General features: G+C 68.2%; 97 protein-coding genes, 1 tRNA gene and 2 pseudogenes (2 of these 100 running past the window's edge). 27 read left to right on the forward strand and 73 right to left on the reverse strand.

The genetic code is table 11. The annotated features are described in order from the left end of the window. The 3 genes in view from ABV606_RS02655 to truB are tightly spaced (at most 19 nt apart) and all read right to left on the reverse strand, a layout consistent with a single transcriptional unit that may run on beyond the window. Window positions 1-393, reverse strand: the 5' portion of a protein-coding gene (locus ABV606_RS02655; RefSeq protein WP_281487310.1) for a hypothetical protein. 42 nt of this gene lie to the left of the window's left edge; 393 of the gene's 435 nt are visible here — the first part of the coding sequence; its start codon is at window positions 391-393; its stop codon lies beyond the left edge, outside the window. A 19-nt stretch (window positions 394-412) separates the two neighbouring features. Then, window positions 413-781, reverse strand: coding sequence for a hypothetical protein (locus ABV606_RS02660; RefSeq protein ID WP_353988246.1), 369 nt, complete (start codon window positions 779-781; stop codon window positions 413-415). Further along, window positions 778-1,716 carry a tRNA pseudouridine(55) synthase TruB gene (gene truB / locus ABV606_RS02665; RefSeq protein WP_353988247.1) on the reverse strand — a complete coding sequence of 313 codons (939 nt, stop codon included), beginning with the start codon at window positions 1,714-1,716 and terminating at the stop codon, window positions 778-780. Before truB ends, ABV606_RS02660 begins: the two co-directional genes overlap by 4 nt. 322 nt (window positions 1,717-2,038) lie before the next feature. On the opposite strand from truB, the gene ABV606_RS02670 reads away from it, so the two are divergent. Continuing rightward, window positions 2,039-3,064 (forward strand): ketopantoate reductase family protein, encoded by a 1,026-nt coding sequence (locus ABV606_RS02670; RefSeq protein ID WP_353988248.1) that lies wholly within the window; start codon window positions 2,039-2,041, stop codon window positions 3,062-3,064. A 125-nt stretch (window positions 3,065-3,189) separates the two neighbouring features. Beyond that, the gene (locus ABV606_RS02675; RefSeq protein ID WP_353988760.1) at window positions 3,190-4,062 is read left to right on the forward strand and encodes an A/G-specific adenine glycosylase; all 873 of its coding nucleotides are present in this window, start codon (window positions 3,190-3,192) and stop codon (window positions 4,060-4,062) included. A gap of 310 nt (window positions 4,063-4,372) precedes the next feature. Here ABV606_RS02675 and rbfA read toward each other — a convergent pair. From rbfA to ABV606_RS02715, 8 genes and pseudogenes are all read right to left on the reverse strand, one after another. Further along, a pseudogene (rbfA, locus tag ABV606_RS02680) lies at window positions 4,373-4,852 on the reverse strand (30S ribosome-binding factor RbfA); the annotation flags it as partial. Between the two features lie 123 nt (window positions 4,853-4,975). Then, window positions 4,976-7,678, reverse strand: coding sequence for a translation initiation factor IF-2 (gene infB, locus ABV606_RS02685; protein ID WP_353988249.1), 2,703 nt, complete (start codon window positions 7,676-7,678; stop codon window positions 4,976-4,978). Between the two features lie 103 nt (window positions 7,679-7,781). Further along, on the reverse strand, window positions 7,782-8,033 hold the full coding sequence (locus tag ABV606_RS02690) for a YlxR family protein (RefSeq protein ID WP_281487305.1): 252 nt from the start codon (window positions 8,031-8,033) through the stop codon (window positions 7,782-7,784). 63 nt (window positions 8,034-8,096) lie between these two features. Next, a complete protein-coding gene (gene nusA, locus ABV606_RS02695) occupies window positions 8,097-9,128 on the reverse strand; it encodes a transcription termination factor NusA (RefSeq protein WP_281487304.1) in 1,032 nt (343 codons plus the stop codon). A gap of 243 nt (window positions 9,129-9,371) precedes the next feature. Then, window positions 9,372-11,135 (reverse strand): proline--tRNA ligase, encoded by a 1,764-nt coding sequence (locus tag ABV606_RS02700; RefSeq protein ID WP_353988250.1) that lies wholly within the window; start codon window positions 11,133-11,135, stop codon window positions 9,372-9,374. A gap of 306 nt (window positions 11,136-11,441) precedes the next feature. Further along, the gene (locus tag ABV606_RS02705; protein WP_353988251.1) at window positions 11,442-12,863 is read right to left on the reverse strand and encodes an MFS transporter; all 1,422 of its coding nucleotides are present in this window, start codon (window positions 12,861-12,863) and stop codon (window positions 11,442-11,444) included. 56 nt (window positions 12,864-12,919) lie between these two features. Continuing rightward, complete coding sequence (ispG, locus tag ABV606_RS02710; RefSeq protein WP_353988761.1) at window positions 12,920-14,050, reverse strand: flavodoxin-dependent (E)-4-hydroxy-3-methylbut-2-enyl-diphosphate synthase; 1,131 nt, start codon at window positions 14,048-14,050, stop codon at window positions 12,920-12,922. A gap of 87 nt (window positions 14,051-14,137) precedes the next feature. After that, on the reverse strand, window positions 14,138-14,893 hold the full coding sequence (locus ABV606_RS02715; protein ID WP_353988252.1) for a hypothetical protein: 756 nt from the start codon (window positions 14,891-14,893) through the stop codon (window positions 14,138-14,140). A gap of 138 nt (window positions 14,894-15,031) precedes the next feature. On the opposite strand from ABV606_RS02715, the gene ABV606_RS02720 reads away from it, so the two are divergent. Then, the gene (locus ABV606_RS02720; RefSeq protein ID WP_353988253.1) at window positions 15,032-16,213 is read left to right on the forward strand and encodes an acetyl-CoA C-acetyltransferase; all 1,182 of its coding nucleotides are present in this window, start codon (window positions 15,032-15,034) and stop codon (window positions 16,211-16,213) included. A gap of 89 nt (window positions 16,214-16,302) precedes the next feature. Here the strand turns inward: ABV606_RS02720 and ABV606_RS02725 are convergent, their stop codons facing one another. From ABV606_RS02725 to ABV606_RS02735, 3 genes are all read right to left on the reverse strand, one after another. Continuing rightward, a complete protein-coding gene (locus tag ABV606_RS02725; RefSeq protein ID WP_353988254.1) occupies window positions 16,303-17,631 on the reverse strand; it encodes a M50 family metallopeptidase in 1,329 nt (442 codons plus the stop codon). 125 nt (window positions 17,632-17,756) lie between these two features. Then, window positions 17,757-18,836 carry a 1-deoxy-D-xylulose-5-phosphate reductoisomerase gene (dxr, locus tag ABV606_RS02730; protein ID WP_353988255.1) on the reverse strand — a complete coding sequence of 360 codons (1,080 nt, stop codon included), beginning with the start codon at window positions 18,834-18,836 and terminating at the stop codon, window positions 17,757-17,759. 10 nt (window positions 18,837-18,846) lie between these two features. Further along, entirely contained in the window at window positions 18,847-19,815 is a 969-nt protein-coding gene (locus ABV606_RS02735) for an FKBP-type peptidyl-prolyl cis-trans isomerase (RefSeq protein WP_281487296.1), read from the reverse strand. Window positions 19,816-19,905: 90 nt separating this feature from the next. Here ABV606_RS02735 and gabT point away from each other — a divergent pair, with 90 nt between their 5' ends. Beyond that, window positions 19,906-21,303, forward strand: a complete 1,398-nt coding sequence (gene gabT, locus ABV606_RS02740; RefSeq protein WP_353988256.1) for a 4-aminobutyrate--2-oxoglutarate transaminase — start codon at window positions 19,906-19,908, stop codon at window positions 21,301-21,303. Between the two features lie 202 nt (window positions 21,304-21,505). On the opposite strand, the gene ABV606_RS02745 is transcribed toward gabT, so the two are convergent. From ABV606_RS02745 to ABV606_RS02765, 5 genes are read right to left on the reverse strand one after another with little or no spacing between them, the layout of a single operon-like run. Continuing rightward, on the reverse strand, window positions 21,506-21,991 hold the full coding sequence (locus ABV606_RS02745; RefSeq protein WP_353988257.1) for an OsmC family protein: 486 nt from the start codon (window positions 21,989-21,991) through the stop codon (window positions 21,506-21,508). Between the two features lie 46 nt (window positions 21,992-22,037). Beyond that, window positions 22,038-22,832, reverse strand: coding sequence for an ABC transporter permease (locus ABV606_RS02750; protein ID WP_281487292.1), 795 nt, complete (start codon window positions 22,830-22,832; stop codon window positions 22,038-22,040). Further along, the gene (locus ABV606_RS02755; RefSeq protein WP_281487291.1) at window positions 22,829-23,755 is read right to left on the reverse strand and encodes an ABC transporter permease; all 927 of its coding nucleotides are present in this window, start codon (window positions 23,753-23,755) and stop codon (window positions 22,829-22,831) included. Before ABV606_RS02755 ends, ABV606_RS02750 begins: the two co-directional genes overlap by 4 nt. A 2-nt stretch (window positions 23,756-23,757) precedes the next feature. Continuing rightward, a complete protein-coding gene (locus tag ABV606_RS02760; protein WP_281487290.1) occupies window positions 23,758-24,957 on the reverse strand; it encodes an ABC transporter ATP-binding protein in 1,200 nt (399 codons plus the stop codon). A 3-nt stretch (window positions 24,958-24,960) separates the two neighbouring features. After that, on the reverse strand, window positions 24,961-26,175 hold the full coding sequence (locus ABV606_RS02765) for an ABC transporter substrate-binding protein (RefSeq protein ID WP_281487289.1): 1,215 nt from the start codon (window positions 26,173-26,175) through the stop codon (window positions 24,961-24,963). A gap of 288 nt (window positions 26,176-26,463) precedes the next feature. Here ABV606_RS02765 and ald point away from each other — a divergent pair, with 288 nt between their 5' ends. After that, window positions 26,464-27,582 carry an alanine dehydrogenase gene (gene ald / locus ABV606_RS02770; protein ID WP_353988258.1) on the forward strand — a complete coding sequence of 373 codons (1,119 nt, stop codon included), beginning with the start codon at window positions 26,464-26,466 and terminating at the stop codon, window positions 27,580-27,582. Window positions 27,583-27,584: 2 nt separating this feature from the next. Here the strand turns inward: ald and ABV606_RS02775 are convergent, their stop codons facing one another. The 9 genes from ABV606_RS02775 to ABV606_RS02815 form a co-directional block, all read right to left on the reverse strand. Beyond that, window positions 27,585-30,707: an FtsK/SpoIIIE domain-containing protein gene (locus tag ABV606_RS02775; RefSeq protein WP_353988259.1), complete on the reverse strand. Its 3,123-nt coding sequence runs from the start codon at window positions 30,705-30,707 to the stop codon at window positions 27,585-27,587. 191 nt (window positions 30,708-30,898) lie between these two features. Continuing rightward, window positions 30,899-31,723: a zinc-ribbon domain-containing protein gene (locus ABV606_RS02780; RefSeq protein WP_353988260.1), complete on the reverse strand. Its 825-nt coding sequence runs from the start codon at window positions 31,721-31,723 to the stop codon at window positions 30,899-30,901. Further along, a complete protein-coding gene (locus tag ABV606_RS02785) occupies window positions 31,720-34,143 on the reverse strand; it encodes a transglutaminase-like domain-containing protein (protein WP_353988261.1) in 2,424 nt (807 codons plus the stop codon). Before ABV606_RS02785 ends, ABV606_RS02780 begins: the two co-directional genes overlap by 4 nt. Before the next feature lie 65 nt (window positions 34,144-34,208). Then, a complete protein-coding gene (locus tag ABV606_RS02790; protein ID WP_353988262.1) occupies window positions 34,209-35,633 on the reverse strand; it encodes a DUF58 domain-containing protein in 1,425 nt (474 codons plus the stop codon). Continuing rightward, window positions 35,630-36,601 carry an AAA family ATPase gene (locus ABV606_RS02795; protein ID WP_281487283.1) on the reverse strand — a complete coding sequence of 324 codons (972 nt, stop codon included), beginning with the start codon at window positions 36,599-36,601 and terminating at the stop codon, window positions 35,630-35,632. The genes ABV606_RS02790 and ABV606_RS02795 overlap by 4 nt, the downstream gene beginning before the upstream one ends. Window positions 36,602-36,622: 21 nt before the next feature. Further along, entirely contained in the window at window positions 36,623-42,478 is a 5,856-nt protein-coding gene (locus ABV606_RS02800; protein WP_353988263.1) for an Ig-like domain-containing protein, read from the reverse strand. 26 nt (window positions 42,479-42,504) lie between these two features. Continuing rightward, on the reverse strand, window positions 42,505-43,878 hold the full coding sequence (locus ABV606_RS02805; protein WP_353988264.1) for a serine/threonine-protein kinase: 1,374 nt from the start codon (window positions 43,876-43,878) through the stop codon (window positions 42,505-42,507). A 164-nt stretch (window positions 43,879-44,042) separates the two neighbouring features. After that, window positions 44,043-44,831: a PP2C family protein-serine/threonine phosphatase gene (locus ABV606_RS02810; protein ID WP_281487280.1), complete on the reverse strand. Its 789-nt coding sequence runs from the start codon at window positions 44,829-44,831 to the stop codon at window positions 44,043-44,045. Window positions 44,832-45,042: 211 nt separating this feature from the next. Continuing rightward, the gene (locus ABV606_RS02815; protein ID WP_353988265.1) at window positions 45,043-46,476 is read right to left on the reverse strand and encodes an aminobutyraldehyde dehydrogenase; all 1,434 of its coding nucleotides are present in this window, start codon (window positions 46,474-46,476) and stop codon (window positions 45,043-45,045) included. Window positions 46,477-46,598: 122 nt separating this feature from the next. Here ABV606_RS02815 and ABV606_RS02820 point away from each other — a divergent pair, with 122 nt between their 5' ends. Genes ABV606_RS02820 through ABV606_RS02830 form a run of 3 tightly spaced genes read left to right on the forward strand, consistent with a single transcriptional unit; the run spans window position 46,599 to window position 49,829 of the window. After that, entirely contained in the window at window positions 46,599-47,063 is a 465-nt protein-coding gene (locus ABV606_RS02820) for an Lrp/AsnC family transcriptional regulator (RefSeq protein ID WP_281487278.1), read from the forward strand. After that, window positions 47,060-48,463: an aspartate aminotransferase family protein gene (locus ABV606_RS02825; RefSeq protein WP_353988266.1), complete on the forward strand. Its 1,404-nt coding sequence runs from the start codon at window positions 47,060-47,062 to the stop codon at window positions 48,461-48,463. The genes ABV606_RS02820 and ABV606_RS02825 overlap by 4 nt, the downstream gene beginning before the upstream one ends. A 1-nt stretch (window position 48,464) precedes the next feature. Continuing rightward, entirely contained in the window at window positions 48,465-49,829 is a 1,365-nt protein-coding gene (locus ABV606_RS02830; RefSeq protein ID WP_353988267.1) for an NAD(P)/FAD-dependent oxidoreductase, read from the forward strand. A 112-nt stretch (window positions 49,830-49,941) separates the two neighbouring features. Here ABV606_RS02830 and ABV606_RS02835 read toward each other — a convergent pair whose 3' ends face one another. The 22 genes from ABV606_RS02835 to ABV606_RS02940 form a co-directional block, all read right to left on the reverse strand. Then, a complete protein-coding gene (locus ABV606_RS02835; protein ID WP_353988268.1) occupies window positions 49,942-51,099 on the reverse strand; it encodes a DUF4192 family protein in 1,158 nt (385 codons plus the stop codon). A 121-nt stretch (window positions 51,100-51,220) separates the two neighbouring features. After that, the gene (locus tag ABV606_RS02840) at window positions 51,221-51,961 is read right to left on the reverse strand and encodes a YaaA family protein (RefSeq protein ID WP_353988269.1); all 741 of its coding nucleotides are present in this window, start codon (window positions 51,959-51,961) and stop codon (window positions 51,221-51,223) included. A gap of 137 nt (window positions 51,962-52,098) precedes the next feature. Next, window positions 52,099-52,359, reverse strand: a complete 261-nt coding sequence (locus ABV606_RS02845) for a F0F1 ATP synthase subunit epsilon (protein ID WP_281487273.1) — start codon at window positions 52,357-52,359, stop codon at window positions 52,099-52,101. A 2-nt stretch (window positions 52,360-52,361) separates the two neighbouring features. Further along, on the reverse strand, window positions 52,362-53,822 hold the full coding sequence (atpD, locus tag ABV606_RS02850; RefSeq protein ID WP_353988270.1) for a F0F1 ATP synthase subunit beta: 1,461 nt from the start codon (window positions 53,820-53,822) through the stop codon (window positions 52,362-52,364). Window positions 53,823-53,845: 23 nt separating this feature from the next. Beyond that, a complete protein-coding gene (locus ABV606_RS02855; RefSeq protein WP_353988271.1) occupies window positions 53,846-54,745 on the reverse strand; it encodes a F0F1 ATP synthase subunit gamma in 900 nt (299 codons plus the stop codon). Between the two features lie 95 nt (window positions 54,746-54,840). Then, on the reverse strand, window positions 54,841-56,478 hold the full coding sequence (gene atpA / locus ABV606_RS02860) for a F0F1 ATP synthase subunit alpha (RefSeq protein ID WP_281487270.1): 1,638 nt from the start codon (window positions 56,476-56,478) through the stop codon (window positions 54,841-54,843). 24 nt (window positions 56,479-56,502) lie between these two features. Then, a complete protein-coding gene (locus tag ABV606_RS02865; RefSeq protein ID WP_353988272.1) occupies window positions 56,503-57,297 on the reverse strand; it encodes a F0F1 ATP synthase subunit delta in 795 nt (264 codons plus the stop codon). Between the two features lie 2 nt (window positions 57,298-57,299). Next, window positions 57,300-57,857 carry a F0F1 ATP synthase subunit B gene (locus ABV606_RS02870; RefSeq protein ID WP_281487268.1) on the reverse strand — a complete coding sequence of 186 codons (558 nt, stop codon included), beginning with the start codon at window positions 57,855-57,857 and terminating at the stop codon, window positions 57,300-57,302. A gap of 8 nt (window positions 57,858-57,865) precedes the next feature. After that, the gene (gene atpE, locus ABV606_RS02875) at window positions 57,866-58,102 is read right to left on the reverse strand and encodes an ATP synthase F0 subunit C (RefSeq protein WP_281487267.1); all 237 of its coding nucleotides are present in this window, start codon (window positions 58,100-58,102) and stop codon (window positions 57,866-57,868) included. A 50-nt stretch (window positions 58,103-58,152) separates the two neighbouring features. After that, the gene (atpB, locus tag ABV606_RS02880) at window positions 58,153-58,998 is read right to left on the reverse strand and encodes a F0F1 ATP synthase subunit A (protein WP_281487266.1); all 846 of its coding nucleotides are present in this window, start codon (window positions 58,996-58,998) and stop codon (window positions 58,153-58,155) included. Window positions 58,999-59,176: 178 nt separating this feature from the next. After that, window positions 59,177-59,632, reverse strand: a complete 456-nt coding sequence (locus ABV606_RS02885) for a hypothetical protein (RefSeq protein WP_353988273.1) — start codon at window positions 59,630-59,632, stop codon at window positions 59,177-59,179. Then, window positions 59,629-60,858: an MraY family glycosyltransferase gene (locus tag ABV606_RS02890; RefSeq protein WP_353988762.1), complete on the reverse strand. Its 1,230-nt coding sequence runs from the start codon at window positions 60,856-60,858 to the stop codon at window positions 59,629-59,631. The genes ABV606_RS02885 and ABV606_RS02890 overlap by 4 nt, the downstream gene beginning before the upstream one ends. A gap of 77 nt (window positions 60,859-60,935) precedes the next feature. Continuing rightward, the gene (locus ABV606_RS02895) at window positions 60,936-61,592 is read right to left on the reverse strand and encodes an L-threonylcarbamoyladenylate synthase (RefSeq protein WP_353988274.1); all 657 of its coding nucleotides are present in this window, start codon (window positions 61,590-61,592) and stop codon (window positions 60,936-60,938) included. 68 nt (window positions 61,593-61,660) lie between these two features. Then, window positions 61,661-62,533: a peptide chain release factor N(5)-glutamine methyltransferase gene (prmC, locus tag ABV606_RS02900; protein ID WP_353988275.1), complete on the reverse strand. Its 873-nt coding sequence runs from the start codon at window positions 62,531-62,533 to the stop codon at window positions 61,661-61,663. Window positions 62,534-62,570: 37 nt separating this feature from the next. Beyond that, entirely contained in the window at window positions 62,571-63,653 is a 1,083-nt protein-coding gene (gene prfA / locus ABV606_RS02905) for a peptide chain release factor 1 (protein ID WP_281487262.1), read from the reverse strand. Window positions 63,654-63,655: 2 nt separating this feature from the next. Beyond that, on the reverse strand, window positions 63,656-65,815 hold the full coding sequence (rho, locus tag ABV606_RS02910; RefSeq protein WP_353988276.1) for a transcription termination factor Rho: 2,160 nt from the start codon (window positions 65,813-65,815) through the stop codon (window positions 63,656-63,658). A 174-nt stretch (window positions 65,816-65,989) separates the two neighbouring features. Continuing rightward, entirely contained in the window at window positions 65,990-66,937 is a 948-nt protein-coding gene (gene thrB / locus ABV606_RS02915; protein ID WP_353988763.1) for a homoserine kinase, read from the reverse strand. 29 nt (window positions 66,938-66,966) lie between these two features. Further along, window positions 66,967-68,043 (reverse strand): threonine synthase, encoded by a 1,077-nt coding sequence (gene thrC / locus ABV606_RS02920; protein WP_353988277.1) that lies wholly within the window; start codon window positions 68,041-68,043, stop codon window positions 66,967-66,969. Beyond that, complete coding sequence (locus ABV606_RS02925) at window positions 68,043-69,398, reverse strand: homoserine dehydrogenase (protein ID WP_353988278.1); 1,356 nt, start codon at window positions 69,396-69,398, stop codon at window positions 68,043-68,045. The genes thrC and ABV606_RS02925 overlap by 1 nt, the downstream gene beginning before the upstream one ends. Further along, window positions 69,395-70,822, reverse strand: a complete 1,428-nt coding sequence (lysA, locus tag ABV606_RS02930) for a diaminopimelate decarboxylase (protein ID WP_353988279.1) — start codon at window positions 70,820-70,822, stop codon at window positions 69,395-69,397. The genes ABV606_RS02925 and lysA overlap by 4 nt, the downstream gene beginning before the upstream one ends. Before the next feature lie 231 nt (window positions 70,823-71,053). Next, the gene (locus ABV606_RS02935) at window positions 71,054-71,830 is read right to left on the reverse strand and encodes an LmeA family phospholipid-binding protein (RefSeq protein ID WP_353988280.1); all 777 of its coding nucleotides are present in this window, start codon (window positions 71,828-71,830) and stop codon (window positions 71,054-71,056) included. 65 nt (window positions 71,831-71,895) lie between these two features. After that, complete coding sequence (locus ABV606_RS02940; protein WP_281487256.1) at window positions 71,896-73,560, reverse strand: arginine--tRNA ligase; 1,665 nt, start codon at window positions 73,558-73,560, stop codon at window positions 71,896-71,898. Window positions 73,561-73,740: 180 nt separating this feature from the next. Here ABV606_RS02940 and ABV606_RS02945 point away from each other — a divergent pair, with 180 nt between their 5' ends. Together ABV606_RS02945 and ABV606_RS02950 are read left to right on the forward strand one after the other, a co-directional pair. Then, the gene (locus tag ABV606_RS02945) at window positions 73,741-74,397 is read left to right on the forward strand and encodes a hypothetical protein (RefSeq protein ID WP_353988281.1); all 657 of its coding nucleotides are present in this window, start codon (window positions 73,741-73,743) and stop codon (window positions 74,395-74,397) included. A 55-nt stretch (window positions 74,398-74,452) separates the two neighbouring features. Further along, window positions 74,453-74,528: transfer RNA gene (locus tag ABV606_RS02950), tRNA-Arg, on the forward strand. Between the two features lie 61 nt (window positions 74,529-74,589). Here the strand turns inward: ABV606_RS02950 and ABV606_RS02955 are convergent. The 3 genes from ABV606_RS02955 to ABV606_RS02965 form a co-directional block, all read right to left on the reverse strand. After that, a complete protein-coding gene (locus ABV606_RS02955) occupies window positions 74,590-75,810 on the reverse strand; it encodes an IS481 family transposase (protein WP_353987608.1) in 1,221 nt (406 codons plus the stop codon). A gap of 95 nt (window positions 75,811-75,905) precedes the next feature. Further along, window positions 75,906-76,976, reverse strand: coding sequence for a hypothetical protein (locus tag ABV606_RS02960; RefSeq protein ID WP_353988282.1), 1,071 nt, complete (start codon window positions 76,974-76,976; stop codon window positions 75,906-75,908). A gap of 80 nt (window positions 76,977-77,056) precedes the next feature. Continuing rightward, the gene (locus ABV606_RS02965; protein WP_353988283.1) at window positions 77,057-77,584 is read right to left on the reverse strand and encodes a hypothetical protein; all 528 of its coding nucleotides are present in this window, start codon (window positions 77,582-77,584) and stop codon (window positions 77,057-77,059) included. 494 nt (window positions 77,585-78,078) lie between these two features. Between ABV606_RS02965 and ABV606_RS02970 the strand changes: the two genes are divergently transcribed. Next, window positions 78,079-78,915: an SDR family NAD(P)-dependent oxidoreductase gene (locus tag ABV606_RS02970; protein WP_353988284.1), complete on the forward strand. Its 837-nt coding sequence runs from the start codon at window positions 78,079-78,081 to the stop codon at window positions 78,913-78,915. A 171-nt stretch (window positions 78,916-79,086) separates the two neighbouring features. Here ABV606_RS02970 and ABV606_RS02975 read toward each other — a convergent pair whose 3' ends face one another. The 9 genes from ABV606_RS02975 to ABV606_RS03015 form a co-directional block, all read right to left on the reverse strand. Beyond that, window positions 79,087-79,902: an isocitrate lyase/PEP mutase family protein gene (locus tag ABV606_RS02975; protein WP_353988285.1), complete on the reverse strand. Its 816-nt coding sequence runs from the start codon at window positions 79,900-79,902 to the stop codon at window positions 79,087-79,089. 4 nt (window positions 79,903-79,906) lie between these two features. Beyond that, entirely contained in the window at window positions 79,907-80,743 is an 837-nt protein-coding gene (locus ABV606_RS02980; protein WP_353988286.1) for a class II glutamine amidotransferase, read from the reverse strand. A gap of 89 nt (window positions 80,744-80,832) precedes the next feature. After that, window positions 80,833-81,618, reverse strand: coding sequence for an SDR family oxidoreductase (locus tag ABV606_RS02985; RefSeq protein WP_353988287.1), 786 nt, complete (start codon window positions 81,616-81,618; stop codon window positions 80,833-80,835). Window positions 81,619-81,678: 60 nt separating this feature from the next. Beyond that, window positions 81,679-82,356: a hypothetical protein gene (locus tag ABV606_RS02990; RefSeq protein WP_353988288.1), complete on the reverse strand. Its 678-nt coding sequence runs from the start codon at window positions 82,354-82,356 to the stop codon at window positions 81,679-81,681. 42 nt (window positions 82,357-82,398) lie between these two features. After that, window positions 82,399-82,791, reverse strand: coding sequence for a thioredoxin (gene trxA / locus ABV606_RS02995; RefSeq protein WP_353988764.1), 393 nt, complete (start codon window positions 82,789-82,791; stop codon window positions 82,399-82,401). 197 nt (window positions 82,792-82,988) lie between these two features. Beyond that, window positions 82,989-84,455, reverse strand: a complete 1,467-nt coding sequence (locus tag ABV606_RS03000) for a TRAP transporter large permease (RefSeq protein ID WP_353988289.1) — start codon at window positions 84,453-84,455, stop codon at window positions 82,989-82,991. Continuing rightward, window positions 84,445-84,987 (reverse strand): TRAP transporter small permease, encoded by a 543-nt coding sequence (locus ABV606_RS03005; RefSeq protein ID WP_353988290.1) that lies wholly within the window; start codon window positions 84,985-84,987, stop codon window positions 84,445-84,447. Before ABV606_RS03005 ends, ABV606_RS03000 begins: the two co-directional genes overlap by 11 nt. Window positions 84,988-84,992: 5 nt before the next feature. Beyond that, window positions 84,993-86,129 carry a TRAP transporter substrate-binding protein DctP gene (dctP, locus tag ABV606_RS03010; protein WP_353988291.1) on the reverse strand — a complete coding sequence of 379 codons (1,137 nt, stop codon included), beginning with the start codon at window positions 86,127-86,129 and terminating at the stop codon, window positions 84,993-84,995. 94 nt (window positions 86,130-86,223) lie between these two features. Then, window positions 86,224-86,967 carry a GntR family transcriptional regulator gene (locus ABV606_RS03015; RefSeq protein WP_353988292.1) on the reverse strand — a complete coding sequence of 248 codons (744 nt, stop codon included), beginning with the start codon at window positions 86,965-86,967 and terminating at the stop codon, window positions 86,224-86,226. A gap of 204 nt (window positions 86,968-87,171) precedes the next feature. Here ABV606_RS03015 and ABV606_RS03020 point away from each other — a divergent pair, with 204 nt between their 5' ends. Then, window positions 87,172-87,981 carry an SDR family NAD(P)-dependent oxidoreductase gene (locus ABV606_RS03020; protein WP_353988293.1) on the forward strand — a complete coding sequence of 270 codons (810 nt, stop codon included), beginning with the start codon at window positions 87,172-87,174 and terminating at the stop codon, window positions 87,979-87,981. 51 nt (window positions 87,982-88,032) lie between these two features. Continuing rightward, window positions 88,033-88,893 carry an isocitrate lyase/PEP mutase family protein gene (locus ABV606_RS03025; RefSeq protein ID WP_281487244.1) on the forward strand — a complete coding sequence of 287 codons (861 nt, stop codon included), beginning with the start codon at window positions 88,033-88,035 and terminating at the stop codon, window positions 88,891-88,893. Window positions 88,894-88,909: 16 nt separating this feature from the next. On the opposite strand, the gene ABV606_RS03030 is transcribed toward ABV606_RS03025, so the two are convergent. Beyond that, window positions 88,910-90,379, reverse strand: a complete 1,470-nt coding sequence (locus tag ABV606_RS03030) for an XRE family transcriptional regulator (RefSeq protein ID WP_281487243.1) — start codon at window positions 90,377-90,379, stop codon at window positions 88,910-88,912. A gap of 122 nt (window positions 90,380-90,501) precedes the next feature. Here ABV606_RS03030 and ABV606_RS03035 point away from each other — a divergent pair, with 122 nt between their 5' ends. The 5 genes from ABV606_RS03035 (at window position 90,502) to ABV606_RS03055 (ending at window position 97,065) form a co-directional block, all read left to right on the forward strand. After that, entirely contained in the window at window positions 90,502-92,352 is a 1,851-nt protein-coding gene (locus ABV606_RS03035; RefSeq protein ID WP_353988294.1) for a phosphoenolpyruvate carboxykinase (GTP), read from the forward strand. Between the two features lie 45 nt (window positions 92,353-92,397). Next, window positions 92,398-93,336, forward strand: coding sequence for a sigma-70 family RNA polymerase sigma factor (locus ABV606_RS03040; RefSeq protein ID WP_353988295.1), 939 nt, complete (start codon window positions 92,398-92,400; stop codon window positions 93,334-93,336). Next, window positions 93,333-94,199 (forward strand): hypothetical protein, encoded by an 867-nt coding sequence (locus ABV606_RS03045; RefSeq protein WP_353988296.1) that lies wholly within the window; start codon window positions 93,333-93,335, stop codon window positions 94,197-94,199. Before ABV606_RS03040 ends, ABV606_RS03045 begins: the two co-directional genes overlap by 4 nt. Window positions 94,200-94,254: 55 nt before the next feature. Continuing rightward, a complete protein-coding gene (locus ABV606_RS03050; RefSeq protein ID WP_353988297.1) occupies window positions 94,255-96,252 on the forward strand; it encodes a TPM domain-containing protein in 1,998 nt (665 codons plus the stop codon). 75 nt (window positions 96,253-96,327) lie between these two features. Continuing rightward, entirely contained in the window at window positions 96,328-97,065 is a 738-nt protein-coding gene (locus ABV606_RS03055) for a PspA/IM30 family protein (RefSeq protein ID WP_353988298.1), read from the forward strand. A 65-nt stretch (window positions 97,066-97,130) separates the two neighbouring features. Here ABV606_RS03055 and ABV606_RS03060 read toward each other — a convergent pair whose 3' ends face one another. Beyond that, the gene (locus ABV606_RS03060) at window positions 97,131-98,354 is read right to left on the reverse strand and encodes a glycosyltransferase (RefSeq protein ID WP_353988299.1); all 1,224 of its coding nucleotides are present in this window, start codon (window positions 98,352-98,354) and stop codon (window positions 97,131-97,133) included. Between the two features lie 35 nt (window positions 98,355-98,389). Between ABV606_RS03060 and ABV606_RS03065 the strand changes: the two genes are divergently transcribed. Beyond that, the gene (locus tag ABV606_RS03065; protein ID WP_353988300.1) at window positions 98,390-98,929 is read left to right on the forward strand and encodes a Fe-S oxidoreductase; all 540 of its coding nucleotides are present in this window, start codon (window positions 98,390-98,392) and stop codon (window positions 98,927-98,929) included. Between the two features lie 60 nt (window positions 98,930-98,989). Here ABV606_RS03065 and ABV606_RS03070 read toward each other — a convergent pair whose 3' ends face one another. Further along, complete coding sequence (locus ABV606_RS03070; protein WP_353988301.1) at window positions 98,990-100,426, reverse strand: amidase; 1,437 nt, start codon at window positions 100,424-100,426, stop codon at window positions 98,990-98,992. 109 nt (window positions 100,427-100,535) lie between these two features. Between ABV606_RS03070 and ABV606_RS03075 the strand changes: the two genes are divergently transcribed. After that, the gene (locus ABV606_RS03075) at window positions 100,536-101,165 is read left to right on the forward strand and encodes a hypothetical protein (RefSeq protein WP_353988302.1); all 630 of its coding nucleotides are present in this window, start codon (window positions 100,536-100,538) and stop codon (window positions 101,163-101,165) included. Window positions 101,166-101,248: 83 nt separating this feature from the next. Here ABV606_RS03075 and ABV606_RS03080 read toward each other — a convergent pair whose 3' ends face one another. From ABV606_RS03080 to ABV606_RS03100, 5 genes are read right to left on the reverse strand one after another with little or no spacing between them, the layout of a single operon-like run. Further along, window positions 101,249-101,791, reverse strand: coding sequence for a GNAT family N-acetyltransferase (locus ABV606_RS03080; protein WP_353988303.1), 543 nt, complete (start codon window positions 101,789-101,791; stop codon window positions 101,249-101,251). Beyond that, window positions 101,770-102,576 carry an ABC transporter permease gene (locus tag ABV606_RS03085; RefSeq protein ID WP_353988304.1) on the reverse strand — a complete coding sequence of 269 codons (807 nt, stop codon included), beginning with the start codon at window positions 102,574-102,576 and terminating at the stop codon, window positions 101,770-101,772. Before ABV606_RS03085 ends, ABV606_RS03080 begins: the two co-directional genes overlap by 22 nt. Then, window positions 102,573-103,469 carry an ABC transporter ATP-binding protein gene (locus ABV606_RS03090; protein WP_353988305.1) on the reverse strand — a complete coding sequence of 299 codons (897 nt, stop codon included), beginning with the start codon at window positions 103,467-103,469 and terminating at the stop codon, window positions 102,573-102,575. The genes ABV606_RS03085 and ABV606_RS03090 overlap by 4 nt, the downstream gene beginning before the upstream one ends. 12 nt (window positions 103,470-103,481) lie before the next feature. Continuing rightward, window positions 103,482-104,141, reverse strand: a complete 660-nt coding sequence (locus tag ABV606_RS03095) for a uracil-DNA glycosylase (RefSeq protein WP_353988765.1) — start codon at window positions 104,139-104,141, stop codon at window positions 103,482-103,484. 35 nt (window positions 104,142-104,176) lie between these two features. Beyond that, window positions 104,177-104,902, reverse strand: a complete 726-nt coding sequence (locus tag ABV606_RS03100) for a Type 1 glutamine amidotransferase-like domain-containing protein (protein ID WP_353988306.1) — start codon at window positions 104,900-104,902, stop codon at window positions 104,177-104,179. A 138-nt stretch (window positions 104,903-105,040) separates the two neighbouring features. Here ABV606_RS03100 and ABV606_RS03105 point away from each other — a divergent pair, with 138 nt between their 5' ends. The 6 genes and pseudogenes from ABV606_RS03105 (at window position 105,041) to ABV606_RS03130 (ending at window position 112,612) form a co-directional block, all read left to right on the forward strand. Next, complete coding sequence (locus ABV606_RS03105; protein WP_353988307.1) at window positions 105,041-106,144, forward strand: acyltransferase family protein; 1,104 nt, start codon at window positions 105,041-105,043, stop codon at window positions 106,142-106,144. A gap of 132 nt (window positions 106,145-106,276) precedes the next feature. After that, window positions 106,277-107,596, forward strand: a pseudogene (locus tag ABV606_RS03110) (bifunctional o-acetylhomoserine/o-acetylserine sulfhydrylase); the annotation flags it as partial. Window positions 107,597-107,746: 150 nt separating this feature from the next. After that, complete coding sequence (gene metX / locus ABV606_RS03115; RefSeq protein WP_281487228.1) at window positions 107,747-108,955, forward strand: homoserine O-acetyltransferase MetX; 1,209 nt, start codon at window positions 107,747-107,749, stop codon at window positions 108,953-108,955. Between the two features lie 338 nt (window positions 108,956-109,293). After that, window positions 109,294-110,538, forward strand: coding sequence for a sensor histidine kinase (locus tag ABV606_RS03120; protein ID WP_281487227.1), 1,245 nt, complete (start codon window positions 109,294-109,296; stop codon window positions 110,536-110,538). Continuing rightward, complete coding sequence (locus ABV606_RS03125; RefSeq protein WP_353988308.1) at window positions 110,535-111,770, forward strand: hypothetical protein; 1,236 nt, start codon at window positions 110,535-110,537, stop codon at window positions 111,768-111,770. The genes ABV606_RS03120 and ABV606_RS03125 overlap by 4 nt, the downstream gene beginning before the upstream one ends. Before the next feature lie 161 nt (window positions 111,771-111,931). Beyond that, window positions 111,932-112,612, forward strand: coding sequence for a response regulator (locus ABV606_RS03130; protein WP_281487225.1), 681 nt, complete (start codon window positions 111,932-111,934; stop codon window positions 112,610-112,612). Between the two features lie 110 nt (window positions 112,613-112,722). Here ABV606_RS03130 and ABV606_RS03135 read toward each other — a convergent pair whose 3' ends face one another. The 3 genes from ABV606_RS03135 to ABV606_RS03145 form a co-directional block, all read right to left on the reverse strand. Beyond that, window positions 112,723-113,535, reverse strand: a complete 813-nt coding sequence (locus ABV606_RS03135) for a hypothetical protein (RefSeq protein ID WP_353988309.1) — start codon at window positions 113,533-113,535, stop codon at window positions 112,723-112,725. A gap of 1 nt (window position 113,536) precedes the next feature. After that, window positions 113,537-114,133, reverse strand: coding sequence for an RNA polymerase sigma factor (locus ABV606_RS03140; protein ID WP_353988766.1), 597 nt, complete (start codon window positions 114,131-114,133; stop codon window positions 113,537-113,539). 78 nt (window positions 114,134-114,211) lie between these two features. Continuing rightward, on the reverse strand, window positions 114,212-114,532 hold the full coding sequence (locus tag ABV606_RS03145) for a thiamine-binding protein (protein ID WP_281487222.1): 321 nt from the start codon (window positions 114,530-114,532) through the stop codon (window positions 114,212-114,214). A gap of 305 nt (window positions 114,533-114,837) precedes the next feature. Here ABV606_RS03145 and ABV606_RS03150 point away from each other — a divergent pair, with 305 nt between their 5' ends. Beyond that, window positions 114,838-115,343 carry the beginning of an MFS transporter gene (locus ABV606_RS03150; protein WP_353988767.1) on the forward strand. 817 nt of this gene lie beyond the right edge of the window, so 506 of the gene's 1,323 nt are visible here — the first part of the coding sequence; it begins with the start codon at window positions 114,838-114,840; the stop codon falls past the right edge of the window.

A 115,343-nucleotide genomic window follows, 5' to 3' on the forward strand; every position in this document is an offset into this window, starting at 1 on the left:
GAGCCAGGCGAGCCCGAGCACGGGCAGAACGAGCGGGATGAAGAGGTAGCCGATGCCGAAGCCCGACCACACCGAGGGGTGCGCGAACCACTGGGGAAGGGCCAGGCTGAGCACTCCGACCACGAGCACACCCGTCATCTCGAAGCTGATGGCCGTCCAGGCGATCGCGCGCCAGATCCGCCCCGGAGCGAGGAGGGCGATCGTCGCCACGATGTATACGACGGCGGCGACGGCCGAGAGCACGTACGCCAGCGGCGCCTCGTCGAACTTGGTGAGGATCTGGAAGACCGAGCGGCCTGTGGCTCCCAGCGCGAGGATCGCGTAGACCAGCACCAGCACGCGGCCGACACCGCGGCTGCGCCCAGCGGCGCGCGTCGTCCCGGAAGTGCTCATCCCGTCAATGCTAAGCGGGTCAGGCGAACTGCACGAACCAGATGGTGTGCATGCGCAGCACCATGATCGTGATCGCAAGGCTCGCCACACCCAGCACGATGGTGCTCCATCGGTTGCGCTCGACGAGACCCCAGAACACCGCCAGCGGCGGGATGAGGACGGCTGAGATCAAGTAGGCCCAGAACTCGACCGGATGCCCCGTGGGGCGGTTGCCGAGAAAGGGTGCGACGATCGCCATCACCACCTGGGCGAGCAGAAGCGCCTCGACCAGCACCACGGCACCGAGCGTGAAGTCGTTGGGCTTGCGCCCCATGGCTCCGAGCACGAAGCACGCGAGGCCGCCCACCAGTGAGACGCCCGCAAGCAGCCAAGTGAACCAGTCGATCACGCAAGTACCTCATCTGTCGGGAAGTTGACCAGGGGCCTCGCCCGTCGACCACGGAGCTCGACGAGCCCCGCGAGGGCGCCATCAGGCGTGACGGCGGCGATGCACTCGATGTCTGCCGCGTCGACCTCGACGCGTTTGCCGTGGGCGAGGTCGCGCGCCTGCTCGGCGGTGAGCTGCAGGCTTCCGAAGAGGCTCGCGGCGACGTCTGCGGGCCGCAGCAGCGCTTCGGCGAGGGCTGCTGTGTCGGCGGCGGCCGGCTGCGAGCCGGGAGCCGGGCGCTCGGGCAGCGTCGCGGCATCCGACACCATGAACGGACCGACGCGGCTGCGGCGCAGCGCCGTGAGATGCCCGCCCACGCCGAGCGCTTCGCCGAGATCACGCGCGAGAGCTCGGATGTAGGTGCCCGACGAGCACTCGACACGCACATCGAGGTCGATGAAGCCGTCGCGGCGAGTCTCGAGCAGCTCGAACGCAGAGACCGTCACCGGGCGCGCATCGAGTTCGACGGCCTCGCCGTCGCGGACCCGGTCGTACGCGCGCCGGCCCGCCACCTTGATGGCGCTGACCGCACTCGGGCGCTGGAGGATGTCGCCGGTGAGCTCCGCGATTCCGCGCTCGATGGCGGCCGGGTCGATGTGCGAGACGTCGTGCGCTTCGCCGAGTTCGCCCATCGCGTCGTCGGTGCTCGATGACTGCCCGAGGCGGATGGTGGCGAGGTACTCCTTGTCGAGCCCGACGAGGTACGTCAGCAGGCGGGTCGAGCTGTTCAGGCCGAGCACCAGCAGGCCCGTGGCCATCGGGTCGAGTGTGCCGGCATGGCCGACCTTGCGAGTGCCGGCAAGACGGCGCACTCGCGCGACCACGTCATGGCTGGTGATGCCGGGCGGTTTGTCGAGCAGCAGGATGCCGCTGCGGGATCCGATCGCAGGCGTCACCCTTGCACGGTACCCCAGCGCGCGGGGGTCGCTGCGCCACGCGACCGGTGCAGCGCGCGCTCGCCCGCGATCGCGCCGGGTGACCGGTGACCGGTGACGGCATCCGCCGGGTTGCTCGGGCTGCCCGCGCGCCCAGTGCCATCGCACCGTGCTGGGGGGCTGGAGGGCCCGACTCTTTGCGCGCCACCTGTTCGCAATCGCGCCACGTACAGCTGGCGCAAACCTGCGCAAGTGGCGCGGATGCTGCCCCCGCGGGGCGCAGCGGAGCAGTGCGGTGTACAGGCAGGGCCCCCCGGGCCCGCGGCTGCCTAAGCTGGTTGGCGTGCGAGTCGGTGTGGTCGGTGCTGGGGCGATGGGCGGCGCGATCGCGGCGATGCTCGAGCGAGCCGGCAACGAGGTCTGGGTCGCGGCACGGGGCGAGCACCTCACCGCGATCCGCCGCGACGGCCTGAAGCTGGACGGGGCGTGGGGCGAGTACACCGCGCGGGTCTCGGCCGCGAAGACGCTGCCCCTCAAGGCGAAGCCCGAGCTCGTGATCATCGCGACCAAGGCGATGGATGCCGAGGCCGCAGCCCGCGACAACGCCCGCGCCATCGGCGACGCTCCGACCGTGGTGCTGCAGAACGGGCTGGGCGGCATGGAACGGGTGGCGGAGCAACTCCCCGGCTCCCCCATCGTCGGCGCACTGTCGATGATCGCCGCCTCGTACGTCGCCCCGGGTCATGTGCGGGTGACCACGGCAGCCAACACGGTGCTGGGGGCGTTCCGAGGCACACAGGATGCCGACGCGGCGGAGCTCGCGGCATCCGCGCTGAACGCGGCCGGTATGCCGGCAGAGGTCATCGCCGACTTCGAAGGCGCTCAGTGGACCAAGCTGATCGTCAACCAGGTGAACGCGCTCCCCGCGATCACCGGGCTGAGCGTGCAGGAGGTCATCTCGCACGCTGGGCTGCGCCGCATCATGACCGCCAGCATGCGTGAGGCGGTGCGCGTCGGCCTTGCCAGAGGAGTGCGCTTCGCGGCCTTCAACGGCCTCACCCACGCCAGATTGTCGTTCGTCGCCCGGGCGCCGCTCTCGCTCGGGCAAATGCTGCCGCTTCGCATCCGCGCGTACCTTGGCGCCACTCCCAACCCGGGATCGACGCTGCAGTCGATCCGTCGCGGACGACGGAGCGAGATCGACTTCTTGAACGGGGCTGTGGTGGCCGCAGCGCAAGGCACTGAGGTGCCCGTTCCGGTGAACACGGAACTGCTGCGGCTCGTGCACGAGGTCGAGACCTCCGGTCAGCACCTCTCAGTGCGGCGGGTCATCGACCGGGTCACCGCTGCAACCGGACCGTTGCGATGACGACGCGGCCTCCGACCAGCACCGCCACAGAGCGAGTCGCCACCACAGAGCGCGTCGCCACAACAGAGCGAGTCGCCGCCACAGAGCGAGTCGCCGCCACAGAGCCTGCGGATGAGCATGCCGCTGTGCGGGCCGCCGCGATCGCCGGCGCCGTCATCGCCTGGTTCGGCGAGTACGCCCGCGAGCTGCCCTGGCGTGAGCAGGGCTTCCCCGCCTGGGGCATCCTCGTGAGCGAGGTGATGCTGCAGCAGACTCAGGTCGCACGCGTCGTGCCCCGGCTCGCCGAGTGGCTCGATCGCTGGCCGACACCGGCCGCCCTCGCCGCGGAACCGCCCGGCGAGGCCGTGCGCATGTGGCATCGGCTCGGCTACCCGCGCAGGGCGCTGAACCTGCACGCAGCCGCTGTGGTGATCACCGAGCGACACGGGGGCGAAGTGCCGAGCGACGTCGAACAGCTGCTGGCGCTGCCCGGCGTCGGCGACTACACCGCGCGGGCCGTGGCGAGCTTCGCGTTCGGTGAGCGGCATCCGGTGGTCGACACGAATGTGCGACGGGTCATCGCTCGCGCCGTGGCGGGTCTCGCCGAGGCGGGGCCACCCCGCATCCGCGCCGACCTCGAGGCCATGGAGCGCTTGCTGCCGACCGACCGCAGGCAAGCGCAGCTGACGAACGCGGGTGTCATGGAGCTCGGCGCCATCGTGTGCACCGCACGCGCTCCGCGCTGCGACGGGTGCCCCATCAACGCGCTCTGCGCTTGGCGCGCCGCCGGCTACCCCGCATACGTCGGACCGCGAGCGCGCGGGCAGGCACGGTTCGAGGGCAGCGATCGCCAGGTGCGAGGCCTTGTCATGGCCGAGCTGCGTGCGAGCGACATTCCCGTGACGAGAACCGAACTTGAACGCGCCTGGCCGGATGCCGAACAGCTCACGCGCGCGATCGACACCCTCGTGCGCGACGGCCTCGCCGTCTCAGAGGGCGACGCCTACCGCTTGCCCTGAGCGGGCTGGGTGAGCGCGCGCCGGAGACGGCTGCCCTGAGGGAGCTGCCCTGAGGGGGCTGCCCTGGGCCGGCTGTCGGGCCCGATTGCGCTCAGTCCTCGCGCTGCGCCAACCGCTCTGGGCGGGCGGTTCAGTCGTTGTCGTCTGCGTCGGGGTCGAGGTCGTCGTCAGACGCTACGACCGCGTCATTGACGTCGTCGAACTCAGCGTCGGGGTCGAGGTCGTCGGTCGCGTACACCTCGTCGTCGCGCTCGTCTCCGGCTTCAAAGTCGTCGTCGACGTCGTCGTCTTCCTCGTCGTCCTCGTCTAGGTCGTCGTCCTCGTCATCATCGTCGTCGAGGTCGTCGTCATCCCAGTCGTCGTCCTCTGCAGAGCGAGGCTTGACGTAGGGATCGGCTTCGCCCGCGTACTCGGCCGAGGCGGCGATCCGCTGGGTCTCGGCATCCTGCTGCTGTGCGCGAGCGAGCAGGTCGTCGATGTTCGCGGCGTTCTCGGGGAGCGCGTCGGGGATGAACTCGAGCGATGGCGTGAGCCGGGCGGTGATGTTGCGCCCGACCTCGCTGCGAAGCATGCCCGTGGCCGACTTCAGCGCCGCTGCGGTGTCGGCGCGCTCCTGGTCGGTGCCGTAGACGGTGTAGAAGATCGATGCGTGCTGCAGATCGCCGGTCACGCGTACGTCGGTGATCGTCACGAAGCCGAGGCGGGGGTCTTTCAAGCCTCGATCGATGCGACGAGCGACGACCTCTTTGATGCGGTCGGCCAGCTTCCTGGCCCGCTGGGGATCAGCCATGGCTCTCTCCTCCCGTTACGAAAGTATGTGCCCGCGAGGTTGCGGGCAGACGGCGGGCGCCGGATGCGGACCGATGTCGGCCAGCATCCGGCGCCCCAGGCATCCGTGCGGCGAAGTCGCGGATCAGACCCGCGGCTTCTCCTTGAGCTCGATCGTCTCGATCTCGTCGCCGATGCGGATGTCGTTGAACTTGCCCAGGCCGATACCGCACTCGAAGCCCTCGCGGACCTCGGTGACATCGTCCTTGAACCGGCGCAGCGACTCGATCGCCAGACCGTCGGCCAGCACGACGCCATCGCGGATGACGCGCGCCTTGGCGTTGCGCGTGATCGTGCCCGAACGGACGATCACACCGGCGATGTTGCCGACCTTCGACGAGTGGAAGACCTCGCGGATCTCGGCCACGCCCGACTGGACTTCCTCGTACTCGGGCTTGAGCATGCCCTTGAGCGAGTTCTCGATGTCTTCGAGGGCCGAGTAGATGACCGAGTAGAAGCGCACATCGACGCCCTCGCGCGCAGCGCGCTCGCGGGCCTTGACGTCGGGACGGACGTTGAAGCCGATCACGATCGCGTTGTCGATGGTCGCGAGGTCGATGTCGGACTCCGTCACCGCACCGACACCGCGGTGCAGGATGCGGAGCTGAACGCTCTCGTCGACCTCGATCTTCATGAGCGACTCCTCGAGCGCCTCGACGGCACCCGACACGTCACCCTTGATGATGAGGTTGAGCGACTCGACCTTGCCCTCTTCGAGTGCACGGGTGAAGTCCTCGAGGCTGATGCGCTTGCGGGCCTTCGCCAGCTGTGCGTTGCGCTCCACGGCTTCGCGCTTCTCGGCGATCTGACGCGCGGTGCGGTCTTCATCGGTGACGATGAAGGTGTCGCCGGCGCGCGGCACGCTCGAGAGGCCCTGCACCTGCACGGGACGCGACGGACGAGCTTCGTCGACCGCGTCGCCGTTCTCGTCGAGCATCGCGCGTACGCGGCCGTAGGCCGTTCCGGCGACGATCGCGTCGCCGACTCGCAGCGTTCCCGACTGGATGAGCACCGTCGCGACGGAACCGCGGCCCTTGTCGAGCTTCGCTTCGATCGCGATACCGCGCGCCGCCTTGTCGGGGTTCGCACGCAGGTCGAGACCGGCGTCAGCGGTGAGCAGCACCGCGTCGAGGAGCTCGGTGATGCCGACGTTGTTCTTCGCCGACACGTCGACGAACATGACGTCGCCGCCGTACTCCTCGGCCACGAGGCCGTACTCAGTGAGCTGCTGGCGCACCTTGGCCGGGTTGGCCTCAGGCTTGTCGATCTTGTTCACTGCGACCACGATCGGCACGCCTGCGGCCTGGGCGTGGTTCAGCGCCTCAACCGTCTGGGGCATGATGCCGTCGTCGGCCGCGACCACGAGGATCGCGATGTCGGTGACCTGCGCACCACGGGCACGCATGGCGGTGAACGCCTCGTGACCGGGGGTGTCGATGAAGGTCAGCGCGCGCTCGATGTCGTCGTGTTCGGTCCATACCTGGTATGCACCGATGTGCTGGGTGATGCCACCGGCCTCGCCGGCGCCCACGTTCGCCTGACGGATCGCGTCGAGCAGTCGGGTCTTACCGTGGTCGACGTGACCCATGACGGTGACGACCGGCGGACGGATCTCGAGCACCGAGTCGTCTTCGTCTTCGAGCTCCTGCTCGAGGTCGATGTCGAAGGTCTCGAGGAGCTCGCGGTCCTCGTCCTCGGGCGACACGATCTGGATCTTGTAGCCGAGCTCGTCGCCGAGCACCTCGAAGGTGGCCTCGTCGAGCGATTCCGTCGCCGTCGCCATCTCACCGAGGTGGAACAGCACGGTCACGAGGTTGGCCGGGCTGGCGTCGATCTTCTCCGCGAAGTCGGAGATCGATGCGCCGCGGCGCATACGGATGATGGTGTTGCCGTCACCGCGGGGAACACTCACGCCGCCGAGCGACGGCGCTTGTCGCATCTCGAACTCTTGGCGCTTCGTGCGCTTCGACTTGCGTGCCTTGCTCTTGCCGCCACCGCGACCGAACGCGCCTGCAGTGCTGCCGCGACCGCGACCGCCACCGCCGGGGCGACCGGCGAACCCGCCGGCCGGACGGAAGCCGCCACCGGCACCGGGGCCACCGGCACCCGGACCGCCGCCACCGGGACGCTGACGCTGCTGGTGCTGAGCACCACCGGGCTGGCCGGGGCGGAAGCCGCCGGGCCGCGGAGCGCCGGGACGAGGAGCACCCGGGCGGGGCGCACCCGGACGAGGCGCTGCCGGGCGAGGGATCGAGTTCGGGGTCGGCCGCGCCATGCCCTGGGTCGACGCGAAGGGGTTGTTGCCGGGGCGGGGCCCGCCCGGACGAGGCATGCCCTGGTTGCTGCTGTACGGGTTGTTGCCGGGGCGCGGTGCACCGGGTCGGGGCGCGGCCTGAGGACCAGGCTTCGGGCCACCTGCGCCAGGAGCCGCCGGGCCGGCCTGCGCCGCAGTCGGCTCGCCGGCTGCCTTGGCCGCCGCCGCTGCCTCGGCCTGTCGCTCGGCGACCGACTTGGGTGCGGGCTGCTGCTCAGCGGACGCCTCGGCGACCGGCGCAGCCGGCTTCGAAGCGGGCTTCGGGGCCGGGGCCGGGGCCTTGGGCGCGGCCTTCTTCTCGGGCGCCTTGATGCCGTCCTTCTCGAAGGCGGCGCGCAGCCGTCGCGCAACCGGGGGCGCGATGCTGGAGGACGGTCCCTTTACGAACTCGCCCAGCTCCTTGAGCTTCTCAAGGGCAGTCTTGCTGTCGATGCCGAGTTCGCTCGCGATCTCGTGCACGCGTGGATTCGCCACAGTTCTCCTGTCTGGGTCCGCGACCCGACAGGGGCGCAGACATTAGTGGTGGACGGGTCTCATTTCGAGCCGCTCATGAGTTGTCCATTGCCATTCAGCCTGTCTATTCGTTGATGCTGAGGTTGATCAGCGCTTCCGAGGGTTGCACCGCTCGACCCGCTCGAAGCGCCCGCCCGAAAGCGTTGCGTTTCACCGCCGTGTCGATGCAGGCACGCGTGGGATGAACCCACGCACCCCTCCCGGGGAGCACGGCCGCGGCATCCGCCACGACCTCTCCATCTCGCGCCACGACCCTCAGAAGCGAGGAACGCGGAGCGCGTTGTCGGCACCCCAGGCAAGTTCTGACGGGCTCCATCCTACTCCCCCTCTCCTGAGAGTCGGTCCGCTCCGGGCGCGGGGCGTGATGTCAGGAGCGCGATCAGTCGTCGAGCACGCTGTCGGGCTGGATGTCGATGCGCGCACCGGTGAGCTTCGCGGCCAGTCGAGCGTTCTGGCCCTCCTTGCCGATCGCCAACGAGAGCTGGTAGTCGGGCACCAGGGCGCGCACGGCCTTCAGACCCTCGTCGATGACGAAGGCGCTCGTGACCTTGGCGGGCGAGAGCGCGTTCGCGACGAAGGTGGCGAGGTCGTCGGAGTAGTCGACGATGTCGATCTTCTCGTTGTTGAGCTCGGCGGTCACCGCGCGCACGCGCTGGCCGAGTTCGCCGATGCAGGCGCCCTTCGCGTTGACTCCCGGCTCGAGCGCGCGCACCGCGATCTTGGTGCGGTGCCCGGCTTCCCGAGCGAGCGAGGCGATCTCGACGACACCGTTCGCGATCTCAGGCACCTCGAGGGCGAAGAGCTTGCGCACCAGAGCGGGGTGCGTGCGAGAGACCGTGATCGAAGGCCCCTTGAGGCCCTTGGTCACGCTCGTCACATAGACGCGCAGGCGGGTGCCGTGGGTGTAGTCCTCGCCGGGCACCTGCTCCTCGGGAGGCAGGATCGCCTCGATGGTGCCGAGGTCGATGTGGATCATGCGCGGGTTCGGTCCCTGCTGGATGACGCCCGCCACGATGTCGCCCTCGCGACCGCGGAACTCGCCGAACACCGCGTCGTCGGCGATGTCTCGCAGGCGCTGGTTGATCACCTGCTTCGCCGCCGATGCGGCGATGCGACCGAAGTCGCTCGGGCTGTCGACGGCCTCGCCGATCTGGTTGCCCTCGTCGTCGAGCTCGGGAACGTACACCGTGACATGGCCGGTCTTGCGGTCGAGCTCGACCCGCGCGCGACCGCCGTGCTCGCCGTGGCCGTGCTGGCCCGCCGCATGCTCGTCGTGCGGGTGCGGCTCACCGGCCGAGGTGTGCTTGAGGTACGCCGTCAGGATGGCCTGCTCGATGATGCTCACGAGCTCTTCGAAAGGGATCTCACGCTCGCGCTCGATCGTGCGCAGCACGCTCAGGTCAATCTCCACCGAGGGCCTCCAATATTCAGATCTCAGCGGGTGCGCTTCCGCACCCGACCCGGCACGGCGCCGCACCGGAACGCATCATTCTACGACACCGGATGCCGCCGCATCCGGTGCTCGGACGGACCCACGTGGGGCCCGGCACATCTAGAGCCCGCGCTGACGCGCCTTGCTCAACCGGCGCGGTCACACGCGGAAGCCTCAGGGCCTCGGGGCTTGGGAGCGCTCGAGCCGAAGCCTCACGGCTGCTCAGGCAGAGAGCCGGCTCACGACGTCGGCGATCGCGACCTGCTCACGCTCGCCGGTGCGGCGGTTCCACAATTCGACAATGCCGTCAGCGGCCGTGCGCCCGACGATCACGATCCGTGGGACGCCGAGCAGTTCGGCATCGCCGAACTTCACGCCCGGTGACACCTTCGGGCGATCGTCGTACAGCACATCGTGTCCGAAGCCCTCCAGCTGCGAAACGAGCTCTTCGGCGATCGTGTAGACCGCGGCATCCTTGCCTGTTGCGACCACGTGCACATCGAAGGGCGCGACCTGCTCCGGCCACGTGAGCCCCTTGTCGTCGTGGTTCGTCTCGGCGAGCACCGCCATGATGCGGGTCACTCCGATGCCGTACGAGCCCATGGTGACGGTGACCAGCTTGCCGTTCTCGTCGAGCACCTGCAGCCCGAGCGCCTCGGCGTACTTGCGGCCGAGTTGGAACACGTGGCCGATCTCCATGCCTCTCGCGGCCTCGATCGGCCCGGAGCCATCCGGTGCGGGGTCTCCCTCGTGCACCTCCGCGATGTCAGCCACGCCGTCGGCGGTGAAGTCGCGGCCGACGATGAGGCTCAGCACGTGCTTGCCGTGCTCGTTCGCGCCGGTGACCCAGGCGGTGCCCTCGACGACGCGAGGATCGAGCAGGTACCGGATGCCGTTGCTCGACGTCTCGCCGAGCACGGCCCCAGTTGGTGACCACGGCCCGAGGTAGCCCCTCACGAGCCGCGGGTGCTTGGCGAAGTCCGACTCGGATGCCGGTTCCACATCGGCGGGCGCGAAGACCACCTCGGCGCGCTTCATGTCGACCTCGCGGTCGCCCGGCATCCCGACGACGACGAGTTCGCGTGAGCCGTCTTGGTGCGTGAGCGCCAGCACGACATTCTTCAGCGTGTCGGACGCGAGCCATGCGCGGTCGGTGCGTGCCTGATTGGTGTTGAGCTCATCGATGAGCCCGAGGATCGTGCTCGAGTCGGGGGTATCGACGACGATCGGCTCAGGTTGCCCGTCGATCGGGAGCGCCTCGGGCGCGGGCGTCTGGTAGGCCTCGACGTTGGCCGCGTATCCCCCGGCCGAGCGCACGAAGGTGTCTTCGCCGACCTCGGTGGGGTGCAGGAACTCCTCGCTGCGCGATCCGCCCATCGCTCCGGCATCCGCCTGCACGATCACGTACTCGAGCCCGAGCCGCGTGAAGATCCGCTCGTAGGCGTCGCGCTGCGCCTGGTAGCTCTCGGCGAGCCCCTCGTCGGTGACGTCGAAGGAGTAGGCGTCCTTCATGGTGAACTCGCGGCCGCGCAGCAGGCCCGCACGGGGGCGCGCCTCGTCGCGGTACTTGTCCTGGATCTGGTAGAGCGTGACGGGAAGGTCCTTGTACGAGGAGTACAGGTCTTTCACCAGCAGCGTGAACGGTTCCTCGTGCGTGGGCGCGAGCAGGTAGTCGGTCTCTCGCCGGTCCTGCAGTCGGAAGAGGTTCGGGCCGTACTCGGTCCAGCGGTTGGTGGCCTCATAGGGCTCGCGCGGCAGCAGGGCCGGGAAATGCACCTCCTGCGCACCCGCCGCGGCCATCTCCTCGCGGATGATCGTCTCGATGCGGGCCTTCACCCGCAGCCCGAGCGGCAGCCAGGCGAAGATGCCCGGCGCCTGGCGGCGGATGTACCCGGCGCGCACCAGTAGCTTGTGGCTGGCGACCTCGGCGTCGACGGGGTCTTCGCGGAGCGTGCGGAGGAAGAGGCGGGAGAGACGGGTGACCACGCCGCAAGTCTAGTTCGCGGCATCCCGCCCCCTTTTCTCCCCCGCCTCCGGCTCCCCCGCCGTCTCGCCGCCGCCCCGTCTCCCCGTGTGCGAGCATCCACTCCGCCGAGATGACACGATCGGCACCTTTTCGGGCCCGGAGCGCGCAGATTCTGTCATCTCGAAGGGGTTCGAACGCGAGGGTGGGGCAGGGGGTTAGAAGGGCAGCCGCGGGGCGCGAGGAAGGGCAGCCGCGCGGGCGCGAGGAAGGGCAGCCGCGCGGGCGCGCGGGGCAGGCGGCGCGGGCGCGGGGGCGCGCGGGAGCGCTCAGGCTGCGCGGACGGGGCGGAGCGGGCGGATGCCGAGGGCGAGCGCCGCCAGCACTCCCGCGACGAGCAGCAGCGTGAGGGCGTTCAGGCCGCCGTAGCCGAGCAGCGCCATGATGAGCCCCGCGAGGGCGCCGCCGCCGGCGCCGGCGAGATTCATCGCTGTGTCGGAGAGCCCCTGCACGCGTGCCCGTTCACCGGGCTCGAGCGCGTCGGTGAGCATGGCGGAGCCGGACACCGTCGATGCCGACCAGCCGAGGCCGAGGAGTGCGAGCGCGATGCCGACGGTCGCATGATCGCCACCGGCCACCCAGTTGAGCACGAGGGAGGCGACGAAGACGAGTTGCCCGAGCACGATGACCGGCACCCGGCCCAAGCGGTCGCTGAGCCAGCCGAACAACGGCGAGAGGGCGTACATGCTCGCCGTGTGCATGCTGATGACGATGCCGACGATCACGAGCGTGCCGCCGTGCTGCGTGAGGTGCAGAGGCGTCATCGCCATCACCGCGACCATGGTCGCGTGACTCAGCACCACGGCGACGATGGCGATGAGGGCTCGCGGCTTCTCGACGAGGATGCTGAAGGGGCCGACTCGCCTCGTCCGGGCAACCGCGGCGCCTGCTCGTTCGGCAGCCTCCTCAGCAGGTTCCGCCGCGCCGAGAAGCACCGGCCCGGTCGCGGTGCTCACGTCGGTCTCGCCGCCCACCGACGCCGATGCCGCTGCGGCTGCGACTGCCGGCGCAGTAGACACGTCCTGCGGAGCGGCGGATGCGGGAGCCGAGCTATCGAGCGAGAGCGCCGTGAGCAGCGGGTCGGGTCGTAGCGCGCTCAGGTACAGCGTCATCGCTGCGAGCTGCGCGAGGATCGCGAAGGCGAACCCGCCCGTGAGTTCGGGCAGCCCGATGGCCCCGCCGACGATCTCCCCCGGCTCGAGCAGGTTGGGACCGACTGCCACGCCGATCGTCGTCGCCCACACCACCAGCGAGAGGTCGCGTCCACGGCGAGTGGGTGACGCGAGATCGGCGGCGGCGAATCTGGCCTGAAGGTTCACGGCCGAGCCGGCGCCGAGCACCGCGAGCCCCACGAGCAGGAGCCAGAACTGCATCCACGCTGCGGCGGCGATGATGACCACTGCGCCAAGGGCCGCAAGCGCGCCGCCCGAGGCGAGGGCGATCCGCCGGCCAGTGCGCGCGGCGACTCGCGCGAGCGGAATGGCGAGCGCAGCCGCGCCGAGCGTGAGCATGGTCGCTGCGAGACCCGATAGGGCGGCCTGGCCGGAGACGTGCTCCGTGAGCAAGGCGCCGAGCGAGAGCGTCGACCCCATGCCCACACCGCTGAGCACCTGGCCGGTCGCGAGAACACCGAGAGTCCGCCGCTGCACGCGCGCGACGTCGACGGCTGCGGCATCCGTCACAACAGGCATCCTCGCCCCTCGGATCAGTTCCGTCGGATCAGTCGATCGTCACCACACGGGCTTCGTCACGCGCCGACGGTGACCGTGGGTTCGCCGGTCTCGCTGGCAGGCATGCTCGCTGCGATGCGGTTCGCCTCGGCGATCAGTGTCTCGACGATCTCTGCCTCGGGCACGGTCTTGATGACCTCGCCCTTCACGAAGATCTGGCCCTTGCCGTTGCCGCTGGCGACGCCGAGGTCGGCCTCGCGCGCTTCGCCGGGCCCGTTCACCACGCAGCCCATCACAGCAACGCGCAGCGGCACGCTCATGCCCTCAAGCCCCGCGGTGACGCGGTCGGCGAGCGAGTACACGTCGACCTGGGCGCGCCCGCAGCTGGGGCACGAGACGATCTCGAGCTTGCGCTCGCGCAGGTTCAGCGACTGGAGGATCTGCAGCCCGACCTTGACCTCTTCGGCGGGCGGCGCCGAGAGCGAGACACGAATGGTGTCCCCGATGCCCTCGCCGAGCAGGATGCCGAAGGCCGTGGCGCTCTTGATTGTGCCCTGGAAGGCCGGGCCCGCCTCGGTGACGCCGAGGTGCAGCGGCCAGTCGCCCCGTTCGGCGAGCTGGCGGTAGGCCTTCACCATCACGATCGGGTCGTGGTGCTTGACCGAGATCTTGAAGTCGTGGAAGTCGTGCTCCTCGAAGAGGCTCGCCTCCCACACAGCGCTCTCGACGAGCGCCTCGGCGGTCGGCTTGCCGTACTTCTCGAGCAGGCGGGGGTCGAGCGACCCCGCGTTCACTCCGATGCGCAGGCTGACGCCCGCTGCTTGAGCGCGCCGGGCGATCTCACCGACCTGGTCGTCGAACTTGCGGATGTTGCCGGGGTTGACCCGCACCGCAGCGCAGCCGGCGTCGATCGCGGCGTACACGTAGTTGGGCTGGAAGTGGATGTCGGCGATGACCGGGATCTGGCTCTTCTTCGCGATGATCGGGAGCGCCTCTGCATCGTCGCGGCTCGGCACGGCGACGCGCACGATGTCACAGCCGGATGCGGTGAGCTCGGCGATCTGCTGCAGCGTCGCGTTGATGTTCGTGGTCGGCGTCGTGGTCATCGACTGCACGCTCACGGGCGCGTCTCCGCCTACGAGCACCTTGCCCACCTTGATCTGGCGGGACTTTCGCCGCGGAGCGAGCGTTTCGGGGATTCTCGGCATACCGAGGTTCACTGCAGCCACGCGACGAGTCTACGTCGCGTGGCGTTGAAGAATCTTGAGCGAGAACAGGGTTTGCTTGGCCCTTCGTCACACACGGCCTACGCCGAGCCGGAGCGGGGCGAGTATTCGAATTCCTCCTTCCATGCCGTCCTGCACGGCGACGTGATAGGCGTTCACCTCGCCGGGGATCTCGCTCGGCCCCATGATGGGCCCGTGCTCCAGCCAAGCTTCGAAGAAGCGATCCGTTTCGACGTAGGCGAGCGACACGTCCTTGAGCAACTCCAGGTCGTCGCCGATCTGGTATCCCGTGCTGGTGCTGATTCGAACTCCTGCGACTTCTGCCCGGTGCACGTCCACACGAACGTTCATGTCATGCACGTCGGGACCGTCACGATCCACCCAGGTGTCATGATCGACGAACATGCCGACGTGGTCGTCGAGGATCTGGAGGCCAGGCCATCGGTAGTACGTGATTCTCCCGGCCTCGCAGCACTGTCCCGGCCAAACTTCGATCTCGGGCTGCGCACCGAACACTCCCGCGAGTGTGGTCGCGATCTCGGTGGCCTCCAGGTCGTAGCTCAACTCCCGCAGCACGGTTCCGTCTTCGGCCACCAGTTCGAGCATGGTCGGCCGGATCAGCACTGTCGTGACGCGCTTGGACGGTGTGCCGATCGGTTCGGGCTGAGGAGAGGGCTCATCCGAGTCTGGCCAGTCGGTCGGGTGCGAGGTCGCCGTTGGGTCGCGGTCCAGAGCTGAAGTACTGCAGCCGGCGAGCACGACGGCTAGCAGCGCCGCCGCCACCGCGGCGCGGCCCAGCCGTGTTCTTAAGCGACGATGCTTCATGATCGCAATGCTGGCAGTGGAGCATCTCGGGCAGATAACGATACGAGCGCCCATCGGCAGCATCCGCGCTTGCTACTGTCGATTGCAGCAGTGGAGCGCCAGGGGCGTGCTCGAACGACCGGGGCGAAGGAGCCGTACATGCCGAATGAAGTCGTGATCCTGTCGGGAGCGCGCACGCCGCAGGGGCGCGTGAAGGGCCAACTCGCATCGCAGAGCTCCGTCGACCTCGGAACGGTTGCCATCAAGGCAGCGCTCGAGCGCTCCGGTGTGCCGGCAGAGCAGATCGGGCACGTCATCATGGGCCAGGTGCTTCCCGCTGGTGCAGGACAGAACCCGGCGCGGCAGGCCGCCATCCGTGCGGGCATCGGGTGGAACGTGCCGACCACGCTCATCAACCGGGTGTGCCTCTCAGGCGTGAGCGCGGTGATCGATGCGGCGCGCATGATCAGGGAAGGCGACGCCGAGGTCGTGGTCGCCGGTGGCATGGAGTCGATGACCCAGGCGCCCCACCTTCTGCTCGGTACGCGCATGGGCTGGGGCTACGGCGCCGTGGCCGCAGTGGACCACATGGAGCACGACGGCCTGCTGGACGCCTTCGATCACGAGTCGATGGGGCTTTCGACGGAACGTCCGCTGAGCCGTCTTGGCATCTCTCGGGAGGATCAGGATGCCGTTGCCGCCGCCTCGCACCAGCGCGCCGCCGCGGCCCAGGCATCCGGACTCTTCGATGCCGAGATCGCGCCGGTCGAGATCACGGGACGCAAGGGCGAGGTCACGACGATCACGACCGATGAGGGCGTGCGCCCCGACAGCACCGTGGAGGCCCTCGCGAAGCTGCGGCCGGCCTTCGACCCGGAGGGCACCATCACGGCGGGCAACTCGTCGCCCATCAGCGATGGTGCGGCAGCGCTCGTCGTCGCCGATCGGGAGTGGGCGGAGAGGAACGGGTACGAGTGGCTCGCGATCGTGGGCAAGCACGGCCGAGTGGCCGGGCCTGACAACTCACTGCACTCGCAGCCGTCTCGCGCGATCGAGCAGGCCCTGCTGCGTCAGGGATGGCAGATCGGCGACCTCGACTTCATCGAGATCAACGAGGCGTTCGCAGCGGTCGCCGTCCAATCGATGCGCGACCTCGGCATCTCGAGCGACATCGTGAACATCCACGGCGGTGCCATTGCGATCGGCCACCCGGTCGGCGCGTCGGGCGCCCGACTCACCGTGCACGCCGCGCACGAACTCGCGCGCCGCGGTGGCGGCAAGGCTGCGGTGTCGTTGTGCGGGGGCGGCGGCCAGGGCGACGCGCTCATCCTCTACCGCTGATTCGCGGCACAGCTGAACCCGCAACGCTGAGTTTGCAGCGCTGAGTTCCCGCTGCCGCTGAACCGCGCTCCGCGGTTCGTGCGACGGGGCTAGAGGATGCTGACGGGCTTCACGATGTCGGCGTAGATGAGCAGTGCGCTCATCACCCCGAGCACAGCGACGACGCCCAGAGTGATCGGCACGAGCCGCGCTGTGTCGACGGGGCCCGGGTCGGGCCTGCCGAAGACCCGAGCGAACCAGCGTCGCAGGCCCTCCCAGAGGGCACCGGCGACGTGCCCGCCGTCGAGCGGCATCAACGGGATGAGGTTGAAGACGAAGAGCGCCACGTTGAGCGCTGCGACCAGGCCCACGAGTCCCGCCGCACGGTCGACGATCGGCGCAGTATCGACGCTCGCGATCTCGCCCGCGATACGGCCCACCCCTACGACGCTGATCGGTCCGTTCGGATCGCGGGCCTCGGTGCCGAAGGCGGCCTGCGCGACCTCCACCATGCGCTGCGGCAGGTGCAGGACGATGTTCACCACTGCGGAAAGGTTGTCACCGACGGCTGGGAGCACAGCGGTCGCGGGCTGCTGCACTCGCTCGTACGCAGGACCGACCCCGACGAAGCCCACCTCTTCGGTGACGGGCCGGCCGGCGGCATCCATCTCAATCTGGCCGTCCTTTGTGTAGACGTACCGCTCGGTGAGCAAGGGCGTCACCGAAAGGGTCTGCTCCCGGCCATCGCGCACGATGTCGAACGGCACCGTCTCCCCAGCGTGCTGCCGGATGGTGGCCGAGAGTTCGCTCCAGTCGTCGATGGGCTCGCCCGCGATCGAGACCACGCGGTCACCGGGCCGGAGCCCCGCCTCTGCGCCCGGGGCGAGCCGGTCGTCGGCGCTGCAGGAGGTCGCCGTGCTGCCCGCTGGGATGACGCACTCCGAGACGCTGCCGAGCGTGGTGCTCGGCGTCTGCAGTCCGAACCCCATCAGGAGCACCGCGTAGAGCACCACCGCGATCAGCAGGTTCATGGCCGGCCCGCCGAGCATGATGATGATGCGCTTCCAGATCGGCAGCCGATAGAACAGGCGCTGCTCGTCGGTATCGACTGCACTCTCTGCAGACGCGGTGCGGGCATCCTGCACCAGGGCGTTGAAGAAGCCGGTGCTCGAGGTGCGCGCCGACTTGCGTCCCTTCTCGGGCGGGTACATGCCCGCCATCGAGATGTAGCCGCCCAGCGGGATCGCCTTGACCCCGTATTCGGTCTCGCCCCGTCGGCGCGACCACAGCGTCGGACCGAACCCGATCATGTACTGGCCGACCTTGACGCCGAACTTCTTCGCAGGAACGAGGTGCCCGATCTCGTGCAGCCCGATGGAGAGCGCCAGGCCGATCACGATGATCAGCACGCCCACGATGTACAGCAGCACGCTCTCCACCCGCTCAGGCTAGCGATCGCTGGCCATGAAGCAGCTTTGAGCCGACGCGGTTCGCGTTGCTCGCCCGGGAACCGCGTACGAGCTGCAGCAGGCCGGCGCACCGATCGGTGGGAGAGGGTCCGGGCTCAACCCCGAGCGATGATCGCGTCGGCTTCGGCACGGGCCCAGCGCTCCGCGGAGAGCACCCCTTCGAGGCTCGGGTCGCCGCTCTCGTGCCGCTCGACCACGGCGCGCACCGTGTCGATGATGTCGAGGTAGCCGATCGCGCCCGCGTGGAACGCGTGCACGGCCTGCTCGTTGGCGGCGTTGAACACGGCCGGGAAGGTTCCACCCGCCCGGCCCGCTTCCTTCGCCATCGTCACCGCAGGGAACGCCTCGTCGTCGAGCGGCTCGAAGGTCCACTGGCTCGCAGTGGTCCAATCGAGCGGGGCACCGACGCCGGGAACCCGATTGGGCCAATCGAGGCCGAGCGAGATCGGCAGCCGCATGTCGGGCGGCGAGCACTGCGCGATGGTGGATCCGTCGACGAACTCGACCATCGAGTGCACGATCGATTGCGGATGCACTGTGACGTCGATGCGGTCGAAGTCGATGTCGAACAGCAGGTGCGCCTCGATCACCTCGAGACCCTTGTTCACAAGGGTCGACGAGTTCGTGGTGACGACCACGCCCATGTCCCACGTCGGGTGGGCGAGCGCCTCCGCCGGTGTGACCGCCGCGAGCGATTCCCTTGAGCGGCCACGGAACGGTCCACCGGATGCTGTGAGCACAAGCCTGCGCACCTCGTCCGGTGCACCGGCGTGCAACGCCTGGGCGATCGCCGAGTGCTCGGAGTCGACCGGCACGATCTGGCCCGGTGCAGCGGCGGCCTTCACCAGGTCGCCGCCGACGATGAGGCTCTCCTTGTTCGCGAGGGCGAGCGTGGCGCCCGACTCCAGTGCGGCGAGCGTCGGTTCCAAGCCGACTGAACCCGTGATGCCGTTGAGCACCACGTCGGCGTCGACCCCGCGAACGAGCTGTGCAGCATCCGCCGCTCCGAGCGCCGTCTCGGCCACCCCGAATCGACGCGCCTGCTCGGCCAGCAGCTCGCCGTTCCGGCCCGCCGCCAGGCCGACGACCTGGAAGCGATCTCGGTTCGCCTCGATCACGTCGAGCGCCTGGGTGCCGATCGAGCCCGTCGACCCCAGGATGATCACGCGGCGCATGGCGCTTACGCTACTGCGCGTCTTCGATCTGGATGAGGAAGACGAGTGTCTGGCCGCTCAGCGCATGGCCCGCACCCTCGGGCCCGTAGGCATCTTTCGGCGGGATCGTCACGATCACCGTCGAGCCGACCTTCTGACCGATCATCGCCGCCGCGAAGCCGGGGATCACGCCGTCGGTCGAGAAGGTCGCTGGCTCGCCCCGGGTGTAGCTCTGATCGAAGATCTCGCCGGTGTTCCAGGATGTGCCCTGGTAGTGCACCGTCACGGTCGCGCCATCCTCCACGACATCGCCATTGCCCTCTTCGAGCACGGCGAGCTGAAGCTCAGGCGACGGCTCGGTCTGCGGCAGGGTGACGACCGGCGCCTCGCTCTCGAGGTCGACTGTGGGCACGTTCTCGGTCCAGGTCGCGGGCTCGAGCGGCTTGACACGAGAGACGATGTCGGCGACGAAGACGAGCGAATCCGTGCCCTTGACTTCGAGGTCGGCGAGGCCCTGAGCGCCCCACAGGTCGGCGGGCGGCAGCACTCCGACCACCCGGCTGCCCTCGGGCGCGCACTGCAAGGTTTTCACCAGGCCGGGCAGAATCTGCTGCTCATCGACCGCCATCGGCACCTCGGCGCCTTCGGTGAAGCCCGTGCCGGGAATCTCTTCGCCGGTGGTGGCGTTCCAGAGCCCAAAGTAGACGTTGACGTCGTCGCCCGAGGCGATGAGATCGCCATCGCCCTCGATCGCGACAGCGCGCTGCGTCTTCTCCACCGACAGCGGAGCCTCGAACTCGATGACCGGAGTCGTGCCGAACTCGCCCGTGACGCTCACCGCGTCGACGCCGCTGCCGCCGCTCGCGAGGCAGTCGGTCGAGCCTGCCGGCGAGGGAGCGGCGCTCTCATCGGGATTCGAGTCGGTGTCGGGGTTCGCCGCACAGCCTGCGAGGGCGGCGGTGAGGGCGACCGTGACGGTCAGGGCAGCGAATGCGCGCACGCGGAAAACCTTCGTGAGAGAGACAGGACGAATGCTCCATCTTCGCGCATCGTGGCTTCGGCTGTGCTGACAACCGGCTCAACGCGTGCCATGACAACGTCCCCTGTCACGGTGGTGGCAGCGGGCAGCCCTAGGCTGGGCGGCATGGAGTTCACGGTCGAACAGGAACGCAAGCTCGTCACCGACCTGCCGGGTCCGAAGTCGAAGGCGCTGCAGCAGCGGCGCGAGGCCAGCGTCTCGCGCGGTGCGGGCACGCTGGCGAACATCTACATGGAGCAGGGATCGGGCGCCATCCTGCGCGATGTCGACGGCAACCAGCTCATCGACCTCGGGTGCGGCATCGGCGTCACGACGATCGGGCATGCGAATCCGGAGGTCGCCGCCGCAGTGGCCGAGCAGGCCGCGAAGCTCACCCACACGCTGTTCACGGTCACGCCGTACGAGAACTATGTGAAGGTCGCCGAGAAGCTCGCACAACTCACCCCCGGCGACTTCGAGAAGCATTCGATTCTCGTCAACTCGGGCGCAGAAGCGGTTGAGAACGCCGTGAAGATCGCGCGCAAGTACACGGGGCGACGCGTGATCGTCGCGCTCGACCACGCCTTCCACGGCCGCACGAACCTCACCATGGCGATGACGTATCGCCCCTGGCCCGAACGCGCCGGCATGGGCCCGTTCCCGGGCGACATCTTCAGCGTGCCAATCAGCTATCCGTTCCGAGACGGCCTCTCTGGTGCGGAAGCGGCCGAACGGACCATCGACTACATCGAGACGCATATCGGCGCGAGCGAGGTCGCTGCGTTCTTCGCCGAACCGATCCAGGGCGATGGCGGCATCGTCATCCCGGCAGAGGGCTACTTCCAGCGCATCGCCAACTACTGCCGTCGGAACGGCATCCTGTTCGTGGCCGACGAGATCCAGGCGGGCATCGCCCGCACGGGCAAGTGGTTCTCCATCGAGCACCACGATGTGGTGCCCGACCTTGTCACCATCGCCAAGGGGCTCGGCGGCGGCATGCCGATCGCAGCGGTCACGGGCCGCGCCGAGGTCATGGACGCCGTGCAGCCGGGAGGCATCGGCGGCACCTTCGGCGGCAACCCGGTCTCTGCGGCGGCGGCGCTGAAAGTACTCGAGATCATCGAACGCGATGACCTGCTGGGCGAAGCGCAGCGTGTCGAGCGCACGCTGCGAGAGCGGATCGGCGGCTGGCCCCAGCGCTACAGCTTCGTGGGCGAGGTGCGCGGCCGAGGTGCGATGTTCGGCGTCGAACTGGTGCTGCCGGGAACCAAGAAGCCGAACCCCGAGGCGCTCAAGCACGTGATCTCGTACGCCACATCGCGGGGTGTCATCCCGCTCGACTCGGGCAGCTGGGACAGCGTCCTGCGTTTCCTGCCATCGGTCGTGATCAGCGATGCCCTCATCGATGACGCCATGAGCGTGATCGAAGAGGCGCTCGACGACTTCGAGGTGTCGGTCAACCAGTGCTGAGCGGATGCCGCTGAGCGGATGCCGCTGAGCTGATGCCGCTGAGCTGATGCCGCTGAGCTGATGCCGCTGAGCTGATGCCGCTGAGCTGATGCCGCTGAGCTGATGCCGCGGGGCTGACAGCGCTGGGCTCACCGCGCTGAAGTCGCCGCCGCGGCATCCGGCCACGGCATCCAGCCAGCGCATCCCGCCAGCGCGTCCGTGGTCAGCCGGAGGTCACTCTGGTGGTCGGCTCGTGGCGCACGGGGAAGTTCACAGAACGTGCGATGAAGCAGAGGCGCTCCGCCTCATCGTGCAGCCGGTCCGCGAGCCCCGGATCGCCGGTCAGCGCTTCGCTCGGCAAGACTGTGACCTCGGGCCTCAGCGTGACCGAGGTGAACTGCCCGGCCGCTCCTTCCATTTCGATGACGCCGGTCGCGGCGTCGCGATAGCCGGTCACCACGATGCCGTGCTGCACCGCAGCGTAGAAGTAGCTCATCATGTGGCACTGCGAGAGCGCAGCGATGAGCAGCTCTTCCGGGTTCCACCGGGCCGCGTCGCCGCGGAACACCGGCGCCGCCGACCCGGCCAGTTCGGGCTTGCCCGGGGCGCGCACGATGTGCTCGCGCTCGAATGCCCGCGCACTGCTCGTGCCGCTCCCCCGGTTGCCGGTCCACTCGACCTCGACCGCGAATCGGTGCTCCTGCTCCATGTCGCCAGCGTAGGCCGCCGGTCGCGGCCTCCCAGGGATGTCGACCTCAGCGCAGCGCGAGCCGCTTGCGTCTGGCCGCGTTCGTCACCTGCACGACGATCACGATGACGATCGCGAGGAAGAACACGGCCGAAGCGATGACGTTGGCCTCGGCCGGGATGCCGCGCGCCGCCGCAGTGTAGATGTACTTCGGGAACGTCATCGTGGAACCGGCGTTGAAGTTCGTGATGATGAAGTCGTCGAAGCTGAGCGCGAACGAGAGCATCGCCGCGGCGATGATGCCGGGCAGGAGCAACGGGAAGGTGATGCGCCAGAACACCTGCCGTGGCGAGCCATAGAGATCACGGCCTGCCTCCTCGAGCGCCGGATCGAGCGACGCGACCCGAGCGCGTACGGTCACCACGACGAAGCTGATGCAGAACATCGTGTGCGCGATGATGATCGTGACGAGGCCCTTCTGCACACCCGCCGCGAGGAACTGGGCGGCGAGCCCCGCACCGAGCACCACCTCAGGGGTCGCCATGGGCAGGAAGAGCAGCAGCGTGGTCGCTGCGCGGAACCGGAACCGGTACCGCACGAGAGCGATCGCGATCATCGTGCCGAGCACGGTCGCGAGCAGCGTCGCGACGAGCGCCACGATGATGCTGTTGCCGAAGGCGATGCAGACGTCCTGCGCGCGGCAGACCTGTAGCCAGTTGTCGAAGGTGAAGCCGCGCCAGATGATGTTCGTGCGCCTGGCGTCGTTGAAGCTGAACACGATCGTGTAGACGATCGGGATCATGATGAACGTCAACGCGATCACGCTGTAGACGGCGAGCGCGTACCTACCGAAGCCCCTCATACGAGATCCTCCGTTCCGCTCTTCCGCACGTATGCCCCCACCAGGATCAGGATCGTCGCCATGAGGATGATCGACAGTGCCGCGGCAGCCGGGTAGTTCTGGAGGATCAGGAAGTTCGTCTCGACGACGTTGCCGATCATGGCCGTCTCCGTGCTTCCGAGGAAGTCGCGGCTGGCGTTGATGTAGTCGCCGGATGCCGGGATGAATGTCAGCAGCGTGCCGGACACCACACCAGGCATCGACAGCGGCAGCGTGACCGTGCGGAACGTCGTCCACGGCGAGGCGTACAGATCGCCGCCCGCCTCCACGTACCGCAGGTCGAGCCGCTCGAGCGAGGTGTAGATCGGCAGCGTCATGAACGGGATGAACATGTACGTGAGACCGAAGACCACCGCCGCGGGCGTGCCTGTGATGTGATCACCCGGGCCCATCAGTGAGAGCGCATTCAGCGCCCCGACGACCGGGCCCTCATCGGCGAAGATCTGCTTCCACGCCAGCGTGCGCAGCAGGAAGCTGATGAAGAACGGTGCGATCACGAGCACCAGGGCGAGCGCCTGCACCAACGGGAACCTTCTGAGGTTGACGCCGATGAAGTACGCGAGCGGATACCCGATGATGAGCGCGAGCACTGTCGCGATCGCCGCGTAGCCGAAGGACCGCAGGATGTGGGGCAGGTAGGTCTCGACGACCTTGACGTAGTTCTCCCAGCGGAACGCGTAGTCGAACTGGCCGATGTCTCCGAACTCGCGCGGCGCCATGAAGCTCGTGAGCAGCAACGAGATGAGCGGCACGAGGAAGAACAGCGCGAGATAGGCGATGCCCGGCAGCAGCAGGAACAGCGCGACGCGGCTCTTGCGCCGCGGGCCTTCCTGAACGGTTGCGACCCCGGGCGCCGCACCGCTGGAGAACGCTCCGAACGCCATGCTCAGGCTCCCTCGAGCTCCGTCTGGAGCTGGCGGCGTCGCTGCGCCGCGATCGACTGAGTGTCATCGTCGGCGGCGAACTTCGGAAGCTGCTCCGGCTCGTCCTCGAGCCCGAAGCCGTGCTCGACGTGCCAGCTCAGCCACACCTGCTCGCCCTCGTGCACGACAGGTCCGAAGCTGCGGTTCTGGGCGAAGACCGTGACCACGCCGAGCCCGGGCAGACTCACCTGGTACGAGGTGCTGACTCCGCTGAACGACACGTCGGTGACCCGTCCGGGACCGACGATGTTGATTCCGGATGCCGGCACCGGCTCGTTCGCGTGGAGCTCGATCTTCTCCGGGCGCACGCCGACCGCGACCTCGCCGCTGTGGCGCTGCGAGCGTGCGCGAGGAACCTCGACCCGGTAGCCGTGGACATCGACCACGATCGACTCGTCGCTCGACGAGACCACCTTGCCGCCGAACAGGTTCGACTGTCCCAGGAAGTTCGCGACGAACGCCGTGCGCGGGCGCTCGTAGAGCTCTTCCGGGGCGCCCATCTGCTCGATACGCCCCTTGTTCATGACCGCGACGGTGTCAGCCATGGTCATGGCCTCTTCCTGGTCGTGCGTGACGTGCAGGAAGGTGAGGCCCACCTGCGCCTGGATCTCCTTCAGCTCGAGCTGCATCTGCCGACGCAGCTTGAGGTCGAGCGCGCCGAGCGGCTCATCGAGCAGCAGGAGCGCCGGACGGTTGACGATCGCTCGCGCGAGGGCGACGCGCTGCTGCTGCCCGCCCGACAGCTGGGCGGGACGGCGCTGAGCGACGTTCTCCAGTTCCACGAGACGCAGCGCCTCGCGCGCCTTTCCCAGCGGATCCTCGATGCGCCGACGGCGCAGCCCGAAGGCGATGTTCTCGATCACCGTCATGTGCGGGAACAGCGCGTAGCTCTGGAACACCGTGTTCACGGGACGCTGGAACGGCTTGGCGTCGGTGACGTCCTTGCCGCCGATGAGAACCCGACCCGTGGTCGGCTCCTCGAGGCCCGCCACGATACGCAGCGTCGTCGTCTTGCCACAGCCGGACGGCCCGAGCAGCGCGAAGAACGATCCGGCCGGGATCGTCAGATCGAGCTCCTCGATCGCAGTAAAGCCAGGGAACCGCTTGGAGACCCCGCGCAGCTCGAGGTCGGCACCTGAGGTGCCGAATTCGTTCTTACTCATGTATCAGGCTCCGAGCAGGATGCTTTGGAACTCGGCGCCGAATTCCTGCTCCTCGCCGCTGTCGAGGGTGCGGAAGGTGTGCGCCTTCGCGAGCGTCTCGTCGCTGGGGAAGATCAATTGGTTCTCGGCGAGAGCAGGGTCGATCGCAACGGCCGCCTCGCGGGCGCCAACCACCGGGCTGATGTAGTTCACCCAGGCGGCGACTTCTGCCGCGATCTCGGGCTCGTAGTAGAAGTTGATGAGCTTCTCCGCGTTCGTCTTGCGGGGAGAGCCGATCGGTACGAGGAAGAGGTCGTTCCACAGCGTGCAGCCGGCATCCGGAATCGCGAACTCCCACTTCTCCTCGCCCGCCTCCGCGTTGAGAATCGTGATGTCGCCCGACCAGCAGATCGCGGCAAGCGTGTCTTCGTTCGCGAGATCCTCGCTGTACGAGTTGCCCTTCACATTGCGAATCTGCCCCGAGCTCACCTGCTCACGCAGTACGTCGAGGGCCTTGCCGAATTCTTCGGCACCCCAGTCTCCGCTGATGTCGACGCCCTGCTCCAGCATCAGCAGGCCCATGGTGTCGCGCATCTCGCTGAGCACGCCGACGCGACCCTTGAGCTCAGGGTTCCAGAGATCACTGACGCTGCGGAGGCCGTTCGGAACCTTCTCCTTGTTCCAGCAGATGCCGGCGAAACCGCCCTGCCAGGGCATGGTGCGCTTGCGACCCGGGTCGTAGTCGGGATCCGCGAGGGCCGGGTTCAGGTTCTTCATGTTGGGGATGTTGTCGTGGTTGAGTTCCTGGGTGTAGCCGAGACGGATCCACCGCGACACCATCCACTCCGTCAGCACGACCGTGTCGGCCTTGATGTCCTGCCCGAGCGCCAGCTGGTCCTTGACCTTGCCGTAGTAGATGTTGTTGTCGTCGACGTCGACGCTGTAGTTGACCTTGATGCCGGTCTCATCCTCGAACTGCTGCAGCGTGGGGTGATTGCCGCTCTCGTCTTCATCGAGGTACAGCGGCCAGTTCACCCAGTTCACGGTCTTGTCGGATGCCGACTTGTCTTCGGCGGGCTTCAGTTCCGTTCCCGTGCCTCCGGCGCACGCTGTGAGCGACAAGGCCGCGGCGCCGCCGCCGACACCGGTGAGCAGTGCACGCCGCGACAGTTGCGCACGGCGCGCCTCGATCACGAGCCGGCGGATGAGCGGGTCTTCGGGAAGATTGCGGGCGGCCATCGGGGAACTCCTTCGATCCAAGGGCGTCCTGCGCCCCATCGTTGAGAGCGCTGGAACGATCGTTGCATATCAGCGGCACTGCAGTGATAACGAAACGAGCAAATCGCCGGTTTCTCGCTCAGATTCTTCGGATTCAGTCTCCGTTGCACCATCACTACGACGAAATCCATCGTGAAACGCGCTTGCAAAGCGCTACGCTGGGCTCGTCGGAGGCGCTCGATCGGCCGGGCGCATCGCCGACGTGTTCGCACGCCCGACGTCGCGGGCGCCCGATTGACAGGAGTAGCGATGAGGGTCGCGGTTCCAAGCGAGATCAAGAACAACGAGTACCGGGTGGCGATCACCCCATCGGGAGTGCACGACCTTGTCGCCTCAGGCCATGAGGTGTTCGTGCAGCAGGGTGCCGGCGAAGGAGCGTCGATCAGTGACGCCGACTACGCCGCGGCCGGAGCGACGCTGCTTCCGGATGCCGCGAGTACATGGCAGCGCGGCGAACTCGTGTTGAAGGTCAAGGAGCCGGTGGAGAGCGAGTACCGGTACTTCCGCGACGATCTCGTGCTCTTCGCCTACCTTCACCTCGCGGCGGAGCCCGCGCTGACGCGGGCGCTGCTCGAGTCGAAGATGACAGCAATCGCCTACGAGACGGTGCAACTGCCGAACAGGGTGCTGCCGCTGCTTGCGCCGATGAGCGAGGTCGCGGGGCGACTCGCTCCCCTCGTGGGCGCGCAGGCGATGTTTCGGCCGGCCGGCGGTCCCGGCAAGCTGCTCGGCGGGGTGCCTGGCACCTACCCGGCGAAGGTCGTCGTGCTGGGCGGCGGTGTGGCCGGCACGAACGCGGTGGCGGTCAGCGTTGGCCTCGGCGCCGACGTGACCGTGCTCGACACGAATCTGCAGCGCCTGCGCGAGATCGACGCCCACTACGCCGGACGCGTGCGCACCGTTGCGTCGAACTCGTTCGAGATCGATCGAGCCGTGACCGATGCGGATCTCGTCATCGGCTCCGTGCTGATCCCTGGCGCCCGAGCGCCGAAGCTGGTGACCGATGAGATGGTCTCCCGCATGCGGCCCGGCAGCGTGCTGGTCGACATCGCGATCGACCAGGGCGGATGCTTCGAGGGCAGTCGCCCGACGACGCACGCAGACCCGACCTTCCGGGTGCACGAGTCGATCTTCTACTGCGTCTCGAACATGCCTGGATCGGTTGCTCACACGTCGACCTATGCCCTGACCAACGCGACCATGCCATATGTGCGAGCGCTGGCGAACCTCGGCTGGAGGGACGCGCTGCGGGCGGACGCGGCGCTCGCGGCGGGCCTCAACACGCACGATGGCGGCATCGTGAGCGCGCCGGTCGCCAGCGCGGCCGGGCTCGAGCACTTGCCGCTGGACGAGGCGCTGGCCGCCTGAGGTCACGCGAGGCTGATGCGCTGCGGGCGCTGGCCCCGGCGCAGCAGCCAAGCGGCATCCGCGCGAGTGATCGGCGGGAGCGCGCGGCGCTCGCCCGTCAGCTGGCGCACCTGCGAAGCCGTGATCTCGTGCGCAATCACGTCGTAGTCGCGCTGCAGGTTCTGCAGCACTCCCCAGGCGGCGAGCCATTCGTCGGCGTGCGCCACGAGTGCGCGCCGCACCCCTCCCTCTGAGACGGCGAGCTCGGCCTGCGAAGGGAGCGCGACGATGAACTGCCGATCACTGAGATCGCGGCCCTCGTCGGCTGCTCGTCGCAGCAGTTCAAGCGCCCGCTCGGGCGCGCCTGTCACGACGGCGTAGTCACGGTCCTCGCGTAGCTGGAACAACGGAGCGTCGAACCCGGCGGCGGAGTCTGACGAGCGCGGCCGCGCAGCGTCGTTGCTCACCGACTCTGGGCTCACCGACGCTGGGTTCACCGACTCTAGGTTGACCGACTCTGGGTTCACCGACTCTGCCGAGTCCGCTCGTGAGTCGCCGCGGCCACCGCCCGAGAACGCGTGGCCCCCGTCGGGAATGGCCAGCTGGATGCGTGCGCCCCGCCACTCTCCCGCTCCGGGGCTGAGTACAGACGAGTACAACTGCGGGTCGCCGCCCAGCATCAGGTGGTCGTGCCGGTCGGTCAGCCTCAGCAGGAGGCGCGAGTCGAAGTGGTGCAGCAATTGCTGCACCACCGGTGCTGCCCGGCGAGCCGTCATGACGACCACGGCACGATCGGCCCGCAAGATGCGGTTCAGGCGGGCCGTCAGCTCCGCCCGCTGTTCCTCGTCGAGCAGCCCGTGCACTGCGTCGATATCGTCAAGGAGCAACATCCGCGACATCTCTCGGGGCCCCGGACTCGTGGCATCCGCAGCTTCCACGGCGTCCCAGACCGCTTCGACGCCGCACGCCGGCATCGGCTGATGCGGCAGAGCCGATTGCAGCGATCGAAGCAGCGTCGACTTGCCGGAACCGCGGGCGCCGACGATCAGCAGAGGCCCATCCCTGTGCGGCGCATACACCGCCAACTCCCGACGCTGCTCGCGCGGGAGGTCGACCGCGCCGATCGCGAACGGGCTCGCGAAGGAACCCGTGCACGGCGCTGCTGTCGGGCTCGTGTCGGTCTTGCGCGAGACGCACCCTGCCACACGGGCGAGCTCGTTGTGCGTGATGAACGACGGCAGCGGGTCGAGCCAGGGCCGTCGGAGCGGTGCGCTGGGGGCCGGCGACCCTGCCACGATTCTGTCGACGTCGGAAGCAGTCGCCATGGCGAGCTGGACCGGCGACTCCCGCCCGGCGATCCAGGCGCGGCCAGGCGTGTCATCGGGGTCGTGCGCCGTTCCGTCGCCGATCACAGCGACACTGTCGGCACGATTGTTGACGCGCAAGCACACCCTGATCCCTGTATTCGAGAGCACATCGTCATCGACCACCCCTGTCGGTCGTTGTGTGCACAGCACCAGGTGCACTCCGAGTGACCGACCGCGGGAGGCGATGTCAGCAAGCAGCCGCCCGATGGGGGGATGCGCTCGCATGAGCGCCGCTGCTTCATCGATCATGACCACGAGCCTGGGAAGCCCGTGCCCGTCATCGTCGATGCTGCGGCACCGACGCTCCGAGAGGCGCTCTTCGCGGAACCGGAGTTCTGCCTCCAAACTGTCGAGCGCGCGCGCCGCGCCTGCGCGGTCGAGATCGGTCACGATCCCGACGCAGTGCGGCAGCGCGGCCAACCCGGCGAAGGTGGCGCCGCCTTTGAAGTCGACGAGCAGCACGACCACGTCATCAGGGGAACGGCCTCGCACCAAAGAGAGCACCCAGGTGATGAGCAACTCGCTCTTCCCCGTGCCGGTCATGCCCGCGACGAGCGCGCGCGGTCCGCGCACGAGGTCAAGCTCGACGGGACGACCGTGGCGGTCCGCGCCGATGACGGCGCTGAGCGATCCCGGTGCAGGATCCACCGATCCATGAGGCAGCGACGAGAAGGTGAGCCGCCCGGGCAGCTCGGGGTCAGTGGCCGTCGTCGAGCCTGCGTCTGCCGCGTCAGCCGATGGGGACTTCATCCGCTGCAGTTCGCGAGCGATCGCGCGCGCGTGGGCCTCATCGACATGACGAACCGCGAGCGCACGGCGCTCACCGGCGCGCATGCCGAGTGCTCCGCGAACCGCGGTCGCGCGCACCAGCACCCCGTCGCCCGCCTCACCCGGGAGTTCGATCGCCGCTGCGGCACTCGGCAGACCCGCACGCAGCCGATAGGCAGGGTCCCGCGCGAACCAGCCCAGTTCGTTGCCGTCCGCTCGTCGGATCACGTGCACCGCATCCGGGTCGCCGTCAGGATCAGTGTGTGGAAGGCTCGGAGCGTTCGGCGAGCGCTGGCACTCCTGAGCGAGGAGCGGCCCTGCCCACGCGCGATGCGTCTCGCCCGCCTCGATGATGGCGTCAGCATCGGAACGCGCGAGCAATTGCAGCGCGAGTGAACGGATCACCGCCTTCGCCGCGATAGCCGGCCCGCGAACGATCACGCCGTTCGACGCATCGGCGAGCGCAGGAGCATCGGCCAGCAGTGCGGCACGCTCGGCGAGCGATTGCACAGCGGTGTCGAAGTCGTCGTGCGAGCCCGACGCTTCTGTCGACCCAGCAGCGTCGCTCGGAGTGTCGAGGCGGAGCCTGCTCGTCAGCGCTGCCGAGCCGAGCACGATGGGCTCATCGGCACGAGATGGGAGGCCCGCAAGAGCCCCAGGTGATGTCAGCACCGCCTCCACCGCTCCGAATCCTGGCGAGGCCGCCCAAGCTTGGCGGCGTTCTCTCACATGCGCTTGATCGATCTGCTGCCCGGCGCGCTCCAGGGCCTCTGCATGCTGGCGCCTGCTGCGCCTGAGCGCCTTGCGTCGCTGACGTCGCGCGTCGACCATGGCGCCGAGGGCGATGACGGGGCCCAGGACCGCGAAGACGAGCGCATAGGGCGAGCGGGTGACCGCCCACAGCACCGCCGCTCCGAGCACCGGCGCGATCAGCGCCATGAGCGGGAACGTCGGCGGTGGGGGCGGTGCGGGTCGCGCTGGCAGCGTGATGCGCGGTGGAGAATCCTGCATCGGGCGAGTCCAACAGGCGGGATGCCGCGAAGTAGCCGTCAACTGCCGGCCACTCGATTCGATGCGACCAGCCGGCGGATGTGGAGGGCACCGCTTGCCATCGGCGCGGGCGCTCTCACCGCCGGTGGACCTTGCGCCAGACGTCGAACGCGCGAGGTCGCGAGCGAGGCTTCCAGCCGGAGAAGGGGCGTCTAGCTGATCACGAAGAACTGGTCGCCGATGTCCACTCGGGTTCCGCGGGGCACCGCGTACCGTTTTCCGCCCTCGCATCGGCGAGGCTCGGCATCCGGCACGCGCACCACGGAGCCGTTGCCGGAGAACCGGTCGAGCACCCAGAACCCGCCATCCTCCTGCCCGAACTCGAGGTGGGTCTTCGATACTGAACGGGCGGGATCGCGGATGACCACCAGATGCTCAACGTGCTCTGCCGGCTCAGGCTGCGGGTTGCGGCCGATGAGACCCCGTCCTGTGACAGTGAACTGCTCTCCAGTGCTGAACTGCAGCACGAAGCTCGCCAGGCGCGAGGCCTTTCGCACGACACGGGTCGCGTCGTGCTCGACTGGATCGCCCGGCGGTGCGAATCCGTGCGGGCCGGCTGCAACAGGGCGCTCCAACGCGTCGCCCGCGACGGGCATCGTGTCGCTCGATACACCAGCGCTCGGAAGGGTCGGACCGGGCTCAACGATCGCCGGCAGTGAGTCAGCCGTCGCGGCCGCACGGTCGCCGTCAGCGGCTCGAGCGGAGAGGTCTCCCTGCCCCGGTTGCCGCGCTCGACCGGCCGCCCCGGCATCCATCGACCACGCTTCCGTGACCGAGGAGGCGACGTGCCCGCACTGAGCGCAGAAGATGTCGTTGGGCCCCATCGCCTGGCCACAGGCGTCGCAGTGAAGCGCTGCGGCGGCCGCGGCCCGATTGCGAGCCGGAGCGGTGACGGTTGCGCCGCACTCACCGCAGAACATGGCCGTCGACGGCAACTCGGCGCCGCACCGCTCGCACACCATGCCCGCGGTCGTCATGACACTGCCTCCCCCGCTTCTTCGCGCCGCCCGCCAGTTCCACGCGCAGGCGTGCGGCGCACGCGTTTGCCACTATAACGATCGACGCTGGAACGGCCCGGCGTCGGGGCGCCGGGTGTGGAGCGCTCGTCGGCTTCACGCGCGCGCTTGGATGAGCCCGGGCGAGCGCGGCGGAGGCTCGCCGGCGAGGCCAGCGCTCGCAACCGCTCTCTCCGATTCCGCGCCTCATTCAGTTCTGCACGCAGCACATCGACCGCGTGCCAAACGCTCGCCGCATGATCCTCCGCAGGCGCTTCTGGCGCGAACTCGGCGCGGTCGACCGCATACGCGAGCGCAGCCGCGGTAGCAGACCCGGCGGCCACCGCGACTTCGCTGCGGGTGGCGCTTGCGGGCAAGGAGAACCCGTGGTCGACGAGCGCGTCTTCGAACTCGCGCCATGCTCCGTCGATCTGAGCGGCGGCGGTTGGCGCGCGGCGCCGGGCGCGCCTGCGCCGTGCCTTCATGAGCGCGACAGCGGCGAGGGGCGCGAGCACGACCAGCGCGAGCACGAGCACGGCGCCAACCGATCGCAGTACTCCGAGCAGCACGCCGAGCCAGGCATCGGCAGAGGGCTGATCGAACTGCTCGGCGGATGGCGTCTGCACCTCTGGCACGGGCGGGTCCTGCTCATCCGGGGGCGGCACGACGCTGCGCGGGTGCGATGTCTCGGGCTGCGGCTGGGGCTCGCGCTCGGGCACTGGACGAGGGTCGGGATTCGGGTCGATGGCCACCCAACCGAATTCGGCGGTGTCCACCTCGATCCACGCGGTCGCGTCTTCGCCCGTCACAGTGATCACGCCGTCGCCTGGCGCGCTGATCGGTGCGAAGCCCACCACCACTCGGGCGGGGAACCCGATCTGGCGCGCCATGAGCGCCGCCGCGACCGCGTATTGCTCAGCGTCGCCGACCATGGGTCGCGCGGTGAAGAGCTCCCCGATGCGGTCGGCCGAATGACCTGAGCGGCTCGGCGCTTCCCCTTCCAGACCATGGCTGACGTACCCCTGCCGACGCAGCTCGGCCATCGCCGCGAAGAGTCTGGCGCCAGGCCGCTCGATCGCGCCGACCGCCTCATCGAGCCAGGCCGTCAGCGCCGCAGGGGGCGTCGCGGAGTCGGGGAGGAACGCCGTGCCCGGCGTCAATGCAGCCAGTTCGGACCCGCGAGGCTGCGCCTGGAGCACGCCCTCCACGCGGTAGGCCGTACCGGGCTGCAACGTGCCGGTGACCGCCGCCGCGCGAGCCCCCTCGCCGTAGTAGAAGCGGTCGGCGAGAGTACGCGGCTCGATCGCCTCGAACGACTCCAGCACCCCGACTGTCGGCAGCCAAGGTCCCGTGTACTCCCCGATCTCCACCTCCACCCGGAAGCGACTGCCCGCGCTCTCGCGCTCGACCCGGTAGGGAAACCGTTCGAATGCGTTTCCCGGATTCCTTGCCGTATCGGCGAGGCCGTACACGACGCCGTCCCAGCGATCGAGCGCGGTCAACCGCACTCGCGCGTCTTCTGGAAGCCCCCGCACCGTGAACAGCACCTCTCGACTGCGCTCAGGTTGAAGGTTCGTGCGATATCCGACGAGGGGGCTGACGAATCGGCTGTGGTCGAAGGGCTGCTCGACGATGGTGCGTGCCACGGTGCGATCGGATGCCGGGGGCGCGAGCACGACCAGGCCGAGCGCGGCGAGCGAAGCCACGGCGAACACCGCGCCTGCGCCGAGCAATGAGCCCCCGCCGGTTCCCGCGAGCGCCGCGGCGCTCCTCTCCGGTGCCGCCTTGGCCTCTACCCCGTCGCCCGGCGCCGCCTCCGCAGACGCTCCTCCTGCGGCCAGCACCGCGAGCGCGGCGCGACGCCGTTCCCGTCGGCACCACATGAACCAGAGCAGGCAGACGGCGAGCAATCCGAGCACGACGATTGCCGGCATCCACGCCGACTCGGGGCCGAAGGCGATGCCGAGACCCGCGAGCGCGATCGAGGGAAGCATCGCGAGCTCAGGCCTCCGGCTGCGGAGCGCGATGGTGGCTGCCAGCAGTGCGGCGCAGAGCGTCGACACCATGGCGGGCACGAGCAGCGCCTGGTACTCGCCGACAGGCAGCGAGATCGTCAGCAGGCGTTTCCAGCCGAGCGGAACTGCGGCGAGCAGTTCCACGATGCCTCGCGCGGAAGGGAGCAGTCCTGCTGTCGCGCGGTCAGGTACGGCGAGCGGCACGCCGATGATGAGGAAGACGAGGGATGCCGTGATCGTCAGCGCGGCCGTGCCGAGCTTCCAGCGGTACCCCGCGTACGCGACGGCGAGCGCCGCCGGGATCGTCGCCGCCGCCATGACGACGAACGCCGGGGCCCGGTAGATCGGCCACCAACTGCACAGTGCTATCCCGGTCGCGGCCGTCACTGCGACGAGTGCGACCAGGGCGTTCCGTTTCTGGCCGGCGGATCGCGGGGGTCGGGTGCTCGACCTCATGGCAGGCGTGCGGTTCGGGCCGAGGCCAGTGACCTCGACAGGGCCGACTTCAGGTCATCGAGGTGCCCGATGGTGAGAACTGTCATTCCGTTTGCGCTCCGGATGCCCGGCACGGCCTCCGGCTCGCACACGACGACGATGACCTGCACGCCGAGGGGAAAGCGCGCCGCAGCACCGCGGAGCGCTCGAAGCGTGGGTGTGGAGCCCACAACGAGGAACACCACCGAGGTATCGGTGGCGCGATCACCGATGGCTCTGGCCAGGTCGGCGATGGGGAGCGCCGTCAGGGCAGCCCCCACGGCGGCGAACTCGTCGAGCAGGCGCACGGGTGTGGTGCTCGGCAACGTGCGCACCTCGGCCACCCGGCGCTTGGCGTACTCCGGCGTGAGAGCGCTCACCATCACTGAGAGGTCACGGCCGTCGCGCACCGCTCTCACTCCGAGGCTCGCTGCTGTGCTGACGCCGAGTTCGAACTCCGCTTCGTCGGCGAAGTCGGCCTGTGCGAGGCTGAGCGCCACGATGATCCGGCTGCGCCGGGTCTGCTCGAATTCGCGGACCATGAAGGTTCCGGTGCGCGCGCTCGCCTTCCAGTGGATGTTGCGGCGCTCGTCGCCGGCCACGTACTCGCGCAGAGCGTGGAACGAGATGTCGCTCGAAGAGAGATCCCGCGTCGGGTTCCCCTCGAGGTCGCGGATGAGGCCTGAGCTGGTCGCCGGCACCGCGATGGTTCGGGGGTGCACACGGAGAAGCTGCGGTGCTCCCCACTCCAGCTCGCGGCGCACCAGTCCAAAAGGGTCAGCACGAATCGTTCGCGCCGGACCGATTTCGTATGCACCGCGATCGCGGATCCCGATCGTGAACTCCTGGTGCTGCCGGACCCCCGGCCCGACGGGCGGGATGATCACCTCGCTGAGGCCCTCTCCCACTGGGATCTCGACGATGACCGAGCCGTGCCGGCGAGCGGTGCTGGTAGCGGTGATCGTGCCCTTGGCGACCTCGCCGGCCACGATGCGGTCACGCGCAAGCCGCAGTTCCAGACGCAGCGGCGCGCGGCCGATGAGGTAGGCGGTGGCCGTAGCAAGGAGCACCAGGCCGGCCGCGCCGAGCAGTACGAGTTCGACGATGCCCAGGAGATACCCTCCGGCGAGCGCGAACGGTGTGATGGCCGCGAATGACCAGCCGAGCGGTGTCACACCCGCTCGCAATCGGTGGATGACCGCGTCAGCTGCTGCTCGCAATGATCGAAGGAATCGCGCGCTGGCCACGACCGCATCTGCGATCGGCCCTGTGCGGGAGCCGACGATCCGCTCCCGCCGATTGCCGATCGCCGCGGTGGCGGTCGCGTAGTCCCCCGGATCAACCTCGGCAGCGGCAGCGGAGGTGCCCCATCCGCTGCGGGTGGCCGAGCGGTGCGGCGTCACCCCGATTGCCGTTCACTCGGGGGCGGTGTCTCGAGCACGACCTGCGCGATGACGCTCGAGGCACTCACCCCGTCGAACTCCGCCTCGGCGTCGAGCACGAGTCGGTGCGCGAGAACCGGATCGGCGAGCTGCTTGATGTCGTCAGGCACCACGTAATGGCGGCCGTTCGCGGCCGCGAGCGCGCGTGCGCATCGCACCAGGGCGAGCCCACCCCGCACACTGACCCCGAGGCGCACTTCCTCGGCGCCGCGAGTGGCATCGATCAGGCGAGAGACGTAGTCATTGATCGAGACATCGACATGCACCCCTCTTGCGAGCCCCGCCATCTCAGCGACGACCTCGGCGGTGACGATCTCCGGCACCTCAGTGTCGTGCGCCCGGATGGCGGCATCGCCCAGGATGCGCATCGTCGAGGCGTGGTCGGGGTAGCCGATGGTGGTCTTCATGATGAACCGGTCGAGCTGCGCTTCGGGGAGGCGGTAGGTACCCGCCTGCTCGATGGGGTTCTGGGTGGCGATGACCATGAAGGGCCGAGGCACGGGGTGCGACTCGCCGTCCACGGTGACCCGTGACTCCTCCATCACTTCAAGCAGCGCGGCCTGTGTCTTGGGGCTCGCGCGGTTGATCTCGTCCGCGAGCACGATGTTGGCGAAGACCGGCCCGCGATGGAACTCGAACTCGCGGGCGCGCTGGTCGTAGATACTCACACCGGTGATGTCGCCGGGAAGGAGATCGGGGGTGAATTGGATCCGCGAGTTGGTCCCGCGCACCGACTGAGCCATTGCTCGAGCGAGCGAGGTCTTCCCCGTGCCGGGGTAATCCTCGATGAGCAGGTGTCCCTCGCTGATGAGCGCGACGAAGGCCAGGCGGATCACATGCGACTTGCCGAGCAGCACCCGTTCGACGTTCGTCACGAGCCTGCCGAAGGTGTCGGCGAACCATGCGGCCTGCTCAGCTGTCGTCGTCACTCGGTCTCCTTGTCGTGGTGATCACTGGCATGCGAACGCGCCTCCGAAGGCGGGGTCGGTGTACCGCTCGCCGCCGAGCGACACCGTAGCCCGAACCCTCACCTGCGTTGCACCGACCGGGACTCGGTCGCGCTCGTCGAAGGCGAACGCACCGAACACGCCCTGCGCGTCGGCGTAGCTGAAGCGATAGGTCACCTGCCCGGAATTGGCGTTTGCCGGCGGGGCTGCGACCGGAAGCTCGCCCGGCGTGCACGTCGTCATGCTCGCCACGCGAGTGTTCACCGGTGTCACGCTCATGGGACTCGACGCGGCACCACAGAATTGCGATCCGGAGTCGCGGCATCCGCGGATCTCAACGCGCTGAGCGACTCCGTACACGGAAGCATCCGCAGCCGAGGTGAGCCAATCGCCGACCGCCACCGGGCGCCACGCTCCCCCACCGAGTCGGGCCTCGTATCGCACGGCGGTTCCGCTCGCCACGCCGAGCGCGTCGACACGCACGTCGAACTGGCCGGTGTCGCCATGGGCCTGCACGCTGACCGAGCCACGGCCCTCTCCCGGCGGCCGCTTGGACTCGACCGGCGGGCTGGCCGACACGGTGCAGTAGAGCCCGTTGTCCGAGTACACGACATAGCGGTAGCCCGCGCCATCGGAGGTGTCCGAGTCCACCCAGCCGGAACTGACCGCGGCGCCTGAGATCTGGCCCGGCTTCGCAGAACCCGGGCCGCACGCCGCCGGCAGGGCCGCACCGGCATCGAAGCGGGCGACGGAGTACGTCACGGATGCCGCGCCGTTCGGACGGCTGGGACCCCATTGCACAACGATCCGGCCCGAGCCGTCGGGCAACGATGCGGCGCTCGGCGCCGGCTCGGTCGGGGACGGCGGGCCGACCGGTCGCACCACAGCGGAACCCCGGCGCCACTCCTCGGCCCCCGCATGCGCACCGTTGCGCGCATGCACGGTCACGGTGTAGTCGACGCCCGGTCGCAGCACCATATTCGTTGCCGTCGTACCACGCGGTGCCTCGCGCCGCACGACATGGCCATCTGCCCCAGTGGCGATGATCACATAGTCGATCACTGCGGAGCCCGGCGAGGGGTCGGGGATGGCGGCCCACGACACGTCGACAGCGCCTCCGGAGGGCGCTGCAGCGGTCGCCGTCGCGGTGACTCTCGCGGGGGCGGCGGGCAGATAGTCCGAGCCGAGCGGCGCACTGGCGGCACTCGGCTGGGAGGCTCCGATGCCGTTCACCGCTACCACGACGAACTCGTACCGTGCCCCCGGCACCAGGTCGGTGAGGGTGCAGCGCAGCGTCGCACCGCAATCGTGTCGGTATCCGCCATTGCTGTTGCTCGACACCTCGTATCGCACGATGGGCGAGTTGTTCGCCGGAGGCGCGGTCAACTGCAGGGTGAGCGATCCGTCCTGATGCGCACCTGCGGCACGCACCGGCGGCGTCATCGAACCCGGAACGTCCTGCACGGAGATCGTGACGGTGCCCCATACTGCCCGTTCTGGGTCGCGGGTCGCGTCTTCGACTCGATACTGGAGGGTCGCGTCGATCGGTTCGGCCTGGGCCGACGCCGAGACGGCGAGCACGCTGCCGCCCCCGCCGGGCGCGACCGTGATTCCGGCCGGGAGCGAGGCGCCGTCGATCCCGCGGATGGCGGTCACGGTGAGCGGAGAGCCCGGGAACGGGTTGCCCGCCAAGTCGTTGGCGAGCACGTCGACCGACGTCGAGCCGCCGCGTTTGACGGTCGCGGTGTCGGGAGCGGGCTTCGCAAGTGGCCGACTCGACGCGACGACTCGCATTCGTATGCGCCCCGAAGTGCCGTCCGCGGCGGCGTCCGCAACGCCGATCGACACCGCCGCAGCGGTTCCCTTGGGAGTCGACTCGTGTGCGCGGACGGTCAGCGTGCGCTCCGACAGCGATACGTCGAACCCGCTCGGTCGGGGGTCGAGGATCGAGAACCGGAGCTCGCCGAGGTCGTGGGGGTACGGGTACGTGGTGAGGCGCAGGAGGTCGAATGTGCGTTCCTGGCCCGGCTCGAAGTCGACGAGGGCGCCTCTGAACTGCGGAGGCTGGTTCTCTTGCGGCATCACCGTGATCGGCACGACGAGCGTCGCAACACGGCCTTCGGGATCGTCTGCGCGCCTGCCGTCGGTGACCTCGACCGTGATCGACGCCGGGCCGAAGTACAGGGGCGCCGACACGAAGCGGAGCGTCTCGGAATCGACGACCGGATTCGATCCGTCGGAGTGCGTGGCAACCACTCTGGCGGTGTCGGTGATCCGCACGCTGCCGCCGACGGAGATGACTCGGTCGTTCAGCGGCACGATGAGCTCCTCTCCGCTCACGACGGTGAGTGGAGGCGCCGTGCGGTCGAGCTGCGGCAGGGCATCGGCAAGACCGGGCACCTTGATGAAGGCGTGGCTGACGATCGAGGGGTCGGCTGGGTGGGCGACGGCGAATGGGATCACTTGGCGTCGCTGAGCGACGGCTACCCGCACGGTGCCGTCATCCGTGATCTCTGCGTTCGCCGAAAACCCCGGAACGAGCGAGAGCCGCAATTGCGAGACGGGGCCGTCGGCGAAGAACACATTGGCGAGCACATCCACGTCGACCTCATCACGATCGAGGATGTCAGCGAGCTCGAGCGCGGTATCACGCACGATCGGCCGCGCGAGCGGCGCTGCTGGATCGACGACCACTGTGATGTAGTTGGAGCTTCGCCCGCCGAAACGGTTCTCGATGGTGTACACGACGCCGTAGCGACCGGCGCGGTCCGGAGGCGTCACCCGCACCGCGTCGCCATCGACGATCTCCGCCTTGACCGTGGCTTCGCCGGGCTCCGCAGCGACGACGACGAGTTCGGTGCCTGCTGGGTCGATGTCGTTCTCGAGCACGGGCACGAGCACGCTTCGACCCGGGCGCACGGCGACGTGATCCTCCACCGCGACGGGCGCGGGCAGAGCACCCGTGCGGGGCACGATTCCCACCCTCACGAGCCCGGTAGCTCGTGCACCGAGCCCATCAGCCACTGTGTACCGGAACTCATCCGTGCCGGCGGAGTAGTCTCCAGCCCGGTAGGTGAACGACGAGTCGCTCACTGCCGTCACGGCGCCGCGCTCCGGGCTGGTCTCCTGCCCGAGTAACTGCACCGGGTCGCCGTCGGGGTCGATTCCCTCCAAGGGGATGGCGATCTCGATCTCGTCGCCGGTGAAGACGCGCGCGGTGACCGTGCGCGGCGAGGGCGCTCGGTTCGATGTGTCGACGACCTCTCGCACATTGAGCGTCAGTTGCGCCTGGGCCGCGCCTCCTCCGGGTCCGGTGATCTCATATACCGCGGTATAGACGCCGGGGACTGCGGGCGCGAGATACCGCAGCACCGAGCCGGAGACGAACAGCAGACCACCGCCGGTTCCGACTTCCTGTACGAGTTGGGGCGAGAGCGTGATCGAGTCGCCGTCCGGGTGATAGTCGTTGGCGAGCACCGGAATGTCGATGGCCGCGCCCACGCGGACATCCGCAACATCGTCGACAGCGACCGGTACTTGCGGCCTCTGCGGCGGCGCGATCTCGATGATCGTGACCGTGCCCTCGGCTGAGGCGACGCCGTTCGACACGGTGTAGCCCAGTTGCGCGGTGCCGCCGGTCAGCGGAGCCGTGAGCGTCACACGAACCGCCCGCTGTTCCACGATCTCGGCTCGGATGCCGGCGCTTGCCGGCGTGTCCTCGATCGCCGTGAGCAGCAGCACGCTACCCGCCGGGTCGACGTCGGTGAGCGTGACATCGATCGCCTGACTGGAGAGGGTGCGCACGAACAGCGTCTTCGGCACCGTGATCGGTTTCGCACCGGCATCCGGCCTGGGCTGCACTTCGATCCGCACCACTCCCGAGGCGGTGCCGTTGGCGTCGGCGACAACGTATTCGACGAGATGGGTGCGCACCTGCTCGCTTCGGAAGGTGAACGTTCCCTTGTCGAAATCGGGCGAGATCACTGATCCGGGACGGGCTGGTACGGCGTTCAGTCGCACTGTGCCGCTGCCGCCGCGCACATGAGAGAGAGGGGCGACGGTGACCGGATCTCCTGCGGTTGCGATCACGGCGAACGACTCGGCGTTCAGCGGCGTCGATGAAGAGGGATGAACCTCGACGGTCAGTGCGCCGGCCGCCTCCGCGAGCCCGTCCGATACGACCAGCGCGGCCGTTCGCACAGCGCCCACCCCACCGCGCTCGCTGAAGATGACCGACCCTGAGGGCCGATGGGTCACTGTGTCGGGGGCCGCCGTGGACGCCGACACCAGATACACCGGGTCGCCATCAGGATCGACCCAGTCGCCCAGCACATTGACCGTCGCCGCGCCCCCGGTCTCGACGACGGCGGTGCTGCTGCGGGCCTGAATCGGGGGCGAGTTCTCACCGGGAGCCCGAACTGTGACGGTGACCGTCGCCGACGCGGTGCCGCCTCGTCCGTCGCTGATCGTGTAGGAGAAGGAGAACACGCCCTGCGCGTCCGGCACGAGCATGAGCTGCACACGCTGGCGCTCCGCGACCAGTTCGAGCCGGCCGAGCGTCTCGTCGATCTGAGCGACGGAGTCGATCACCAACGCATCGCCGTTGGCGTCGTAATCGTTGAGCAGCACCGGCAACGCCGTCGTGCGCCCCGGGCGCGCGCCGAACTCGTCATCGACAGCGACCGGTGCCCGCTGGGTGCGCTCGAGCTCCGGCGGGGACTGCGCGTCATCGGGCTGAGGCGACTCCGATTCCTCGCGCTCGTGAACCAGCCCGTCCCAATTGTCGACGAGTTCTCCTCGGGCCTGCGCCGCCCAGCTGGCGCCGCCCTCCGTATCGTTCAGCACGACATGGTCGCCGTTCACCGCGAACTCGAGCGCGGCTCGACCGGACATGCCTTCGAGCGGCAGGATCTCGTTCGCCCCACCACCGCAGTCGCGCCACAACGCGCCGCCGCTCCACGCCGCGAACGAGCAGGATCCGACGACGACCGGCCTGGCTGGAGCCCCGACCACCGTGATCTCCTCCTGGCGCGGCGAACCGCCCCCGAGAGGCACACTGATGATGGCGTCGCCGGTGGCGATCAGGGCGTGGTCGCCTGACGCCGACGACGTCTGCAGCTGAGCGATGGATGCCGGCGCCAGCACGTCTTGCAGATCGATGCGCCCGCCGGGCACGAACAGGACGCGTTCGCCGCGATCCAGCACCGCCCAGCCGTCGCCGATCACCGCGAGCTGATAGTCGCCCTGCCCCTCGAGCGGGAGGTCGATGCGCTCCTCGAGAGCGCCGGACGAGCCGTCGATGACGTTCAGCCGACCGCCTTCCGGCGTGAGCACGATGACCGCTCCCCCATCGGATGCGGCGAGCATCGACCCCGCTCCGAGGCTGAGTGACGGCGGATCCGTCGAATCGAAGCCGCCGGCATCCTGGACTGGGTGGAGCCACAGCTCTCCCGTGTCGCTTGCGAGCACGGCGAGCGTCTCTCCCGCGATGGCGAGCTCGGGCGCCTGTGGAGGGAGTGCGACGCTCTCCGCCGGCTCCGCAGTCGCCGGGTCGATCACGTCGAGCCTCGCATTGGCGCTGTCGGCCACGAGCAGCGCTGACGGCGTCTGGAGGATGCGAGTGGCCGGCGCGTCGAGCTCGACTGCGGTGTCCAGTGCCGGGAGCTGCGTGTTCAGTCGGCCGATGAGCTGCTGCTCACTGTTCGAGACCCAGACCGAAGCGTGGTCGAGGTCGAGTTGCTGCGCCGAGTATCCGTCCGAGAGCACCGCCGCGCCCGTGATCGCCCCAGCGATCAGCGAGGCGCTCAGGATCGTCGCGATCCCGCGCCGCCTCGCCGTGAACCAGGACTTGTCGATCATGCGGCGGAATCACTCATCCTGCAGCGTCACTCAGGGAGCTCAACGCACTTCTGATCCGACGGCTCCCCGTTCCGGCCGTCGCGGTTCACCACGACCATCAGGCAGACGCGGTCACCCGGCTGCGCGTCGACGATGAACTCGTTGGTGCGCTGCATCACGGGCGGGTTGTCGCCGAGGTGCACGGAGTACTGGTCGGCGTTCGTCATCCCCGGATCCGCCCAATTGAAGCGCACCGAGTCTGCGGACCGTTCGGCTCCGATGTTGGCGACGCGGGGTATCTCACCGGGCTTCGCCCTGATGAGCGACATGGTCGCGACGGTGCCGACGGCGATGAGCACGATCGCGACCGTTGCGAGGAGCCAGGTGAGCAGTTGGTTGCGGCGCTGCTCGGGCGATGGGCCGGTGCCGGGCGCGTGCGTATCGGATGAGTGGCGCACGAGCGTCGCCACGGAGGGGGAGCCGCTTCGGCGACGGCGACGGCCGCCGGCCACGGCACGGCCGCCGTTGCCGCGCACGAGCGTGCGGTCGTCGAGTTCGGCGATGGATGCCAGCGCCCAGTCGTCCATCGCGACGTCGATCGGGGTGGCCTCGCCGCCGAGCTCGCGCTCCGCAGCCTGGAAGTCGCGCACCAGCTCGAGCACGCTCCGTTGACGCTGCTCGGGACGGCGCGACATCGAGCGCTTGAGTGCCGCCTCGAGGCTCGCTGGGGCGTCGGGTCTGCCGAGCGGCGGTAGCTTTGCTCGCGCGATGCGTGCCCTGAGTTCGTTGGCTCCGTTCTGCTCACCCGGAATCTCGAACGGCGAGCGCCCGGCGAGCAGCGAGTACACGGTGGCGCCGAGAGCCCACACTTCGCTTGCGATCGAACCGGCGGTCTCCTCAGCGAGCACCTCGGGCGCCGACCAGGGAATGCTGATGCCGACGAGCTCGTCGTTCGCCAGTTCGCTCAGCGAAGCCGCGATACCGAAGTCTGCGAGCACGGGGTGACCATACGCAGTGAGCAGGATGTTCGACGGCTTGATATCGCGATGCAGAACCCCGGCCCGGTGAGCGGTCTCCACCGCGCTGCCGATTCGGATCGCGATACGCAGTGCTTCGAGCACCGACAGGGGCGCCCGTCGATAGCGCTCGGCCAGCGCTCCCGAGCAGAGCTCCATGACCAGATACGGACGGCCGTCGGACGCGACGCTCGCCTGGTAGACGGTGAGGATCGACGGATGAGAGCTCAGCTGCGCCATGAGATTCGCCTCGGACTGGAACATGCGGCGGACGTTCTCGTCGACGACCTCGCTGAGCAGCACTTTCACGGCGACCTTCCGACGCGGCATCCCCTGCTCGTAGAGGAACACGTCGGCGAAGCCGCCCGAACCAAGGGCGTGCAGGTACGAAAAACCGGGGAGCACCGGGGGTTGTGACGGGAGCCGTCGAGTCAATGCCCCTCCCCCCGGGTAAGCCGGCCTCGATGGTGCCAATTGTAGGCAGCGGCTTCTCTCGCGCGCACCCTTCTGGCCCCCGAAGGGGCGTGGGCCGCGCGTCGGCCAGAGCCCGCGGAGGCATCCGAGCGGGACTACGCCTCGGCGACCTCGGCGACGTCGACCAGGATGAGCGTGACGTTGTCGCGGCCGCCGTGCTCGAGCGCCTCTTCGACCAGTGCGCGGGCGGTGTCCGCCGCAGCGCCGCGCTCGGCGAGCCTGCTCTCGAGGCGCCCGAAGGGCACCTCTTTCGTCAGCCCGTCGGAGCACACCAGGAGGCGCTGGCCCGGCCGCAGTGCGATCGTCCAGTAATCGGGCTGCGGCGCGGCGCCGAAGCCGATCGCCCGGGTGATGACGTTGCTGTCCGGGTGCTGTTCCGCCTCGTCGGCGCTGATCAGCCCTGCGTCGACCATCTCCTGCACCACCGAGTGGTCGACCGTGACCTGGTGCAACCGTTCGTCGTCGTAGAGGTAGACGCGGCTGTCGCCCACGTTGAACACCAGGAAGGAGGGCACGCCCTCGTGCACGACGATGGCAGCCCCGGTGACGGTGGTGCCGACACCGAAGAGCGCTGTCTCGGATGCCTTGTCGATGTCTCCGGATGCCGCGACCAGCGACTCCTCGATCTCACTGATCGTCGCGACGGTGCCGACGAGACGCTCGGCCAGGCGCGAGACGACCGCGTCGCTCGCGATATCACCGTAGGAGTGGCCGCCCATCCCATCGGCGATGGCGAAGATCGGCGCCTGAGCGATCACGCTGTCTTCGTTGTGGTCGCGCTTGCGACCGGTATCGGTGACAGCCGCCCAGGAGAGTGTCACCGAGCCGGCTTCACCTGGCAGCACGATCCGGTGGTCGGTGACGTCGGGGCCGATCTGGGTCACGGTGTGCTTTCTGAGTCTGGGCGCTCCCCGTCATGGTCGCGGGGGCGCCGCGGCGGCGATGGCGCAGAGCGGGCGGTCCCGAAACGGAGACCGCCCTTCAACTCTATTGCGCACCGCCGACGTGATCACGCACGAACTGGGCGAGCGGCCGAGATCGCGCGAGCCGAAGCGCGCGCTCTCTCGGCCGCGGCCGTGCATCGACTCTGAGGGGTCACTCCCCGATGTACGACATGACGTGCTTGATGCGCGTGTAGTCCTCGAACCCGTACATCGAGAGGTCTTTACCATAGCCCGAGTGCTTGAAGCCGCCGTGGGGCATCTCGGCCACGACCGGCAGGTGAGTGTTGATCCATACGCAACCGAAGTCGAGCGCCTTGGCGCTGCGCATCGCCCTTCCGTGGTCGCGAGTCCACACGCTCGACGCGAGCCCGTACTGCACGCCGTTCGCGGAACGGAGCGCCTCCGCCTCGTCGCCGAAGCGCTGCACGGTGATCACGGGGCCGAAGATCTCTTGCTGGCTCGCTGGGTCGTCGTGCCGCAGTCCGCTCACGACGGTCGGCTCCAGGAAGTAGCCCCGGTCGCCCTGGCGCTGCCCGCCCGCGCGAATGGTCGCGTGGTCGGGAAGCGCTTCGAGCATGCCGGTGACCCGGGCGAATTGGTCGGCGTTGTTGAGCGCCCCGTACAGGATGCCTTCGGCATCCGGTGCGCCCGTCTTGACGTGCGTCGTCGCGTACTCGGCGAGCGCCGTCACGAACTCGTCATGGATGCCTGCCTGGGCGAGCACCCGAGTGGCCGCGGTGCAGTCCTGGCCGGCGTTGAAGTACCCGGCTGAGACGATGCCCTCGACAGCGCGACTGATGTCGGCGTCGTCGAAGACGATGACGGGTGCCTTGCCTCCGAGTTCGAGATGCACGCGCTTGAGGTCTCCGGAGGCCGCCCGCGCCACTTCCATGCCGGCGCGCACCGATCCGGTCACCGAGACGAGCTGCGGTGTGCGGTGGTCGATCATCTTCGCGCCCGTGCTGCGGTCACCGAGGATCACGTTCAAGACCCCGGGCGGCAGGAACTCCGCAGCGATCTCGGCGAGCAGCAGGGTGGTCTGCGGCGTCGTATCGCTCGGCTTGAGCACCGTGGTGTTGCCGGCCGCGAGGGCGGGCGCGAACTTCCACACGGCCATGTTGAGCGGGTAGTTCCAGGGGGTCACCTGCGCGACGACGCCGATCGGCTCCCGGCGAATCACCGAGGTGTGGTCGCGCATGTACTCGCCCGCGCTGCGCCCTTCGAGGTTCCGGGCGGCCCCGGCGAAGAATCTGATCTGATCGACGGAGAGCATGATCTCGTCCTCCACGAGCGATGCGCGCGGCTTGCCCGTGTCCTGCGATTCGAGATCGGCGAACTCGTCCGCCCGCCGTTCGAGTTCGTCCGCGATGCGGAAGAGCGCGAGCTGCCGCTCGGAGGGCGTGGCGTCGCGCCATTCGGGGAACGCCGCCTCGGCCGCGGCGAAGGCGCGATCGACATCGTCAGCGCCGCTGATCGGCGATGACGCGTAGGCGGATTCGGTGGCTGGATCGATGAGGTCGAACCGCTCGTCGCTGAGCGCGTCGACCTTCTGACCCCCGATGAAGTTTCCAAGGATTCGGCTCATGCGGCCACCCTAGCGGCGGCCGCGCGGAAGTCGAGCACCTGCTGCTTCGTTTTCAGTGGCATACCGGCCGAAACAACACTGATTCGCTTGAGATGTGGGTATATCACTGTCAGAATCGACGCATGGCATCCCGTAAGGCGCCGCCGCTTGACGACGTCTCCAAAGCGATCATCCGGCAATTGCAGAGCGATGGCCGCAGGTCGTACGCCGAGATCGGCAAGGCCGTCGGTCTCAGCGAGGCCGCGGTGCGGCAACGCGTGCAGAAGCTCACCGACCAGGGTGTCATGCAAGTGGTGGCTGTGACAGACCCGATGCAACTCGGGTTCTACCGTCAGGCCATGGTGGGCATCCGCGCGAGCGGAGACACGACAGTGCTGGCCGAGCAATTGGGCCGGTTTCCGGAGGTCGACTACGTCGTGCTCACCGCCGGCACCTTCGACCTCATGATCGAGGTCGTCTGCGAGAACGACGACCAATTGATCGAACTGCTGAACAAGCGCATCCGCTCACTCGAGGGTGTGCAGGCGACCGAGACGTTCGTCTACCTGAGGCTCCACAAACAGCACTACGACTGGGGAACACGATGACCGACACGATGACTGGACCTGCTCGAACCGACGTCGATCGTCTGCAGCAGCAGGCGAAGGACCACCTGTGGATGCACATGGCGCGCCACTCCGTGCTCGAGCAAGGCGGCTCGGTGCCCATCATCACACGCGGAGACGGCCACTACATCTGGGATGCTGACGGCAAGCGCTACTTCGACGGCCTGAGCGGCCTGTTCGTGGTGAACGCCGGCCACGGCCGCCGCAGGCTGGCACAGGCGGGCGCGAAGCAGGCAGAGGAACTCGCCTTCTTCCCGCTGTGGTCGTACGCCCACCCCACCGCGATCGAGCTCTCGGAGCGGCTCGCAGGCTACGCGCCGGGCGATCTGAACCGGGTGTTCTTCTCCACCGGCGGGGGCGAGGCCGTCGAGACGGCGTTCAAGCTCGCAAAGCAGTACTGGAAGCTGCGCGGTCGTCCGATGAAGCACAAGGTGATCTCACGGGCGGTCGCCTACCACGGCACGCCGCAAGGTGCACTGGCGATCACCGGCATCCCGGGCATGAAGGAGATGTTCGAGCCGGTCACGCCGGGCGGCTTCCGTGTGCCGAACACGAACTACTACCGCGCGCACGAGATGGGGTTCGACGGGTCGCTCGAGGAGTTCGGTCTCTGGGCCGCGAACCGCATCGAGGAGATGATCCTCTTCGAGGGGCCCGAGACGGTCGCCGCCATCTTCCTCGAGCCGGTGCAGAACAGCGGCGGATGCTTCCCTCCCCCGCCCGGGTATTTCAAGCGGGTGCGCGAGATCTGCGACCAGTACGACCTGCTGCTCGTGAGCGATGAGGTCATCTGCGCGTTCGGCCGGATCGGCGAGATGTTCGCCTGCAATGCGTTCGATTACGTGCCCGACATGATCACGTGCGCCAAGGGCATCACCAGCGGGTACGCTCCCCTCGGTGCCACGATCGTCTCCGATCGCATCTTCGAGCCCTTCCGTCATGGCGACACGACCTTCTATCACGGGTACACCTTCGGCGGGCACCCGGTTGCGACCGCGGTGGCACTCGAAAACCTCGACATCTTCGAGGAGGAGGGGCTCAATCAGCGCGTGCGCGAGAACTCGCCGCTGTTCCGCGCCACCCTCGAACGGCTGCTCGACCTGCCCATCGTCGGCGATGTGCGCGGCGCCGGCTACTTCTTCGGCATCGAGCTCGTGAAGGACAAGGCCACGAAGGAGACGTTCAACGATGAGGAGTCGGAGCGGCTGCTGCGAGGCTTCCTCTCGAAGGCGCTCTATGACGCCGGTCTGTACTGCCGTGCCGACGACCGTGGCGACCCGGTCGTGCAACTCGCGCCGCCGCTGACGATCGGCCCCGAGCAGTTCGACGAGATCGAGGGCATCCTTCGCGAGGTGCTCACCGAAGCCGGAAACCGCATCTGACGTGGCTCCCGCGACTGAGGCGGCGTCCACCGTGTCGCTCTGGCACGACACGGTGGACGCCTCGGTTCCTGCTCGTCCTGCGGTCACGGGCGAGCTCGCTGCGGATGTCGCGATCGTGGGCGGTGGGCTCACAGGGCTCTGGACGGCCTATTACCTGCTGCAGGCTCGCCCCGGGTTGAGTGTGCGCGTCCTGGAGCGCGAGCAGGTCGGGTTCGGCGCCTCCGGGAGGAACGGCGGCTGGTGCTCCGCACTATTTCCCGCGTCGGCGAGCGCGCTCGAGCGGAGGCACGGCCGCTCGGCTGCCATCGCCATGCGGCAAGCGATGCTCGACACGGTCGATGAGGTGGGCCGCGTCGTCGAAGCCGAAGGCATCCGCTGCGATTTCGTGAAAGGCGGCACGCTGAGCTTCGTGCGCGGACGTGCGCAAGCCAAGCGCGCGGAGGCGGAACTCGCCGAAGCCGCCGAGTACGGCGTCGACCGCCTCGAACTCGTGCCGCACCGCGGGGCGACGAGGGCGATCCGGGCCGTCCACGACCCCGCCACTGCACGGCTGCACCCCATGAAACTGGTGCGCGGACTCGCCGAACGGGTCGAGAGGCTCGGCGGAGTCATCCACGAGGGCACCGAGGCGCTCGAATGGCAGCCGGGACTCGTGCGCACGGCGCAGGGCAGCGTGGCCGCCGACCAGATCGTGATCGCGCTCGAGGGATACAGAGCGCGGGTGCCCCAGACCGAGCGCGATGCCCTGCCGCTGTACTCGCTCATGATCGCCACCGAGCCTCTACCGGACGCGTTCTGGGACGAGATCGGCATCGAGCACGGTCACACCTTCGGCGACTTCAGGCACCTGCTCGTGTACGGCCAGCGCACTGCCGACAATCGCTTCGCCTTCGGAGGCCGCGGAGCCCGCTACCACTGGGGCAGCCGAATCGACCCCGCCTTCGACCGCGATGATCGCGTGTTCCGTCACCTGCGCCACGCGCTCGAGGACCTGTTCCCCGCAGTCAAAGGCGCAGAGATCACGCACCGGTGGGGTGGACCGCTCGGAGTGCCGCGCGATTGGCACGCATCGGTGCAGTTCGACCGTGACAGCAGAATCGCCACCGCCGGCGGCTATGTCGGCGACGGGGTCAGCACGACCAATATCGCGGGTCGCACGCTTGCCGCGCTGCTCACCGATGCCGAGGACCCCTTGACTCGGCTGCCGTGGGTGGACCACCGGTCGCCTCGGTGGGAGCCCGAGCCGTGGCGATTCATCGGCGCGAATGGCGGGTTGGTCGCGACTGCACTGGCGGACGCCGAGGAGCGCCTCACCGGCAGACCGTCGCTGATCGCCCGCGCCATCGCGCCTCTCACAGGCGGGTGACGCGAGGCGAAGGTCGACCGAGTCTGATGGCGCCCGACCGCGCGGCAACGTGCCGCGCGACGAGCACGCTGCACAGCGGAGCACGCTGCACGGTGGAAGGCTTCCACGGCGATCAGGCATCGGGGTTGAACGCCCACTCCGGCAGCTTCCCTGAGCGCAGCACCTGCTCCAGCAACTGAGCCATGCCGTAGTCGGGCTCGAGCTCTCTCGCGCGGTCGAGCACTTCACCGGCGACCGAGCCGAGCCCGCAGGTCCAGTGCAGCCAGGCCAGCACGGTGAGCGCGGGCGCGGCCAATTCCTTCGCGGCTCCTGCGAGCCACGAGAACACCTCGATCGCGCGCCCGAGCCGAGCGCGATCAGGTCGCGGACCCTCGCCGATCAGCAGGCGAGAAGCCAGCTCCAGAGCCTCGGCGTACGCCGCCGAATCCTCAGCGTGCGAGGTTGGGAGCACGCTCCTTGCGATGTCACGGCTGTGGACTTCGCTCGCGAGTCGGCTTCCGACGAAGGCGCTGTTGCCGAAGGCGCTGTTGCCGAACGCGCTGTTGCCGAACGCGCTGTTGCCGAACGCGCTGTGGAGCATCATCACATCGCGCAGCACAGGACTGTGCGAAAGAGCGACGAGCGCCGCGGCATGCTCTGCGGGCATCGGCTCTCGCTGCCCGGCATCCGGCTGCAAATGCTCATCGAGGATCCGCAGCACCTCGTCGCACGCCCTCTCGAGCGACGGCGGCGGATCGAAGCGGTCGAGGGCACCGTCGAAGGCTGCGAGGTACGCGGCCGGGGGCAGCCGCACTTCGGCGAGGGAGGTGATACTCGGGGAGTCGGGCAGGTCGGCCTCCGCCCGGTGCTCCCTCAGTGCTTCGTCGATCAACGCGAGCGGCCGCGGCGCGGATTCCGGCTCGAAGTACGAGCCCCAGCCTTCCGCACCCACCCAGAGGGCCTCGCGCACGCCGAAGCCTGCTCTGTCGGCGGCATGGAGAGCGGCAGCCACCAGTTGCGAGCCCGACTCCCCTGCCGAGCCGGTCGAGCTGTAGACCACAAGCGCCACCGAGTCGACCTCGCGCACCTTGCACAGCGTGCCGATCGCCCAGGCCGCTGCGGCAGACGCCGGCTCATGCTCATCAGGAGGAAGCGAGATTCGCAAGGCCCCCTGGCTGCGCTTGCCACGAAACGCGACGAAGACCGCGCTCTCGACCGGTTGCACACCGACGAGGATCGGCACGATCGCCAGCAGTTGTTCGGGACGCGAGGCCTTGACGATGGTTTCCATCCGACGACTCTCGCGAACGGTTCACGGCCGTGAATGCGCGTCGCGGGATCGGTGCAACACCATGGGCTGTGGAGGGGTTGCGAACAGCGCCCCGACCAAGACGGCCGGGTCGCTCGCCGAGTCAGACGACGAGCTCGAGTTCGCCTGGCGCACCGTGGCCGATGCGGATGCCGGCATCCGCTGCCCAGCTCAGCAGGGAATCGGCGCCCGTGTGCTCGATGCCGGCTTCGATGATCGAGCGCACGAACTGGCCCTTCGCCTGCTTGTTGAAGTGATTGAGCGCGCGCCTGCGACCATCTGCGTCTTCGGTCACGACCCGCACGAAGTACGACCCATCAGGAGCCGGACCGAGTGCGGTGTACGCCTCGGAACGCAGGTCGAGCACCAGTCCGTGCGCCTCGCTGAGGGCCTGCCCCACCGCTGCACGCCAATGACGCTTCAGCGGCATCCCGGGAAGGCGGGAGTCGTGCGATAGCCGGTACGGAGGGATCGCGTCCAGCGCGCTGAGCGGGCCGAACAACGCCGAGTGGATCGCGATGTGCCGCCCCGCGAAGCGACGTTGCTCAGCGTCGAGCGATGAAGCATCGAGCGCGTCATAGAGCACCCCTGTGTACCGGTCCATCGCGGCGAGCAGCGGCGCCTCGGTCAGGCGCCTGTTGCGCTCGACCTCGTCGCGCTGCTTCGGCCCCAGCTTGAGCGCCGCGATCGCGGCCTCGTCGTCAGCGCAAAGACGGACCAGCGCCTCGATCACGGCGGTGCGCTCAGGCGAGAGCGCACCGAACGCCAGCGAATCGACAGCGAGTCGGGTGCCTGCCTCGCCTCCGTCGCGTTTGGTCTCGGAGGGCGGCAGGAGCAGGAGCACCCGACAAGGATACCGGCGGGCGGATCCGGATGCCGGGCGGGCACTCGACTGCTCCCCGGGAACTCGACCGCTCCCCGGGAACGCGAACGGCCGGCATCCAGCGCGTTGACGCGGATGCCGGCCGTTCGTCGGCGGGATCAGACCAGTTCGGCCTGGCCCGCCAGGATCGTCACGTTGTCGTGCTCGACCGAGAAGAAGCCCCCGTCGGCCTTGGCGGTCGACACGGTGCCGTCGAGGTTGGTGATGCGCACCTCGCCAGTCGAGAGGATCGCGAGCATGGGCTCGTGACCGGCGAGGATGCCGATCTCACCCTCGGTAGTGCGGGCCACGATCTGACGAGCGGGACCGCTCCACACCTCACGGTCGGCCGAGACGACACTGACCTGGAGCTGAGCCATGATCAGCCGTTCTCCTTCTGGATCTGCGCCCACTTCTCCTCGACGTCGGAGATCGCACCGACGTTGAAGAAGGCCTGCTCGGCAACGTGGTCGAAGTCACCGCGAGCGATGGCGTCGAACGACTCGACCGTGTCCTTGAGCGGCACCGTGGAGCCCTCGACACCGGTGAACTTCTTCGCCATGTAGGTGTTCTGCGAGAGGAACTGCTGGATGCGGCGCGCACGCGACACCGTGATCTTGTCTTCCTCGGAGAGCTCGTCGACACCGAGGATGGCAATGATCTCCTGAAGCTCCTTGTTCTTCTGGAGGATCTGCTTCACGGTCGTCGCGACGCGGTAGTGGTCCTCGCCCAGGTAACGGGGGTCCATGATGCGGCTCGTCGAGGTCAGCGGGTCGACCGCGGGGTACAGACCCTTCGATGCGATCTCACGGCTGAGCTCGGTCGTCGCATCCAGGTGGGCGAACGTGGTCGCCGGGGCCGGGTCGGTGTAGTCGTCGGCCGGCACGTAGATCGCCTGCAGCGAGGTGATCGAGTGACCACGCGTCGAGGTGATGCGCTCCTGGAGGATGCCCATCTCGTCGGCGAGGTTCGGCTGGTAGCCCACCGCCGACGGCATGCGGCCGAGTAGCGTCGACACCTCAGAGCCCGCCTGCGTGAAGCGGAAGATGTTGTCGATGAAGAGCAGCACGTCCTGCTTCTGGACATCGCGGAAGTACTCCGCCATGGTCAGCGCAGACAGCGCGACGCGAAGACGCGTTCCGGGCGGCTCATCCATCTGGCCGAAGACCAGCGCGGTCTTGTCGAAGACGCCGGCCTCCTCCATCTCGTGGATGAGGTCGTTGCCCTCACGGGTGCGCTCGCCGACGCCGGCGAACACGGAGACACCACCGTGGTCCTGCGCCACGCGCTGGATCATCTCCTGGATGAGCACGGTCTTGCCGACGCCTGCGCCACCGAACAGGCCGATCTTGCCGCCGAGCACATACGGGGTGAGCAGGTCGATGACCTTGATGCCGGTCTCGAAGAGCTGCGTCTTCGACTCGAGCTGGTCGAATGCCGGGGGCTTGCGGTGGATCGGCCAGCGCTCGGTGATCTCGAGCTTCTCACCCTCGGGGAGGTTGAGCACGTCGCCGGTCACGTTGAAGACCTTGCCCTTGGTCACGTCGCCGACGGGCACAGAGATGGCTTCGCCCGTGTCGGTGACCTCCTGACCGCGCACGAGGCCGTCAGTGGGCTTCAGGGCGATGGCGCGCACCAGGTTGTCACCCAGGTGCTGCGCGACCTCGAGGGTCAGCTGGCTCGTCTGCTCGCCGATCGTGACCTGCGTGGTGAGCGCGTTGTAGATCTCGGGAATCGCGTCCTGTGGGAACTCGATGTCGACGACCGGTCCGGTCACGCGGGCGATACGGCCGACGCCGGCAGCGGTCTGCGACGCGACCGGCGCGGTTGCGGTGTCAGTCATGTCTTCTCTCTCCTGTGCTGGTGCTAGTTGGCCGAGCTGAGGGCGTCGGCGCCGCCCACGATCTCGGAAATCTGCTGGGTGATCTCGGCCTGGCGGGCGTTGTTGGCCAGACGGGTGTAGTCGCGGATGAGTGCATCGGCGTTGTCACTCGCCGACTTCATCGCCTTCTGGGTCGCCGCGTGCTTGCTCGCGGCCGACTGCAGCATGGCGTTGAAGAGGCGGCTCTCGATGTAGACCGGCAGCAGTGCATCGAGCACCGCATCGACCTCGGGTTCGAACTCGTACAGCGGGAGGATCTCGTGCTCGCCCGGCTCTTCGACACCCTCGACGACCTCGAGGGGAAGCAGGCGGACGACCTCGGGAACCTGAGTCATCATGCTGACGAAGCGGTTGTACACGATGTGGATCTCGTCGACGCCGCCCTCGCTCGCAGGCTGCACGAAGCGCTCGACGAGCGCCTGGCCGATCTCCTGCGCGGTCGCGAACTCCGGCTGGTCGGTGCCGCCGGTCCACTCGCGCTCCCACTTGCGCTGGCGGAAGCCGAAGTAGCCGACAGCCTTTCGACCGACGAGGAAGTACACGACGTCCTTGCCCTCGCTGCGAAGCAGCGCAGCCAGCTCTTCGGCCTCGCGCAGAACGTTCGCGTTGAACGCGCCAGCAAGACCCCGGTCGGAGGAGAAGATGACGATCGCGGCGCGCTCGACCTTCTCGGGCTCGGTGGTGAGGATGTGCTCCACGTTCGAGAAGGTCGCGACCGCCGAGACGGCGCGGGTCACTGCGCGCGAGTACGGCGCCGAGGCCGCGACGCGCTGCTGGGCCTTCTGGATGCGCGACGCGGCGATGAGCTCCATCGCCCGGGTGATCTTCTTCGTCGTCTGGGCAGACTTGATCTTCTGCCGGTAGACCCGAAGTTGCGCTCCCATGTGTCTCTTTCTCTCAGTCGGTTGAGCTTCTGTAGGCCGAGCCCCGGCATCCCATCAGAGTGGATGCCGGGAGCTCACGCCTGCGGATCGTCGCCTCAGCGGCGACCCTTGACGATCTTCTCCTGGTGCACGTCATCGGCGTCGATCTCGTCGAACTCCTCGCGCCCGGCGCTGATGAGCGGCTTGCCGTCGCCCGTCTGGAACTCGAGCTTGAACTTCGCGACCTCGGCGCCGAGGGTGTCGACGGTGGCGTCATCGAGCACGTTCGTCTCACGAAGCGTGTCGAGCACCTTGGTGTTGCGACGCAGGTAGTCGAGCAGCTCGCGCTCGAACCGGAGCACGTCCTCGACCGGCACCTCGTCGAGGTGGCCGTTCGTGCCTGCCCAGATCGAGACGACCTGGTCCTCGACCGGGTACGGCGAGTACTGCGGCTGCTTCAGCAGCTCGGTGAGGCGGGCGCCGCGGGCGAGCTGGCGCTTCGAAGCAGCGTCGAGGTCGGAGGCGAACATCGCGAACGCCTCGAGCGAGCGGTACTGGGCCAGCTCGAGCTTGAGCGTGCCCGAGACCTTCTTGATGCTCTTCACCTGGGCGTCGCCACCAACACGCGAGACCGAGATTCCCACGTCGACCGCGGGACGCTGGTTGGCGTTGAACAGATCGGACTGCAAGAAGATCTGGCCGTCGGTGATCGAGATCACGTTGGTCGGGATGTAGGCCGAGACGTCGTTCGCCTTGGTCTCGATGATCGGCAGACCGGTCATCGAGCCGGCGCCGAGCTCGTCGGACAGCTTCGCGCAACGCTCGAGCAGACGAGAGTGCAGGTAGAACACGTCACCCGGGTATGCCTCGCGGCCCGGCGGGCGGCGCAGCAGCAGCGACACAGCACGGTACGCCTCTGCCTGCTTGGAGAGGTCGTCGAACACGATGAGCACGTGCTTGCCCTGGTACATCCAGTGCTGGCCGATGGCCGAACCGGTGTACGGAGCGAGGTACTTGAAGCCCGCGGGGTCGGATGCGGGCGAGGCCACGATGGTGGTGTACTCCATCGCGCCGGCGTCTTCGAGCGCGCCCTTCACGGCCGCGATCGTCGAGCCCTTCTGGCCGATCGCGACGTAGATGCAGCGGACCTGCTTGGTGACGTCGCCCGACTCCCAGTTGGCCTTCTGGTTGATGATGGTGTCGATCGCGAGCGCGGTCTTCCCGGTCTGGCGGTCGCCGATGATCAGCTGGCGCTGGCCGCGACCGACCGGGATCATCGCGTCGATCGCCTTGATGCCGGTCTGCAGCGGCTCGTGCACGCTCTTGCGCTGCATCACGCCAGGAGCCTGAAGCTCGAGCGCGCGGCGGCCCTCCGACGCGATGTCTCCGAGGCCGTCGATGGGGTTGCCGAGGGGGTCGACGACGCGGCCGAGGTAGCCCTCGCCGACCGGAACCGAGAGAACCTCGCCGGTGCGCGTGACTTCCTGGCCCTCTTCGATGCCGGTGAACTCGCCGAGCACGACGACACCGATCTCGTTCTCGTCGAGGTTCTGCGCGAGGCCCAGCGTGCCGTCCTGGAAGCGCACCAGCTCATTCGCCATCACGCCGGGGAGTCCCTCGACGTGGGCGATGCCGTCGGCGGCGTCCTTGACACGGCCGACCTCGGTCTTGGTCGCACCTGCCGGCTCGTATGACTGAGCGAATTCCTTCAGCGCATCGCGGATCTCATCCGGGCTGATGGTGATATCTGCCATGTTCTTTCCTATTCGTGTGCTGGATCAGCCAGCGAGCTGGAGTCTGAGGTCGTGCAGCTTGGCCGCAATGCTGCCGTCGATCACATCGTCGCCGATCTGGAGGCGGATACCGCCCAGCACGGCTGGGTCGACGATCTGGTTGATGCGGATGGTCCGGCCGTACTGCCCGGTCAGTCGGTTCGCGAGCCGTTCGAGCTGAGCGCTTCCAAGCGGCTGCGCCACCGTCACGTCGGCGACGATCGCGCCGGACTGGTCAGCGACCACGTCGGTGGCGAAGCGCACGAGTGCGCTGATGCGCCGCCCGCGCGGCTGCTGCACGAGGCTCGAGAGGATCTCGACGGCCTGTGCGCTCGCCTTGCCTCCGAGGAGACGGCGAACCAGTTCGGCCTTCGCCGTCGGCTCGCCGCGCTTGCTTCCGACCGCGAGTTCGAGCTCAGCGCTGGAAGTCACGGCGCTCCCGAACGCGAAGATCTGGCTCACGAGGTCGGTGCCGGCGGGTGCCGATTCGGCGGTGGCCCGGATGCCGAGCTCTTCGATGCCCGCGAGGAGGTCATCGGAACTCGACCAGCTGTTCGCAGCGACCGAGTCGAGCACGGCGCGAGCGGCAGGGGTGAACCCGGAGAACACCTTGGCGACGACCGCCTGCTTGGCGGCGGGTTCGGCAGCCGGATCCGCGAGAGCGGCGCGCAGCTGAGCAGAGTCGCCGATGGCCCGGCCGGCGGCGAAGAGCTGCTCACCGGTGGTCAGGTCGACCTGCCCCTGCTGAGCGGACAGTGCCGCCTTCGCACGGGCGAGTGCCTCTCTCGTTGCGGATCCCATCGCTACTTGTTCGCCTTTGCAGTCTCTTCGGCCTCGAGCTCGGCCAGGAAGCGGTCGACGATCGCCGACGCCCTCTTGTCGTCGCTGAGGCTCTCACCGATCACACCGGATGCCAGATCGATCGCGAGCGAGCCGACCTCGGAACGAAGCGAGACGAGTGCCGCCTGGCGCTCCGCCTCGATCTGCGCCTGTGCCGACGCGGTGATGCGCGCAGCCTCGGCGGCAGCCTGTTCCTTGAGCTCGTTCAGGATCTTGGTGCCGTCGGCACGCGCCTGATCGCGGATCTTCGCGGCCTCGGCACGAGCCTCGGCGAGCTGGGCGTTGTACTCATCGAGCGCCGCAGCGGCCTCGGCCTGCGCGGTCTCAGCGAGCTGAATGCCGCCCTCGATGGCCTCGCTTCGGGCCTCGAGCGTCTTCTGCATGCGAGGAAGCACGAGCTTCCAGAACAGCAGCAGGATGAGCGCGAACGGCACGAGCGACCAGACGATGTCGTAGATCGCCGGGAACAGCGGGTTCGGGGCAGTCCCCTCCTCCGCCGCGAGAACGATTGCCTGGAGCATCGCGGGCCTCAGGCGGTGAAGATGAAGTACGTCGCGATGCCGATGAAGGCGAGCGCCTCGGTGAAGGCGATACCGATGTACATCAGGACGGTGAGGCGACCCTGCAGTTCAGGCTGACGCGCGACCGACTCGATGGTCTTGCCGACCACGATGCCGATACCGATACCGGGGCCGATTGCGGCAAGGCCGTAACCGACGGTCGCGATGTTGCCGTTGATCTCGGCGAGAACGGAGGTTGCGTCCACGTTTTCTGTTTTCCTTCCGTGATGGCAGTCCTGGCGTGTGCCGGAACCGTTTAGTGCTCTTCAGCCAGCGCGAGCTGGATGTAGACAGCGGTGAGCAGGGCGAAGATGTAGGCCTGGAGGAGCGCGATCAGCACCTCGAACAGCGTGAAGACGATGCCGAACGCGAGGCTGCCGAGCCCGAAGAGGCTCCACCAGCCCTCCATGGTGAAGAAGAAGAAGTGCGTCGCCGCGAAGAACAGCACGAGCAGCAGGTGGCCGACCACCATGTTCATCATGAGACGCAGGGTGAGCGTGATCGGCCGCAGGATGAAGGTCGAGACGAACTCGATCGGCGTCACCAGGATGTACAGAGCCGGGGGCACGCCAGGAGGCGTGAGCGAGTTCTTGAAGAACGCGCCCGGGTGCTTCTTGACGCCGGCGTAGATGAACGCGATGTACGCGATCACGGCGAGCGTCAGCGGCATCCCGATGACCGAGGTGCCTGCGATGTTCATGCCCGGGATGATTCCGGTGAGGTTCATGAACAGCACACCCCAGAAGATGGCGGTGAGCAGCGGCAGGAAGCGCTGACCGTCCTTCTTGCCGAGGAGATCCTCTGCGATGTTCACCCGCACGAAGTCGAGCGCCATCTCGATGAGCGACTGGAACTTGCCGGGCACCATCTTCATGTTGCGAGTGCCGAGCCAGAACAGCAGGGCGAGGATGCCGAGGGCGATGACCCGGATGATCATGATCCGGTTCATCTCGAACGGCGTTCCCGCGAAGAGGACTACATCCGGGAAGAACTCGAGGATCGACGGCCCGTGGAACTCCCCATCATCAGTCGCCGAAGGAACAACAAGGCTGAGAGCGTTGAGTAGCAGCGCTGTCTCCAAGTTCAGGGCATGGGTGATCATGCGCGAGTGATTGGGGGGCCGTCGAAAACCCTATCAATACTGGAGGGCCAACGACGAATCGAGCGGGGTGCCACTGGCCGGGAATCCGCTGCGGATCGCACGATGCCGAGCGTGAGCGGGCGCTTCAACGGCGCGACGATCGATGTTGGACCGGGTGGCAAGGGCGCGACGAGCGGCATCATGCGGAGCGGTCGCGCGGGTCAGTGTCGCCCGGCATCCGCACGTCGCTGACGTACGGCACCCGTGCACGGCTGACGGCGATGAGGTCGACGGCGAGGCTGCCGATCACAGCCACCACGATCGTCCAGAACAGCACGGCGGGGTTGACGAAGGGCTGGTCGCGCAGCACGAACACCAGCACGAGGAACGCGATGAACTTCACGAGCCAGGCGCCCATCACGATCCCGAAGAACGCGGGGCTGAGCATGCCTGCCTTCGACGTGCGGCCGGCGAGCAGAATGCTGCCCGCTGTGATGGCGACGAACACCGCCGACATGGCGGTGCCGATGAGCGCGCTGGTGACGCCAACCCACCCATCGATGAACCAGCCGATCACCCCTCCGACCACGGCGATCACGCCGGCGAGCACGAGTCCGTAGACCAGGGCCTTCTTCAGGGCGGGTGCGGCGCTCATTTGCTGGGACTCTCTTTCGCTCGGGAGTGTTCGATGACGGGCACGGAACCGGTGGATGCCGCGTCGAGCTGATCGCGATAGGCGGCGCCCGCGCCGGCCGGAGCCCGCTGCGCCGCGGTCTCTTCCCGTTTGCGCCGGCTGAGGGGGGCGAGGGTGAACACTGCGCACACGATGAGGCCGCCCAGGATGATGCCGAAGGTGAGCCACTGGTCGAGGAACAGGAAGAGCAGGCAGCCCACCGCCACGACGAGCGTCCATGAGTAGAAGATCAGCACGGCGTGCAGATGCGAGTGGCCCATGTCGAGCAGGCGGTGGTGCAAGTGCTTGCGGTCGGCGCTGAAGGGCGACTTCCCCGCGCGGAGGCGTCGTGCTACGGCCATCCCGAAATCGAGCAGCGGCAGCAGCAGCACCGCGAACGCGATCGCGATCGGTATGAACGCCGGCAGCAGGGAACTCCGGTCGGTGGCGAAGCTTGACGGGTCGATCTGCCCGGTGACCGCGATCGTCGATGCCGCCATGAGCAGGCCGACGAGCATCGATCCCGCATCGCCCATGAACAGCTTGGCGGGGTGCCAGTTCAGCACGAGGAACCCGGCGCACGCGCCGACGAGCAGCACCGACAGCAGACTCGCCAGGTTGAAGAACTCCGTGCTGCCGCCGAGCTGCAGCAGGTAGGTGTAGATGAAGAACACGCCGTTGCCGATGAGGGCGACGCCGGCTACGAGACCGTCGAGCCCGTCGATGAAGTTGACGGCGTTCATCACCAGCACGACGAGCACGACGGTGATGATGAGCGACATGAAGGCCGACCCCACCGCGACGCCGTCGACGATCGGCAGCGAGACGAGCTGCACTTGCCAGGCGAGCACACCGGCGGCGATGAGCTGACCGGCGAGCTTGGTCACCCAGTCGAGATCCCAGAGGTCATCGGCAATGCCCAGCAGCACCACGATGGTCGCGGCGCCGATCACCGCCCAGACCTTGAGCGGCTCGCTGAAGACGAGCGAGAAGGTCGGCAGCTGTGATGCGAGCCCGATCCCGACCAGGATGCCGACGAACATGGCGGCGCCGCCCAGCCGTGGCGTCGGGGTGGTGTGCACGTCTCGCGCGCGGATCTTCGGATACAGGCGGTACCGCATGCTGAGGCGCCAGATGAAGTAGGCCACCGCACCGGTGACCACCGCCGTGACGATTCCGACGAGGGCGTAGATGACACTGCGCGGCATCGGAAGGGAATCGGCCGCGGTGGCGGTCTCGAGCACGCCGCGCCAGAGGTGCGCGACAGCCGGATCGACGAGGGGGGTCATACGAACCGGTCGGTCCCGGCGACGTCCCGGATGGCCTGCTCCGGAATCACACCGTGGCGCACGATCCTCAACTTGCCCTCGGGAAGGTGCAAGGAACTGGCGTCGACGATGGTGGAGGGGTCATGCCCCGCCACGCCGCCGTCGAGGTACACCGCCACGGAGTCGCCGAGCATCGTCTCGGCCTCGGCGGCAGTGGTGGCGGCCGGCTGTCCGGTGAGGTTCGCCGACGAGACGGCGAGGGGCCCGGTCTCGCTGAGCAGTTCGAGCGCGATGCGGTTCGCCGGCATCCGGAGCGCGACCGTGCCGTGGGTGTCGCCGAGGTCCCAGTGGAGCGCGGACTGCGCGGGAAGGATGACGGTGAGCCCTCCCGGCCAGAACTCGGCCACCAGCGCGCGCACTTCGTCGGGCACCGTGTCGGCGAGCGCATCGAGGGTCGGGATGCCGGGGATCAGCACGGGCGGTGGCGATTGCCGGCCGCGGCCCTTCGCGTCGAGCAGACGCTGCACGGCACGCGCGTTGAACGCATCCGCTGCGACGCCGTAGACCGTGTCGGTGGGGATGACGACGAGCTCGCCACGGCCGATGGACGCTCGTGCGAGCCGCATGCCCGTCAACAGATCGGAGTCGTCCGAGCAGTCGTAGATGCGTGTCATATCCGCTCGATTCTATGCCGCGGGCGCTGGGGGCGATCAGACGCCGCGCACCGCACCCGCGGTGGACATCAGCGCAGGGCCGAGGTTGCGCGGTCGCGATGAAGCAGGTCCTGGTGGGTGGCGATCGCGCGCCAGCCGTCGTGGGCGAGCAGTTCGGCGATCGCGGCGGCCTGCTGCTCACCGTGCTCGATCACGAGCGTGCCTCCCGGTCGGAGCAGGCGACGCGCAGTGGCTGAGAGGCGCCTCACGACGTCGAGACCGTCGGTGCCGCCGAAGAGGGCGTGCGCTGGGTCGAAGAGCCGCACTTCCGGGTCGCGCGGAACGGCCGCGAGAGGGATGTACGGCGGGTTCGAGACGACCACGTCGACGGTCCCATCGAGTTCGGGCAAGGCGTCGGCGAGGTCGGCGAACACGAGGTGCGACGTCGGGGTGCCGAGCGCGCGGAAGTTCCTGCGGGTCCAGACGAACGCGCGTGGCGAGTTCTCAACGGCCCAGACCTCTGCGTGCGGCACCTCGTTCGCCAGCGCGAGCGCGATCGCACCCGAACCGGTGCCGAGATCCACTGCACGCGGCGTCCCGGGGACTTCGGCGAGCACGTCGAGCGCGAGCTGGGTGACGGACTCGGTCTCAGGGCGCGGCACGAAGACGCCAGGGCCCACCTGGAGTTCGAGCGAGCGGAACGCGGCGGAGCCGGTGATGTGCTGCAGGGGCTCACGTCGCGCGCGGCGCGAGAACGCCTCCACGAGCTCCGATCGAGCACGGTCGTTCAGCGCTGCGCCGGTGACGGCTGCTGCCTGCACTCCCCCGCGGCTCAGGCCGAGCACGTGTCCGATCAGCAGCTCGGCGTCGGCCTCTGCCGTCGGCACACCGGCCGAGCGCAGCCAGGCAGAGCCCGACTCCCGCGCTTCGGCAACGGTGCGAGCTCGGTCGAGACTCGTCACGGCGTTGGGAAGCCAGTGGTAAGCGGGAGCCGCGACGTCATGAGTCGTGCTCGCCGAGCTCGGAGAGCCGAGCCTCCTCGTCGGCGCGGATGCACGAATCGATCACGGCGTCGAGGGCTCCGTCCATCACCTGGTCGAGGTTGTACGCCTTGTACCCGGTGCGGTGATCAGCGATGCGGTTCTCGGGAAAGTTGTACGTGCGAATGCGCTCGGAGCGATCCATCGTGCGGATCTGGCTCTTCCGGGCGTCGGATGCCGCGGCGGCGAGTTCCTCCTGCTGACGCGCGAGCAGGCGTGCGCGAAGCACGCGCATCGCCGCCTCGCGGTTCTGCAACTGGCTCTTCTCGTTCTGCATCGACACCACGATGCCCGTGGGCAGGTGCGTGATGCGCACGGCGGAGTCGGTGGTGTTGACCGATTGGCCGCCTGGGCCGCTCGAGCGGTACACATCGATCTTGAGGTCGTTCTGATTGAGTTCGACCTCTTCGGGAGCGTCAACCTCGGGAAAGACGAGCACACCGGTCGTCGAGGTGTGGATTCGCCCCTGCGTCTCCGTGACGGGAACGCGTTGCACCCGGTGAACACCGCCCTCGTACTTGAGGTGGGCCCACACTCCCTGTGAGGGATCGGAGGCGTTCGACTTGATCGCGACCTGCACGTTCTTGTAGCCGCCGAGGTCGCTCTCGTCGCTCTCGAGCAGTTCGGTCTTCCACCCCTTGTGCGCGGCGTACTGCAAGTACATGCGCAGAAGGTCGGCGGCGAAGAGCGCGCTCTCGGCGCCCCCCTCACCGCCCTTGATCTCCATGATCACATCGCGCCCGTCATCGGGGTCGCGCGGGATCAGCAGGCGACGGAGGCGCTCCTGCGCCTCGGCCTGGGCTTCCTCGAGTGACGGTACCTCTTCGGCGAAGGCGTCGTCCTCCTTGGCGAGCTCCCGTGCTGCCTCGAGGTCCTCGCCCGCCTGCACCCAGTGCTCGTGAGCAGTCTTGATCTGACTCAGCTCGGCGTAGCGCCGGTTGAGCTTTCGCGCCCTCGAAGGGTCTGCGTGCACTGCCGGGTCGGCGAGCTGCTGCTGCAGCTCCTCATGCTCGGCCAGCAGCACTGCTACTGACTCGAACATGCTCAGTCGTCCTTCGAGTGCGCGCCCTGCGGCAGCGACTTCTGGATCTGCATGAGGAACTCGACGTTCGACTGCGTCTCCTTCAGCTTGCCCAGCACGATCTCGAGCGCCTGCTGCTGCTCGAGCCCCGCGAGCGCACGGCGGAGCTTCCAGGTCACCTTGACCTCGTCGGTGCCGAGGAGCATCTCCTCACGACGCGTTCCGGATGCGTTCACGTCCACCGCGGGGAAGATCCGCTTGTCGGCGAGTGCCCGCGACAGACGGAGCTCCATGTTGCCGGTGCCCTTGAACTCCTCGAAGATCACCTCGTCCATCTTCGACCCCGTCTCGACGAGAGCGGTGGCGAGGATGGTGAGCGAGCCGCCGTTCTCGATGTTGCGCGCTGCGCCGAAGAACCGCTTCGGCGGGTACAGCGCGGCCGAGTCGACTCCGCCCGAGAGGATCCGGCCGGAGACCGGCGCGGTGATGTTGTAGGCGCGACCCAGTCGAGTGATCGAGTCGAGCAGCACGACGACGTCGTGGCCGAGCTCGACCAGTCGCTTCGCCCGCTCGATCGCGAGCTCGGCGACAGTCGTGTGGTCTTCTGCGGGACGGTCGAAGGTCGAGGCGATGACCTCTCCCTTGACCGAGCGCTGCATGTCGGTGACCTCTTCGGGACGCTCGTCGACGAGGACCACCATCAGGTGCACTTCGGGGTTGTTCTTCGCGATGGAGTTCGCGATCGCCTGCAGCACGAGCGTCTTGCCCGCCTTCGGAGGCGACACGATCAGCCCTCGCTGACCCTTGCCGATCGGCGCTACGAGGTCGATGATCCGCGTTGAGAGCCGCGCGGGGTCGGTCTCGAGTCGCAGCCGCTCCTGGGGGTACAGCGGGGTGAGCTTGCCGAACTCGACGCGGGCAGCGGCTTGCTCGGGAGTCTGCCCGTTGATGGAGTCGATCTTGACGAGCGCGTTGTACTTCTGACGCCCGCCCTGGCCCTCTCCGTCACGCGGCTGCCGGATCGAGCCGACGATAGCGTCACCCTTGCGAAGGTCGTACTTCTTGACCTGTCCGAGCGATACGTAGACGTCGCTCGGTCCGGGCAGGTAGCCGGTCGTGCGAACGAAGGCGTAGTTGTCGAGCACATCCAGGATGCCGGCGATCGGGATCAGCACATCGTCTTCGCTCAGCTCGGGCTCGACGTCGTCCTGCTGCGTCCCGCGCCCGCGCTTGCGATCGCGGTTGCGACCGCGGCGGTGCTCGGCGTCATCCTGTTGCTGCGCCTGCCGCTGGCCCCGCTGGCCGCCCTGCTCCTGCTGCGACTGCTGGCCCTGCTCCTGCTGTGCCTGCTGGTCCTGGTTCTTCTGAGCCTGCTGGTCCGGGCTCTTCTGAGCCTGCTGGTCCTGCTGCTGGCCCCGCTGCCGACCACGGCGGTTGCGGCCTCGGCCTTGGCGCGGTTCCTCGTCGCCCTGAGTCTCGCGACCCCCGCGATCAGAGTCTTCGCGGCTCTGGCGGCTCTTGTCGTCGCCGGATGCGGCTTCCCGGCGGCCCTCGGCAGGCTCGGAGATCTGCTCGGCGGTCTGCTCGGCGGTGGTCTCCGCAGTGGCGGTCTGCTCAACGGTGTCGCCGCGCTCGTCGCCCCGCGGCTTGCCGCCGCGTGCTTCGGCCGGGCGGCGCCCATTCGAGCGATCGTCGCGGCGGGCGGGGGTCTCATCGCTCTTCGCCTCGCCGACGTGCGCCTGGGCTTCTTCCGCCGGCGCTTCGGTCGCGGACGCGTCGACGGCTCCGGCGGCAGGAGTGCCCGCGGCGGCGGTCACGCGACGAGAGCTGCGGCGACGGCCCTCCTCGGCGCGAGGCTGCTCGCGCTCGGAGGCCTGGGCCTCGGCGACCTCGGGCTGCTCCTGGGCTGCTTCGGGCGCCGCACCCGTGGCGCCTTCGGCGCGCTCGGGTTCGTCGGACGAGAGCTGGTCGATGGGCAGCTGGGCTGCCCCTTCGGCCGGCGCACCGGCCTCGGCAGCTTCGCCGCGGGCTTCGGTGATGCGCTCGATCAGGTCGCTCTTGCGCAGCTTCGCGGGGTCGATGCCCAGTTCGGTGGCGAGTTGCTGCAGTTCGGCGAGCTTGAGGGTGGTGAGTTTGGAGGACCCGCGCTTGGGTGCGGGCGTGCTGTCGTGGACGTCAGTCACGGAGAATGGGTTCCTTTCGGCCCGGCGACAGAAACTGCCGGGTTGATGGGGTGACGGCGTCTCGAGATTCGGAGCGCCGCAGGACGCAGGCGCAAGCGATGGACAACGTTCGCGACTGGACGCCCTCCGGATCGAAGAGCCGAGAGCCGGGTGAAACGCACACCGGGAGACTGACTAGGCCAGGACTCCGACCGGGTGCGGCACAACTGTAGCACCTTTGAAGTCAACGGCGAGCATGAGCGACTGCCACGGGGTCAGCGCTTCGCGCTCGACGAGAGCCGTCGCTTCGAGGCGCTGCTGGGGCTCGTCGCACAGCACGAGGATCGAGGGACCCGCGCCGGAGACCACTGCGGCGTAGCCGGCATCCCGGAGCGCTCTGATCAGCTGGTCGGTCTCGGGCATCGCACTCGCCCGGTAGCTCTGGTGAAGTTTGTCCTCAGTGGCCTCGAGCAGCAGCTCGGGGCTCTGGATGAGGGCTGCGACGAGAAGCGCCGACCGCGAGACGTTGAAGATCGCGTCTTCGTGAGGCACGCTCTCGGGCTGAAGGCTGCGCGCGAGCGCGGTCGACATGGTGTGCTCGGGGACGAAGACGACCGGCGAGACGCCGCGGTGCACGATGAGCTTCTTGGAACGAGGGCCTTCGGGGGTGACCCACGCGATCGTGAGCCCGCCGAAGATCGCCGGGGCGACGTTGTCGGGGTGACCCTCCATCTGGGTGGCGAGCGTCAGCACCGCCTGCGCGTCCATCTCGACGATGCCCTCGAGCAGGCCCTTCGCCGCCATGATGCCCGCCACGATGGCCGCACCGGACGATCCCATGCCACGGCCATGCGGAATGTGGTTGCGGGCGACGATGTCGAGGCCCGGCATCTCGATGCCGTAAGCATCGAAGGCGTGCTTGATCGCGCGCACGACGAGGTTCCGCTCGTCCGTGGGCACCTGGCCCTCGCCCACGCCGTGCACGTCGACATGCACGCCGGGCTCCTCGCGAACCGTGACATCGAGCTCGTCGTAGTACGCCAGCGCGAGGCCGAGCGTGTCGAAGCCCGGTCCGAGGTTCGCCGTTGTGGCGGGCACCTTCACGTGCACGCCGGTGCCGACCTCGATGGTGCGATTGATCATGGTGTCGCCGGTCATCAGGTTGTCGTGGATCATGCGGCGGTGAGTCCGAGCACCTGCGCGACCTCTGCCGTGTCGACGGCCACGCTGGTCGGCTTCACTTCGCCGCCATCCGCGGTGCGCAGCGCCCACTGCGGGTCCTTCAGACCGTGACCGGTGACGGTGAGCACCACCGTGGAGCCGCGCGGGATCTGCCCGGCTTCGCTGCGCTCGAGCAGCCCGGCGACGCTCACCGCGGAAGCCGGCTCGACGAAGATTCCGACCTCCGAGGAGAGGATGCGGTGCGCTTCGAGGATGTGCTCGTCACTGATGGCCCCGAAGTAGCCGTCGCTGTCGTCGCGGGCCTTCAGTGCGAGCTCCCATGAGGCGGGATTGCCGATGCGGATGGCGCTGGCGACAGTGTCGGGGTCTTTCACGGGGTGGCCGAGCACGATGGGCGCGCTCCCTGCCGCCTGGAACCCGAACATGCGAGGAAGCTTCGTGGTGGCGCCGCGCGCCAGCTCCTCGCGGTATCCGCGGTGGTACGCCGTGTAGTTGCCGGCGTTGCCGACCGGCACGATGTGGAAGTCAGGTGCGTCTTCGAGCACATCGACGACCTCGAAGGCGCCGGTCTTCTGCCCCTCGATGCGGTCGTTGTTCACCGAGTTGACGAGGTGCACGGGGTATCCCGCTGCGAGCTCGCGCGCGATGTCGAGGCAGTCGTCGAAGTTGCCGCGCACCTGCAACAGGTGCGCGTTGTGCGCGATCGCCTGTGCGAGCTTGCCCATGGCGATCTTGCCCTCCGGCACCAGCACGGCCGAGGTGATGCCCGCGTGCGTCGCGTATGCGGCGGCGGAGGCGGAGGTGTTGCCGGTCGAGGCGCAGATGACCGCCTTCGCGCCGTGCTCGACCGCCTTCGACACGGCCATGGTCATACCGCGGTCCTTGAACGAGCCGGTTGGGTTCATCCCCTCGTACTTCACCCAGACCTTGGCGCCGGTGCGCGACGACAGCGCGTCAGCAGGGATCAGCGGCGTACCGCCCTCGCCCAGGGTGACGATCGGCGTGGCATCCGTCACGTCGAGACGATCAGCGTATTCGCGCAGCACTCCGCGCCACTGCTTGGCCATTACAGTCCTTCAACTCTCAGCACACTCGCCACGCTCCGCACGACAGGAGTCGCCTCGAGCGCCGCCACCGTGGCGGCCAGATCGGCCTCCTGAGCCCGGTGGGTGACGACTACCAGCGTAGCGGTGGCCGCATCCTCATCGTGACCGCCCGCGGGCTCGACCTCGGTCAACTGCACCGCCGTGTGCGACTGGATCGACTGCTCGACCGCTTCGACCGAGACGCCGTGCCTGCTGAACTCGGTGGCGATCGCCGCGAGCACGCCAGGCTGATCTTCGACGGTGAGCGTGATCTGGTAGCGGGTGTGCACCCGTTCGATGGGCAGCACGGCGAGATCGGCGTGGGCCGACTCCGCGACTCCGGGGCCGCCGACCACGTGACGGCGCGCGGCCGACACCACATCGCCGAGCACGGCGGATGCCGTCTGCACGCCGCCTGCGCCGGCGCCGTAGAACATCAGGTCGCCCGCCGCGAGCGAGTGCAGGAACACCGCGTTGTTCGCGCCGTGCACGGCCGCGAGCGGGTGGTCCACGGGCACCAGGGCCGGGTGCACGCGCACGCTCACGCCCTCGTCGCCCGCGGCATCCGTGATGCGCTCGCAGATCGCGAGGAGCTTGATGACATACCCGGCCTTGGTGGCCGCGGCGATCTGCTCTGCCGTGATCGACGTGATGCCCTCGCGGTGCACATCGCCCACAGCGACCCGCGTGTGGAACGCGAGGCTCGCGAGGATCGCCGCCTTCTGCGCCGCGTCGTAGCCCTCGATGTCGGCCGTCGGGTCGGCCTCGGCGTAGCCGAGCTCGGTCGCCACCGCCAGCGCCTGCTCGAAGCTCGCACCGGTCGAGTGCATGCTGTCGAGGATGTAGTTCGTCGTGCCGTTGACGATGCCGAGGATGCGGTCGACCCGGTCGCCCGCGAGGCTGTCGCGCAGCGGGCGGATGATCGGGATCGCTCCCCCCACGGCCGCCTCGTAGTAGAGCTGCGCACCGACCTGCTCGGCGAGTTCGAAGAGCTCTGGCCCGTGCGTGGCGAGCAGCGCCTTGTTCGCGGTGATGACGTCGGCGCCCGACTCGAGCGCCTTCAGGATGTAGCTGCGTGCAGGCTCGAGGCCGCCCATGAGCTCGATGACGATATCGGCTCCGAGGATGAGCGCCTCGGCATCCGTCGTGAAGAGTTCCTTCGGCAGTTCGACATCGCGCTCCGCGTCGAGATCGCGCACCGCGATGCCCACGAGTTCGAGTCCCGCCCCTGAACGTGCGGCCAGTTCATCGGCATGCTCGAGCAGCAGCCGTGCCACCTGGGCGCCGACGCTTCCTGCTCCGAGCAGGGCGACGCGGAGGTTGCGGTACTCGATCATCGGGGGTTCACTCCAGGGTCTCGGGCCAGCAGGTCGTCTTCGGTCTCGCCGCGCACGATGACGCGCGCTTCCCCATCACGCACGGCGACCACCGGCGGACGAGTGAGGTAGTTGTAGTTGCTCGACAGCGAGAAGCAGTACGCCCCGGTGGCGGGGACGGCGAGCAGGTCGCCGGGCGCGATGTCGGCGGGAAGATACTCGGCGAGCACGACCAGGTCGCCGCTTTCGCAGTGCTTCCCGGCCACGCGAACGAGCGCGGGATCGGCGTCGGAGGTGCGGCTGGCGATGCGGGCGGAGTAGTCGGCCTCGTAGAGAGCGGGCCGCGCGTTGTCGCTCATCCCGCCGTCGACGCTCACGTACTTGCGGATAGCGGTCGAGGACGACCCCGGTGCCGTGCGTTCCTCCGATTCGAGCGCGACGACGACATCCTTGATCGTGCCGACCTCGTACAGGGTCGCGCCCGCAGGCCCGATGATCGAGCGACCGGGCTCGATGGCGAGCACGGGCACCGGGATGCCTCGGGCGCCTGCCGCGCGAGCGACCGCCTCGGCGATGCCGCGCGTGACCTCCTCGATCGGAGCGACTTCATCGGCCACCGTGTAGGCGATGCCGAAGCCCCCGCCGAGGTTGAGTTCGGGGATCTCGCCTCCGTCGAGGAGCTCGGCGTGGACAGCGATCAGCCGCTCAGCGGCCTCGGCGAATCCCGACGGATTGAAGATCTGCGAGCCGATGTGGGAGTGCAGGCCGAGCAGACGCAGTGACTCGAAGGAGCGGATGCGTTCGACGTGCGCGGGGACGTCGGCGAGCGGAATACCGAACTTCTGGTCCTCGCGCGCCGTGGCGAGGTAGTCGTGGGTGTGAGCGTGCACACCGCTGTTGACGCGCAGGCGCACGGCTTGCACGCGGCCGTGGCGAGCTGCGGCATCCGCGATCCGCTCGATCTCGATCCAGCTGTCGATCACGATGGCCCCGACGCCGGCCTGCACGGCACGATCGATCTCGGCGATGCTCTTGTTGTTGCCGTGGAAGCCCAGCAGTGCGGGGTCCACGCTTGCGGCGAGTGCGACGGCGAGCTCTCCCCCGCTGGCGACGTCGAGGTGGAGCCCGTCTTCGGACATCCAGCGCGCGACCTCCGTGCAGAGGAATGCCTTGCCGGCGTAGTACACCTTCGCGGTCGTACCGACGTCGGATGCGGCTGCCTCGAAGGCGGTGCGGATGCGGTGTGCGCGAGCGCGCGCATCCTGCTCGTCGACCACGTACAGGGGCGTGCCGTAGCGTTCCGCGAGCTCGCTGGCGGGCACGCCCGCGAACGCGAGTTCACCGGACGCGGTGCGCGCAGCGCCCGACGACCAGATGCCGTCATGCAGCGCGTTGGCGTCGCTGGGCGCTTGCAGCCACTCGGGAGCGAGCGGGTTCGACGTCAAGGGCGGACTCCTCACGGTGTACGAGAGATACGTGTACGCGATCGGCCACGCCGAGGTGGTCGGCGAGGCGCTGACGGGGCGCAAGGCCGCGCCGCGGATCGAGGTGAGGCGAGCGGACCCGGCTTGGTCCCTGAAGCCCGTGGAATTCTATCGCGCGCGCGGAGCCTCGCCGATTCGAGGCCGGGCGAGCATCGTCGGCAGCACCGTTGGCAGTCCGTTCGACACTGCGCTTCAGCAGTGGCCGCGCTCGTCCGCGTTGCTGGCGAGCGCATTGCCGTCTGCCGTGAACCATACGAGCGCGGTGTTGCCGCGAACGTCGACTCCTGTCAACTCGAGCCCGGCGGGCAAGTACTGCGCGACACAGAATCCGAAGGCGAGCCGTGCGGGATCGACGAACTCCTCGACTTCGACGGCGAACCCCGTGTCGAGCGCTTCGATGCGAATCGGCTGCAGCTTCACTCTGCCGTTGGTGAGCTCGGGCTGGGCCTCGACCGCGACGCCGAGCGCACTACCGAGCACCCGCACCTCGGTCTCGTATCGGATGAGGCCGCTCTCGAGCGTCAGTGAATCGGCGAGCCCGTCGACCTCGGGAAAGGCCGACCTGAGCAGTGCCGGGAGCGCGGTGTTGTCGATAGTGATGACGCCGTTGACGCGCCGCGCGGGCACGGCGCCGTCGAGCGGCACATCGAACGCGGTGAGCGTTACGTCGACGGTGGCGTTGGGCGACTGTTCGTCGATGGGGACGGCATGGAGTTCAGCATCCACCCGCTCGAACTCGCCGCTCAGCAACTGGAGCGTGACTGACCCGGGCAGGGTCACCTCCGCGTCGCCAGAGCCGGGCGGCAATCGCTGCTCAATGCGGTCGGCGGCGATCTGCTGGGCGACCGCGCGACCCGCGGTCTCGATGAGCGCGACCGCGCCGATGAGCAGCACGACGATGGAGATCAGGATGCCGGTGAGCACACGGCCCCTGCGCGAACGGCTCTGCGCGGCATCCGTGGCAGTCATCGTTCGACTCTACGTGGTGATGGCTATGCGGCAACGAGCGCGTTCAGCGCGCGCTCACGCTTCGTTCACATGCGGTCCGGTGCGCTCACGCCGAGCAGGGCGAGGCCGTTACGGAGCACCTGGCCGGTGGCGTCGTTCAGCCAGAGACGGGTGCGGTGCACCTCGGTGACCGGGTCTTCGCCGATGGGCGTGACGCGGCAGTTGTCATACCAGCGGTGGTAGAGCGCCGCCAGTTCTTCCAGATACCGCGCGACGCGGTGCGGCTCACGCAGCTCAGCCGAGTGCGCCACGATCCGGGGGAACTCGGCGAGCGCCCCGAGCAGCGCGCTCTCGGTCTCGTGATCGAGGAGTGCCGCGTCGAACGTCGAACGGTCGACGCCCAGGGATGCCGCATTGCGGCCGACGTTGTGGGTGCGCGCGTGCGCGTACTGCACGTAGAACACAGGGTTGTCGTTCGTGCGCCGGCGCAGCACCTCCGGGTCGAGCGTGAGGGGCGAGTCGGCAGGGTAGCGCGCGAGCGAGTAGCGCAGCGCGTCGGTGCCGAGCCAAGCCTGGAGGTCGTTGAGCTCGATGATGTTGCCGGCGCGCTTCGAGAGCCTGGCGCCGTTGACCGACACCAGTTGCCCGATGAGCACCTCGATGTCGCGCTCCGGGTCATCTCCGGCGGCGCCCGCAATGGCCTTGAGTCGATGCACATAGCCGTGGTGATCGGCGCCGAGGAGGTAGATCTTGTGCGCGAAGCCGCGGTCGGTCTTGCTCAGGTAGTAGGCGGCGTCGGCGGCGAAGTAGGTGTAGACGCCATTCCCGCGTTTGATGACCCGGTCCTTGTCGTCACCGAAGTCGGTGGTGCGCACCCAGATGGCGTCGTCCTCTTCGTACACATGCCCCTGGGCTCGAAGGCGCTCCACCGCCTGATCGATGGCGCTCGTGCCGTCAGCCCCGGTCGCGTGCAGTCGGCGCTCTGAGAACCACACGTCGAAATGCACATTGAAGCGCAGCAGCGACTCTTTGAGCTCCGCAAGCTGCAGCTCGTACCCGATCTCGCGCGCGGCCTCGAGCGCGGTCGCGTCGTCGAGTTCGTCGAGGTTCGGCACCTTCTCACGGACTGCAGCAGCGAGATCTGCGATGTAGGCGCCCGGGTAGCCGTTCTCCGGGGTCGGCTCCCCCTTTGCCGCGGCGAGAACGCTCGCGCCGAAGTTGTCCATCTGCGCGCCGGCGTCATTGATGTAGAACTCATTGGCGACCTGAGCGCCTGACGCGCGCAGCACACGACCGATCGAGTCGCCGAGCGCGGCCCAGCGGGTGTGACCGATGTGCAGCGGCCCCGTCGGGTTCGCCGAGACGAACTCGAGGTTGATGCTCTGCCCCGCGAGCTGGTCGTTGCTTCCGTACGCATCGCCCTGCTCGACGATCGTGCGCGCGAGCGCACCGGCGGCGGCGGCATCGAGCGTGATGTTGATGAACCCCGGACCGGCCACCTCCACTGAGGCCACACCGTCGACCGCCGTGAGCTCGGCGACGATCTCACCCGCGAGCTCACGGGGGTTCGTCCCGAGCCGCTTGGCGAATTTCATTGCTGCGTTCGACGCCCAGTCGCCGTGGTCGCGGTTTCGGGGACGCTCGAGCACGACGTCGTCGAGAGAGACGCTGACCTCCTGCTGGGCCCCGCGTCGCTCGACCGCCCGGGTGACGATGGCAAGCAGGGCGGCGGAGAGTTCAGCTGGGGTCACGGAGGTCGATCCTACCGGCGGGTCGCCGAGGGGCCGCTCGGCGAGGTCGGTTCGCCGCGGGGCCGCTCGGCAAGGTCGGTTCACCGCGGAGCCACCCCGGGTGGCACAGGTGAGCGACGTTCCCGCCTGCAACGTCGTGGCGAGCGTTCATGCGTCGGCCTCGCTCCTAGCATTGAGCGCATGGCACGCTCAAGCTCCGCAGGGTCCTTTCTCTCCGACGCTCGCGACGGAAGAACGCGGTTGACCGCTGCGGTGACCGGTGCGCTGCTGGTGAGCGGTCTGCTCGCCGGCTGCGCGCCAACAGCCGAAGGGCCGCAGCCATCGGGCACGGCGGGGCCGCCCCCGACGCCGACTGCGTCGCAGGAGCCGACGGCCCCGGCATCCCCTGCTCCGACTCCGTCGAGCACGCCGGAGCCTTCGACGCCGCTCGCGATCGGCTGCAACGATCTGCTGAGCCTGCAGGCCGTCTATGACTTCAATCCGAACTACGGGGGCGCTCCCGACTACTCGCCGGCCTCCGGCACATCGGCTGCCGAGGCGGTCGCGCGCCAGGGCACGGCGTGCGGCTGGATGAACCAGACGAGCGGCGACACGTTCGAGGTCGCCGTGTCGAAGCCGAGCGCTGCAGACCTGGCGAGACTCACCGCCGCCGCGTCATCAGCGGGGGCGCGTGCGCAGGTCTCGGGAGCGCAGGGTGCCTGGTTCATGGAGCGAGCGGGTCAGGGCGAGATCGTCGCGCAGGTGGGCGACGTCTGGCTCGTCGTCGCGAGCGAGGGCTTCATGAGCGCTGGAGATGCAGAGCAGCTGGCCACCGCGGCGGCTCGACCCTTCAGGTAACGCTCGCCTCGGGCTGCTGCGCACTCGGGCGGTCGCAGGCTGATACCCTTGTCGAGCCTCCATAGCTCAGGGGATAGAGCGTTGGTTTCCGGTACCAAAGGTCGCAGGTTCGAATCCTGTTGGGGGCGCCATTGTGATGTCTCAAGACATCGTGAACGCTCCGAACCCACAATTTTGGGTTCGGAGCGTTTGTCATTTCGCTGTCGCCGGCCGGGCTGGTCCTTTGGGTTTGCCGGTGGGCTGGTAGTCGCGGTTCGGGTCGAGGGTGAGCTCGCGGAGGAGTTCGCCGGTGGCGGCGTTCACGACCCGGATTTCGAGGTCCTGGATGAGCAGGATGACGTGGGTTCGGGCGTGGGTTCGGCCGATGCCGATGTGGTGCAGGTTGCCGTTGTGGCGGAGGGTGACGACGCCGGAGTCGTCGATGCGGTCGCGACGGATCCGGTCGTGCGTGTCGGCGCTGCGGTCACGATTCGGGGTCGCTTTCGGCCGTGCCCGGTAAGCCGCGGCCGGGGTTGCCTGGTGCGGCAGGGAGCGGTGCGGCCGGTGCTGGTTGTAGGTGTGGAGGAATGCATCGATCAGCTGCTGCAGTTCGGGCAGGGTCGCCGGCTGCGCGGGCTGAGCGGTGAGCCATTTCTTCATCGTCTGCTGGAAGCGTTCAACCTTGCCTTGCGTGGTGGGGCTGTTGGGGCGGCCGTTCTTCTGGGTGATGCCGCGGCGTCGCAGCTCGGCTTCGAGGGCGGTGCGGCCGCCGCGGCGGTGCTGGCTGGCGAGCCTGACGGTGTAGACGAGGCCGTTGTCGGTCAGTGTTGACGCGGGGTAGCCGTGCAGGTCGGCTGCGGCGGTGAAGGTGTCGAGGACGATTCTCGAGGTGATCGTCTGGTGCGCGGAGGCGTGGAGGACGTAGCGGGAGTGGTCGTCGAGCCAGGTGATGATCGCGGTGTCCTCGCCCGGGGCGCCATCGGGCTCGGTGAGCCGGTAGTGGGTGAAGTCGGACTGCCAGCACTCGTTCGGCAGCTCCGCTGCGAATCGCAGGTAGGAGGACTTCGGCCGCTTCTTCGGTTCGGGGATGACTCGGCCGGCGCGGGTGAGGATCCGGTTGATCGTCGCCCGGGACAGCATGACGTGGTGGTGGTGTTCCAGGTGCCAGGCGATCGTGTCCGCGCCGGCATCAAGGCCTGCCGTCGACAGGGTCGACCGTAGCCGCAGTACGAGGTCGCTCACCTCGGGCGGGGTCTGCGTGGGGCTGCGATGCGGCCGTTTCGAGCGGGGCTGGAAGGCGGTGTCGCCTTCTTCGCGCCACCGCTTCACGAGGGTGCTCACCCATCCGGTGGAAACCCCGTAGGTGCGGGCGACTTCGGCTTGGGAGCGACCTTCGACAACGACAGCGGTGATGACCAGACGGGCTCGCGACACCGCTGATTCTGGCGTACCGGAGCGTTCACTATGTCTTGAGACATGCGTTCACGATGTCCTGAGCCAGCACACTGTTGGGGGCGCCATGTGATGTCTCACGACATCCCGGACAGCTCGGGGCGCCTGGCGTCCGCGGACTTACGGTGTCGCCTCAGCGCGAGATAGACCGCCAGCCCGATGGCTGCCACGCACGCCGCTCCGATGGCCAAGAGCGCCCACGCGAACGGGGAGTCGTCCTCGGTCTGCACGGCGACCGCTTCGCCCGCGTCGGGGAAGGTGATGGTCGCTTTCACCTCATGGGTCAACAGCCCGCTGGTCAGTTCGACAATGCCTTCCCACGGCCCTTCGGGCAGCGCGTCGGGCAAGGTGAACGTGACCCGTGCATGCTCGCCCGGGGCGACCGTCGTGGTGCGGTCGAGAGCGAACGGGCCGGCGGAAAGACCGCTGCCGTCGCTGCTCAACGAGAGCCTGCCGGTGAGATCCAGCGCTCGCCCGCCCGTATTCTTCACACTCGCGCTCACTTGCGGCGCTCCGTCTGCGGTGCGCGATCCGGACACTTCCGTGATCTCGAATGCTGCGGGTGGACCATTGCCGGGCGAGACCGAGAGGTACACGCGAACGCCGACACGACTCGCGCTGATCACGTTCCCGCTCGACGCGGAACGGACCTCGGCCCAGATCGCGGCGTAGCGTTCGCCTTCCGCGGCATCCTCGGGCACTGAGATGGTGACCATCACGTTGGTGCTCTCGCCGGGTGCGAGGTTCACGGTCGGCTTCTCGACGCGGATCCAGGATGTCAACTCGTTCTCGGCAGCGCCGTCTTCGCCGATGAAGGAACTCCCCTCGATCCGAGCCGCTCCCGCGTATACGCGGATGTCTTGGTTCTCGGCGGTGCTGTTCTGGATCTGCACGCGGCGCTGGATCGCGGTTCCTGGGGCGACGTTGTCGACGATGTACGACCGGGCACGAGGGTCGGTCTGAGTGGCGACAGGGACGTCGAGCAGTCTGATGCCGATGCCGTTGCCGTTACCGGAGGGATTGTCGGCCGGTGTCGCATGTTCACCGGTGCTGAAGAGCGCGAGCGCTGATGCTGACGGCGCAGTCACCGCTAGCAGCGCGAGACCGACGGCGCCTAGGAGTGATCGCCACACTGGAATAGTCCTCATTACTCGAATCGAAAAAGCGGGTTCGGTGGCGTCGCAGAGCGGCCGCGGGGTTCGGGCGCCGCCGCCCTGCGACGTTTGGATCAGAGAACCGAGTGGGTCAGCGTGGCGGTGTAGTCGGCCGCAGCAAGAGCGTCCGACGGGATGCTGACGCTGATGGTGCCGCCCCAGGTGGCGGTGTTGTTACCGGTTACGGCGGTGGCCGTCTGGATCACACCGGTGCCATTGGCAGCGGTGGTGCCGGTGACCGTCGCGGTCCCGCTGACCGTCGCGGTTGTCGGAACGTACGTCACGTTCCCGGCCGAGATGGCCGCTTCGGGCACCGAGACCGAGGTGAAGTCGGTGATGGTGTACGAAGTCGTCCAGCCGAGCGTGTCAGCGGTGAGGTCGGTCACGACGACCTCCGCCGGCTGGAACTCGCCCGACGCGGTCTGCCCCGGCGCGACGCTCGACAGCGCGAGCGAGGCCGGTGCCGAGATGCTCAAGGCACCCGCCTGAACCTCGACCGTGGTGGTAGTGGTGTCTTCAGCGGCGGTCGCCGGGAGGGCGACGGCGGTCGCCATGACGGCCGCTGATCCGACCGCGAGAGCGGCTCGTGTGAAATTGCGCATGATGCTTTCCCTATTCGTGGAGGTGTACCGGCTGGTCGCCGGCAGACGGATGCGCCTGCGCACACCCGCCAGTGGGCACGGTGCAGAGCAGTGAGCGCGCCGGAACGCGGCACGGAGAAGCTCGACATCGCTGTGGAAGCCCAGATCGGCGAGGTGCGGGAAGCCTGCGGCGCCGGGACGCGACCGCAGTCTCGCGGCTTCGCGATCTGGGATGGGCGACAGACCGGGTGGCTTCTCGGGAAATTCGCCGCAGTACGGTCGAAGAAGCTGTGATCGTCAGGTGTCCGCGTGGCCTGAGGCCCCAGAGGCAGACTGAACAATCTTGTCGATGCCAGAGCCCCCGCAACAGCCCCCTTTCAGGGGAGACGACCAGCACCCTCCCCGAGTGACCGACATGGGACTTCATGCCCGCCAAGGAATATTCCCCGTCGTGCCCGGTTGGAACTGGAGAGGGATCAACGCGTCATCCCCCACCGAGAAGGACGGAGAGATCAATGACAGGACTACTCGAAGGCAAGGTTGCGATCGTCACGGGCGGCACGAGCGGTATCGGGCTCGCGACCGTGGAGCGATTCGTCAAGGAGGGCGCGAAGGTAGCGATCGGTGACATTCAGGACGAGCTCGGACGCTCGATCACGGAGCGCCTCGGAGACTCGGTCGCCTACATCCACACCGACGTCACCGACGAAGCGGCCATCGAGGCGCTCGTCGCCGGCACGGTCGAGCGCTTCGGCAAGCTCGACGTGATGTACAACAACGCGGGCGCGCAGGGCGACGCGTCGGCGATGACCGACATCACGTCGGAGGGCTTCGACAAGACCATTGCGCTGCTCACCCGCTCTGTGCTCCTGGGGCACAAATATGCGGCCCGCCAATTCAAGGCGCAGGGAACGGGCGGCTCCATCATCAGCACCGCCAGCGCCGCGGGCCTCCAGGGCGGCTGGTCGGCTGCGGCCTACACCGTCGCGAAGCACGCGGTAGTCGGCGTCGTGCGGCAGTCGGTCGCGGAGCTCTCCCCCCTCGGCATCCGCTCCAACGCGATCGCGCCGGGCATCATCATGACGCCGATCATGGCGCGCAGCTTCGGCGTGCCCATGGAGCAGTCGGAGGAGTTCGCGTCATTCCTCGCTGAGCGCCTCGGCTCGACTCAGCCCTCGGGACGCGTCGGTTTCGCCGATGACATCGCGAAGGTGGCCACCTTCCTCGCGAGCGATCTGTCTGAATACGTCGCGGGGACGGTCATCCCGGTCGACGGCGGCGCGACGGCGATCACGCAGGGCAGCTTCGCCACCGACGTCGTCGCGGCGGCGCAGGAATTCGCTGCGCGCTAGTCGCGTTCTGGTCGCACCACGACCTGACCTGATTGAACCTGTTCGCCCCGGCCGGAGCCGCAGTGCCTGTCCCGGGGCGAACTCGTTCACGGCGAGAGCCTGCTAAGGCGCCATATCGCGGATCAGAGCACGGTTGGGTCTCTGGTCGGCTGCCCTCCGGATCGACCGAGATCAGGCACCGAAGCGACGCTGCAGTTCGGCGTAGCCCACGACGCCGTCGAGGAACCCGAGCGTTCCGGTCGCGCGCAGCTCCTCGCCGGCACGCTCGAGCGCGCTGAAGGCCACGCGCGCGAGGCTCCCCCCGAGGCTCACACGCTTCACGCCGAGCGAGAACAAGGTCGGCACATCGATCTTCGTCGCGGCAAGTCCCGCGACGATGTTCAGCGGAGCGGGGATCGCTTCGACCAGACGACCGATCGTCGCGGCATCCTCCACTCCCGGCACGAACACGCAGTCGGCGCCCGCTTCGACGTATCGCAACGCGCGCTGAACCGTCTCGCGGAAGGGGTCGTCTGAGCCTGCTGCGAAGTAGGCATCCGTGCGCGCATTGAGCACGAAGGTTGCCGCTGGAGCAGCGGCGCGAGCGGCGGCGATCCGTTCGGCCGCTTCATCGATCGGGAACAGGATGCCGTCGACAGCGTCCTCGATGTTGCCGCCCACGACGCCGAGCTCACCTGCGCGACGCACCGCGGCGGCCACATCCCCCGGCTCGGGCCCATAACCCGCCTCGAGGTCTGCGGATACCGGCGCGGAGACGGCCGCAGCGATCTCCGCGAGGCGATCGAACATTCGTTCAGGCGGCAGCGCTCCACCATCGGGCACGCCGCACGACCACGCGATCCCCGCGCTCGTCGTGGCGATCGCAGGGAATCCGAGTTGCTCGAGGATGCGGGCGGAGGCCGCGTCCCAGGCATTCGGCAGGATGAATCCGCCGCCGGAGTGCAGCGCGCGAAACGTCGAGGCACGGTCGTCTGGGATCGGCATCATGTCGTCACGCGTCCTGGAGGAATGGCTCGTGGCGGTATCCGTTCACGTCGAGAATCGCGACAGTCGACTCCGGCACTTCATGAAACGCGTCGGGAAGGTCGCTGAGCGGCTCTGAAACGATGACGCGACTCTGCTCGCCGTACCCCTGGAGCCGCTCGACCTCGGGATACAGCATCCGCAAGGTGGTCACGTCTTCGGAATGGAACAGGGTGCGCGAGCGACGCTCGGACGAGTATCGGAACGCCCACACTGTTGACCCGTTCGAGATCGCGAACGTGCCCTGCACTGGGTAAGGGATGCCGTGAGCCCGCCCCACCTGCTCGACCTCGCGGATCGCGCGCGCGAGCCCGCCCACCGGATCCTCTCGAAGGCCGTACGTGAGGGCGAGGAAGAACAGCACCTCGGAGTCGGTGGTGCCGCGGACCGATTCGAACAGTTCGGGCGCGATCGCCAGGACGAGTTCCCTGTGGAGACGGGGGAACTCGCGGATCACCCCGTTGTGCATGAACAGCCAACTCTCGTAGCGGAACGGGTGGCAGTTGGTCTTCTGCACGGGCGGCAGAGTGGCCGCGCGCACGTGAGCGAAGAACAGCGGCGTCTCGATCGCGCGGCTGAGCTCGCGCACGTTTTCGTCGTGCCAGGCAGGCTCGATGCTGCGGAACACGGCGGGCGTGCTCTCGGCAGTGGCCTCCGGGTACCAGCCGAGGCCGAAGCCGTCGCCGTTCACCGTCTGAGCGCCGAGCGGCGAGTTAAGGGATTGCGCGACGAGCGAGTTCGGCGTCTCGACGATGAGCTTCGAGGGCTGAATGGGCTCACCGAGGTACGCGAGCCACCGGCACATCCATCTGCTCCCCTCTGCTCCCGACTCCCCCGCAGCCGCAACACGTGCGGCGCTTGGTCACTCGCCGGGTTCGGCCGGATCGCGACGGATCAGGCGGGCGGAGTCGCGTCGAGGCTACGCTCGACCAGCCACTCGCGGTACGTCTGCACACCGACCTCGTGCGGGCCACGGGGCAATAGACCGCCCTCCGCCATGCGTCGTCCGCCAGGACCGGGCACCGGAACCGGCACTCTCAGCATGCGCCTTCCGGTCTCGCGGCAGAACTCGCGGGCCATTTGCGGCACTGTCATCGTGTCAGGGCCGGCGAGCTCGAGCCGATGCGGCACCTCGTCGGCGAGCGCGAGCTCCACCAGACGGTCAGCGACCTCACGCGATGCGACCGGCGCTGAGGTCATGCGCGGCACGAGAGCGATCGGCCCGACTCTCATGCGCCCGAGCATCTGCTCGGCGAATTCATGGAACTGCGTCGCGCGAAGGATCGAGTACTCGAGCCCGCTTCCCTCGATGACCGACTCCTGCGCGCGCTTGCCCTTGTAATAGCCGAACTCGATCTCGTCGACGCCGATGATAGACAGCAGCACGTAGCGCCCGACGCCATGCTGCAGGCATCCATCGACCAGCGTTCTCGCCATGCGAGTGAAGCGATCGACCGCGACGGCTTCGTTCTGCGTCAGCACATTCGAGACGTCGATGAGGGCGTCAGCGCCCGCCAGCGACTCGCCGACTCCACGGCCGGTCGTGAGGTCGACGCCGAGCGACCGGGCCAACGGCACGACGCGCGCGCCCCGTTCCTCGAGTCGACGCACGACTTGGGCACCCACCAGGCCCGTCGCGCCCGCCACCGCAATCGTCTTCGGTCGATGCTGCGAAGTCATGCCTCCAGTATCGCGAGGGGCGCGACGCTTTCGGCCGACTCGCCAGACGGGAAACGAACCTCAGGCGCCGGCAGGGCCCGTCAGAAGGTGCACCCGCTCCTCGAGGTACTCGTCGAAGCGCACCAGGATCTGCGCTTCCGGCGTCCAGCGCACTCGCAACCCGCCGTGGTGCACGACGAGGGGTCCCGGCCCGTCGATGAGCGCACCCAGCCCTTCGGGGGTGAGCACGATCTCGCGGGCGTCGAAGTTGATCGTCTCGCCATCCTCGAACCGGCTCCTCGATGCCGCCGCGCGGAACGCCCGCCGTTGCTCGGCCGATACAGATTGGTAGCCCGGATGCCCCGGCCGCACGGCCCGGGTACTCGTTCCCGCCGCGTAGAGCCTGCCTTCGCGGTCGAGCAGGAACACCCCGAGCCGCCACACCCGCCCCAGCGGACGGAAGACGGCATCCCGGGGAATGACCTTTGCGACGCGACGCGGCGGCACGTACTCGGCGAGGGCCTCGTCGCGGGCGCCGGCTTCCGCGAGCCGACTCGCGATCTCGCGAAGCCGCTCCCTCAACGAAGCGAGGAGCGACTCCAGGGCCTCTTCATTGACTGCGGCCGGAGCGCCTGCCAGGTCGGTCGCGACATCGTCTGGTCCGCTGTCCTCAGCACTGACAGCGACGTCGGCGTCGGCTACTGCCTGGGCCTCGGCCGCTGATGGTTCGCCTGCCTGCTCCTGCGCGTCGCGGTTCACGCCACGGATTGTACGTCCACCGGTCGGCGCCGGCCGGTGCGGCTACTCCTGGCCGCCGCCAGCCTTCTCCTGCGCGGCCTTCTGGGCAGCGACATCCGCGTGCACTTTCTCCATGTCGAGCCCCTTGACGGCGTCGATCAGCTGCGTGAACTGCGCGTCGCCGAGAGCACCAGGCTGCGAGTACACCAGCACGTTCTCGCGGAACGCCATGAGGGTCGGGATCGACCGGATGCCGGCCGCTGCCGCCAACTGCTGCTGCTCCTCAGTGTTGACCTTGCCGAAGACGATGTCGTCGTGCGTCTCCGAAGCGCGTTCGAACACCGGGCCGAATGCGCGGCAGGGCCCGCACCACTCCGCCCAGAAGTCGAGGAAGACGATGTCGTTCTCGCTGATGGTCTCGTTGAGGTTCGTTTCGGTGATCTCGATGCTCGCCATGTCGGTTGCAACGCGAGGGATGCCGCCACTATTCCAGCGGGCCGCGGAAGGCCTAGCCACTGGTGAGCCCACCGCACTGCTCCGGAACACTGACGAGCCCGGACCGCGCATCTCTCTCGAGAAGCACGGGCCCGGGCTCGTCAGTGAATGCGGCGTTCAGCTGGCCGATCTCGGCATCGCTACCCGAACTTGAGCGCTCAGCCCATCGACGACAGCAGGTTCGGCAGGAACAGCACGATGTCGGGGAACAGCAGCAGGATCACTACCAGCACCGCTTCGCAGAGCAGGAACGGCGCTACGCCCTTGAACACTGTCTCGAGACGGATGCCGGTGACTCCGGAGATCACGAAGCAGTTCATGCCGACTGGAGGGGTCAGCAATCCGATCTCCACGAGCTTGACAAGCAGGATCGCGAACCAAACACCGTCGAATCCCAGCGCAGTGACCGTCGGGTACACGATGGGCACGACGATGACCACGATCGCGAGCGAGTCGAGGAACATGCCGAGCGGCACCATCATGAGCAGAATCAGCACCACGATGAGCAGCGGCGGCACATCGAGCTCCGCGAACCACCGCGACAGGTTGTTCGGCACGCGGGCTGACACGAGGAAGTAGGCGAAGATGCCCGCTCCCACGACCACCGCGAACGCCATGCTCGTGACGGATGCCGACTCGGCCAGACCGTCGCGGATCTTGCGCATGACACCGCGCACACCCGAGCGGTAGTGCTCGAATACGAGCGCAACCGTCGCCACCACCGCGGCGATGCCGGCCGACTCAGCCAGCGTCGTGATACCGGTGAAGATGCTGATCACCACTGCCGCGACGATCGCGAGCAACCAGAACAGCGACCGCAACTCGGAGAAAAGCGATGACTGCTCGACCGGCGCAGCGGCGCTCGCTTCGGCGCCGAGGGCCATCTCGGGCGACCGGCCGACCCGCACCGAGGGAGCGTCACCGCCTGCGATCGCCTCGGCGCGGGCCGCATCGGCAGCGGCGACCGATCCGGCCGCGACCGTCTCGAGCACCTCCTGCTTCTCGGCGATGGCCACCCCGTGCTTCTTCACGAGGACTAGCGCGGTGACGATGTACGCGATCGCCGAGAGGATGCCTGGCACGATGCCGGCGCTGAATAGCGCCGCGATCGACTCGCCGCTCATGATCGAGTACATGATGAGGATGATGCTCGGCGGGATGAGGATGCCGAGCGTCGCGCCGATCGCAACGATTCCGGTGGCGAGCTCGGCGCGGTAGCCGTGCCGCATCATCTGCGCCACCGAGATCTTGCCGAGCGTTGCCGCCGTGGCGACGCTCGACCCGGAGATCGCGGCGAAGCCGCCGGATGCACCGATCGTTGCGATCGCGAGGCCACCCTTGAACCGGCCGGCCACCCGGTTGATCATCGTGTAGATGCGCTCGGGAATCCGGGCTTGTGTGGCCATGGCCCCGAGCATGATGTAGAGCGGGATCACCACGAGCGAGTACTTCGCCGTGGACTCGAATGGCACATTGGCCAACACGCTGTCGGCGACCTTGAACGAGTGCAGCAGCACGGTTCCGACCGCACCGGAGGCGCCGAGCGCGAGCGCGACCGGCATCTCGATGGCCAGCAGCAGGAAGAACAGTGCCAGCACGATGACGACGATGAGTTCAGGCGACATGCGCCACACCCCCTTCGGCCGACGTGGTCGCACTCGCGGGAGCGCGACCTGTCATCAGGACAAGACCTTTCACCAGCAGCACGGTCGAGAGAAACGCTGTGCCGGCCGCGACGAAGGATCGAGAGGGCCACATCGGGAAGTTCAGCAACCCAGTGCGGAACTCGCCGACGTTGAACGACTCGATGGCGCGCTCGGTGAGCTCCCAACCCATCCAGGCGCAGAACACTGCTCCGAGGATGAGAGCCACACCGCGCACGCGGCTCGCCGCGGCCGGCGACAGCCGGTCGGTCAGCAGCGTCACCCGCACGTGCGTCAAGTCGACTTCCGCATTGGCGAACCCGAGGAAGACGGTCATGACGAGCCCGAGCTCGGCGATCTCGAAGATGCCGCGGATCGACTCACCGGTGAAGCCGCGAAGCACGACCTCCGACGTGACGAGCAGGGCGAGACCGCCGCAGAGCAGCGCGGAGATCACCGCGAGCCCGCGCGTCATCGGCTTGATGACGCGTTCCCAGAGTGCGAGGACGACCACTGGAGTCAGCCTCGGTTCAGGCAGTACTCGACCGGCGGCACGTAGTCGCTGTCAGCCGACGCGACTTCGAGCTTCTGGAGGTAGTCGGCGTAGAACGCGTCGATCTGCTCGTCGCTGGCGCCGGCCGACTTCGCCTCAACGCGCCAGTCGTTGACGAGAGTGTCGCCCACGGCATCCGCCCACTTCTGTGCCTCAGCGTCGGACCACGTGCTGAGCTTCACGCCCTGCTGGTCGACCTTGTCGCAGGTGGCGTCGAAGATCGCGTCGAGGTACTCGCCCGAGAGGCCGCCCCACACCTTTGCGCTGGCGTCGTTCATGATCTTCTGGATGTCGGCGGGCAGCGTGTCCCAGACATCCTTGTTGATGACGGCCATCACGTTGATGAACGAGCCCGACTGGGTGTCGATCATGTACTTCGTGACCTCGCCGAGGTTCCACTCGGTGACCGCCGACTCGAGGCCGGTCGACGACCACGCGCTGATCACGCCGTTCTCGATCGACTCGTAGATCTCGCTCACCGCGATGGCCGAGGGGTTGGCGCCACCGATCTCGAGCGCCTTGAGCATGCGAGCGGTGCCGCGCACCGACAGGCCCTCGAGGCCCTCGTAGCTGCTGATCTCCTGCTTCGCACCGAGGATCGACGTGGTGACCGGGGCGAAGTACAGCGCGTGCACGCCCTGCTTGTCGAACTCGGCCGCGTAGTCGGCGTTGGTGTTGTAGAGCTCCTGCTGGGTCGCGGTCTGAGCGACCGGGTCCTTCGCGACGAACGGCACCGTGACGACGTTCGCCAGCGGGAACTCTGCGGGGTGGAAGGCCGGCGAGGTATACGCGATGTCGGCGCGGCCGTCCTTGGCGCAGGCGAGACCGTCAAGGGTGGCGCAGAGCGAGCCCATGTAGAACGGCTCGATGTTGACGCGACCGTCGGTCTCTTCCTCGACGATGCTGATCCACTCGTCCATGGCCATCGAGTAGTAGCCCTCGGGCGTCGTGTACGACGTCCAGGTGAGGTCGAAGGTCTCGGCGTCGCCGCTGCCGGAGTCTCCGCCGGTGCCGCTGGCACAACCCGCGAGCAGCAGCGCTGCGGTGGTGGCGGCGCCGATTGCGGAGAACCGCGCAGCGCGTTTGGTGATGGTGGTACCCACTGATTTCCTCTCGGTGTGATTGGACTTCGACTCGTGGAGCCGAAGTTGGGTTCCGATGCCGGGGGTCCAGCACCAGAAGTGTTGAAGGTCGCGCTCAGCCCTCAGCGACCAGTGCCCGCCGAAGCAGGTCGACACGGCTCTCGTGCTGGGTGGTGTATCTGGCGTGCAGCACCTGCGTGTAGTTGCCCTTGGTGCGCGCGATGTGCGCGGCCAGCAGTTCGTCGAGGTCGCCCTTGCGTCCACTCACGAAGATGTCGCGGAGTGCGACATGGTCACGGTACGAGTGCCGCCATTCACCGTCGAGGTACACGGCGAGATGCGTGCGCAACGCGGCCACCTGGGCGAGACTCACAGAGAACGTGGCCTGCAGGTACGAGTTGTCGCAATGGTCGACGAATGCCTGGTGGAAGAACGTGTCGGCGCGTCCGAACGCGCGCATGTCCTGCGCCTCGATCGCCGGTTCCATGAGTTCCACCGCGCGGGCGAGCGCGTCGGCGGTGGCGACCCGGTTGCGCTCGAAGGCCCAGTTCGCCGCCTGGAGCTCCATGGTGGTGCGGAACTCGACCAGCTCGGCGATCTGCTCTTCAGTGGGCACGAACACCGTGGTTCCCGACTTGGGCTTGATCTCGACAAGCCCCTGCGTCTGGAGCTCTCTGAGCGCCTCGCGCACCGGCGTACGACTCACGCCCAGCGCTTCAGCCAGCGAGTCCTCGGATAGCGCCTCGCCCAGACCGATCGAGCCGCTGACGATGGCGTCACGCAATTGGATCGCCACGCGCTCTCCGAGCGACCCGGTACCGCTCCTGCCGAGCGGCGCGCGCCCTTGGGGAATCACCATGCGGCGCTGCTCCTTCCGTCGTCGTCCGGCGGAGCATTCTCCGTTGGACACCGGCTCATGTATACACGACAGGAGCGCGAGGGTCGAATCCCAGAGCATGTATACAATTGCTCGGCGCCACAGGTATCCGAGCGGGTCCCGGGCGGCCGTCGCGCGTCGGCGGCGTTGGATCGCCCAGTGAACGGGCCATGCGAAGGAGCGACAGTGACACTTCTCACGGGAATGACCGCAGCGATCACCGGTGCGGGGCAAGGCATCGGTCGCACCATCGCGCTGCGCCTCGCGGCGCAAGGCGCGAATGTCGTCGTCAGCGACATCGATGCCCCTCGCGCTGAAGCGGTCGCCGGCGAGGTGCGCGCGCTGGGCGTCCGATCTGCATCCGTTCGAGCCGACGTCACCTCGGCCGCGGACAATGCCCTGATCGTCGATGCCGCTGCCGACGAGTTCGGCCGGCTCGATCTGATGGTGTGCAACGCCGGCGTGATCCAGGTGAAGCCGTTCCTCGACGTGACGCCAGACGACTGGGACGCGACGTTCGCGGTGAACGTGAAGGGCACCATGCTGTCGATCCAGGCAGCGGCCCGCCAAATGCTGTCACAGGGACCAATGGGCGAAGGCCGGCCGAACGGCAAGATCGTCAACATGGCGTCGATCGCGGGGCGCTACGCAGCGGGCCCGATGGCTCCGATCATCCCCCACTACCGCGCAAGCAAGGCGGCGGTCATCAGCCTCACGCACAGTGCCTCAGCGACATTCGCGCCCCACATCACGGTCAACGCCATCTGCCCGGGGTTGGTCGACACGGACATGTGGAAGCGCATCGACGCGGAGTGGTCGGCGGTGGCGGGGTGGGAGACCGGAACGGCGTGGAAGACGCGTACCGCTGCCGTGCCGCTGGGCCGCCCCCAGCGCAGCGACGACGTCGCAGGCGTGGCGGAATTCCTCGCGTCCCCCGCGGCCGACTACATGACGGGCCAGTCGATCAACATCGACGGCGGACTGACGATGGGGTGACGGATGCCTCAAGAGCACTCCAGCATCCGACACCGAGAGAGAGACCACCGAATGACTCCCGCCCAGCGTCTGCGTGAACTGATCGCGACCGGCGAACCGATCGCCGCCCCCGGCGCGGCCGAGCCGCTGACGGCACGCCTCGTTGAGCAGGCCGGCTTCCCAGCGGTGTACATGACGGGATTCGGGGCGACGGCGATCCGCCTCGGAACGCCGGATATCGGCCTGCTGACGCAGACCGAGATGTCCGATCACGCACGAAACATGACCCGCGCCGTCGGCATCCCGGTCATCGCAGACGCCGACAACGGCTACGGAGGTCCCTCGAACATCGAGCGCACCGTGCACGAGTACATCCAGGCCGGCGTCGCTGCGCTCCACCTCGAGGATCAGAGCAGCCCGAAGCGGTGCGGGCATATGGCTGGCATCCGCCTGCTGGACTCCGGTTCGAGCGTGCGTCGCATCGCAGCCGCTGTCGAGGCCAGAGGCTCCGACGAGCTCGTCATCATCGCCCGCACCGACGCGCTGGGGGTGAGCGGGATGCTCGACGCCATCGAGCGAGCGTCCATGTACCGCGACAGCGGGGCCGACATGGTGTTCATCGATGGCGTGAAGCGCATCGCCGAGGTGGAGGAGATCGCAAAGCGCGTCGAGGGTCCCAAGGTCTTGCCCATCGTCGCCGGCGCGGAGACCGAGCGGCTCACGCTCGACGACGCTCGCGAACTCGGATTCTCGATCGTGCTCTATGCGCTCGATGCCCTATTCGCAGCGACGAAGGCCGCAGCGGAGACTCTGGCCGCGATGCGCCAGGCGGGTCGCTCGGTGCGCGACGAGCGCGCGCTCGGCTACGAGGAGTTCCAGCGCATGGTCGGCATCGAGCATCACCAGGACCTCGACCACCGCTTCGGAGGCTAGGCCGGCACCGGCACGCCTAGCGCTCCCCCGCGTGCGTCTCGAGGAACTCGTACAGTTCGCGATCGTCGATGCCGGGGAACGCTCCGCTCGGCAGCGGCGAGAGGATGTGCGTGTGCAGCCGCGCGCTCGGCCAGGCCTTGCCGTGCCAGCGCTTGGTCAGCTCGGGTGAGGGCTTGCGGCAGCAGGTCTCGTCCGGGCAGCGCGACTGCTGACGGTTCGAGGTGGCACGCCCGCGGAACCACTTCGCCTCGTTGAAGGGCACGCCGATAGTGATGGAGAACTCCTCGGCATCCGTGGTGCCGGTCTGGCTCGACTCCCAGAAGGTGCCCTCGGGCGTATCGGTGTACTGGTAGAACTCGGTAGTGCGGTTGGTGCGCGCGAACGCCATGCGGGCCGCCCAGTGGCGGCACACCAACTGCCCCTCGGTCGAGCCAGTGACATCGACCGGGAGTCTGAGCCCATCGTTCTCGTACGCCTTGTACACGGCGCCGTCGTCGCCGACTCGCAGGAAGTGCAACGTCATGTCGAGGTGGCTCGTCGCGAGATTCGTGAATCGCAGAGCGGCCGCTTCATGGGTCACGCCGAACGCATCGCGGAAGTCTTCCACCGCGATGTTGCGGTCGGCCTTGGCCGCCGTCAGGAAGGCGACCGACTGCCGCTGGGGCATCAGGCACGCTGCCGCGAAGTAGTTGATCTCGAGCCGCTGGCGCAGGAACTCGGCGTAGCTCGACGGTTCACTGTGGCTCAGCACGCGGTGGGCCATCGCCTGGAGCGCCATCGATCGCAGTCCATGACCGCCCGGAATCGATGCCGGGGGCAGGTAGATGCGTCCGTTCTCGAGGTCGGTCACCGACCGCGCGGAATGGGGCAGATCGTTGACGTAGACGAGAGAGAAGCCCAGCCGCTCGGCCATGAGGCCCACCGTGCGGTGGGTGAGAGCGCCCGTGTTGTGGCCGACGCTCTCGAGCAGCTCTTGCGCGACGTCTTCGATCTCGGGGATGTAGTTGTCGCGCGTGCGCATGCGCAGCCGCAGCTCCGTATTCGCGCGCCTCGCCTCTTCCGGGGTTGCGATGGCCTCACGCGAACGACGCTGGAGCTCGCGGTGGAGGCCGACGAGCGCCTCGAGGGTTTCGTCGCTCATGGTGCGCGTGGGCCGCACCACCGGTAGGCCGAGGGCAGCGTACGCGGGACTGCGCTGCGTGCGGTCGAGCTCTATCTCGAGCGCTGCCCGGGGATTCGGAGGAGCCGTGTCGAGCAACTGGGCCACTTCCACGCCGAGCGCCTTCGCGATCGCGCCGAGCAGCGTCACACGCGGTTCGCGCTTGCCGTTCTCCATGAGGGAGAGCTGGCTTCCGGCGATTCCGACTTCTGCGCCCAGCTGATCGAGCGTCAATCCCGCCGCGTTCCTGAAGTGGCGTATGCGCTGACCCAACGTCACAAGATCGTTCACCGCTTCAGAATACCGAAAGAACCTGCCTTCTTTCATTCACCGTGGGCTGGGTGGATCAATTTTCGTCCTGCAGGCTTGTAACACTACAAATTCTTGTCGAAGCCCGAGCGTTGACCACCCCTTCTCGATCGGGCCCGGCGACATCTGAGGAGGTCGGGATGACGATTCCAGTGCTGTCACGTGCGCAGCTGTCACGTGAACACGACACCGAGGCCGCACCCGACTATGCCGACCCGCGCGTGGTGGCATTCGTCGACAAGATCGCGGCACTGACGAAGCCCGAGTCGATCGAATGGGTCGACGGTTCCGTCGCCGAGTTCGATCGCCTCACCCGGCTCATGGAGCGTCAGGGCACGCTCACGCGGCTGAACCCCGAGCTGCGCCCCTACAGCTTCCTCGCGCGGAGCAACCCCGACGACGTCGCACGCGTCGAGGCGCGCACCTTCATCTGCTCCGAGAAGGCGCAGGACGCGGGGCCGACCAACAATTGGCGAGCCCCTGCCGAGATGCGCGCGACCCTTGAGCGTCTCTTCGACGGCGCCATGCGCGGGCGCACCATGTACGTCATCCCCTTCGTCATGGGGCCGCTCGATTCACCCTTCACCAAGGTCGGCATCGAGATCACCGACTCTCCGTACGTCGTCGCGAGCATGGGCATCATGACCCGCATGGGCACCGAGGCGCTCAAGCAGATCGGCCCCGACACCGAGTGGGTGGCAGCCGTCCACTCCGTCGGAGCACCTCTTGCTGAAGGCGAAGCCGATGTGGCCTGGCCGTGCAACGACACGAAGTACATCAGCCACTTCCCCGAAACACGCGAGATCTGGTCGTTCGGCTCCGCCTACGGCGGCAACGCGCTCCTCGCGAAGAAGGGATTCGCCCTTCGCATCGCATCGGTCCAGGCGCGCGACGAGGGGTGGCTCGCCGAGCACATGCTGCTGTTGAAGATGACGTCGCCGCAGGGCAAGGTCTACCACGTCGCAGCGGCGTTCCCCAGCGCCTGCGGCAAGACGAACCTCGCCATGCTCCGGCCGACGATTCCCGGCTGGAAGGCCGAGACGATCGGCGACGACATCGCTTGGCTCCGCATCGACGAGGAGGGTCGCCTTCGCGCTGTGAACCCGGAGGCCGGATTCTTCGGCGTGGCTCCGGGCACCGGCGTGAAGACCAACGCCACTGCGGTCGACACGCTCTGGGGCAACACGATCTTCACCAATGTCGCGCTCACCCCCGAGGGCGACGTCTGGTGGGAGGGGCTCACCGACGAAAAGCCGGAGCGCCTCACCGACTGGCTGGGCAACGAGTGGACCCCGGCATCCAGTTCTCCTGCCGCTCATCCCAATTCGCGGTTCACGGTCGCTGCAAGCCAGTGCCCCATGATCGCCGACGAGTGGGATGACCCGCAGGGCGTCGTCATCGACGCGATCATCTTCGGCGGCCGCCGAGCAACCAACGTGCCCTTGGTGGTAGAGGCGCGCGACTGGGAGCATGGCGTCTTCATCGGTGCCACGGTCTCTTCTGAGCAGACGGCGGCCGCCGAAGGCACTGTCGGGCAACTGCGTCGCGATCCCTTCGCCATGCTGCCCTTCTGCGGCTACAACATGGCCGATTACTGGCAGCACTGGCTCAACGTGGGCGACCGCTTGGGCGAGAATGCGCCGCGCATCTTCCAGGTCAACTGGTTCCGCAAGGACGAGCATGGCAAGTTCCTCTGGCCCGGGTTCGGCGAGAACTCCCGCGTGATCGACTGGATCCTCCGCCGTGTCGATGGACAGGCGGATGCCGACGAGGCACCGATCGGCAACCTGCCGAAGCGCGACGAGATGAACCTCGACGGCCTCGAGATCTCTGACGACACCTGGCAGAAGCTCTTCGACATCGACGCGAGCCGCTGGCTCGTCGAGACCGACGACATGGAGGCGTTCTTCGAGCGCTTCGGTGAGCGAGTGCCCGAGCGCGTCATCCAGCAGCTGGGCGAGCTGCGTTCCCGCCTGCACGGCGTGGAATGAGTCGCCCGCCGGCTCGCTGACCGAGCCGGTGCAGTTCGAGCAGGTTTGACGGCGGATGCCGCGGAAATCGTCTTTCGAGACGAGGATCCGCGGCATCCGCCGTTTCTCGTGCGACGACGCAAATCGGCGCGTAGGTGCAACCAAAGGAGCCCGTTCGCTCACGATTTTGCGCCTTTGCGGTTCGCCCCAACGTTTTCGTGCCGCACGGCGTCTGAGAATGTGAAGGCTACGAGAGGAGACCGCGTGCTCAATCGCGATGCGTCCGTCAGTCCTTCCGGCGGTTCGGCCACAGTGACGTCCGCGCCGGAAGGTGCTGCCCTCGCGAAGCAGGCGCTGGACGCCGGCGACGGCGGAGCGGCTGCACGCGGCAGCGCGCCCGCCTGGGAGCGCACGGTCGAGCAACTGGTGCGCGAGCGGGGCGATGCATTGCTGCGCTACGCAACGCTGCTCACCGGGAATCCCGACGACGGTGCCGACATGGTGCAGGACGCCCTCGTTCGGACGTTCAGCCGGCTTCAGAACGGGTTCTCGGTTGAACGCGCGGAAGCGTATGTGCGCCGCGCGATCCTCAACAGCACAGTCGATCGCGCGCGACGAGGCAGCCGCTGGCGTCGCATCGCCCCGCTCGCATTCGAGCAGGATGCCCGGCCCTCAGCGAGCGAGCAGACCGACACCCGGCTCGACCTGGCAGGCCAGTTGATGATATTGGCGCCCAGAGAGCGGGCATGCATCGTGCTGCGCTACTACGAGGACCTGAAAGTCGACGACATCGCTGCGGCTCTTGGCATCAGCTCAGGTGCGGTCAAGCGCTACCTGAGCGACGCGATGGCGAAGCTGTCGTCCGAACTCGGGCGCTCCCAGCCATCCCCCCTTCCGCATGAGGCCGCCACCGCGGAGCGCGGCGCGCACCGACGGGCCGGGTCGCCCGGCGGTGCCGTCGCAGCCGGTTCCCCAGGCGCACACACGATAGGAGCACGGCGATGACCGACGACACCTCCACCGATCGCTCGGCTGGCGCTCCCGCGAAGCGCCACGGCGCTGACGAACCGCCGCCGCCCTCGACTGACGAGTCGACGATTCGGGCGGGTCTGCACGACCTCGCTTCCCTCGCCAGTGGAAGCACACTCGACTCGAGCGACATCGCTCGGCGCGCCCGAGCCCGACGGCGACCCCGCCTCGTCGCCATGACCGCGGTGTGCTCGCTCGCCCTCCTGGGCGTCGGCACGGTGGGCGTGCAGGCCCTGCAGCAATGGAACGGGAGCGGCACGGTGACGGATTCCGCCGCTCCCCTTGCCACTGATCACGGCGGTGAGGAGGCAGAGATGCCCAACGGCGCAGCCGGTGCACACACGACACCCGACGACGGCTCTGCAGAAGGCGCTTCAGGCGACGACAGCGCTCCTGCTCCGCTCCGCTGCGGCGATCTCGCTCCAGTGGCTTCAGCCGCCGCGCCGGTCGCGGTCACCGTAGAGGCGCCACCGGCCGCGCCTGGAGCGAATGCCGTCGAAGCCGCCGTCACGATCACGAACACGACCAGCTCGCGCATAACGGGCTGGACGGCTCCGCTTCCCACACTCGTGATCACCGATGGAGCACGTGTGCTCTGGCACACGCACGGCGCCATGATCGCCGTCGCCGTCGAAGTCGACCTCGTACCGGGTGCGTCTCAGACATTCACGGGGGTCTTCGACGCCGTATCGTGCACGAGCGACGAAGCCCTCGAGTCAGGCGACACCGTGCCCCTGCCCGCTGGCCGGTACGAGCTCGTGGCATCCGTCGATCTGACGCTCGAGGATGGCGGCGCGATCCACGCCGTGTCGGCGCCTGTGGCACTCGCCCTCGGCTGACGTGTTTCCCGAGCCGTCGTAGACTCCGGTCAGAGCCTGCGACGAGAGGATGCCGATGCGCCTTCCAGCTGTGATCGCAGCGGCTGCCCTCGCGTTCGGTTCACTGCTGGGAACCACCGCCGCACCAGCGGAAGCGCCCGTGGATCTCAATGGCGCGTACGTCGTCGACCGAGCTGGGGTGCTCGGGAATCGCGTCGGAGAGGTCGAGACGGCCGTGAAAGGCCTGGCAGCGGACACCGACCTCGGCCTCTACGTCGTGATCGTCGACGCCTTCAGCGACCCCGAGGATCGAACCCAATGGGCCACGGAGACGGCGACGCGAAACCAGCTCGGCGACCGCGACATGCTGCTGGCGATCGCGGTCGACGACCGCCTGTACCAGGTGGATGTCACCAGCGCCTTCCCCTTGACCGACGCGCAACTCGCGGACGCGGAGAACACTGCGCTGCTGCCGGCCCTGTCCGCCGACCGGTGGGCAGACGGCATCATCGACTATGCGAAGGCGCTCGGCGAAGCGCGCACAGGGCCCGGGTTCCCGTGGGTGCCGGTGCTCGTCGTCGCGGGCGTCGTGGTCGTCGTGCTGGTCGCCGTCGCACTCCGACGACGAGGCACCAAGCGGAAGAACGAGGCGAACGCCGAAGCACAGCTCCAGTCCCTGCAGCGCCAGGCAGCGGGGCTCCTCGTGGAACTCGACAATGCGATCGGCGCGAGCGAGCAGGAACTGGGGTTCGCGGTCGCGCAATTCGGGGAAGACGCGGGCGCACCCTTCGCAGCGGCGATCGCGAACGCCAAGCAACGCGCGAAAGAGGCGTTCGCGCTGCAACAGCAGCTCGACGACTCCGTACCCGACACGCCTCAGCAGCGGCGCGAATGGAGCGAGCGCATCATCCAGCTCGCCAACGCCGCGGATGCCGAGCTCGATGCCCAGGCCGACGCCTTCGACCAGCTGCGGGAGCTCGAGACCAACGCTCCCCGCATCCTTGCGCAGCTCCAGGCCGAGGCGACGGCACTGGAGACGCGGGTCCGCGACGCCGCGGAGCGGCTGGCCAGGATTCAACAGCGCTACTCCCCCCACGCGCTCGAGGCGGTGGCGGCCAACCACGACCAGGCCAACCAATTGCTCGCCTTCCAGCGGGATGCCATTGCCGACGCTGCGCGTGAGCTATCCGAGGGAAAGACAGGAGAAGCGGCCGTCGATGTACAGGCCGCGCAGAAGGCCACGGAGCAGATCGATCATCTCCTCGACGCGATAGACCAACATGGTCGACGACTCGACCAGTCGGCATCGAGCTTGGACTCGGCAGTCCGCGATCTGCGGGGTGACCTCGATCAGGCAGCTACGGTGCGCTCAGGGGGCGATCGAGCCACAGGCGTCGTCGATACTGCTGCGCTCGCCGCGGCCATCGGCGCTGCGCAGAACGCGCTCCAGGCCGCCGACCCGGCCGACCCGATCACCTCGCTGGCTGAGGTCGAGCGGGCTCATGGCGGACTCGATCAGCAGCTCGCGGCAGTGCGCGATCAGGAGGCGCAGATCGCTCGCGCCCGCACCGCGCTCGACTCGACGCTGACAGCGGCGCAGGCCCAGCTCGCCGCCGCGAGCGACTTCATCAACACCCGAAGAGGTGGCATCGGCGCAGAGGCGCGCACGAGGTATTCGGAGGGCGAGCGGATGCTGCGCTTCGCGGTCGAGCAGGCGTCCGTCGATCCGGTCCGCGCGCTCGAGGCCGCGCAGCGCGCCCATTCCCTTGGCGCGCAGGCGCTCCAAGCCGCTCAGCGCGACGCCAATGCGTTCCAGAACGATCTCGGCGGCTGGGGCGGCGGAGGCGGTTCGGGCGGCGGCTTCGGCGGCGGGCTCGGCGGCGCGATCCTCGGCGGCATCATCGGCGGCATGATCAGCGGCGGCGGCCGGGGCGGTTCGTGGGGCGGCGGCGGCTTCCCATCGGGCGGCTCACGCCGAGGCGGCGGCTTCGGCGGCGGTTTCGGCGGCGGCCGAGCCGGGAGAGGTTTCGGCGGCTCTGCGCGAGGGGGTCGCGGCGGAGGAGGACGATTCTGAGCTGCCCCAGCCAATTCGCATCATCACCAGCAGTGGAACCATGACAAGCACGACCCGCGGGAAAGGACCTCACCCATGACGAAGCAATCGATTCTCGGCCGCATCTCACAGCTCATGCGCGCGAACATCAACGCGTTGCTCGACCAGGCGGAAGACCCTCAGAAGATGCTCGACCAGCTCGTGCGCGACTACACGAACAGCATCGCCGAGGCCGAGCAGGCGGTCGCGCAGACCATCGGCAACTTGCGCCTGATGGAGCAGGACCATCGAGAAGACCTCGAAGCCGCAGCCGATTGGGGCCGTAAAGCGCTCGCCGCGAGCACCAAGGCCGATGAACTGCGAGCCGCAGGCGACACGATCAACGCTGACAAGTTCGATCAGCTCGCGAAGGTCGCGATCAGCAAGCAGATGACCTCGGAGTCGGAGGCGCGAGCCGTTGAACCGACGATCGCGAGCCAGACGCAGGTGGTCGACCAGCTCAAGCGTGGTCTCGAGACCATGCGGCAGAAGCTCAACGAGCTCACCGCCAAGCGCAACGAACTCGTTGCGCGCTCCAAGACGGCGGCAGCGCAGCAGCAGGTGATGGACGCGGTGAAGAGCATCGACGTGCTCGACCCGACCAGCGAGATCGGCCGATTCGAGGAGAAGATCCGCCGGGAAGAGGCGAAGGTGGTCGGTGCTCAGGAGCTCGCGGCATCCAGCCTCGATGCGCAGTTCAACAGTCTGGAGGATCTCGGCAAGCAGTCCGAAGTCGAGGCGCGGCTGGCCCAACTGAAGTCCGGCGGAGGCTCGGGCGCGATCACGGCCGGCTAGGCCAGGCCGGCTAGGCCCGACCGGTTCCGCTTCGACTCTCGGCGCTTCGTGCGCCCGAACGGCGGCTACGAGTGGCCGAGCCCTCCGTAGACCGCGAGCAGCGATCGGCTGGAGCCTGCCCAACTGAATTGCTCGGCGTGGCCTCGGGCCCTGGCAGACAGGGTCGCGAGGGCCGCCGGGTCTGACAACAGGCGCTGGATCACGCGAGCCCAATCGACCGGGTCGCGCCCATCGACGAGCACTCCGCTACGGCCGTCGGCCACCGATTCGCTCAAGCCGCTCGAGCGCGAGGCCACCACGGGTGTTCCGCTCGCGGCAGCCTCGAGGGCGACCAGGCCGAAGGTTTCTGAGTGCGACGGCATCACGCACAGCGCAGCCGAAGCCAGGAGCACCGCGAGCTCGTCACGGTCGAGAGCTCCTACGAAGTGCACCGAGTCGTCGATGCCGAGTCCGTGTGCGACGCCCCGCAGAAACGTCAGATATGCGCGCTCTCCCGGCGTGGGTTCGCCGGCGATCACGAGCACTGGGTCCTGCCCGTCGAAGCTGCGCATCGCTCCCACCGCGCGCACTGCCAGTTCCTGCCCCTTGAGCGGCTGCACACGCCCGACCAGGGCGACGATGGGCCGCCCGAGCGGGATGCCGTGTCGCTTGCGGAATGCGGTGGCGTCGCGTGCCCGTTCAGGCGAGAACAGGCCCGTGTCGACGCCCGGCGGGATGACCCAGAGGTTTTCAGCCGGCGCGCCGACCTGGTCGATCAGGCAGTCCACCTCGGCGGTGGATCCCGCGATCACCGCGGCTGCCTGCCCGGCGAGATAGCTCTCGGTCCGTGCACGTGCGCCGGGCTCCGGCCGGTCTCCGATAGGCAGCGCGCGGTTCTTCATCGCAGCGAGCGTGTGAAAGCTCTGCACGAACGGCACGTCGAGCTCGAGGGCCACCGGTAGAGCCGCAAGCCCGCTGAGCCAATAGTGCGCGTGGATCACGTCGTACTGGCGTCGCCGCGCGAGGTCGGCCACCGCTTCCCCGAACTCGTCAGCCACCGCGGCAAGCTGTTCCTTGGTCAGCGCTCCGCCAGGACCGAGTTCGTGCAGACTGATGCGCTCGCCGAGCTCGACAACGCGTTGACCGTCGCTCGCACGAGTGATGAGATCGACTTCGACGCCGAGCCTGGCGAGCTCCGCGGCGAGGGCGCTCACTGCGACGTTCATGCCGCCGGCATCCGCCACTCCCGGGGCAGCAGCGGGCGAGGTGTGCATGCTCACCATCGCCACACGTCGGATGCCCACTGTCACATCGTTACTGTAACGGCGCGGAGTATCGTGCCGATATGCCTTCTGAAGTCGCACCGAGCACGCGCAACACGGGTCGAAGGCTCGGCCGGGCGGCGGCCGACACCGCGCACGGGGCTCGTCTGGCCGTCCTCGGGGCACGCGTCGGCGGCAAGCTCGCGGTGCGCGCCGCCGAGGCAGCGGCGAACGGTGTGGTTCAGGCAGGACGACGGATCCCGGGGGTTCGCGATCTCCTGCTGAACCCCCTCGTCACTGGGCTCGGGTTCGCGGCAGCCACGGTCTTCGGCGTTGTGTGGGGCGGCGTGCTGGGAGGCGGGCGCATCCGAGTGCGCAACGGGATGCTGGTGATCACGGGCCTGCCCGCGTGGGCCTTCGGTCGCGGCGGCACAACTGTGGGCGCCGCGTTCCTCACCGACCGGATCCCGCCAGACCGGGTGATGCGGCATGAGCGCGTGCACAAGGAGCAGTGGCGCCACTATGGGATGGTTCTGCCGGTGCTCTACCTGGCGGCGGGTCGTGATCCCCTGCGCAATCGCTTCGAGATCGAGGCGGGCCTGCGCGACGGCGGCTACTTCTGAGATCGTCGCCCCTGCCAGCAGAAGGCCGGTTTCGGGCGAAGCGGAAGACCGGCGCTCGCTCTAGCGTTCGGCGCTCCATGCCGGCGGATGCCGGTGCTGCCAGCCGATCGCGGCTTCGAGCTGCGACGCGAGCTTGAACAGGATCTTCTCCTGCCCCGGGCCCGCGAACAGCTGCGCCCCCATCGGGAGGCCCTCGGCGGTCACATGCACAGGCACGCTGATGGCGGGGAGGCCCGCGGCGTTCAGCATGCTCGTGTAGGGCATGACCTGCACCTGCTGCGCGAAGTTCCGTTCCCCATCGTCAGGGTCGTACCACCCGATGGGCCTCGGTGTACAGGCGAGCGTGGGGGTGAGCACCGCATCCCAGGGTTCGATGAGTTCGATCAGGTGCTGCTCGAACTCGGTCAGTGCGGCGAGCGCCTCCGCGAGCCGGGGCGCCCCGAGCGCACGTCCTCGCTCGCGAAGCCACCGGGTGAGCGGTTGCAGAGACGACAGCTGGTCCTCCCCCACCGGCAGTGTCGACGCACCGGCCTGCCAGATCGTGTGGAAGGCGGCCGCGTACTGCTCGTGGCCGGAGAGGCGCAGGATGCCGACATCGTGCCCGAGCGCCTCGAGCTCGCGCACCGCGGAGCCGACGGTATCCGTCGCCTCCTGGTGCTCGACGATGGGGAAGTCGTCGCGCCAGCCGTCCCACGGAGTGCCCTGCAGCACTGCGACGCGGAAGCGCCCCTCCGGCCGGTCGACAGCGGCCAGCCATCCCTGATCGGCGGGCGCACGCGTCGCGAAGCGGTACGGGCCTGCGAGCATGGCCTCGAACAGCAGCGCAGCATCGCCCGTCGTGCGAGCGATCGGCCCGTGCACGCCGAGGCCTCCCAGCATGGTGAGGCCCGTGCCGCTGGGTACGCGGCCGCGCGACGGCTTGAGGCCAACCAGGCCAGTGGCCGCCGCCGGCATCCGGATCGACCCGCCGCCATCAGAGCCCGGCGCGACCGGCAGCATGCCCGCGCTGACGGCGACGGCAGCGCCGCCCGACGATCCACCGGCGCCGAGCTCGGTCCGCCACGGATTGCGGGCCGGTGGCGCCACATCCGACTCGGTGTAGCCAGGGAGCCCGAACTCAGGGGTGTTCGTCTTGCCGAGGCTGATGGTGCCCGCGGCGTCGAGCGCGATCGCCAGGGCATCGCTTCGCTCAGGAACGTAGTGCTCGAACGCCTTCGAGCCATACGTGGTGCGCACGCCCGCGCGCGCGGTGAGATCCTTGTCGGCTGTCGGAAGGCCCCAGAGGGGCGAGTCATCTGGTCCGGCATCCGCCAATCGACGTGCTCGCTCGCGGGCCGCCTCAGCGGTCACGGTGATGAAGGCGCCGAGCGACTGCGGGGTCTGGTCGAGCATTGCGATCCGCGCCAGGTAGTGGTCGACCAGCTCGAGCGGGCTCAGTCGGCGGTCGCGCAACAGCCGCAATTGCTCGCGGGCGGTGAGATCGTGGAGCTCGGCCATGACTTCGAGGCTAGCGAAGCGCGAGCTGTAACCGGGGCGGCGTCGAACCGTACGGGGTTCCGGCATAATTTCGAGGGAGATCGGGTCTGAACGGTCCAGAAGGGAATCCATGCCCACTCGTCCTGTGCGCCACCTGCTGCTCCCGATCGCCGCGGTCGCGCTCCTGCTGACCGGCTGCGCCCAGGCGGCGCCCGAGCCGACCCCTGAGCCCGAGCCCTCCAGCGAACCGGAGTCGCCAGTCGTCGAGGAGACGCCCGAGCCCTCCGACGAGCCGGCCGACACGAGGTTCGTGCTGCCAGAGCGGTGCGATGAGATCCTCTCCCCGACTCGCGCCGCCGACTTCGACACCCGCCACCTCGACCTGCTCGGCGGGCCCGGCGGGCAATACGGCACCTCGTACTTCGCGGAGCCCACCGGCGAGGAACGCGCCGGCGGGATCAGCTGCGTCTTCGGAAGCGAGACGATGCAGACGCCCCTCATCGTGCTCTCGGTCGCACCCCTGTCGCCCTCCACCCGCCCCGGGGTCATGAACGACCTGCTGGCGCAGGGGCTCAATGAAGAGCAACGCGAAGAGACCATCCGCTACGAGAAGACCGGCGACTCGCAGATCGTGCCCTCCGAACTGCACATTCTGCGGGGCACGAGCTGGATCTCGGTGATCACATCCCCGGGTGGCGATCAGGCCCACGCCGAGGCACAGCAGCTTGCCGCCGAAGTGGCGTCACAGGTCTACCGCTGACGCTCTGGTCTGGCTGACGCTCTGGCCCGTCGACCGGGCCTCGGCGGCCAGGGACACGGGCAGACACTGAGCGGCCGACCGGCTCAGAGCGACTTCTGCAGCAGCACGATGCCGAGCCACCGATCGAACTTGAATCCGACGTGCTCGAGGCGGCCCACCTCGCGGAACCCCGCGCGGAGATGCAGACGGTGCGACGCATCGGCGCCCTCGTCGGACAGCACGGCGATGACCTCACGGATGCCGGCGGCTCTCGCGCGATCGAGTAGCGCGTCGAGCAGCGAGACCCCGACCCCGCGCCCGGTCGCCGACGCTGCGAGGTATATGGAGTTCTCCACCGTGTAGCGGTACGCGGCCTTCACACGCCAGGGCGCGAGATACGCGAAGCCCACCACGCCGGAGTCGTCCTCGGCGATGAGGAACGGCAGCGCCTTGGCCACCACCGAGTCGAACTTCGCGACGACTTCCTGCTCGGTCCAGCCGTCCTCATCGAATGTGACGGTGGACGTCGCGACGTAGTGGTTGTAGATCTCGCGCACCGCGCCGAGGTCGCGGGGCTCCGCATCGCGGATGCTGATCCCCGCCGCTCCGGCCGCGGCCCCGTGCATCAGCTGACGTCGCGCTTCCACGTCGTGAACGACCCGATGCCGACGAGGATCGCGGCGATCCCCACCAGCACGAGCGCCCCCTGCCACCATTCGAGCAGCGCCGAACTGCTGCCCGGCGCGGCCGCCATGCTGAGGAAGCTCGCACCCACGAGCGCATCGCTCGCGGCACCGGGAAGGAACTTGCCAACATCTGCGGCCCACTCCCAGACCGCCGCGCCGGTGCGAAGAATCGGCTCGATGAACTGGGTGAACGCGAGCACGATGACGATGGCTGCGACCTGATTCGGCACCAGGGCGCCGAGCCCCACTCCGATGATCGACCACAGCATCAGCGCGAGCACGCCGCGTGTGACCATGAGCCAAGTCTCCTGGTCACCGAGGCCGGTGTCGAGCCCGCCCACTGCCAGCAGCGGAGCGCCGACGAGCAGTGCGATCGCGAACGCGGCGATGCCGAAGACGGCGCCCATGATGGCGAGAGCCACGATCTTGCCCAAGAGCGTTCGTGACCGACGCGGAGTCGTGAGGAACGTGGGCGTGAGCGTCTGATGACGGAACTCGCTGGTCACCGCGAGCGTGCCCAGCAGCACCGGGAACACGTAGCCGATCGAACTCGCCGCGCTGTAGACCAGCTCGTGCATGCCTTCAGGCGCCGGGGCGGCAGCCCCGTCGCCGAGGTCGGCGCCAGTGGAGAAGAGCAGCGCGAACAGCCCGGCGATGAAGGCGACATACGCCACCTCGACGATGAGCAGCACCCACCAAATACGAGTGGTGAGGAGCTTGCGGAACTCGGAGCGGACCAGTCTCATGCTTGCGGGCCCTCCTGGACCAGTTCGAGGAACGCCTGTTCGAGCGCTGCCCGCTCGTCGGCCAGATGACGGAGCGCGACGCCCGAGGCGAGTGCGAGCGCACCGACCGCAATCGCGTCGGTGTGGCGCACGGCGAACCCGCTGTCGCTCTCGCTGAAGATCAGGGAGGCGCCGGCGAGCGCCGAACGCAGACGGTCGCGTTCAGGCGCGTCGACCATGACCACGGCTTCACCACCGAGCCCGCTCAGCTGACCCTGGTAGACCAGTCGGCCCTTGGCGATGATGACGACCTCGTCGACCGTCTGCTGCACCTCGCTGAGCAGATGGGATGAGACCAGCACGGTGCGGCCCTCAGCGGCCAGTTCGCGCAGGAATACCCGGATCCACCGGATCCCTTCGGGGTCGAGTCCGTTGATCGGCTCGTCGAGGATGAGCACTTCGGGGTCTCCGAGCAGCGCGAATGCGAGCCCGAGCCGCTGGCGCATGCCCAGCGAGTACCCGCCCACTCGCCGTCCGGAGTGAGCGCCGAGGCCGACCAGCTCGAGGACCTCGTCGACGCGAGTGATCGGGATGCCGGCGGCATCCGCGTAGACCGCGAGGTGATTGCGTGCGCTGCGCCCCGGGTGGAAGCTCGAGGCCTCGAGCGAGGTGCCCACGGTGCGCAGCGGCGAGTCGAGGTCGCGGTAGCGCTCGCCCCCGATCGTCGCGCTGCCGGAAGTCGGCGCGACGAGACCGAGCAGCATTCGCAGCGTGGTGGTCTTGCCCGCACCGTTCGGGCCGAGGAATCCGGTGACGCGCCCCGGCTCTACCGAGAAGCTGAGATTCGACACGGCCTCCACTGGGCCGAAGCGTTTGGTGAGCGAAGAGACGGCGATCTGTCGGCCTTGGGGCATGCTGACATTGTTTCAGTCTTGAGCGGGGATCGTCCATTCGACGGGAGCCGCCCCCTGCTGGGCGAGCAAAGCATTGGCCCGGCTGAAGGGCCGCGAGCCGAAGAATCCGTTCCTCGCCGACAACGGCGACGGGTGCGCCGAGGCGATGACGGGCACATCGCCGAGCAGCGGCTGCAGCTTCTGGGCGTGGCGGCCCCAGAGGATCGCCACGAGCGGCCCGCCTCGCTCGACGAGCGCGGTGATGGCGCGCGCAGTGATCGCCTCCCACCCGAGACCGTGGTGAGAGCCCGCCACTCCGGCCTTCACGGTGAGGACGCGGTTCAGCAGCAGCACCCCCTGCTCTGCCCAGTGACGCAGGTCGCCGTGCAAGGGCATTTCGACTCCGAGGTCGTCGGCGAGTTCGCGATAGATGTTCTTGAGGCTCCGCGGCAGTGGCCGCACGTGCGGCTCGACAGCGAATGCCAGTCCGATCGAGTGACCCGGAGTCGGATAGGGATCCTGGCCGACGATGAGCACTCGCACGTGGTCGAACGGCTCCTGGAACGCACGAAGCACAGCGTCCGCCGGCGGCAGGTAGCGCTCGCCACTCGCACTGCGCTCCGCAAGCGCAGCGACGACTCGTTCCAAGTCAGAAGCAACAGGCGACAGCGCACGGACCCAGCCGGGATCCATGCCCTGGAGCGACGGCACCGCGAGCGCGCCCGAGTTCACTGGCCGATCGTCGCCACGACGACTCCGTCGTCACCGCCGTGAACGCTCCACACGCTCCCAGTGCCGACCACACGAAGCGCGCCCTCGCCGACGATGAGCGCAGTGTGCTCGTCGATGGCGAGCCCGGAGTCGAGCTCGCCGGCCTCGACCGCGGCGATGAGGCGTGTCAGCGTTCCCCACTGCGCAGCGTGCACATCGATGCTCAGGTCGACCAGCCCGATGCCCGCGGCGACGGTGACCTGGTCGAGGTCTTCTCCGCACTGCTCCGAGCACACGGGCACTTCGCCGATGCGCCACCCGCCGATGATCGCGGCGTCGGCAGCGATCATCGCGCCGGCCGAGTAGCCGAGGTAGGGCAGGCCATCGGCCACCAGCAGACGCAGTTGGCCGATGATCGGCTCAACGGCGTCGAGGTATGCCGGGGTCAATCCACCGCCGATGAGCAGACCGTCGATCTCGCTGAGCACGGCGGTCTCGAGCGACTCGCCTTCGAGCAGCAGCGATGTGACCGGTTCCACCGGAGCGGCGTCGCGCAGCATCCGCTCGAAGTCGTCACGGTACCGCTCGCCGCCATCGCGCTCGGCGACGACCAGGACGAGCGCGACTCGCGGCACGGCGCGACCGGAGGCGCTCGCCCGCTGGGCGCTCTCCTCGAGGAACGGGACGAATACGGCGCCCGCGTCTCTGGGCGGCCAGCCCCCGCCGACCAGGTGAATGCTCATGGGTGAGAGCGTAATCGCACCGAGCCACCCGGCACGGCGTACCCGATTCCGCCGCCTCCATCCGGCACCCGCCGGCCCGTTCGACCCCCGATCGGCCGACATGGCGTGCCCCATTCGGGGGGATTATGCTGCGAACCGATGATCGAACCGGCCGCCGCGACCACTGATCGCACGCCGCCGCCTCGCGTCCCGATGTGGGATACGGCTCGCTTCCTCTGTGTAGCACTCGTCGTGATCGGGCACGCCATCCAGCGGCTCATCCACGACAGCGACCTCGCGCTCGGCGGCTATCTCTTCATCTACGCCTGGCACATGCCGGCCTTCGCGCTCATCAGCGGCTACTTCTCGAAGGCGGGACCGCCGACAGAGCTGCGCATGAGGCGGATGATCACCGACATCCTGCTGCCCTACGCCATCATGGAGTCGCTCTGGACGACGGTGAAGTTCGTGGTCGAAGGACGACGGGTGTTCGACCCCACGACGCCCTCTTGGACGCTCTGGTTCCTGCTGGCGCTCGCGATCTTCCGGCTGATCCTCCCCTACCTCGCGCTCATCCGGTGGCCTCTGCTGCTCGCGATCGCGGCCTCGGTGGGCATCGGCTACCTCGACAATGTCGACAAGACGTTCTCGCTGTCCCGGGCCATCGGCATCCTCCCGTTCTTCGTGCTCGGCTGGCGAATGCGCGAATGGGATCTGGTGCGCCGCTGGTTCTCCGGCCTCATCCCCCGCTGGCCCGTGCGCATCGCGGCGGTCGCGCTCTTCGCGGCATGGGCCGTGATCGTCTGGATCGGCATCGACCTCTGGCGCGAGACCGACCTGCGCTACTGGTTCTTCTACGACCGCGCCTACGACCGCCTCGGCGATGCGGAATGGTGGTTCGGGCTCGTCCGGCTCGGAGTGCTGATGCTCGGAGCGGTGCTGGCCATCGCGTTCCTCACGCTCGTGACCAACCGGCAGCTGTGGATCACGCCCTTCGGCCGCTCGACGATGTACATCTACCTGCTGCACAGCTTCGCGCTCTACCCGCTGAGGGAGTCCGGGATCCTGGAGGGCACCGCGGCCCCGAATCTGCTGCTCGTGATCATGATCGCCGTGGGCGCGGCGCTATCGGTACTGCTCGGCACGAGTCCGGTGCGGCGGTTCTTCCAACCGCTCATCGAGCCCCGCGCCGAATGGCTGTTCCGTGAGAGCGAGAGCGAATCGCGCCGAACGTCCAGACCCGGGCCGACGGGATCAGGCTGAAGGTGTGCAGCACGTTGCATTACGCCATGTTGCTCGCCCATTGACCCGCTTTCGCAGCGCTGCCTATCGTGACTCTGCGAGCGGGGCACCAGCCTCGTCCCCGAGCCTGACGCCCACCACCCCAAGGAGCACCCCATGAGCGACTGGAAGTTCGAAACCCTGCAGATCCACGCCGGCGCTGCGCCCGACCCGACCACGAACGCGCGTGCCACGCCGATCTACAAGACCACCTCATACGTGTTCGACAGCACCGAGCACGCCCAGAACCTGTTCTCGCTCGCCGAGAGCGGCAACATCTACACGCGCATCATGAACCCGACCCAGGCCGTCGTCGAAGAGCGCGTCGCCGCACTCGAAGGCGGCACCGGTGCGCTGCTGCTCGCTTCGGGTCAGGCCGCCTCGACCTTCGCGGTGCTGAACATCGCGCAGGCGGGCGACCACATCGTGTCATCGTCGTCGATCTACGGCGGCACGTACAACCTGTTCAAGTACTCGCTCGCGAAGCTCGGCATCGAGGTCACCTTCGTCGAGAACCAGGACGATGTCGACGAGTGGGCGCGCGCCGTGCGCCCGAACACGAAGCTCTTCTTCGCCGAAACCATCGGCAACCCGAAGATCAACGTGCTCGACATCACCGCCGTCGCCGAGGTGGCGCACCAGAACGACGTGCCGCTCATCGTCGACAACACCATCGCGACGCCCTACCTCATCAAGCCGCTCGAGCACGGTGCCGACATCGTCGTGCACTCGGCGACGAAGTTCCTCGGTGGCCACGGCGTCGTGATCGGCGGCGTGATCGTCGATGGCGGACGATTCCAGTGGTCGAAGCACGCCGACAAGTTCCCTGGCCTCACCGATCCCGACGCCTCGTACCACGGCGTGAGCTACACCGGCGTGCTCGGCGATGGAGTGGCCTACATCATCAAGGCGCGGGTGCAACTGCTGCGCGACCTCGGCGCGGCCATCTCGCCCGACAGCGCATTCACGCTGCTGCAGGGGATCGAGACCCTGAGCCTGCGCATCGAGCGCCACGTGCAGAACGCACAGGCGGTCGCCGAGTGGCTCGAGAACCACCCTGATGTGGCCTCGGTGAACTACTCGGGCCTCCCGTCGAGCCCCTGGTACGCGACCGCCAACAAGGTGGCGCCGAAGGGTGTGGGAGCGGTGCTCTCGTTCGAGCTCAAGGGCGGGGTCGACGCGGGCCGCGCGTTTGTCGACAACCTCAAGCTCTTCAGCCACCTGGCGAACATCGGCGACGTCCGCAGCCTCGTGATCCACCCGGCATCGACGACGCACTCGCAGTTGACTCCTGAGCAGCAGCTCACCACCGGTGTGACGCCGGGGCTGGTGCGCCTCTCGGTCGGGCTCGAGCACATCGATGACATCAAGGCCGATCTCGAGGCCGGCTTCGCTGCCGCGCGCAAGGTGGTGGCGGCGAGCGTCAACGCTTAAGCCGTATCGGAGCGAACTCCTTCTGACGAGCGGATGCCGCGGGCGCGAGCCTGCGGCATCCGCTCGTCTCGTCTGCCGCCGAAGACGCCGCGGTGGCCGACTCGTAACACTGCCCCCGCGACCGCACGGGTTCGGGATACTGGCTAGACCATGGATTGGCAGACCTCCGAAGACACCGTTCCCTCCGAGTTCATCACCGAGGCGAACGTGCGGTCGGTGCTGGGCAAGCCCCCGGCGAGCGGTGCATGGCGCGAGGGAGACCACCCCGGGCAGCGCCTGTTCGTCTCGATCGGTGCTCTGCAGCTCGAGAGCGGTGAGCGTCTTCCCGGCGTGCGCATGGCGTACGAGACGTATGGCGAGCTCAATGCCGCCGGCGACAACGCCGTGCTGGTGCTGCACGCCCTGACCGGCGACAGTCACGTGGTCGGCGCGCCAGGGCCAGGGCATCCGACAGCCGGGTGGTGGGGCGGAATCGTCGGGCCGGGTCGCGCCATCGACACTGAACGCTGGTTCGTGGTGGCTCCGAACATGCTCGGCGGCTGCCAGGGCAGCACTGGCCCCGCGTCGCTCGGCCCGGGCGACGCCGAGTGGGGGGCCCGGTTCCCGTTCTTGACGATTCGTGATCAGGTGGCCGCGCAGCACGCGCTCGGCGAGGCCATCGGCATCGAGCGCTGGGCCGCCGTGGTGGGCGGCTCGATGGGCGGGATGCATGCGCTCGAGTGGGGCGTGAGCCACCCCGATCACGTCGAACGCCTAGCCGTACTCGCGGCACCCGCGATCTCGAGTGCCGATCAGATCGCGCTGAACTCGGTGCAGACCGAGGCGATCAGGGTGGATGCCGCGTTCAATGGCGGCGACTACTACGACGCCGCCGACGGCGACGGCCCTCACCGCGGGCTCGCCCTCGCTCGGCGGATGGCGCTGCTCAACTACCGCTCTCCCGACGAGCTCAATGCGCGGTTCGCGCGCAGCTGGCAGAGCGGCATCTCGCCGCTTGGTCACGGCGGCGTCTACGCCGTCGAGAGCTACCTCGACTTCCACGGCAACAAGTTCACGAGGCGATTCGACGCGAACAGCTACATCACGCTGGTCAACGCGATGAGTTCGCACGACATCGGCGCCGGCGATCGCGGAGGCGTCGCCGCAGCGCTCGAGCGGATCACCGCCCGCACGCTGGTGCTCGGCATCGACTCGGACCGGCTGTTCCCGCTCGCCGACCAGCAGCGCATCGCGAAGCATCTCCGGAACGGCATCGACGGCGCTGAGCCGGCCGTGATCTCCTCGCCATACGGGCACGACGCGTTCCTGATCGAGGACGCCCTGGTCGGCGCCCATCTGCGCCGACTCCTCGACGAATAGCAGGGGCGCTCTGGCTCGGGGCGCTCCGCCCGGGAAGCATCCAGAGACCGAAAACCCAGCGACGGAAAACCCAGAGACGGAAAAGGGGCCGCGTCGATGACGACGGCCCCGCTCCGTTCCCCCAATGGAATGCTCCGATGCGCGGGCGCTGCTGCGCTCCCCCCGAAGGCAGCGGCACCGGCGGCCCTGCCGCAAGGCGGGCCCGGGAGCATTCGTTCGTGGCGGCCGGGTTTCCCCGGTGTACCCCTCTGTCTACCCCAGATTAGTGCCCGCGGCGTCGCGGAATCGACGGGGTGGCACCCCCACTATTGGTGTGGCGACGTGTCACTATTGGAGCGATGGATCTGCTCTCGAAAGAGCGCGACCGGTTGCTTCACGACCTCTCGCGCCTCGTCGGCATCCTCGCAACGGGGGTTGCATTCGCTTGCCTCAGCGTGCCGGGGGTGCTCCCCTGGACGTCGTACCTCGCGACGCTGCCGCTGTTCGCACTGCTCATCGTGGCTCACGCGCGCTCGGGCGGCTCGGTCCCCGCGCTCTGGGTTGCGCTCGGAGCCGCCGCCGGGCTCGGCATCATGCTGGTCGCGATCCTGTCGCCCTCCGGCGTTCCCCTCGGCGATGTGCTCCTCGATGACGCCGGACTGGGTGACCCGCTCGATACGCCGCTCGACGGCGCTCCCGCCGCTGCGGACGAGGCTGTGACAGCATCCGTCGCCACGTCCCTCGCGGTGCTCGGAGCGGGCGGTCTCGGAGCATTCGCGCTGCTCCTCGTGTCGTCGGTGCGGCAGGTCGCCGTGCTCGCAGCTCTTGGTGCCGTCACCACCGGCTTGGTCGCAGCGGCCGACTGGCCCTCTGCAGGCCCGCCTGCCGCCACCGCGATCGGCTGGGCCGTGCTCGGGTTCACCGGCGTCTGGCTTCGACAGCTCGTGCCCATGGTGTCTCGGAGCATCCGCCACATCGGGCGGGCGCACCAGGTGGAGCGCCACTCGAGCGAAACCGAGGCGCGACGTCGCCAAGGCGCGCGACTGCTGCACGACACCGTGCTCGCGACGTTGACGCTGCTCGCCCACTCCGGAGTGGGCGTATCGCCGACTGCCCTTCGCCAGCAAGCGGGCGACGATGCGCGACTGCTCCGCCAGCTGCGCATGGGAGCGACGCCGACGCCGCAGTCATCGGGACAGTACCTGCTGGAACCAGTCGCAGAGACGGAACTCGGCACGACCCTCGAATCGGTGAAGCAGCGGTTCAGCCGCATGGGACTCGAGGTGTCGTGGCACGGCACTGGGCAGGTGCTGCTGCCCAGCCATGTGCTCGATGCCTTCCTCATGGCGCTCGCGGAGTGCCTGGAGAATGTGCGCAGGCACGCCCAGGTCACCCAGGCCGATGTCACGATCACGACCGATGAGCAGGCGGTGCGCGCGATGGTGACCGATAGCGGTGTGGGCTTCGACATCGACGAGATCGACGAGCACAGACTCGGACTGCGGGAGTCGGTGGTAGGACGGCTGCAGGAGGTCGGCGGCACCGCCAAGCTCTTCTCAACACCAGGCCAAGGCACCACGGTCGTGCTCGAGGTGCCACGATGAGCCGCACCTTGGAGTACTCGCTCGCCACGATCATCCGGCGTACGCGCGATACCGGCCCGATGCCGCGAGCGGTTCGCCAAGCCACGGAGCGAGGTGCGTCGCTCGGCGTGGGGTCGCTGTCGCTCGGTGCTGCGATCGTCAGCATCACCTACGCGGTCGCCGCCTTCGCCTTCTACCTGACTCAGCTGCCCTGGCATCCGGCTCCCGAGCTGTCGGCGCTCGCGTGGCTCGTGCATGCCGCGACGCTCACCGGCACGCTCATCACGCTGCGACGCATCGGCCGAGAGATGCCCTCTTGGCTGTTCGCCGTGCTCATCGTCGGGCTGGCTCTGACCGTCGCCATCGATTTCGCGGCGGTGTGGACAGTGCCGGGCATCATCGGGAATGCGGCGGCTGCGGCATCCGCTGCCTTCTCGACACTGCTCCTCAGCTCGCTGCGACCCGCACCCCAGGTGTTCGCGCTCGTCGCGCTGGTCGGTGCGGTATTCGTCGCGGCGATCTCCATCACCACGAGAACGCCTGCCGAGACGCTGCCGGTGCAGGTCGCGGTGCTCGCCAGTGTGCTGGCCCCGGGACTGGTCGGCCCATGGATCGCACAGCGCTTCCGGTCGATGGTGCAGCTCGAACTCGATCGCGTGCTGGTGCACAGCACGGTTTCCGCGCCCCCGTTCGCGGTGGGGCTCCTGGCCTCCGAGCAACTCGCACGGCTCGACCTCGCTGCCGAGAAGCTGCTCGACTCGGTCGCCACCGGTCGTGCGCCCCTGCCGCTCGACCCCAAGACCGCGACGACCGCCGCCTCGCTCGCAACCGAGTTGCGTCTCCACCTTCTCGAGGGACGTCGTGAGACCTGGCTGCAGCACGCCGTGAGCGAGTCGGAGCTGCTCCGTAGATCGGTGCTCCTCACCGACTCCGGAGGGCTTGCAGGGCTCCTCGAGCCCAGGCAGCGCGATGGCCTGCTCTCGGCGATCTGGCTGCTCGTCGGCGAGGTGAACGCGCGGTCGGTCGTGCGTCGCATCACGCTGACGCTCGGTCCTGCCACCCAGACCCGGCTCACACCCGTCGGCCACCGGCTGATCGTGCCGATACGGCTCGAGATCACCGGCATCGGCCGGACGCAGGTCGACCCTGCAGCGTGGAATGCGATCGGCGCAGTCGGCCGGTACACGCACTCACTGATCCGGAAGGGCATCGTCATCGACATCGAGTGCCTGGCAGACAACCCGGGGCAATGACCATGACGGATGCTGCACCGCGTGACTCGCTGCACCGCCGCAGAGCCCGTTCGGCCACCCGCGCAGGTCGATCATCGGCGGTTCCGCACACCGGCCGACGTGGTCTTGCGTGTGGGCGGCGACCGTTACTCTGAAAGCAGACGTCGAAAGGGGATCGTGACGTGGGGAGCGAAACAGCCGCTATTCGGGTGGCGATCGTTGATGATCACCGGATGCTGTTGGGGGCACTCACCGAGTGGATCCGCAATGCCGCGGACGACATCGAGACAGTGCTGGCCGTGCCCACGTGGGCGGAGCTGCTCACCCACCCGGCCTTCCCGTCTCGCGTCGACGTCGTGCTTCTCGACCTCGACCTCAAGGACAACATCCCGGTCGCGCTGAAGATCGCGACACTGCGCACTTCTGGCGTGCGCGCAGTGCTCATGAGCACCTACTCGGAGCCCAACGTGGTGCGCGAGGCGCTCGCCGCCGGCGCCCTCGGGTACCTCGTGAAGAGTGAAGACGCCGACATGATCGTCGAGGCGATTCGCGCCGCCGCGAACGGCGAGTCGTTCGTCTCGGCCGAACTCGACATGGCGCTGTCGCAGAACGACGAGAGCGGCAGTCCGCGACTGAGTGCGCAAGAGCGCCGCGTCATGGCGCTCTACGGCGGTGGTGAACCGGTCAAGTCGGTCGCGTACCAGCTCTCGATCTCCGAAGAGACCGCGAAGAGCTACCTCAAGCGCATCCGTGAGAAGTACCGCATGGCGGGCATCGACGTGGGCACCAAGGTCGCGCTGCGCAAGCGCGCGATCCAGGACGGCATCCTCACTCCGACTGACATCCCGGGCGGCCAGTTCTAGCTCATCCGCCTGCGGATTCGGTCGCGTGGATGACCGGGCGCTGACCCTCGGCATGCCGCGGGGCGCCCGTCGTTGTCGACGAGCGCCCCGAGCAGTGCCTGCGCGAACGATCAGCGGTCGGAGCCTCGCACGCCAGTGTCGGCCTTGACCTCGGAGCTCACCGAGAGCCCCTTGCCCGCCTTGACGTCAGCCGTGACGCCGGCCTCGGCACCATCGGTCTCGGTCTCTGCTTCAACGCCGACGGAGACGTCCGCCGCGCCGCCGAGCGTCTTCGCGCGCTCGGAGACCTCTGCGCCGAACTCCGCACCGATCTTGTCGTCGGCCTGCGCCTTCTCCGAGACCCAGGCGCCGAACTCGGCACCCTCAGAGACGGTGGAATCCACGCCGTCCTGTACCTCATCGGCGGTCTCATCGACCGTCTCATCGACCGTGTCAGTCACCTCGGTGACCGGCGCCTCGATGTCTTCCGGCTCGACCTCGGGGGCTTCCTCAGTGACCGAGAACACGCGGTCGAAGGCGTCCTGAGCCGGGTCCGGCAGCACACCTGCTGCTCCGACACCGGCGGTCGCCGCAACAGCGACTGCCGAGCCGAGGGTCAATTTCGCAGCGATCCCGAGACCTGCGAGCCATTCGAGCATTCGTTTTCCCATCTTTGTCTGCGGCATCGCCTCCGACACCGCAGGGTGTTCGCGCGACAGCCGATCGGCCGCCGCCAAGACGCCGGCCGGTTCGGGCGCGCCCTGCTGCGCCTCGAGGCCGAGTCGCTCGGCGAGCGCAGCACTGGGCTGCGCGATCCGGGCGAACGAAGCATGACGGAACGCGGCGATCTCGTGGGCCAGCGCGTCCAGGTCTGGACGGCCGGCGGGCGCCGTGCCTTGCACGAGCGACTCGATGTCGCCTTCGCTGATCCTCTGCTTCGTCATCTCATTCACCGCTATCGTCCGGGCCGCTGTCAGGGGTACGGGGTGGCGCAACTTTTTTTCGTAGCTGCGCGATCGCTCGTCGCTGCAGCGCCTTCACGGCCCCCACCCGCTTCCCGAGCACCGCCGCCACCTGCTCGATGGTGAGGTCTGCGATGATCCGCAGCACCATCACATCGCGCTGGTCGGGTGCGAGCGAATCGAGCAGCGCGAGAGCATCCCTGTCTCCCAGGCGGGCTGTCGCTTCGTGCTCAGCGCTGGCCGACCGCCGCAGATCTCGCTCGGGCGTCCACGGCTCATGTTCGCCTCGACGTTCGCGTCGTCGAAGCTCGTCGACCAATCGCCGGTACGCGATCGAGAACACATAGGACCGGAACGCATCGCGATCGCCGTGGAACCGGCCGATCGTATCGAAGACCGCGAGGAATACCTCACTGGCGAGGTCTTCTGGCTCGCGAGATCCGCGGGCGGAGAGAAACGCTGTGACCGCGGGCGCGTACTCGACCCAGATGGCGGTCGCCGCCCACTGCTCGCCGTCCCGAGCAGCCGCCAGCACGGTCTCGAACGACGTCTCACCGGGTTGAGGGCGTTGCGCTCGCATCACGCTGAGCGAGTGTACGTGACCCCCGCCTGGGGGATGCCGGAGCCGTTCGGTGCGGCGCCCGACGGAGGCCCGGGGTCAATCGTCGGTGTACGAGTCCCCCGCCAGCTCGCGCTCGAGCCGTTCCACCTTTCCGTCGATCTCGTCCACGTAGCCGGGGCGGATATCCGCCTTGATCACGAGGGACACTCGTGATCCGTAATGGCCGACCGCCTCGGTGGCGCGTTTGATGACGTCGAAGACCTCGTCCCACTCGCCCTCGATCGTGGTGAACATCGAGTCGGTGCGGTTGGGCAAGCCCGAGTCGCGCACGATGCGCACGGCCGCCGCGACAGCGTCGTGCACGGAACCGTCCGCGCGGCCGGTTCCGCTCGGGGCGACAGAGAATGCGACGAGCATGAGGGCTCCTAGGTCTCGGGGCTGGGTGAGCGGAAGTTCTCCGTCGGCACACGCCTCCTGCGACGTGCTCGAGGAGGCGAAGGGCCTCTCAGGGCCTCGCTCCCAGCGTGCCACGCCCGGGGTCGACCTGCACCTGCTGTCAGGGCTCACGAACGGGCACGAGCCACGCCGTGACGGGGTATCGGATGCTGTGAGCGGTGGCTATTCTCGCAAAGGTGGCCGACCAGCACGGCGGAGGCGAACTGCGCGACAGCGCGGAGCAGTCGCGCCCGGCCGGCGAGGTTTCACCCCCGAGCACCTCGGGCATGCGCGACTTCGCGCATGTGCTGGTGAACACGATGATCGCCAACGTGACGACGAGCTTCCTCTGGTTCGCGCTGACGTTCTGGGTGTACCTCGAAACCCGATCGGTGCTCGCCACCGGCGTGATCGGCGGTGCGTACATGCTGCTGATCGCCGCCTTCGGCATCCTGTTCGGCACCATCGTGGACCGGCACCGGAAGCACCGTGTGATGCTGTTCTCGAGCACGGTCACCCTCATCGCGTTCGCGGTCGCCGGGCTGATCTACCTCGCACAGCCGGAATCGGCGCTGGTCGACCTGGGCGGCCCCTGGTTCTGGCTGTTGGCAGGGGTGATCCTGTTCGGCTCGGTCGTCGAGAACCTTCGCAACATCGCACTCTCGACCACCGTCACCCTGCTCGTTCCCGTCGAGCGCCACGCGAACGCAAACGGCATGGTCGGCACAGTGCAGGGCCTCGCGTTCATCGTGACGAGTGTGTTCAGCGGACTCGCCATCGGCTTGGTCGGCAT

The sequence above is a fragment of the Ruicaihuangia caeni genome (assembly GCF_040536845.1).
Lineage (GTDB): Bacteria > Actinomycetota > Actinomycetes > Actinomycetales > Microbacteriaceae > Ruicaihuangia > Ruicaihuangia caeni.

Coding starts and splice junctions, on each gene's coding strand:
- ABV606_RS02720 (WP_353988253.1), top strand. CDS start 15,032: ATGCCGAATGAAGTCGTGATCCTGTCGGGAGCGCGCACGCCGCAGGGG.
- ABV606_RS03090 (WP_353988305.1), bottom strand. CDS start 103,469: ATGCCCCAAGGCCGACAGATCGCCGTCTCTTCGCTCACCAAACGCTTC.
- ABV606_RS03070 (WP_353988301.1), bottom strand. CDS start 100,426: ATGGCCGAGCTCCACGATCTCACCGCCCGCGAGCAATTGCGGCTGTTG.
- ABV606_RS03065 (WP_353988300.1), top strand. CDS start 98,390: ATGCCTTCTGAAGTCGCACCGAGCACGCGCAACACGGGTCGAAGGCTC.
- ABV606_RS02855 (WP_353988271.1), bottom strand. CDS start 54,745: ATGGGAGCGCAACTTCGGGTCTACCGGCAGAAGATCAAGTCTGCCCAG.
- ABV606_RS02745 (WP_353988257.1), bottom strand. CDS start 21,991: ATGGAGCAGGAGCACCGATTCGCGGTCGAGGTCGAGTGGACCGGCAAC.
- ald (WP_353988258.1), top strand. CDS start 26,464: ATGAGGGTCGCGGTTCCAAGCGAGATCAAGAACAACGAGTACCGGGTG.
- gabT (WP_353988256.1), top strand. CDS start 19,906: ATGACAACGTCCCCTGTCACGGTGGTGGCAGCGGGCAGCCCTAGGCTG.
- ABV606_RS02815 (WP_353988265.1), bottom strand. CDS start 46,476: ATGAGCCGAATCCTTGGAAACTTCATCGGGGGTCAGAAGGTCGACGCG.
- ABV606_RS02750 (WP_281487292.1), bottom strand. CDS start 22,832: ATGAGGGGCTTCGGTAGGTACGCGCTCGCCGTCTACAGCGTGATCGCG.
- ABV606_RS03025 (WP_281487244.1), top strand. CDS start 88,033: ATGACTCCCGCCCAGCGTCTGCGTGAACTGATCGCGACCGGCGAACCG.
- ABV606_RS02775 (WP_353988259.1), bottom strand. CDS start 30,707: ATGCAGGATTCTCCACCGCGCATCACGCTGCCAGCGCGACCCGCACCG.
- ABV606_RS02835 (WP_353988268.1), bottom strand. CDS start 51,099: ATGGAAACCATCGTCAAGGCCTCGCGTCCCGAACAACTGCTGGCGATC.
- thrC (WP_353988277.1), bottom strand. CDS start 68,043: ATGGCCAAGCAGTGGCGCGGAGTGCTGCGCGAATACGCTGATCGTCTC.
- ABV606_RS02885 (WP_353988273.1), bottom strand. CDS start 59,632: ATGAGCGCCGCACCCGCCCTGAAGAAGGCCCTGGTCTACGGACTCGTG.
- ABV606_RS02925 (WP_353988278.1), bottom strand. CDS start 69,398: ATGATCGAGTACCGCAACCTCCGCGTCGCCCTGCTCGGAGCAGGAAGC.
- ABV606_RS02715 (WP_353988252.1), bottom strand. CDS start 14,893: ATGAAGCATCGTCGCTTAAGAACACGGCTGGGCCGCGCCGCGGTGGCG.
- ispG (WP_353988761.1), bottom strand. CDS start 14,050: ATGCCGAGAATCCCCGAAACGCTCGCTCCGCGGCGAAAGTCCCGCCAG.
- ABV606_RS03035 (WP_353988294.1), top strand. CDS start 90,502: ATGACGATTCCAGTGCTGTCACGTGCGCAGCTGTCACGTGAACACGAC.
- ABV606_RS02980 (WP_353988286.1), bottom strand. CDS start 80,743: ATGTGCCGGTGGCTCGCGTACCTCGGTGAGCCCATTCAGCCCTCGAAG.
- ABV606_RS03045 (WP_353988296.1), top strand. CDS start 93,333: ATGACCGACGACACCTCCACCGATCGCTCGGCTGGCGCTCCCGCGAAG.
- ABV606_RS03100 (WP_353988306.1), bottom strand. CDS start 104,902: ATGAGCATTCACCTGGTCGGCGGGGGCTGGCCGCCCAGAGACGCGGGC.
- metX (WP_281487228.1), top strand. CDS start 107,747: ATGGATTGGCAGACCTCCGAAGACACCGTTCCCTCCGAGTTCATCACC.
- ABV606_RS02845 (WP_281487273.1), bottom strand. CDS start 52,359: ATGGCTCAGCTCCAGGTCAGTGTCGTCTCGGCCGACCGTGAGGTGTGG.
- ABV606_RS02865 (WP_353988272.1), bottom strand. CDS start 57,297: ATGGGATCCGCAACGAGAGAGGCACTCGCCCGTGCGAAGGCGGCACTG.
- ABV606_RS02985 (WP_353988287.1), bottom strand. CDS start 81,618: ATGACTTCGCAGCATCGACCGAAGACGATTGCGGTGGCGGGCGCGACG.
- ABV606_RS03015 (WP_353988292.1), bottom strand. CDS start 86,967: ATGGTGATTCCCCAAGGGCGCGCGCCGCTCGGCAGGAGCGGTACCGGG.
- atpA (WP_281487270.1), bottom strand. CDS start 56,478: ATGGCAGATATCACCATCAGCCCGGATGAGATCCGCGATGCGCTGAAG.
- atpD (WP_353988270.1), bottom strand. CDS start 53,822: ATGACTGACACCGCAACCGCGCCGGTCGCGTCGCAGACCGCTGCCGGC.
- ABV606_RS03125 (WP_353988308.1), top strand. CDS start 110,535: ATGAGCCGCACCTTGGAGTACTCGCTCGCCACGATCATCCGGCGTACG.
- ABV606_RS03000 (WP_353988289.1), bottom strand. CDS start 84,455: ATGTCGCCTGAACTCATCGTCGTCATCGTGCTGGCACTGTTCTTCCTG.
- ABV606_RS03145 (WP_281487222.1), bottom strand. CDS start 114,532: ATGCTCGTCGCATTCTCTGTCGCCCCGAGCGGAACCGGCCGCGCGGAC.
- ABV606_RS03140 (WP_353988766.1), bottom strand. CDS start 114,133: ATGCGAGCGCAACGCCCTCAACCCGGTGAGACGTCGTTCGAGACCGTG.
- prfA (WP_281487262.1), bottom strand. CDS start 63,653: ATGTTCGAGTCAGTAGCAGTGCTGCTGGCCGAGCATGAGGAGCTGCAG.
- ABV606_RS02870 (WP_281487268.1), bottom strand. CDS start 57,857: ATGCTCCAGGCAATCGTTCTCGCGGCGGAGGAGGGGACTGCCCCGAAC.
- ABV606_RS03135 (WP_353988309.1), bottom strand. CDS start 113,535: ATGACGAAGCAGAGGATCAGCGAAGGCGACATCGAGTCGCTCGTGCAA.
- ABV606_RS02755 (WP_281487291.1), bottom strand. CDS start 23,755: ATGGCGTTCGGAGCGTTCTCCAGCGGTGCGGCGCCCGGGGTCGCAACC.
- ABV606_RS02960 (WP_353988282.1), bottom strand. CDS start 76,976: ATGAGGACTATTCCAGTGTGGCGATCACTCCTAGGCGCCGTCGGTCTC.
- ABV606_RS03105 (WP_353988307.1), top strand. CDS start 105,041: ATGATCGAACCGGCCGCCGCGACCACTGATCGCACGCCGCCGCCTCGC.
- ABV606_RS03075 (WP_353988302.1), top strand. CDS start 100,536: ATGCCCACTCGTCCTGTGCGCCACCTGCTGCTCCCGATCGCCGCGGTC.
- ABV606_RS02800 (WP_353988263.1), bottom strand. CDS start 42,478: ATGATCGACAAGTCCTGGTTCACGGCGAGGCGGCGCGGGATCGCGACG.
- dxr (WP_353988255.1), bottom strand. CDS start 18,836: ATGCGCCGCGTGATCATCCTGGGGTCGACGGGCTCGATCGGCACCCAG.
- ABV606_RS02935 (WP_353988280.1), bottom strand. CDS start 71,830: ATGACTGCCACGGATGCCGCGCAGAGCCGTTCGCGCAGGGGCCGTGTG.
- ABV606_RS03030 (WP_281487243.1), bottom strand. CDS start 90,379: ATGAAAGAAGGCAGGTTCTTTCGGTATTCTGAAGCGGTGAACGATCTT.
- ABV606_RS02975 (WP_353988285.1), bottom strand. CDS start 79,902: ATGATGCCGATCCCAGACGACCGTGCCTCGACGTTTCGCGCGCTGCAC.
- ABV606_RS02825 (WP_353988266.1), top strand. CDS start 47,060: ATGACCGACACGATGACTGGACCTGCTCGAACCGACGTCGATCGTCTG.
- ABV606_RS02780 (WP_353988260.1), bottom strand. CDS start 31,723: ATGACGACCGCGGGCATGGTGTGCGAGCGGTGCGGCGCCGAGTTGCCG.
- thrB (WP_353988763.1), bottom strand. CDS start 66,937: ATGATCAATCGCACCATCGAGGTCGGCACCGGCGTGCACGTGAAGGTG.
- trxA (WP_353988764.1), bottom strand. CDS start 82,791: ATGGCGAGCATCGAGATCACCGAAACGAACCTCAACGAGACCATCAGC.
- ABV606_RS03095 (WP_353988765.1), bottom strand. CDS start 104,141: ATGGATCCCGGCTGGGTCCGTGCGCTGTCGCCTGTTGCTTCTGACTTG.
- ABV606_RS02820 (WP_281487278.1), top strand. CDS start 46,599: ATGGCATCCCGTAAGGCGCCGCCGCTTGACGACGTCTCCAAAGCGATC.
- ABV606_RS03055 (WP_353988298.1), top strand. CDS start 96,328: ATGACGAAGCAATCGATTCTCGGCCGCATCTCACAGCTCATGCGCGCG.
- ABV606_RS02890 (WP_353988762.1), bottom strand. CDS start 60,858: ATGCCGCGCAGTGTCATCTACGCCCTCGTCGGAATCGTCACGGCGGTG.
- ABV606_RS02895 (WP_353988274.1), bottom strand. CDS start 61,592: ATGACACGCATCTACGACTGCTCGGACGACTCCGATCTGTTGACGGGC.
- ABV606_RS02945 (WP_353988281.1), top strand. CDS start 73,741: ATGGCACGCTCAAGCTCCGCAGGGTCCTTTCTCTCCGACGCTCGCGAC.
- ABV606_RS02705 (WP_353988251.1), bottom strand. CDS start 12,863: ATGCCTGTTGTGACGGATGCCGCAGCCGTCGACGTCGCGCGCGTGCAG.
- ABV606_RS02765 (WP_281487289.1), bottom strand. CDS start 26,175: ATGGCCGCCCGCAATCTTCCCGAAGACCCGCTCATCCGCCGGCTCGTG.
- ABV606_RS03085 (WP_353988304.1), bottom strand. CDS start 102,576: ATGAGACTGGTCCGCTCCGAGTTCCGCAAGCTCCTCACCACTCGTATT.
- ABV606_RS03120 (WP_281487227.1), top strand. CDS start 109,294: ATGGATCTGCTCTCGAAAGAGCGCGACCGGTTGCTTCACGACCTCTCG.
- ABV606_RS02970 (WP_353988284.1), top strand. CDS start 78,079: ATGACAGGACTACTCGAAGGCAAGGTTGCGATCGTCACGGGCGGCACG.
- ABV606_RS02760 (WP_281487290.1), bottom strand. CDS start 24,957: ATGAGTAAGAACGAATTCGGCACCTCAGGTGCCGACCTCGAGCTGCGC.
- ABV606_RS02690 (WP_281487305.1), bottom strand. CDS start 8,033: ATGGAGCCCGTCAGAACTTGCCTGGGGTGCCGACAACGCGCTCCGCGT.
- ABV606_RS02965 (WP_353988283.1), bottom strand. CDS start 77,584: ATGCGCAATTTCACACGAGCCGCTCTCGCGGTCGGATCAGCGGCCGTC.
- atpB (WP_281487266.1), bottom strand. CDS start 58,998: ATGATCACCCATGCCCTGAACTTGGAGACAGCGCTGCTACTCAACGCT.
- ABV606_RS03050 (WP_353988297.1), top strand. CDS start 94,255: ATGCGCCTTCCAGCTGTGATCGCAGCGGCTGCCCTCGCGTTCGGTTCA.